The organism is Propionibacterium freudenreichii subsp. freudenreichii (assembly GCF_000940845.1).
Classification (GTDB): domain Bacteria; phylum Actinomycetota; class Actinomycetes; order Propionibacteriales; family Propionibacteriaceae; genus Propionibacterium; species Propionibacterium freudenreichii.
In genome coordinates, this window is record NZ_CP010341.1 from 403701 (window position 1) to 519043 (window position 115343).

Consider the following 115343-nt stretch of genomic DNA (forward strand, 5'->3'; position numbering starts at 1 on the left):
CGACAATGCAACCGATGGCACGCCGGCCTGGCTCAACACATCCGCCATGTAGTGCGCGTGCTCCACGCTCACGCAGAAGGCGAGCGCCTTCATGCGCGTGGGATCCAGGATGCGGTGGCGCATCGCCGCCAGCACGAGCCGGGAGCGGCCGTCATTGTCCGTGTAGAGCCGTGACAACTCACCGGCCTGGTATTCGCCGCCGCTGGCCTTGACGCCGCGCAGGTCGGTGTCGTCCCACTGCACGAAGTAATGGAATGGCGCCAGCAGGTCGCCGTCGAGGGCGTCCCACAGGCGCAATTCCGAGGCGATCCGATCACCGAAGAAGGAGGCGACATTGACGCCGTCAGCGCGTTCGGGGGTTGCCGTCAGACCCAGGAGCTCGCGGGGCTGGAAATGGTCAAGGATGCGGCGATATGTTGCCGCCTCGGCGTGGTGGAATTCGTCGATCACCATCACGTCGAAGGCGGTGGGATCAAGCGCGTCGAGGTTCATGCGGCTCAGGGATTGCACGGACGCGAAGACGTGGCGATGCTCGGTCGGGTGTTCGCCGCCGACCAGGAGTTCGCCGAAGTTGGCGTCGTTGAGCACGTGGGCGTAGGTACTGCGGGCCTGCTCCAGGATTTCCTTGCGGTGGGCCACGAACAGCAGCGAGAGCGAGCCGGGCTTGTCGCCGCACAGCCGCAGGTAGTCCAGCGCGGCCAGCACCGTCTTGCCCGTGCCTGTGGCGGCGACCACCAGGTTGCGGTGGAAGTCCTGCTGGCGCTCGTGGGCAAGGTCGTCGAGCATGATCCGCTGGTGGGGCTGCGGCTGGATGTCGAGGAACGCGGCATCAAAGTGCCGGCCCGGTTGGGTAACGGCCTGCTTGAGGCTGGTGGCCAGCCGCTCGTCGTCGCGCCCGGGTAGGTAGGGCTCGAATTTCGGATCGTCCCAATAGGTGTCAAAAGCGGTCCCGAGCTTGGAGAACAATGCCAGTTCGTTGACCGCCGAGACCCTGACATTCCATTCCAGGCCGTCGACCATTGCGGCGTGCGACAGATTCGAGCTGCCGATGAAAGCGGTATGGAATCCGGAATTGCGGTAGATCATCCATGACTTCGCATGCAGGCGCGTGGTTCCGGTGTTGTAGTTCACCTTCACCTGGAAACCGAGCTCATCGGCCAACCGGTGGATCGCCGTGGCGTCCGTGGCGCCCATGTACGTGGTGGTGAGCAGGCGGACTGGCACGCCCTGCTCGTGCAGCATCGCCAGCGTGTCCATGATCGATTGGATGCCCGACCACTTGACGAAGGCGCACAGCAGGTCGACGCGGTCAGCGGTGGCGAGCTCGAGGTTGAGCGCCTGTGCCAGGGACTCGTCACGGCGTGCGTTGGTGATCAGGGTCGACTCGTTGAGCGGCGTCAGCGGACGCGTGGCATAGCGCGGACGGCCGTCGGTGAGCGACTGGAGCTCCATCGGATCGCCGCTGGAGTCAGTGACCAGCTGGGCACTGGGGCCGGCGATCTGCCGAAGGAGTTCGTTGGTTGTGTACACCGCCTTGTGGGGTGCCTCCGGCAGGGCGTTCAGATGCTCGCGCAGGGTCCGCTGCACCGAGCCCGACAGCGCCGCATCGCGCCGTTCGGCGGGAATGGGCTTGCTGGTGGCCTGCAATCCCGTGCGTTCGACGCGCGCCTGGAGTTCCTCGGTGAGCGGGGTCTCGTAGAGGCCCGGAGCCATGTCGTTGTTGGGATCGTCTGCCACCCGGCCAGGGTAACGGGTTCGGGCGAGTGCGGTGGCCAGTCCGATATGCGTGGGTAGGGGAGCGTTGGTGCGAATTGCCGAGGGCTATTCCAGGGGGCGGGTAGATGCCCGCACCCCTGGAATATCGGACCGTCAGAAAGGGCAGGCGCATCTTCCCGTGTGTTGTGCTCTAGGTGTACTTCCCCGGGAGGTTGTGAACGGGTGAGGTAGCGAAGACCTCCGGGCAGGATGTGGGTTACCACACTCACTCTCCTGACCACGGAGGTCTTCGTGACTCACGCTAACGCACCCTTGACACCGGAAGGGCGTCGTCGTCTTGCTGTTCTCGTCGTGGAACAGGGCTGGTCGTTGCGGCGGGCGGCGGAACGGTTCCAGTGCTCGCCCGCGACGGTGAAGCGGTGGGCCGACAGGTACCGGGCAGGGCTGCCGTTGATCGACCGTAGTTCGAGGCCCACCTCGTCACCGAACCGGCTTTCGCGTAAGACGGAGCATCGGATCGTCGCGTTGCGGTTCACTCGCCGGTGGGGTCCGCACCGGATCGCGTATCACCTGCGGTTGCACCGTTCCACGGTCGGTCGGGTGCTCGCCCGATACAAGATGCCGAAGCTGATCAACATCGACCAGGCCACCGGGCTGCCGGTTCGCCGCCCGAAGCCGACACGGTACGAGGTCGCCGCGCCGGGCCAGCTCGTGCACGTAGATATCAAGAAACAAGGCCGGATCCCCGACGGCGGCGGGTGGCGTGCCCACGGTCGCGGATCCATGCAGGACCGTCACGCGGGAGTGGCCCGCGACAAGGCAGCCCGTGCCGGGGCAGCCGGCTCTCGCGGCTACCGGTATCTGCACCACGCCGTGGACGACCACTCCCGGATCGCGTACTCAGAGATCCTTGACGACGAGCGCAAAGAGACCGCAGCGGGGTTCTGGACCCGCGCGAACGCGTTCTTCGCAGGCCTGGGCGTCACAGTCACCGCGGTGATGACCGACAACGGTTCCTGCTACCGGTCAGGCGCCTTCGCTGACGCGCTCGGCGACGAGGTGAAGCACAAGTGGACCCGGCCATACCGGCCGCAGACCAACGGCAAGGTCGAGCGGTTCAACCGAACCCTCGCCGTCGAGTGGGCCTACGCGAAGCCCTACGCCAGCGAAGCCGAGCGCGCCGCAGCCTACGAGACCTGGCTCCATCACTACAATCACCACAGACCCCACACCGGGATCGGCGGCCAGACTCCCTCAGCCCGCGTTCACAACGTCACGGGGAAGTACATCTAGGGGGCGGCTGTGTGGGCGGCCAACGCGTGGGAAGCGTTGAAGTCGCGGTAGTCGCCCGCGTGTCAGGCGACGATCGGCGCCCAGAAGAAGCCGAGGGCCACGGCGACGGCAATCGACACCGTCCCCGGAATCACGAACGGGTGATTCAGCACAAAGCGTCCCACCCGGGTCGATCCGGTGTCGTCCATTTCGATCGCCGCGACCGTCGTGGGGTAATTCGGCAGCAGATAGTAGTTGGCGACCGCCGGATAGCAGGCGAGCATCGTCGTGGCAGTCAGGCCGATCTTGGCGGCAACCGGCATGAATGCCGCGGTCGTGGCCGCATGGGAGAACAACAGGGGTGCGCAGAAGTAGAGGATCACTGCATAGAGCCACGGCACCTGGTGCAGCAGGCTGGAACCAACTGTCGTGATCTGGGACATGTAATTGTTGAAGAAGGTGGTGCCGAGCCAGGCCACGCCCATGATGCAGATGGCGGCAGTCATGCCAGCGCGGAAAGTGGACTGTGTCGTGACCTCGGACACCGGCTTGCGTGACAAGACGCAAATGATGGCGGCGGTGGTCATCATGATCACCATGATGGCCGACGAAGAATTGATGGGCGGGTTGCTCATGATGCCGAGCTGCTTGGAACTGATGGTGGCCCAGACCACGATGACCACCAGCGAGGCAAGGAAGATGAGCAGGCTGGGGATGGCGCTCGGGGCCGGCTTGAAGTCAGGCGCTGCGGCAGCGGCGCTGTGGCTCACAAGGCCCTTTGCCTCACGTTCCTGGTAGATCGGATCGTCCTTGAGCTCCTTGCCCTGACGCGATGCGACGATGGCGCCGACGGCACACCCGATGAAGGTGGTGGGGATCGTCACGGCCAACACCTGCAGATAGCCGATTCCCATCGGTTCCACCACGGTGGTCATTGCCACTGTGGCGGCCGAGATGGGCGATGAGGCCACCGCGACCTGGGAGGCGACCACGGCGATCGACAAGGGACGCGAGGGTCGCACATCGTGCTCCTTGGCCACGTCGACGATCACTGGAATCACCGAATAGGCCGTATGTCCGGTGCCGCACAGCAGGGACAGCATGAATGTGACGAAAGGAGCCAGATAGGTGATCTGCTTCGGATGCCGACGAAGCAGCACCTCGGTGAGGTGCACCAGGTAGTCCATGCCGCCGGCCACCTGTAGTGCGGCAATGGTGCAGATCACCGGAATGATGATGCCGATAACCGACCACGGGACGTCCTTGGCGGCGTCGGTATGGAGCCCTGTGGCCACCAGGACCAGCACTCCGGCACCGCCCGCCAGGCCGATGCCGACGCCTCCAAGCCGTGAGCCGAGGAAGACGAAGATGAGCAGAATCAGCAGATGCACCCAGATCATGATGGCTTCTTCCGGAGGGGGATGATCTGATCGCGGAGGGTCCGTTGGGTCGATTCTGAGATTACGCTGACCGTGGCCGTATTGATTTGAAATTGAGAAAGTCGATGATCAACGTTATGTGTCCCCTCAGGGCGGTGGTTACCGAGTGCGCGGCCGGGCCTGTGGGACGACCTCCTGGATGGTGATCGCCACGTTTCCGCTCTGTGGGGCGGGGCCCGCACAGCTGCACTCCACGGCCCGGGTGTCCCGGTCCTTTGAAGTGATCCGGCCGTCAGGAGGGCTGGTCGCTCGCCCCGGGCCCCCTCTTCAGCACCCTTGTCAACGAGCCAGTCCCGTCAAGAGGCCCGCTGTGGCTTCCTGTCCTGCCCGCGTCTGCCACCGCGTGAACAACTACAACTACGCCTTAGGGCGCGGACCGAGATACATCGCAAAATCCTCAACATCTTCAGGATCGGTGATCGACCAGATCTTGTCCGCATACTCCTTGGGGATCTTCACGCCCTTGAAATGGAGGTCTGACAGGAGGAGGCCCAAGGCGTCGTAAGGCTCTCCTGCCTCCTCGAATGCCCTCACCCCCTGAGCCTCATAACCATCAAGGAGGGCGCCAAACTTCGTCGTCAGGACTTCGAGCATCTCATAGGAAGTGGTCAGCGGCACCCGTGGCTGATCCATCGAGATCGACCCCCTTCATGGCGTGACGGTGGCAATGGCATTGAGGCCACTCTCGCCACGGCTTGCCAGCATCGGTAAGTGGCATCTTCAACAGCTTTGACCGAATCTGGCAGTTTCCAAAACAGGAGTCCCCGAGAGCCTCCGGTCCCTGCTGCCGAAGGGCGAACATGATGGCCCTCGATCAATTCGTCAGTCCAGCCTTCGGGAAGGTAGCGCTTGGCCTTCAATGCCTTGAATGATCCCTCGTTGACGCCATACCGCTCAGTATGGGCTAGTTACTTCTGTCGGACAGCCCCGCGACGGTATTAATACCAGCTCCTGACGTCGCTGGGTAGTTCGTCTTCGGTGATCTGGCGCAGGGTGCGGGCAGCGATTGCCGGAGCTCCGGGAGGTCGCCCCTCGTCCCATTCGTGTCACACCCCCTCACTAGAGTCATCACCGACAAGGGGGAACATCCATGGCGCACCACAGATCAGCCGGCTGGCTCGCGCTGGCGGCATTCGTTGCCGCCAGCGTGCTGGTGGGTTGCGACCCGCCCGCGACCACAGGCTCGCCCTCGACGTCGGCGTCGTCCTCCGTCGCAACAAGCACGCCCACGCCATCCATCACCCAGACCAGTGCGGCAGGCGAGGCGGTGGCCACCGGCGACGCGGAGGCCGTGCGCCAGCTGCTCAACACCTTGCCGGTGAAGGGCCGTGCCCCCAAGACGGGGTATGAGCGCAGCGAGTTCGGTACCGCGTGGAAGGACGTCGACCACAACGGCTGCGACACCCGCAACGACGTCCTGGCCCGCGACCTCACCGACAAGGTCTACAAGCCCGGCACCCACGACTGCGTGGTCGCCAGCGGCGTGCTGCACGACCCCTACACGGGCACCACCATCCACTTCACACGGGGCCAGAACACCTCCACCGCAGTACAGATCGACCACATCGTCGCCCTGTCCGACGCCTGGCAGAAGGGCGCCCAACAACTCAGCGCCGACCTGCGCACCCAGCTGGCCAACGACCCGCTCAACCTGCTGGCCGTCGACGGACCCACCAACCAGCAGAAGAGCGATGGGGACGCCGCTACCTGGCTGCCACCGAACAAGGCATTCCGTTGCACCTATGTGACCCATCAGGTGCAGGTGAAGGCGAAGTACTCCCTGTGGGTGACCCAGGCGGAGAAGGCCGCCATCACCAATCAACTCGGCACCTGCAGCTGAGCGCACAAGACCTCGGCACTCAGCGCGAAATGTCGTGGGAACAGATCCGCCCCATTCGACGTTCCATGAATGCATGCGAAGGAGGCGCCATGATGAGCACCACACCGGATACCGAACCGACAACGACAGGTCGGGCCCACGAGAAGATCACCTCGACCGAACTCGTGCCCATCGCACCTGCCGTGAAGCACCACCTCAGCGCCACCCCGCCCGCGACCCGCACCTCGCCATCGCGGGGACACCTCGAGGCACTGCGCGAACAACTGGCCCAGGGCGACCTGTCCATCGATGACGCCGCCCGCCTCACCCGCGAATACATCGACAACATCTGAGCCTGCCGAGAGCCCGCGTGGACGCGTCCCGACCACTCCCCGGAATAGTCGACGGCCCCATGGGTTGGTTCTTGTAGGGGCGCGATTCGGCGCGCCCCGGAACAGGAGCACTCATGGCACGCACGATGCACGCAGTCGTCACCCGCGACGGGGGCCCGCTCGACGGGTCGAACAGCCTTGTGGACGCCACCGTCGACGCCCCGGCGGCCCCCGAGGGGCACGACCTGCTGGTGGAGGTCCACGCCACATAGGTGAACCCGGTGGATACCAAGGTGCGTTCGGGCGGCAAGCCCAGCGACGGGAAGGTCCTGGGCTGGGACGCCGCCGGCGTCGTGCAGGGCGTCGGACCTGAGGTGACGCTCTTCGCGCCCGGTGACGAGGTGTTCTACGCTGGTGACCTCACCCGCGCGGGCTTCCGATGCGGAGTTGCAGCTCGTCGACGAGCGTATCGTGGGGCATAAGCCCCACACCCTCGACTTCGCCGCGGCCGCTGCGCTTCCCCTCACCAGCCTGACCGCCTACGAGGCCCTGTTCGACAAGCTGCGCCTCACCGCCGACAGTTCCGGGACGTTGCTCGTGCTCGGTTCGTCGGGAGGCGTCGGCTCGGTGCTCATCCAGCTCGCCAAGCAGCTCACCCACGTCACGGTGATCGCGGCCGCATCACGCGAGGAGTCCACGCAATGGGCCGTCGACCTGGGTGCCGACCACGTGCTCAACTACCATGACGATGACTTTGCCGACCAGATCGTGGAATTGGCGCCGGGCGGTGTCGATGATGTCTTCAGCGCGCATAGTCGCGGCCAGATCCCCTTGTTCATCAAGGTATTGCGCCCCTTCGGGCAAATCGTCGCCATTGACGACGAACCAGAACTTGATTACTACGCCCTGAAGAACAAGGCGCTCACGTGGCATTGGGAATTCATGTTCGCCCGCTCCATGTTCCACGCTCCGGACCTGATCCGCCAGCACGAAATCCTGGAACGCATCGCCGAACTGGTGGATACCGGCCGCGTGCGCACCACCCTTACCCGTGCCCTGCAACCCTTTGATGCCGCCCAGCTCCGCGAAGCGCACCGGGTGGTCGAGAGTGGGCACGCCCTGGGCAAGATCGTGGTGGCCCGCAGCTGACACCGGCGTCCCGGGTGTGATCGGGGCCCTCCTGCAGCCAGAGATGGCGGTTTTCTCGGCGGCAGCAGTAGGCCAATCCGGGTAAGGTTCCGCAGCGGTGCGCCGGTGGTGGCGTCCGGGCGCAGGTCCGAGGTGGTGTCCAGGCTGGGCGGGCGTGCCGCTATGTTGCTTGGACGCGTTGTCATGACGCGCCGCCCACCCAGCGCCAACCGGCCACACCTGCCGTGAACTGATCGCCGAACAGGAGACACCCCCGTGTCCGACACCCCCCGTCCGTCACATGATCCCCGCCCGAAGGTGACCCTGCGCACCGTGCTGATCGCGATCGGCGTCGTGCTGGTGGTGCTCATCGCCGGCGCCATCGTGGTGACCACCCGCAACGCGTCCACGCCCGACACGAATCCCTCGCCGGTGGCGCCGGCCCCCGTGTCGACCACATCGAGTGGGGCGGTCGCCAGCCGTGCGGCGATGGTGGAGGAGGAGAAGCCCGACTCCGAGCACGTCATTGAGTTCCGGGCGACGACGAATCGTCCCGGTTTCGTGGTCTACCGCGTCACCGACGGTGAAGGAACGCGCGCCGATATGACGCAGAGCTGGTCACACGAGGAGCGCGTGAAGAACCTGGACGGCGTCTTCCTCAAGGTCAAGAGCCTGTCGGGAGGCGACGCTGACGCCGAGGTGAGCTGCCAGATCCTGGTGGACGGACAGGTGTGGGGCTCGGATTCCGGGTCGGGACGCGGCGCATTCAGCAAGTGCCTGTTGCGCGGCTGACCCGGTCTCGGAGGTAGCCGCCCCGCGACGATTCCTACTGCTGATCGGGGGTCATCGTGCCCAGTTCGCCGTTCTCGGCCTTACCGACGGGCATCGGAACCCACTGGATTCCGGTCTTGATGCTCAGTTCCTTCATCATCTGGCCGATGTGCATGAGGTCGGTGCCCAGCAGCTCGCCGGTGTACGGGGTGGACTCGTCCATGCTCTTGAGGAAGCCGGCCATGTCGACGGGCACCTCGAGCGTGCCGTAGCGGTCGGAGATGATCGGAAACGGCGCGGCATTGGCCAGTGCCACCTCATTGGCCGAATCGCTCTGGTCGATCGAGGGGAGCAGCGGCGCGCCCAGGTCCTCGGAGCGACGCACCAACAGTTCACACAGGCCGACGATGTCCTGGGCGACGGGGTGGAACTTCTTGTCGTCCTCCAGCTGCAGGGCGTAGCTGCCATTGATCTCGAGCTGCACGGGCACCAGGCGCACCTCGGGACGTTCAGTGTCGTCGCTCTGGGGTTGATTGTTGGTCTGGCCCGGGTTCTCGATCATGTGCGTGGTCTCCTGCCGTTGGCGCCCCCGCATGAGGGGGTTTGTGAGTGGTGGCCCAGCCTACCCATGACGGGTTTGCTGGGCGCAGGGGCAATGAAGGGCCCCTCCGTGAGGAGGGACTTTGGCGGGTGTCGCAAATGCCCATCTATTGGCGTCAGCCTCAATGAAGGGGGCATGCCTTGCCGGCCCCGCCGGATTTAACCGTAGCGGGGGGAGCTGTGTGGGGGCACGTCTCGGCATCGCCAGTGCGTGACGAAAACGCCTTGTCATGGCGGTTGTCAGGTCCGGAAACGCCTAGGGCTCGTGCGCGGCCACGTGGCCTTGTCAGTGAGCGCTGATCGGGGTGACGGGTCCTCGCGCGGGTGGACGAGAGGGTGGGCGGTTGGACGGAATCGGTGGCTCTTGGCGCCACCGGGGGTGCGAAAAAGGGAAGGTGGGTCAGCTGGGCGTCTGCCCTACCTCCCACCTTCTCATGGCGAGTCTAGCTCTCGGCGCCGGCGGGAGTTCCGTGAGTTTCGGGACGTTGAACGGGTGGAGGGCTTCGCCCGGGGAGAGGGGCAACGCCACGTCAAGGCGCCATCGTCTCCGAGAGCTGGCGCAAGCCTCAATGAAGGGCCTCTCCAGAAGGAGGGGCAATGGTTTGATCCATACCCGGAATGATCGCTCTTTCGCTCCTCAATGAAGGGCCCCTCCAGAAGGAGGGGCAATCCGCCCGAACTCTAGGTTTCTGTGCGCACACCATGACGCCTCAATGAAGGGCCCCTCCAGAAGGAGAGGCAATACGGCAACCGTCCCTCGCCGAGCCGGGGCCTTGGTGCGGCCTCAATGAAGGGCCCCTCCAGAAGGAGGGGCAATTGGGCAAGACGACTCTGTCCACGATTGAGGGTGACGGCCTCAATGAAGGGCCCCTCCAGAAGGAGGGGCAATTTGCGATCATCTGGTCCACGTCGAGCCCGGTGCCGCCTCAATGAAGGGCCCCTCCAGAAGGAGGGGCAATAGAACGTCAGCCCCATACCCTCAAGCACCTGACGGAGCCTCAATGAAGGGCCCCTCCAGAAGGAGGGGCAATATCGTCTGCTTGGCAGTCTCCGGGATACCCCCAAAGATGCCTCAATGAAGGGCCCCTCCAGAAGGAGGGGCAATCCTACGGTTTGACGATGAGCAAGGGTGAGATCGAGCCTCAATGAAGGGCCCCTCCAGAAGGAGGGGCAATGTGGGGCCCTTCTTGATTTGTCCTTGTGGTACACAGTGCCTCAATGAAGGGCCCCTCCAGAAGGAGGGGCAATCTTATCGAACGGCGGAAACCAATCGGAACGGCCGCCGCCTCAATGAAGGGCCCCTCCAGAGAGAGGGGCAATTGGACCTGCCCGCCTGGACCCTGCCCGCCGGCCACTTGCCTCAATGAAGGGCCCCTCCAGAAGGAGGGGCAATGCGAGGGCCAACCAAACGAACTGCCAACAACAAGGAGTGCCTCAATGAAGGGCCCCTCCAGAAGGAGGGGCAATTTGAGTCGCGAAAAGCCTTTAACGAGAGCCACCCCTGCGGCCTCAATGAAGGGCCCCTCCAGAAGGAGGGGCAATCCCGAGCAGCGTCCCGAGCGGCGTTCAGAGCGGCGCCGCCTCAATGAAGGGCCCCTCCAGAAGGAGGGGCAATCTCCGCCGAGGTCGGTGGATTTTACAACGAGTGGGTGCCTCAATGAAGGGCCCCTCCAGAAGGAGGGGCAATGGTATGGTCGTCCACGGCGCTAGAGGGTAAGACCGGTAAGCCTCAATGAAGGGCCCCTCCAGAAGGAGGGGCAATCCGGACCAGCCAGATCGCTGGTCGCCGACGCGAAGCCTCAATGAAGGGCCCCTCCAGAAGGAGGGGCAATGCCCTCGGCACTGCTGGCGTGTGATCTGATGCGCACGCCTCAATGAAGGGCCCCTCCAGAAGGAGGGGCAATCACCTTGTAATCAAGTCTGTCAAGTGAGCTGGTAGGGCCTCAATGAAGGGCCCCTCCAGAAGAAGGGGCAATATCACCCCTTCAGCAGGAAGCCAGTGGACCTTACCGGCCTCAATGAAGGGCCCCTCCAGAAGGAGGGGCAATCCTGTGCAGTCGGTTTCCACCGTCGATGTCGACAGGCCTCAATGAAGGGCCCCTCCAGAAGGAGGGGCAATGGTCCGGTTCGTCGGGGTCTTCGAGCAGGGTGACGCGGGTGCCTCAATGAAGGGCCCCTCCAGAAGGAGGGGCAATGCCACGAAGGGTGAGTCGGTGACGGCGCGAGAATAGGCCTCAATGAAGGGCCCCTCCAGAAGGAGGGGCAATATTCGCCAGGTGAGCGGGAAGGGTGCAAATAGCTAGCCTCAATGAAGGGCCCCTCCAGAAGGAGGGGCAATTGTGCGACGCCCAGCCGGCGCCAACGATATTGTGGTCGCCTCAATGAAGGGCCCCTCCAGAAGGAGGGGCAATTTCAACGACCGGCCCGACGCCTTGAGCTCCTTGACGAAGCCTCAATGAAGGGCCCCTCCAGAAGGAGGGGCAATGGTGAGCTCTGACTGGATTGTGTTCATGTGGAGACCGCCTCAATGAAGGGCCCCTCCAGAAGGAGGGGCAATAGGAGGCGTCCGCCATCCCTTTTCCAGCCAGGCATCGGGCCTCAATGAAGGGCCCCTCCAGAAGGAGGGGCAATCTGGAGGCGCTGCGAGGTGCCGCCAGACAAGAGCCTCAATGAAGGGCCCCTCCAGAAGGAGGGGCAATTGCTTGCTCAGAGCTTGTCTCTTTTGGTCGTTTTGCGCCTCAATGAAGGGCCCCTCCAGAAGGAGGGGCAATTGCTTGCTCAGAGCTTGTCTCTTTTGGTCGTTTTGCGCCTCAATGAAGGGCCCCTCCAGAAGGAGGGGCAATTTGCTGTGCAATGGCAGTCACTCCCGGTGGTCTTGCCTGCCTCAATGAAGGGCCCCTCCAGAAGGAGGGGCAATTCTCCGCCACCAAGGCCAAGGAGACCCTGCCGCCCGACGTGCCTCAATGAAGGGCCCCTCCAGAAGGAGGGGCAATTTGTTTCTCCCTAAAACTTTAGTGTATATCCGACTTCTGCCTCAATGAAGGGCCCCTCCAGAAGGAGGGGCAATCAGAAGTCTGTGCCGTCCGGGCGAACAGACTTAAAGCCTCAATGAAGGGCCCCTCCAGAAGGAGGGGCAATAATAGGTGCGGTTCATGCCGCGACCGCGACGCTCGGGCCTCAATGAAGGGCCCCTCCAGAAGGAGGGGCAATCAGTCGATCCGTCTGTCGAAGGACTCGAACGGCCAGCCTCAATGAAGGGCCCCTCCAGAAGGAGGGGCAATGGGTTTACGCGAGGGTGAGCATCAATGCCTACCCGCCTCAATGAAGGGCCCCTCCAGAAGGAGGGGCAATGGGATGGTTGGAGATGGTCCGCCCGATCACATCGACGCCTCAATGAAGGGCCCCTCCAGAAGGAGGGGCAATGATTACGGCTTTTCCGTTCAGGAATTAGCGGACGGTGCCTCAATGAAGGGCCCCTCCAGGAGGAGGGGCAATCTCCTGCTCGTGGAGCCTGTAGGTGCCATGTGGACCCCGCCTCAATGAAGGGCCCCTCCAGAAGGAGGGGCAATCTGGCTCTTCACGAACGAGGGTGTAGCGGGTTGAGCGTGTCGGTGGCCGGGTAGGGGTCGAGGTCTCCCTGAGGATGGAAGTTCTCACACTCGCCATCTGCCGGAAGACCTCGACGTGTCACACCCTACTTTCACTACACCTTGCCTGACCACGTTCTGCGGTCTCGACGAGCTCGGCCTGGAGGCTGTCGGGCAGCGTCTGGACCCGGATCGGGCGGTGATCGAGTGCCGTGTCGTGGAGCCGGACCGGTGGTGCCGCGAGTGTGGATGCGAGGGCGCCCCGCGCGACACGGTGATCCGTCGGCTCGCGCATGAGCCGTTCGGGCATCGGCCCACGACCCTGCTGATCCGGGTCCGGCGCTACAAATGCTGCGGGTGTGGGCGGGTCTGGCGGCAGGACACCACGGCCGCCGCGCCGGTACGGGCGAAGATCTCCCGCGGTGGGTTGGCGTGGGGGCTGGCGGGCTTGGTCCTCGATCATCTCTCGGTCACGCGTGTCGCGGCAGGGCTGGGGGTGTCCTGGTCCGCCGCGAACGACGCGATCCTCGCCGAGGGCCGCCGGCGGCTGATCGATGACCCGGCGCGGTTCGAGGGCGTGACCACGATCGGCGTCGACGAGCACGTGTGGCGACACACCCGCCACGGCGACACGTACGTGACCGTGATCATCGACCTGACCCCGGTGCGCGACAAGACCGGCCCGGCACGGCTGCTGGACATGGTCGCCGGACGCTCGAAAGCCGTGTTCAAGACCTGGCTCGCCGCCAGACCGAAGCCCTGGCGAGAGGGGATCGAGGTCGTCGCCATGGACGGATTCACCGGGTTCAAGACCGCCGCCGCCGAAGAACTGCCCGACGCGGCCCCGGTCATGGATCCGTTCCACGTGATCCGGCTCGCCGGTGACGCGCTGGAGAACTGCCGACGCCGGGTACAGCACGACGTCTTCGGCCGGCGGGGCATGAAGGGCGATCCGCTCTACCAGGCCAGACGGACCCTGCTCACCGGTGCCGGTCTGCTCACCGACAAGCAGCAGGCGCGGCTAGATGCCCTGTTCGCCGACGACAGGCACGTCGAGGTCGAAGCGACGTGGGGCATCTACCAAGACATGATCACCGCCTACCGGGACAAGGACCGCGGCCTGGGCAGATTCTTCCTCGCGCACACGATCGACAAGATCAGCGCCAGCGTCCCGGAGCAGCTCGTCGAGATCCGCAAACTCGCCCGCACCCTCACACAGCGCGCTTCGGACGTGCTCGGCTACTTCGACCGCCCCGGCACCAGCAACGGCCCCACCGAAGCGATCAACGGCCGACTCGAACACCTCCGCGGCACGGCCCTCGGCTTCCGCAACCTCAGCCACTACATCGCTCGGTCGCTGCTCGAAGCCGGCGGATTCAGACCCGCGCTACACCCTCGTTCGTGAAGAGCCGGCAATCTCGGGTCGCCGCGCAGGTCGCTGCTCGGGACGCTGCGCCTCAATGAAGGGCCCCTCCAGAAGGAGGGGCAATTGGTTTCCTGTGAGCGTGTTGTAGGCGCTCTGATAGCCGCCTCAATGAAGGGCCCCTCCAGAAGGAGGGGCAATACCGAACATGCCCTCAGCGCCATAACGCGACTTCGCGCCTCAATGAAGGGCCCCTCCAGAAGGAGGGGCAATTCTGGCTGTGGCACCTATGCGAAGGATGCCTTGGGCCTCAATGAAGGGCCCCTCCAGAAGGAGGGGCAATATTTTGCTCACCCCCTTTCATCAAAAAACTGAATGCCTCAATGAAGGGCCCCTCCAGAAGGAGGGGCAATAATCCTTTCTCCCCTTTCACGCAGTTCGATGAATGGCCTCAATGAAGGGCCCCTCCAGAAGGAGGGGCAATTGGTGGAGCTTCCCCCTTGACATCGCGAATACTATGGCCGCCTCAATGAAGGGCCCCTCCAGAAGGAGGGGCAATTCGCAAGCTATCCAGGCGAACGCCACCATGACGTCCCGGCCTCAATGAAGGGCCCCTCCAGAAGGAGGGGCAATATGAGGACCTTCTCGAAGCTCGGGTTGATCAGCAAGCCTCAATGAAGGGCCCCTCCAGAAGGAGGGGCAATTTGACCTCGTCGGCACCGAACTTCGTCGCCACCCAGTTGCCTCAATGAAGGGCCCCTCCAGAAGGAGGGGCAATGATGGAACGAACAATGCTCGAGCGAGACCTGGAGTTGCCTCAATGAAGGGCCCCTCCAGAAGGAGGGGCAATGAACCGTGTGGCGACACATCGAGGAGCACGGTGACGGGCCTCAATGAAGGGCCCCTCCAGAAGGAGGGGCAATCGGCCGCGAGGGCTTCGAGTATCAGGCGAGCTTCGGTGAGCCTCAATGAAGGGCCCCTCCAGAAGGAGGGGCAATTCTAGCCAGACGATCACGATCTGTGGCGGCATCGTCGCCTCAATGAAGGGCCCCTCCAGAAGGAGGGGCAATCCCATCACCTCCGACACGTAGGCCGTCCATGACTTGCCTCAATGAAGGGCCCCTCCAGAAGGAGGGGCAATGTCTCAGGGGCGCAGATGATGACTCGTCGTCTTCATTGCCTCAATGAAGGGCCCCTCCAGAAGGAGGGGCAATTGTGGGCCAGCGTGGTGGTCAGCGACTTGACCGACGCGCCTCAATGAAGGGCCCCTCCAGAAGGAGGGGCAATAATCTGAAGCCATAGAGAGTCGCATGCCGCCCTCAGAGCCTCAATGAAGGGCCCCTCCAGAAGGAGGGGCAATGATCCACATGGTAGACCGGCGACTCATGATGCCCATCCGCCTCAATGAAGGGCCCCTCCAGAAGGAGGGGCAATCGGGGTGTCGCCTGGGATGCCGCTCGATGTTCCGGCCTCAATGAAGGGCCCCTCCAGAAGGAGGGGCAATCCGCATCTATGACACCCAGTTCGCCACGGAATACATGCCTCAATGAAGGGCCCCTCCAGAAGGAGGGGCAATCAGTTCGATCATTACATCGAAGGTCTTATCGAAAAGCCTCAATGAAGGGCCCCTCCAGAAGGAGGGGCAATGGTTGCGTTACTCGTGCGTCCTGGCACTTGGCATTGGCCTCAATGAAGGGCCCCTCCAGAAGGAGGGGCAATTTGAGGACCAGAGGCGTTCCCATACTAGTCGTAGCTTCAGCCTCAATGAAGGGCCCCTCCAGAAGGAGGGGCAATGGCGGGCGTGGGAACAGGGCTCCCACTAGGCATTATACCGGCCGCCTGCGAGCGGTGCTGAAGAAGGATGGCTCGCGCGTGGAGGATTGATGACCCCTTCAGCGCAATCTGCTTGTGACAAGGGGAAACATCACGCGAGCGGCTCCGCGTGACAACCGGGCCGCAGAGCCGCTGGTCGTCAGATGATGATGCTGCGTCCGCCGCTCTGGTACCTCTGACCGCCCAACCAGGTGATGCGTTGGGCGTCTGCCGACGTGGACATGCCCAGGTCGCAGATCACCACCGAGTCCTCATCAATATCCATCGCGTCGGTGAGATCGTGGCGTAGCACCAGCAGGTGTGACGGCGGACAATCAACCATGAATACGCTGTACTGCACACGCTCCCCGTAGCCCTTCAGTACCGTGGCCAACCTGGTGCGACGACGGTCATCGGGCACGTCGTAGGCGATCAGAAAGCAATGGGAATCTCGTCGGCTCATCTGACCGTCATTCCTATATACTCAGATCGCGTGCCGTCAATGAATCCCAATAACAAGCGTGCCTGGATCTCCATCGTCCTTCGCCAGGTGGCCGGGTAGCCGAACGTTGGATGCTTGATGTCGGTTGTCACCCGGCGTTCGTATGCCGAGGTGAGTGCGGCGATCCCTGCCCGGGTGAGGCGGACGTCCCCCAGAGTGTGGGAGAACATATCCGCGGTGAGCGTCTGGTTATTGATGCAGGTGATCACCGCGGAATCCGCCACAGGTGCGCGGAACTCCTCCATGAGGTCCAAGGCCAATGCAGGCTTGTTCCGGCTGGGCGAGTGCAGAAACCCGCCATGCGGGTCCAAACCACATGCAGCGATCGCACGAACACAGTCTGCGAGCAGCATTCCATAGGCGTAATTCAGCGCAGCATTGAGCGGGTCGATCGCGCCCCGACCATGCCGGCCGGGCCATTCGTCGAGGAAGTCCTGCGCCGAGTCCGACTTGAGTATCAACGGGAACTCAGAAAAGTACGCCTTCGCCGCCCGTCCTTCGACGGCGAAGAGTTCAGGCAGGCTCTCGACCCTCATGGCTACCCGACTGAGCTCGCGGATCTCCTGGGGAGCGGTGGCTGCCGCGGCGTTCCTGCGCAGGAGGGTCGCTTGGTTGATCAACTTCGCGCGCACAATGGCCCGCGCGACCGGCAGACAGCCCACCTCCGAGAGGGCCTGCTGATGCATCCGCGCCTGCCCATTGGGGGCCGCAGCTCCGGTGGCCCAGCCCACCACGCGGCCGCGCCCGCTGCACCAGACGATCGTCAATCGACGCCACAGAATCTCCCGAATGAGCGCGCCAGAAACATCCACATTGCCGTGGAGCACAAGCCCCTGCACACGTTCGAGTGGAACGGCGGCGAGTTGCTCACCCTGGCGTGTGATGCGTATCTGCCGGTCGCGCATCGATAGCCTCGCGCCGGGTGTGACGGCGTGCAGAATCTCCCCGTGGGGATCGGCCACCGAGATGCGGCGCTTGAGCTCCCCTCCGTTGTGGACCTGCTCGTCAGGCAAGCAAATCGTGGCGTGTGAGCACCCATTGCAGCGGCTGTCGTCGAGCAGCGGCGGGGGCGCAGAGTCTGCCTCCACCACCTTGCGTGTTTCTGTCACCCAATCGCGGCACGCCTCGCGGGCCTCAGCACCCAGGGGAACCGGAACATCCTTGTGATGATTCACAAAGTGCACCACCCCGCTCGTGACGTGATGACCCATCTCCTCCAGGCACATGGACTGCAACCCGACCTGCACGGCCTGGGCAGGGGTGATCTCTGCTTTCCTGCGCACCGGGGTGGACTTGTATTCGACCACCGACAGGCCATCGGACGAGACTTCCACCACGTCACAGCGGCCCGTGATGCCCAGCGATTCACTGTGCACCGACACTGCGCGCCGCACCTCGGGCCGTGACTCAGCAGGCTGGTCCACGCGCCGGTGTGCGAGCGTGCCGGCCGTCATTGCATAGCTATCGGCCTGCTCGCCCTGGGCCTCCAACCAAGCCCGCCGCGGACAGAACACGGTGTGGGCCACCAGGCTGATCGGCAGCTTGTCATCACCAGACATCAGCGTCCTCCTGAAAGGGATGCAGGGTGCCCCGGAGCAGCGTGCGTTCGGGGGCGCTGTCGTTGTCGGACTTGTCCAGTGGAAAGCTGCACGCGCCGATCACCCCGCGTCTCACCAAGAGCTGTCTGGCGTCCACGGACCGGACGGGATCATCCGAGAAGGCTGACAACAGCTCCCGACTACGTGCCAGGGCCGTCCACAGCACCGGCGAGATCGGATCGGCAACCACCGGGACCACCAGCAGCCGCGGATACGATCGCGCGGGCGGCACCGCACCCGCCGTGGCACTCACCCCGATGCTCTTGGGCACCAGCGTGAACGCGCTGATACCCCATAAGGAGCACCAGGCCAACGCATTGTCCGTGGGTCCCGGTGAGCTGAGCCCGGTAGGGGTTCGCGAATCGGGTTTGTTCTTGCCCACCACATCGTTCACCGCGCGGCCCCCAAGCCCATCGAGCACCTTGCCCGCCGTCCAGGTGGACACCTCGCGGGCCAGGGGCGCCAACCGCTGTCCGATGAACTCTTCACCGCGGTTGCGGGTCTTCATCTCCCAGCGCGACGCAGCATGGTCGGGCCGCGGCTGACCGTCTTGGCGCACCCAATATCCCGGCTCGCCGAGATTGACAATCATCCGCTGATCCAGCCGCGTGAGCCCGGCGTCCAGGAAGTGTTCCCGCAGTTCCTCGAGCTCGAACCACCCTTCGTCGTCGGTGGGGGGCTTGAGTCGGGGACTGAACAACGCATGGCCGTCTTCGGGCGCCGGACGTCGGGCCTGCAGCCAGCACGCTGGGTCGGCATGGCGTCGGGCGTGTGCCAGCACGGCCTCACCAGCATCAGGGCCCTCCCACTGCAGTGTTGGGCGAGCCACTGCCCCGTCCTGCCACCACAGTCGTACCCGGTGGGCACCCGCCTCCTGGAGGATGTTCGCGAGACCGACGAGCGCGAAGTGGGTGATCGCCGTGTCCAATGTGCCGGTGATTTCGAATTTCATGATCCCTCCTTGGAGACCTGGCAGTCGGCGGCGCGCAGGAGCGCCTCCAGATAGGCGCAACCCCACACGCCATAGGTAGTGCTCGTGGCGGCCATAAGCTCCGGCCACTCGCCGGACCCGAACAGGGCCGCGACGCGCTCGTTCACTTCGGCCGGATCGCTGGGGGTGGCAAGGCTCGCCGCATCGGGTTGCGGCAGGATCCTTCCCCGGCCATGGCTCGTGCCGATCAGCCGTGCCACCAAGGGGCCATGGGGCGCCAGCGAGACCTCTGCCCACGAGACCGCCACGGACCTCAGCTCATGGCGCCAACCCCGGGGCAGCTCCCCCCCCGCGAATTGGCGGCGCACGACCGCTTGACTGCTTCGATGCTCGCTCTTGGCCAGCACCAGGGACGAATAGTTGCTCAGCCGTAAGTGTTGGAAGCGTGGATCGGCCTTGCCGTCGTCATGGTGCGCGCCCGCCAGCTCGAGTGCCGCCGTCAACTCCGGATCGAGCGCGACGCGCTCACCCAATCGGCGAGCCCGTCCGGCCACATTGGACTGGTGAGCGGTGAGGAGCACCGGCTGATCGGAAGCCGACCATTCCTGGCGAAGTTCCTCGTCCTCCTCGGCGGTCTTCTGCGAAGTCACGACGATCCAGGGGAGTTCACCGAGCGCGTTCGGGGGTCCCAGGGTGAGGAGGCCCTCGCCGCCGAGATCGCTGTATTCGGTCTGAGCGTCCTCCGCGGTCAGGTCCGCAAGCGCCGAAAGCCACTGCGAATCGGCCGAATCCTTCTGGATGACGGCCACGTCCGGGGTTCCCCACCGCGTCTCGAGGCTCTCGGCCCGATTCGCATCGCTGACCACCACGCCGTGACGCGTCAGGGCATGTCCTGCGTCCACGATCACCACGTCGCCCGGACGGATGGCCGAGGCATCGTCGGCACCCAACGGCGTGATCTCGTCGGCACGCGACAGGAAGGCGCGTGCGTGATCACCCCGGCCCTCGAGGATGCGGTCCACCACTGCCCTTGCGACAGCGATGCCCGCCGGGAAGACCTCTGCCTGGTCCACAGGGGTGGCCGCCAGCAGGGGAATGACCTCCGCGTCCTCATCAGGGAGCGGCTGGCGCACGACGATGCCCACCTGCGCATCGTCGGGTTCCAACGAATCGCGCACCCACAGCTCCAGGTCCTCATCGGCCCACATGAGGTCGGCGGTGGCGTCCCAGCGCATCACGTCGCCCACATGGGGAAGCTTGACGATCGCGCGTTCCGGGGTGCGCGCCTTCGGCGGGTGATCTGCCACGGCCTGCGGACTTGCGCCCTCGGTGTCAGGCAGGCCGCCGAGCCACTGCAGAGCATCGGCAAGGTCGTCGAGCGAATACGGCAATTGCTCGGCGAGCTTGTCCTGCGGCGGGGCGACCACCGTCAGGGGGCCGCTGTCCCGGAGCCCGCGGCGGTTGACACGTCCGAAGCGCTGGGTGAGGCTGTCGGCGGGCGCGAGCTCGGTGACCAGACCGCTGAGGTCTAGGTCGACCCCCACCTCGACGGTCTGGGTGGCCACCAGGAACCTCGGCATTGCCTGCCGAGGAGCGGTGTCGAGGCCCAACAGCGCTGGGTAACTGCGCTTGAGCTGCGCCAGGTCCAGGGGGCGCGTGGGGCCGACCCAGCACGGGCAGTCGTCGCCAAGGCGCTCAGCCACGCGCAGCGCAGTATCCACCCGGTTGACGATGCATCCGATCGTGCCATCGTCGGCGGTTCGTGCCATGTCCTGTACCTGGTCGACCAGGGTTGAAATGTACTGGTCAGTGGCCTTCTTGCCACTCCAGGCCGCCGATTCCACGACGGTGACCGGCTTGGGCAGGGTGAGGCGCGGACGAAGGGTCGGATCGGCGAGGTCGTCCGGCCCGATACCGATACCATCAGGCGATGCGGAACGCGTGGTGGCGGACGATTCCACCACCTGCAGCCCCGGCACCCCCAGCCGCTCGGCGACATCGGCGTTGTGCTGGCTGACCCAGCGTGCGGTTCCCACCAGCTGGCGGCTCAGGTGGGCCTCGTCGATCACCACCGCATTGTCGAGGCCCAGCAAGCCACCTTCCCGGGGACGAGCCGCCATGGATGAGCCGTACCCCCGCAGGAGCAGACGGCTTCCCCACATGTCGGGCGTTGCGCTGATCACCGCGCAGGCCGACGGATCGTCGATCCACGTGGACCGCAGCGAGATGCCGCCACGCAGGTGCCCGATCACCAGGGGCGGGGTGTCATCGGCGGCGCTGAGGCGCTGGAGGAGCGCACTCATCTCGCGAGCCAGGGGGGAGTCGCCCTCGTCGAGCCAGTCGGCGACCCGCTGCGCGCGGTCGGCCTGTGAGTCGACCAGTGCGCGCCTGGCGACCACGGTGGACAACCGGCGGGGCACGCGGGGCCCGGAGCCGGCGCTGTACAGGGCGTTCAGGAAGACATGCACTTCCACGACCGCGCTCTTGCCACTTCCGGTGGGGGCCGTGATGGCGCTGGGCCACCGCGCGGATCCAGCGATACCCGTCAGCAGCGCCGTCTGCCACGGGAAGGGGTCGTGGCCCGCATTGACGGCACGGAAGAACGTTGCGAAATCATCAAGCGTGATGGTCATGAAACCTCCGGTGAATCCATGGGGACGAGCAGGCCACCACCAAGGTGACGTGCCTGTCCCAGAGCGAGAAGGGCACGATCGTTGACCAGGTCGGCGAGGTCGAGCTGCGCCGAATAGGGCTGGACGACACCGATTGAGCGCGGCACCTTGTGCACATAGCGGGAGACCTCAGAATCGGGAATCAGATGGGTTCCCAGGATCTGGACGCCGCGGTCAGTCACGACCGAGACGGTCTCCCAGTAGGTGTTCGCCCTGGTGAGGGCCAGTTCCTCGCGGAACACATGGCCGACGGAAAGCAGCGCCGACTGGGGGAATCCCCAGGCGCCCAGCAGCTCGTGACGGGGTTGGCGCCGGGTCTCCGGAACCATCCCGTCCAGGGTGCGCCATTGACGACGCCACCCGGGTTGGGGCGTGGGCCAGAACTGCGACGCGTCGATCCGCAGCGGGGTGCCGAGGGTGACGCGGCCGGCGCTTGACCACAGGCCCAATCGGGGGCTGTTGAGTGCCCGGACGATCTCACCGCGGTCCTCGGCGGCGATCGAGGCCGGCAGCAACAATGCGATAGCGCCGTGGGGAAAGTCTCCGGATTCTGCACGATGCGACAACAGCGTCGGCGGCAGGTACTGGACGGCCACGCGATTCGCGGGCTGCGACGCGCCCCTGGCGTAATGGCCGGTGACGATGGCCGGTGCGCCGTCGCCGAGCCGGGAAATCAGCATCCGGTGCATGGCGACGCACCACGTGAGGCCGTCCTCAAGGGCGATGTGCGCCGACAACGGTAACAACATGGCAAGGGGCCACGGGGAATCAGCCGGAGGAGGGGTTGGCGACTTGTAGCGCAGCACACGCAGCCCCTCGGTCGGCACGCGGGACCCGCGTGGCATCTCGGAGAAGCTCGGAGAATCCTGGGCGGCACTCGGCATCTTCGGCGGGAAGGCCTCATGATGTGCCCGGATGAGCTCGTCGAGCCGGCCCGGGCCGGGGGTGCGGACCGCCAGTCCGATGGGGCGGAGCTGCTGGGTGGAGGCCACCAACTCGTGGGTGGGCACGAACTGATCCAGCGTGAGGATCACTGGGCTGTCATCCTCGCCGAGGCAGGAGACGTCGGCGCACAGCCGTCCCACGGTCTCCTGCACCTCGGAGGGTGCATCGGCCCAGAACCATCCGACGCAATCGTCGATGGCGGTTCCGGTGCTGATCTGGCGGGCGCCGATTCGCATTGCGGGTGACTTCTTGGGGCCCTGTACCGTGCCGGTCTTTCGATACGCATCCGGACGCCGGTCTGGTGACACGGGAACGTGGTTGGGGATGCGGATCATCGTCGGCGGGTGTTTCTCCAGCCAGCTCAACGCGGCGGTCGATTCCGATGACGGCTCGAGGCGACCCTTGACCGCGATGGCCTCGGATCCCTGCCCGGCAGCATTGACCAGGGCGGAGAAGAGCCTGGCGGTGTCGGGTAGCCGGTCGGGCGACCCGTCGGCGCGGTGGCCCTGGAACACCCCCAGCGGAAATACCGCTCGGATAGTGAGTGGCGACATGTCAGTCCTCATCCGCATCGGCCGTGGCACCGGCAAGGATGATCGGGTTGCCGGTGACCTCGAGCACCTGCCCGTCCCAGCGGATCCCGGCCGTGGCGACGGCGCGTTCGATGGCAGTGGCCAGGATGGGCCCGGTGACCTCGGGCACCAGTGGCTCGAGTTCCGTGTGGGTGCCACGTCGGCCATCGAGCGTGACCACCGGGTCGCCGGCTTCCACCAGATCGCAATTGGCGCGCAGTTCGAGCTCCTGGTCAGACAGGGCGAGGCCATGCAGCGACAGGGCCGCCAGGAGTGCGCGGCAGGCGACATTGCCCGCATTGTCGGCGCCGAAACGCAGCTGGCGCAGGGCGCTGAACGACAACACATGGGAGCGGATGATGCGCCTGCACGAGACGAAGCCGAGGCCATCGAGGCTCGGGGGGATCGCTCCGAGCCCGAGGACCGAAGCCGACGTCGGCTTGTTCTTGGCCTTCTTGGCGTCCTTCGTGATCTTGTCCACGGTGGTCGGCGACATCTCGTCTTCCTGCGTGGCGAGCAGGGTGAGCATGTCCTTCTCGTTGAGCTGCACACTCGGGGCGATGTCGTCCTTGCGGGCAGAGCCGCGCCGCGGAGGCTTTCGCCCGGCCTCGGTCTGGTCAGCCAGCTGGCCGATGATCTCGCCGACCAGGCATGAGCGGAAGCGGGCCTGATGCGCCTTGCGGGTCGAATCCCACGCGCCGAATGCCAAGCTCACGGGGCTCAACTCGAGCAGTGCGCGCGCGTTGGCCGGGGAGGCATTGCGGGCGGCCACATATGCCGGGTACTTGGTGGTCACCTCGCCGTCGATTGTGCCGAAGCGGATGTGGCCGTCGCTGAAGCGGTGGGGCAACTGGTAATCGGTGGCGCTCAGGGTTTCGTAGTCAACCCGGATCGACGGCATCCGGGTCAGCGATGGGTCACCTTCCTCGATGGCCAGGGAGATGGCATCCTCCACGCGGTTGAGCTGGCTCGCCTTGCTGTCGACGACGACCACGCTGCTGGGCTCGCCGCCGATGAAGCGGGTCTCGTAGGCATAGGTCCCGTCGCGTCCCTGCACATAGCGGGCGGGGGCGATGCCTGCCTGCGGTCCGGCTGCGGGGGCGAGTTCCGTCACCGACGACAGGACGCTGGCTCCGCCGGCGTGGCAGGCCGCTTCGAGGTCGGAGTAGGTGAGATCGGTCATTGTGTTCTCCTTGAGTGGTTGGGTGGGAGGCAGCGGTGCTTCTTGATCGTGAGTATGGCGGTGACCACTGACAGTTCTTGGCGGTTGCTGTGGTTGGGGTGGTCCTGACGGGTTCGACGGGCTGGTTCTGGATGACGGTTCCCCGTCAGCAGTCACCATACACACATCATCCCCCCCTTCGTTCACATTCCTCTGTATTGACGTCAGTAGGGAACCGAGGGGTGTGAGGTGTCGCAGGTGATTGAGGGTCAGAGCTGACGTCCACGTCCCCAGACGCAAAAAAGGGCCAGCCGGCACCAGCCAGCTGACCCAACAGGCCCGCGACACGACGGTCGACGAGCGATGGCGGAGGATACGAGATTCGAACTCGTGAGGGCGTGAACCCAACCCGCTTTCCAAGCGAGCGCCATAGGCCTCTAGGCGAATCCTCCGCGGGCAAGGTTAACAGGTTCCCCGCGACGCCCACCACCCGCGCCGTTCACCAGCGATGGACAGCCCAACCCCCGCCGCGTCCTGCACGATAAGTGGGTGACCACTACCGAGGTATCCACGCTCGCCCATCTCGTCGACCAGGCCGCCGAGGGCCTTGCCGGCGTCGCCAGAGTCACCCCGCTGCAATACAACGAACGCATTTCCTCGACCTCGGGCTGTCGCGTCTGGCTCAAGCGCGAAGACCTGCAACCGGTGCGCAGCTATAAGTTGCGCGGCGCCTACACCTTCATCAGCAAGCTGTCCGACGACGAGAAGCGCGCCGGCGTGATCTGTGCCTCCGCCGGCAACCACGGCCAAGGCGTGGCCTGGGCCTGCGCACGGCTGGGCATCACCGGCACCGTGCACGTGCCCTCCACCACCCCGCGCCAGAAGCGCGACCGCATCCGCTTCTTCGGCGGCGACCATGTGCGCCTCGTGGTGGGCGGCGACACCTACGACGACGCCGCCCGCGCCGCGCAGGTTGAGGCCGACCGCACCGGCGCCACCATGGTGCCCGCCTTCGACGACCCACTGATCGCGTCGGGTCAGGGCACCGTCGCCCGTGAACTGGTGGAGCAGCTCGGCCATGCCCCCGACGTGCTCGTGGTGCCGGTCGGCGGGGGAGGCCTGCTGTCCGGCTGCGGCGCATGGATGCGCGAGAACCACCCCGAGACCCGCATCATCGCCGTGGAGCCAGCCGGTGCCGCCGGCCTGGCCGCCGCCATGGACGCCGGCCGCCCCGTTCGCCTGGACCACATCGACAGCTTCGTCGACGGCGCCGCCGTGGCACGCGTGGGCGACTTCACCTTCAAGATCGCCCGCCAACTCGCCCCCGACCTCATCGCGATCCCCGAGGGCCAGGTGTGCACCGAGATGCTGTCGATGTACCAGGTGGACGGCATCATCGCCGAACCCGCCGGGGCGCTGGCCGCCTCCGCGCTGAGCGTGCACCCGATGGACACCACGCTGGGCATCGACCCCAGCCAGGAGATCGCCATCATCGTCAGCGGCGGCAACAACGACGTCTCGCGCTACGCCGAAGTGGTGGAACGCTCCGGCGTGCACGAGGGACGCCGCCGCTACTTCCTGGTCAACTTCCCCCAGGAGCCCGGCGCGCTGCGTCGCTTCCTCAACGAGGTGCTCGGCCCCGACGACGACATCATCGTCTTCGACTACACCAAGCACTCCAACCGCGACACCGGGCCGGCGCTGGTCGGCATCGAGCTCGGCGATCCCACGAGCTTTGCCGAGTTGTGGACGCGCATGGAGGAATCGCCGCTCAACGTCGAGGTGCTGGAGCCCGACACGGCGATCTACCGGATGCTGGTCTAGGACGCCGCCCCGACTGGGCCGGTATGTGGAGCGCCTGTCGGGGGTCGGGCTGGGAGCTGCAAGCCCCTTGATTCGCGCGAGCCGAACCCACAAGGCCCCGAAGACATGAAGGGGTCCTCCGCGCACCCGGAAGAGCTCACTTACCCTTGCTGCCTTCCGGCCCTGGGGGAATTGGGCGAGGTACCGCCGCGCGGAGGACCTTGCCGCCATGTTACCCGGGAGCACGCCCGGTCGCGCAAGCCGGAGCCCGTCCCCGAACCCGCCGCCGCAGCATCCACAGCCCTTGACAAGGGCGCCGGTGATGCCCTTGTCACATACCCGATGCAACGCCCGTCCGGCTCCCCGGCGCAGCGTGACAACGCGGTTCGCGGTGGACCCCGGACGGGACGTGATGGCGATCCCGGCGTCGGAAAGTTATTATTACAACTAACTTGTAATAAATAGGCGGCTGGCCGCCGCGCGAAGGGAATCCCATGACCGACCTGCCCATCACCCAGACCCACCACTGCACCTGCGCGGAGGGGGAAACCAACACTCCCGAGCTCGACGCCAGCGCCATCCCGCACGCGATTCGCCACGCCGCCATCCTCGGCGCGCTGCAGGGCCTGGGCCACAACGAATCGATGATCCTGGTGGCCCCGCACAATCCGCTGCCGCTGCTCGACCAGATCGACTCCATGTGGCCCGACGTCTTCAGCCTCGAATATGTGCAGGAAGGCCCCGACGCCTGGAAGATCCGCTTCACGCGCGTGGCCGCCTGAGCACCGTGGACGGCCAGACCGGCCTCGTTCGTCGCGCCGCAGTCCTCGGCGTCGGTGCGACGGATGGGGCTTACCCCAGCGACCGCGGCGCCCCGCTTGATCCGCAGTGCCAACGGCTGATGGACGCCCTGCTCACCGCTCCGGGGCCGATGACGGTGGCCCAGCTGGGTGTCGACGCGGAGATGCGTCCCAACACGGTGCGCTTCCACCTGGCCCACCTGGGCGATGCCGGGCTGGTGAGCGGTGTTTCGGCGCGCACCACCACACGCGGACGCCCCGGCGTGCTCTATCGCGCCACCGCGAGGGCCTTCGACAGCGGCCCGCAGCATCCCCGGCTGCTCACCGAGGTGCTCATGCACCATTTCCTTGCCGACGCCGCGACGCCACCGCCATCGGTTGAGGACCCGCAGCGTCCCACCACGGTGTGGGAGCGGGCCCGCCGTGCCGGACGCGCCTGGTCGTCGCACGTCGAGACGCTGCCCGGCGGAAGTCCGGCGCACGGCGGCGCCGGACCGGAACACGTGACTGACGGCACTGCGCAGTTCGACGCCCTCCTCACCCAACTCGGTAACTGGGGACTCGCACCCAACCGCATCCGTGACCCTGGCGTCCCGGATGGCTCAGCGGTTCCGGATGAGTCGGCGGCAGCCTCGACACACAGTCCAGTGGGATCGACAATCGGCCCCGGCCCTGTTTCGCCGGACCCTGCAGCCGCCCAGCGTGATCACCTCCCCGACCGTATACGCATTGGACTCAACCGGTGTCCCTTCGCCCACGAGGCCAGCGAGTGCCCCGACCTCGTCTGCGGCGTACATGCCGGCATCATCGACGGACTACTCGCCCAACTCGGCGGGTCATGGCGCGTCGCACGGCTCACGCCCCACGCCTCGGCCGGCCAATGCCTGCTGGACGCCGAACTCACCCACCCTGCACTCCAGGCCCCTCCGTGCCCGGCGGCCGCATACCCAGACTCCGTGCACCGGGCCGGCCGCGGCGGCACCACGCCCCGCGCGTAATCACCGGGGTGCGGCCCTTGCGTGGCGCCGCAGCGCCTACCCTGAGCATGACCCGCCTGCAAGAAAGCCACCCCATGTCACAGCCCGTTGCCGTCCCGGAACAGGGCAGCGCCGACCCGCCGCTCAAACCCGCCAGCCAGACCCGACGCGTGATCGTGCTGCTCGTGCCGTGCGGAGTGGCCATGGTGATGGGTTTGGACGCCGCCCTGGTGCTGCTCGGCCTGCCGGCCCCGTTGAGTGGTGAGCGGTTCTCGTCGGCCCACGGCATCATCATGACCATCGGCTTCTTGGAAGCTCTCGTCAGCCTGGAGAGCGCGGTGTCCCTGCGTCGCCTGTGGGCCTACTGCGCTCCGGCTGCCCTCGCCGTGGGTGCCCTCCTCGTGCTCACACCGCTTCCCCTCCAGGCCGGTCAGCTGCTCATGCTTGTCGGTTGCGCGCTGCTGATCGTCAACTATTCGGTGTTGTGGACGCGCAAGCACGAGCCGATGGTGGCGGTGCAGGTGGGTGGGGCCCTCGCCGCGCTGGGTGCCGTGCTCCTGTGGACGGGTGGGGTGTCGATCCCCGACTTGTTCGCCTGGCTGGTCACCTTCCTGATGCTCACCATTGCCGCCGAACGCGTCGTCATCTCGCGGTTCAGTCCCTCGGTGCTGACGCCGGCCGGGGCGCGGCGCTATCAGCGCGGCATCGTGGTGATCAGTGCCCTGATCGTGTTTGCGTGTCCCCTCACCACCATCTGGTCGGGCCGGGTGCTTCCCGTGTTCGGGCTGGCGCTCATCGCCCTGACCGTGGTGGCCGCATGGGGCGATGGTGCCCGCAGCGACCTCAGGGTGCGCGCCCGCGCGACGGTTGCGGGGTCGGACGCTGCGTCGGATGCGGACACTGCGTCCGGTTCGGCCATCACGCCGAGCCAGCGCTTCACCGGCGTCATGGTCTTCATCAGCTACCTGTGGTTGATCGTCACCGGCCTGCTCCTGGTGCATCCCACCTTGTCAGGGCTGCATTACGATGCCCTGCTGCACGCCGTGTTCCTTGGTTTCGTGATGACCATGGTGGTGGCCCATGTGCCCACCTACCTGCCGTTCCTGCTGGAGATCCGGTTCCGCTTCAACCCCGGATTCTGGGGCGTCGCGGTGCTGTTGAACGTCGGGCTGGTGGTTCGCATCGTCGCCGACCTGGCTGGCTCCGAGACCGGACGCACCCTCGGCGGGCTGGCCAATATCGCCGCCCTGCTGTCGCTGGTTGCCGTTGCCGTCTGGGCAGCCGTCGTCAAGGGCCCTGAGGACCCGCAGGCACCCGCCGGCGACACGCGGGCGATTTCGGACACATCCCCCACCAAGGACTCCCGGGCATGAACATCGAAAGCCCCACCACACGGAGACGCCCCCACGGCCTGGCCAGCCGCCGGGTCTGGTTCACGGCCGTCACGGTGCCGGTCTGCCTGTGGGCGCTCGTCGCGCTCGCGGCACTGATCGGCCAGCGCTGGCGCGCCGACCTGGGCTGGATCGGCCTGCATGCCGCCGCCCTGGGCGTGGCCACCAACGCCATCGTCACCTGGAGCGACTACTTCGTCGACGCCCTGATGCGTGGAGCCGCCTCGTCGAAGGCCCGCCAGATCGGCGTGCTGGCGGGGCTCAACGTCGGCACCCTGGCGCTCATCGGGGGCATCGAGGCCGCCCTGAATCCCCTTGTCACAGCGGGTGCGGCGCTCATTGTCGTGGCGATCGTCGTCCACTGCGCCAGCCTGTGGCGACGCAGCCGCGGGGCATTGACCACCCGGCTTGGCAGCACGGTCGTGGGCTACTACATCGCCTGTGCCGGCTGGTTCGTGGCGGCCGGTGTCTTCGGCTTCCTCATGACCACCGCCGGCGGGGGCCACCTCAACCGTTACCTGCTGGCCCACATCGCCTCTGCGGTGCTCGGCTGCCTCGGGCTGGCCGTCATCGGCACCCTCGTCACGCTGTGGCCCACCATCCTGCGCACCCGCATGGTGCCCGGTGCACAGACCGATGCCCGACGGGCCCTTCCGCTGCTCAACATCGCCCTTGCGGTGGTCGTCATCGGCGGCGTGATCGGACGCGGCTGGCTCTCGGCGCTAGGCCTGCTCGGATACCTGGCGTGCCTGGGCTTCACCCTGGCCGCGATGATGCGCGCCGCCCGGGTGAAGCCACCGCGCAGCTTCGCTGCCCGCAGCGTGATCGCCGGTATGGCATGGCTGGTGGGCACGCTCGTCGTGGCCACGGTGATCGCGGCCATGGGGCCCGACACCGCCACGATCATGAACCGACTCACGGCGCTGGCCTGGCCACTGCTCGCCGGTTTCGCCGCCCAACTGATCGCCGGGTCAATGGCCTACCTGCTGCCGGTGGTGATCGGTGGCGGCCCCGCCATGGTGCGCCGGCGCAACCGGGTGATGGACCTGGCGTCCAACACCCGCCTCGTCGCGGCAAATGGCGCCGGACTAGGCCTTCTGCTCCCGCTTCCGGCTGCCGGTCGGGTGGCGATGATCGCCGTGGCGGCAGCATGCGTTGCCGCGTTCCTGGTGCTCGTGGTGGCCACCGCCGTCGTCCGTAGGCCGTTGCAGATGGCCGACGTGCCACCGGCGCGCACCCACGGCTTCGAGGCAATGCTCGGCGTCGGCGTCCTGGTGATCGCACTGGCCATCGCCACCGCGATCTCGCCAGCCACGATGGTCGGCAAGGGCACTGCGAGCGGCGCCGGTTCCTCCGGGGCGGTCGGCAACGGGCAGAGTCAGCACGTGTCGGTGGAGGCCCACGACATGAAGTTCACGCCCAACACCATCGACGTGCCGGCCGGCACTCACCTGTTCATCGACGTGAAGAACACCGACACCGGCGGCATGGTGCACGACCTTGTGCTTGCCTCGGGAGCCACCTCGGGACGCCTGTCACCCGGCGCGTCCGGCACGCTCGACGCCGGCGTGATCAGTGCCAGCACCGACGCCTGGTGCTCCATCGCCGGCCACAAGCAAATGGGCATGACCATGAAGATCAACGCGAGCGGCGCCGCGCCAGCCGGCGGTGCAGCGGCGGTGGGTTCCCCGAGCGCGACCCACGCGACGCCCGACCCGAACGCGCAGATGACCGCCGATCCCTGGGATGCCGCCCTGCAACCGGCCGGCCCCGAGACCGAGCACCGCATCACCCTGGACGTCACCGAGAAGGAAGTGGAGGTGGCACCGGGCGTCCGCCAGCTGCGGTGGGTCTACAACGGCCAGGCGCCCGGCCCGGTGCTGCGCGGGCACGTGGGCGACAAGTTCGCGGTCACGCTGATCAACCACGGCACGATGGGCCACAGCATCGACTTCCACGCCGGCGCGCTGGCCCCCGACGGCCCGATGCGCACCATCCAACCCGGCGAGCAGCTCACCTACATCCACACCGCCACCAAGTCGGGGGTGTGGATGTACCACTGCGCCACCGCACCCATGTCGTTGCACATCGCGAACGGCATGTTCGGCGCGGTGATCATCGACCCGCCCGGCCTCACGCAGGTGGACAAGGAATACCTCATCATCCAGTCCGACCACTGGTATGGCGCCCAGGGGGAGGGCAACGACGCCGCCCGCATCAGCGACGGCAATCCGGACGCCGTGGTGTTCAACGGGTACGCCAACCAGTACGACGCGCACCCGCTGCCCGCCACGGTCGGCAACCGGATCCGCTTCTGGGTGCTCGACATCGGCCCCAACGAGCCGATCAGCTTCCACATGGTGGGTGGCCAGTTCGACACGGTCTGGGCCGAGGGCGCATTCCGCCTGGAGTGCGGATACCAGCCGGCCGCCGGCGTCGACCCGGCCTGCGGCACGCTGGGGCCCGGCGGCTCCCAGACGCTGTCGCTCGGCCCCGCCGAGGGCGGCTACGTCGAGATGGTGGCGCCCGAGGCCGGCCACTACAAGTTCATCAACCACGTGATGAGCGACGCCGAGAAGGGCGCCCACGGCACGCTGGAGGTCTCCGCGGGCTGACGCCCTCCCGGCCGAGACTCCAGAGCGACCCGAGTGCGGGTCTGAGGGAAAGTGACTGGCTCATGGTGTTGCCCGCACCCCGTGATGTCCGACGATCGATGAATGCCACGCCCTGCACGGTGCAGCGCTGGCACCGACCAAAGGACATGCGCCATGAAGATCACACGAGCCCTGGCCGCCACTGCCACGCTGACCGCGCTGTTGGTGGGCACCGGCGTTGCCGGGGCCGCCGCCGACGTCACCTGGGAATCATCGCCGGGACCCCACACCTTCAGCGTGGACGTCACCCCTGTTTCCTACATGGTCGACAGCTCCGGTGACGCCGCCCTGCGCGTGGAACACATCGTCGACGAGAACGGCCGGGCCTTGCTGTGCGCCCAGTTCGACCGGCCGTCGCCCTCGGGGACGCAGCTGCAGCCGTTGGGACGCGCCACTCCGCAACTTGCCTACCTGGCCAACCAGTTGGAGCATCCTGAGCTCAATCCTGACCTGGCCGGGCTGGACGCCATGCAGCAGTACTACGTGCTGCAATTCGTGGCCCACATGTATGACAGCCCCCATTTCGCCGCCTTCACCGATGTGCAGGACGGGCAACGGGTCGCCGATCCGCATGGCCTGATCCCACGCATCACCGCGGTGAAGGCCAGGGCCGACGCCGCCTCGAATGGCGACTTCTTCGAGGGCCACAAGATCTCGGTGTCCGAGCCCGTCCCGGCCTCCGCCCTCGACGCCGAGGGATTCTGGCTGTCCGATCCGGTGACCGTGAGCGTGCAGGCCGGAAGCGCGCAGGTCACCGTGAAGCCCACGTGGAATGAGGCGGCCACCGCGGCGGGCACCACACTGGTCGATGCCGCCACCGGCGCCCCGCTGGAGGCCGTCACCGACGGGGCACAGGTGCGGCTCAAGACCTCGGCCGACAAGCTGGCCGGTAGGGCCGGCCGGGTGGGCGTCACCCTCGACGCCAGCTTCGACGGGGGCACCGCCAAGATCGGATATCTCTACGGCGGTGACGAGTCGGTGCAACAGATCGTCGGCTATGACGAGATCACCTACAACGAGCACCTGTCCACCGACATCTCCACCGCCTACACCCCGGTGCTCGGCTCACTGAGCGGCACGAAGGAGGGCGCGGCAGGCGAGCGGCTGGCCGGCGTGGAGTTCACGGTGAAGGACGCCGGGGGCACCGCGCTGACAACCGTGACCACCGCATCGGACGGCACATTCACCGTCCCCGACGTGCCCTGGGGCACCTGGTTCATCCACGAGACCAAGACCCCGCAGGGTTATCTCCCCTTGTCACAGCCTGTCGAGGTGACCATCGACGGTGCCCACCGCCGCATTGACCTGCCGACCATCACCAACGACAAGGCCCCGGTGGCCAAGGGGCTGTCCACCATCAACACCGGGCGGCCCCCATCTGACAATGCGCTGAACCCGGCGCTCGTCATTGCGGCGGGCGTCCTGCTGGGTGGCGGTGTCGGTGGTGGCGCCTGGTGCGTCGGAAGCCGTGTGACGCAGGCCATGGGCCACTGACGCCAGGCCATGGGCCACTGACGCCAGGCCATGGGCCACCGATGCCCACTGATGCACAGTGCCGCGACGGAAAGTGCCGCGACGCGAGGGCGGAGAACGGGCGCCAGGGATGCGACGCGCCAGCAAGCAGGGGGAGTAGCGATGAGGATGTCGACGGGTCCGCACCTGAGGGCTGCCCGCAGGTGGCGGCGGGGCCGGTTGTGGGCGGTGCTGGTGACCGTTGCGCTCGTCGCGGCGGGCGTCGCCCTGTTCCAGCACCGCATCCTGTTCCAGCACCGCGCACCGGGAGTGGCCGCTGAGCCGGTGCCGGGCATCACGACGAATGGTTCCGTGGTGGCGACGGGGGAACCGCGCACCGACTCGGCGCCGCTTCCCCCGGCCCCGTTCGTGGCCGCGCGCCCGACCCCGGAAGCAGCCGTGGCGCTGGAGGTCGCGGCCGACCGGTTGGTGATCCCGTCACTGGGCGTTGATGCCCCGCTGCTGGCGGCCCCGCTCGGCGAGGACGGATCGCTGGCCGTTCCCGATGACCCGCAGCAGGTGGGCGTCTCCACGATCGCCGCACCCGTTGCCAGCTCGGCGGGAACCACCCTGCTGGCCGGCCATGTGAACATGCAGCGGGTTCCCGGCGCCCTGTGGAAGCTGTCCCAGATATTGCCCGGCGCCCGCATCATCACCACCGACCATGGCGGCGTCCGGCAGGAATGGATCGTCGACGGGCTCACCGTGCATCCCAAGCAGGGCCTGCCGGAGGGCCTCACCAACACCACCGGCCGGCGGCGGCTGGCCGTGGTCACCTGCGGTGGCGAGGTGCACGACGGCCAGTACGAGAAGAATGTGATCGCCTGGGCACGCAGTGCCCCCACATCGGGCACCTGAGGGCAATCACCCGGCGCCAACACCGTCGCATTGGGTAAAACGTCAGTGCCGGCTAATACTCTTGGGGTCGTGGATGGCGATCTGGATCCCGAGGGCCACGAGGCACCTGAGGACGATTTCTTCGAGCAGGACGGTCCTGCCCTGTTCGACGATGCCGCCAGCACCGAATCCACCAGCGCGGACAGCACGAAGGGAACCATGGCGAACAGCACCGATACCGGCGGCGTGGACGCACCACGCGACGAGCCCCTGGCGTCCGGTGAGATCCCGACGCCGGATGCCCCGGTGGCTGCTACGCCCGACGCGCCTGCGCCCGACAACGACCCGGGGGCGCCGCTGGCGCTCTACCGGCGCTATCGTCCCGACACCTTCGAGCAGGTGATCGGTCAGGACCATGTGACCCTGCCGTTGCAGCGTGCGATCGCCAACAACCGGGTGAGCCATGCCTACCTGTTCAGCGGCCCGCGCGGCTGCGGCAAGACCACCTGTGCCCGCATCCTTGCGCGCTGCCTCAACTGCGAGAACGGCCCCACGCCCACTCCCTGCGGCCATTGCACGAGCTGCCGTGAACTGGCCACCGGAGGGCCCGGCAGCATCGACGTGATCGAGATCGACGCCGCCTCCCATGGCCGCGTCGACGACGCCCGCGAGCTGCGCGAGGGCATCTTCTTCGCACCGGTGCAATCGCGCTTCAAGATCTACATCATCGACGAGGCCCACATGGTCACCAAGGAGGGCTTCAACGCGCTGCTGAAGGTGGTGGAGGAGCCGCCGCCGCACGTGAAGTTCATCTTCGCCACCACCGAGCCCGACAAGGTGATCGGCACCATCCGCTCGCGCACCCACCACTATCCCTTCCGGCTGGTGCCCCCGAAGGTGCTCACCGACTACCTCGAGAAGATCTGCGTCGAGGAACACGTGCAGGTTGAGCCCGGCGTCCTGCCACTCGTGGTGCGTGCCGGCGCCGGATCGGTGCGTGACTCGCTGTCGGTGCTCGACCAGCTGCTCGGCTCGGCCGGTGCCGACGGCGTCAGTTACCAGCAGGCCACCTCGTTGCTCGGCTACACCCCCGATGCCCTGCTCGACGAGATGGTCGACGCGCTGGCCGCCGGTGACGGCAAGGGCGTCTTCGGCACCATCGACAAGGTGATCGAGATCGGCCAGGACCCGCGACGGTTCGCCGAGGACCTGTTGCAGCGGCTGCGCGATCTGGTGATCGTGGCCGACGTGCCCGACGCCCTGAGCTCCGGCCTGATCGACGTGGCCGCCGACCAGGCGCAGCGCTTCGAACACCAGGCGGCACTGATCGGGCCCGGGGAACTCACGCGGGCCGCCGAGGTGATCGCCAGCGGCCTCACCCACATGCGGGGCACCACCGCGCCCCGACTGCACCTCGAACTGATGTGCGCACGCATCCTGCTTCCCGGCGCCGACGTGGACGGACGCGGCACCCACGCGCGCCTCGACCGGCTGGAACGTCGCGTCGGAATGCCCGGCGTGGCCGAGGAGCCCGCCGTCGAGCAGCCCGCGCCACCCCAGTGGGACGACCAGGCCAATGTCAGTCGAGACCCCCATGCCGACGCCCAACCCGGCGTCGACGACCAGCAGGGTGCCCGCACCCGACAGCGCTCCGTGCGCGACGGTGGTTCAGGGCTCAGCGGTGTGGGCCTGGCAGGTCCCGGCTATGCCGACCGAGCGAACCAGACCCAGATGGGCAATGCTCCCGGTACCGCCGCCGGCATGGGTGTCGGTGCGCCCACCGGTGGTGGTCATGCCGCCACGGCCCGTCAACGCCCCGCCGTCGATCAGACGGTCGCCCCGGCATCCGGTGCGCCCCGCCAACAGCGGCCGGCTGCCGGCCCCGCGCCTGACGGGCAGGCGACGCCGCCCGGCAACGCTTCTCGCGGCCATGCTGGGCCCACCGATACTGGGCCCACCAGCGCCGGGCCCGGTATCGCCGCGTCTGATCAGGCTGCGTCCGATCACCCTGCGCCGACCGACAACCTCGGGGACAGCCCGAACGCCGGCACATCGCACGCCACCGCCGCTGATGGCGCAGCGACCGGGGTCAATACGAACGCCGACAACGCCCCGGGCGCCGACAACGCCGGGCCGGCCGGGCCCGCCCCGCAGGCCACGGGTGCGCAAGCCCCGTCGTCGGGGGATTCGTTCCCGGCGCAGGCTCCTTCCTCCGCTGCCGGCCGCCTGAACACCGCCGAGGTGCGCAGGCTGTGGCCGGAGGTGCTCACTGCGGTGAAGGGCCGCCGTCGCTTCACCTGGATTCTGCTCAGCCAGAATGCGCAGGTGCTGCAGGCCGACGTCGACGGCCTGTCGCTGGCCTTCAACTCGGCCGGCGCCCGGGACAGCTTCCAGAACGGTGGCTCCAACGACGTGCTGCGGGAAGCCCTGATCGACGTGCTCGGCGCCGACCTGCCGATCCACTGCGTGGTGGAGGGTACGGCCGCCATGAACGAGGCGCGTGGGGGAGAACCTGCCAGGCAGCGCCCAGCGCCGACCCAACAACAGGCGCCAACCCAACACCCGACATCGACCCAACACCAGGCACCCGCCCAGCAGCAGGCGCCGACCCAGCACGAGGCACCAGCCGGGCATTCGGCGCCCCAGGACCAGGCCGCGCCCCAGCGGCAACCCGGGGCTGGGCAACGTCCGGCCCCCGGTCAGGCGGAGCCTGATCAGTCGGGAACCGGCCCATCGGAACCGGCCCAACCGGCGTCCGACAAGCGGGAAGGCGGCCACCAAGGCCCCCCAGCTGAGGGCGGCGAGCGTGCGGGGGGCTCGTCGCAGCAACACCAGTCGCAGCAACACCGGGATGACGCGGATCAGCACCTGGCCGATCCGCCGGAGGTCCCGCGCCAACGTGCCGCGCAAGCCGGATCCCCCGGGGATGACGGGAGCCATGGAGCGACGGGAGTTCCCGATGACGCTGCACCGGCCCGCCGCAATGGCCGTCGTCGCCATGTGATCCCCGATCTCGGCGAGGTCGCGTCGTCGATGCCCACCGAGCAGCGCGATCCGGGGTGGGACCCGTGGGCCACGCCGCAGGGCGACGCAGGCCAGCCCGATCCACACGGGACTGGCTCATTTGGGACTGGCCCATCTGGGACCGGTTCACCCAATGCCGGCCCGAACGGTGCCGGTTCAGCAGGTGCTGGTCCCAACGGGTCCGGCACACGCTCCTCAACCACCGATGGAACATCCACCGACGGGCCGCAGGCGGCGGGTCACGCGGGCCCCCGGAACAACGCCGCGGCACCCGGTGCTTCCGGCCGCGCCCCGGAGCCCCACCATGAGATCCGCTGGGAGGTGCCCCTGCCCGACGACGAGCCGCCCTACGATCCCGATGCCGATGTGAGCATGAGCGATCCCAACGTCGACGAGACCGGGAAGTCGGCCGCGGAGCTGATCATCTCCGAGCTCGACGCCGAGGTGATCGAGGAGATCGAGCACGGCTGAGACCGCCACGGCACCACACTGCACGGGGCTCCGCACCACACCGCACAGGGCTCCGCACCACACCGCAGGGCTCTGCCCGGGGATTTGTGGGTGCCCCCACGTAGAATGAACAAGCCGGTTGGCCCGCCGACGGCCTGCGTGCCCCGCACATCCCGGTGCGCGGTGGCCCGGGCAAGGGCGGCACCGGCAGCGAACGTAGTGCATCGACTCAACGCGTCAGGCACGCTGGCGAACTTGTGAAAGGCATCAGATGTTTCCTGAAGGCATGGACATGAACGCGCTCCTCGAGCAGGCCCAGCAGATGCAGGTGCAGCTGCAGCAGGCCCGCGACGACCTACAGGACGCCAGCTTCTCCGGCACCTCCGGCGGCGGCCTGGTGGAGGCAACCGTCACCGGCGGTGGCGTGCTCACCGGCCTGGTGATCAAGCCCGAGGCCATCGACCCCGATGACGCCGAGGGCCTGGCCGACCTGGTGGTGGCCGCCGTGCGCGATGCCACCTCGAAGGCCGCACAGGAAGCCGAGAAAGTGATGCCTGACCTGGGATCGCTGGGTCTTTGACGTGTACGACGGACCTATCCAGGATCTGATCGACGAGCTCGGCAGGCTGCCGGGCGTGGGCCCCAAGAGCGCCCAGCGCATCGCCTTCTGGCTGCTCGACCAGCCCCAGGCCGACGTGGAGCAGCTGGCCAATACGCTGCGCACGGTGAAGGAGGGCACCCACCTGTGCTCGATCTGCTTCAACGTGACCGACTCCGACATCTGCCGCATCTGCCGCGACCCGCGTCGCGACCACAGCTCCATCTGCGTGGTCGAGGAGTCCAAGGACGTGATGGCCATTGAGCGCACCCGCGAATTCCGCGGGCTCTACCACGTGCTCGGTGGCTCGATCAGCCCGATCGACGGCCGTGGCCCCGGCGACCTGCGCATCGCCGAACTCGTGCGACGCCTGCAGGACCCGAAGGTCTCCGAGATCATCCTGGCCACCGACCCCAACCTCGAGGGTGACGCCACCGCCACCTACATCTCGCGGCTGCTCGGCGAGACGCCCGGCATCCGCGTGAGCCGGCTGGCCTCCGGGCTGCCCGTGGGCGGCGACCTCGAATACGCCGACGAGGTGACGCTGGGCCGCGCCTTCAGCGGCCGTCGCTATGTCAACGACGAGGAACCGGCCGACCAGAGCGCCTGACCCCGCCCGGGGCCCCGGTGCTCTCAGGCGTCCAGCGGCACGTCGTCGGGGCCAAGGTCGTCGGGGCCCAGCTCCTCGGGGGCGCGGCACATCTCGGTCATCAGGCGCACCGCGAAGGCACCCAGCGTGCCGACGATCCACAGGTCCACCGACGGGTCACCGGCGCCCACCTCAAACGACCAGGCATAGCCGTGGGCCATGCCCGAATAGCAGTGGAAGACCCACAACGCCGCCTCGCGCACGGTGGGTGCGAACTCGGCGGGTAGCCCCGCCGGACCGGCCGCCTCACTGATGGCCTGTGCCATCTCGCGCAGCATCGCCCGTTCGCCCCGGATGCGCGACAGCTTCTGCACCGTCTTGTTGGCCGACTTCACCTCGGCGAGGAACTCGTCGCTGGGACGCAGGCTGTGCAGCTGGGTGAACTCGTGGGCCTCCTCCATGCCCTGCAACAGGCTGCCGCTCTCCTGTGAGATCACCTGCAGGCAGTGGGCGAGGCGCACCTCGTCGTCCTCGGCACCCAGCGCATAGATCACGCGTCCGGAGGCAAGCAGCAGGGAGCGGGCCAGGATCAGCACGGCCGGCCCGGGGCCCCGGGGCTGCTCCCCGAACAGGGCGTCACCCATCGAGCGGGCGCATTCCTGGGCGGTACGCACCGCCTGCTGCAATGAATTCGTCAGCCCCACCACCGCGGCGTCGGGCATTTCCTTGTCGAGGCGGTCCAGTTCGGAGCCGGGCCTGGGCTGCGGCACCTGTGAGCCGGTGAGCATGAGCAGCGACTTCTCGATGGCCATCCACGCGTCCTGCGCGTCGGGAGGCGGCTGCCAAGGTTGCATGGTTTGACCCTTGCATCCAGTGGGCGGCCATGGCAAGGGGAATCCTGCACGCGACTAGACTTGCCACGTCGCAAGGCGTCGACGGGGCGATCACCCCCGAGCCGCCGGAAGAACCGCCCCCTTCGGGCCCAGTAGAACCGGCAGCGGCCGCAAAGCAAGTGGGAACGCCTCCGGGCGTCTCCAAGAAGGGTGGTACCGCGGGCCACCACGGCGTTGCACGCCGAGGTCTCTCGTCCCTTCGTGAACCACGTCCCAGACGTAGACGACGAAGAGGAACGATGACGACCAGCTCTGAGCGCACTCCCGCGAAGAATGAAGCCCCGAAGAATGATGGGGTGAACGTCGAAGCCGCTGACCCGACGGGCTTCGGACACAGCTACCACGCCGTGCCGGCGCGCATCGACCTGCCCGCGGTGGACCACGAGATCATCGCCCTGTGGGAGAAGAACAACACCTTCACCAAGTCGTGGGAAGCCTCCGAGGGCGGCCCGCGCTGGAACTTCTACGAGGGTCCGCCCACCGCCAACGGCCAGCCCGGCACGCACCACATCGAGGCGCGCGTGTTCAAGGACATGTTCCCCCGCTACAAGACGATGCAGGGCTTCCGCGTTGACCGCAAGGCCGGCTGGGACTGCCATGGCCTGCCGGTGGAACTCGCCGTCGAGAAGGAACTCGGCTTCGATCACAAGAACGAGATCGAGGAATACGGCATCGCGCGCTTCAACGAGAAGTGCCGCGAATCGGTCACCGAGCATGTCGACGAGTTCGCCGAACTCACCCGGCGCATGGGCTACTGGGTCAACATGGACGAGGCCTACTGGACGATGGCCCCCGAATACGTCGACTCCGAGTGGTGGGCGCTGCAGAAGATCTTCAACGACGGCCTGCTGGTGCAGGACTTCCGCGTCACCCCCTATTGCCCCCACGACGAGACCGCGCTGAGCGATCACGAGGTGTCGCAGGGCTACCGGGAGGTCACCGAACCGTCGATCTACGTCGCCTTCCCGCTGACGTCGGGGCCGTGGGCCGAGCGCGGCGCCAAGCTGGCCGTGTGGACCACCACCCCCTGGACGCTCATCTCCAATACGGCGGTGGCCGTGGCCCCCGACGTCGACTATGTGCTGGCGTCCAACGGCCACGAGGAGCTCGTGGTGGCCGAGCCGCTGTTCGATGCGGTGCTCGGCGAGCACGACGACGAGGGCAAGCCGGTCTGGCATGTGGTGGACAAGAAGCAGGGCGCGGCGATGGCCGGCTGGGACTACGAGCGTCCCTTCGACTTCGTGCCCTTCGACAAGCGCGCCAACTACATCCTGACCGCCGACTATGTGACCACCGACGACGGCACCGGACTGGTGCACGAGGCGCCGGCCTTCGGCGCCGACGACATGGAGGTGGGCCGCGCCAACGGCCTGCCGGTGATCAACCCGATCCGTGCCGACGGCACCTTCGAGGCCGACCTTCCCCTGGTCGGTGGCCTGTTCTTCAAGGACGCCGATCCGAAGGTGATCGACGACCTGACCAAGCGCGGCATCCTGCTCAGGACCGTGATGTACAAGCACTCCTACCCGCACTGCTGGCGCTGCGGAACGCCGCTGATCTACTACGCCCAGCCGAGCTGGTACATCCGCACCACCCAGCGCAAGCAGGAGCTGCTCGACCAGAACGAGAACACGATCTGGCACCCCGAGTCGATCAAGTGGGGCCGCTACGGCGACTGGCTGCGCAACAACATCGACTGGGCGCTGTCGCGCACCCGCTACTGGGGCACTCCGCTGCCGATCTGGCGCAACGACAAGACCGACAAGCTGTACTGCGTCGGCTCGCGTGCCGAGCTGGCGAAGCTGGCGGGCAATCCCGACCTGGCCGACATGGACCCGCATCGTCCCTTCGTCGACGATGTCACCTTCCAGCTGGACGGCGAGCAGGGCACCTATCGTCGCGTGCCCGAGGTGATCGACGCCTGGTTCGATTCGGGCTCGATGTCGTTCGCGCAGTGGGGCTACCCGTGGGTGGAGGGCAGCCAGGAGAAGTTCGAGCAGCATTTCCCGGCCGACTTCATCTGTGAGGCGATCGACCAGACCCGCGGCTGGTTCTACACGATGATGACCGTGCCGACGCTCGTCTTCGGCGAATCGGCCTACAAGCGCGTGCTGTGTCTGGGCCACATCCTGGCCGAGGACGGCCGCAAGATGAGCAAGCACCTGGGCAACATCCTGTTGCCCATCCCACTGATGGACGACCACGGTGCCGACGCGGTGCGTTGGTTCATGGCCGCCGCCGGATCGCCCTGGTCGGCGCGTCGCGTGGGGCCCACCACGCTGCAGGAGGTGGTGCGCAAGGTGATGCTCACCTACTGGAACACCGTCGCCTTCCAGAGCCTGTATGCCCGGGCCAACGACTGGACGCCCGATGGCGATGCCCCGCAGGTGGCCCAGCGCCAGGTGCTCGACCGCTGGTTGGCCTCGGCCACCCAGCAGCTGGTCGTCGACGTGACCGACGCGCTGGAGAACTACGACACGCAGCGCTACGGCGCGCTGATCTCGGGCTTCATCGACGAGATGTCGAACTGGTACGTGCGCCGTTCGCGTCGCCGCTTCTGGGACGGGGACGCCGGGGCCCTGTGGACCCTGCACGAGACCCTTGAGGTGCTCACGCGGCTGATGTGCCCGTTGGCGCCGTTCATCACCGAGAAGGTGTGGCAGGACATGTTCCGACCCACGCTGCCCGGTGCCGCCGAGTCGGTGCACATGACCACCTGGCCGAAGGCCGACACCGCGCTCATCGACGCACAGCTCGACGACGCCATGGAGACCGCCCGCCGGCTGGTCGAGGTGGGACGCGCCGCCCGCGCCGAGGCGAAGGTGAAGACCCGCCAGCCGCTGTCGCGCGCGCTGGTGAGTTCGGCCGCGCTGGCGAAGCTCGACAGCGAACTCGTGGGGGAGATCACCTCCGAGCTCAACGTGGAGGAGCTGGATTCCTTCGCGTCGGCCGGTGACGTAGTGGAGTACAGCGCCAAGGCGAACTTCCGGGCGCTGGGCAAGCGCTACGGCAAGCAGACGCCCGTGGTGGCCAAGGCGATCGCGTCGGCCGATGCGGCCCGGTTGGCCGAGCAGCTGGCCGCGGGCGACACGACCCTTGCCGTGGACGGCGTGGGTGACGTCGAGCTGAGTGGCGATGACGTCTTCCTCACCGAGCGTCCGCGTGAGGGCTGGTCGGTGGCCGATGTGCAGGGCGACACCATCGCCCTCGACCTGACGATGACCCCCGAGCTGGTGAGTGCCGGCAGGGCCCGCGAGATGATCCGCTTCGTGCAGGAGTCGCGCAAGGCGGCCGGCCTGGACGTGTCCGACCGCATCGACCTGGCGTGGTCGTCACCCGACGACGAGCTGGCCAGGGCCATCGAGACCCATGCCGACTTCATCGCCGGCGAGGTGCTCGCCACGTCGATGCACCGCGAGGCCACCCCCGAACCGGGCTGGCGCAGCGACGACGAGGCCCAGGTCTCGGTGCGCGTGGTGAAGGCCGAACAGCCCCTGTGAACCGGATGATCTGAAGCAGGGCGCAGAACTACCAAGAAGATGTCCCGTCGCCAGGAGGCGGCGGGACATCTTCTGTTGTGTGTTCTGTTGTGTGGGTTCCGGGTTGCCCCGGGTTGCGGCAGGCCCTCAGAAGTCCTCGTCGTCCAGCGGGCGGTACCCGAGCTGCTCCAGCGCGTGGGTCATCGCGCAGGCCACCGCGATGGAGTCATCGAGTGGCACGAAGGGGTGTTCGGTGAGGCCGGCCTCGATGGCCTCGCTCACGGCGGAGAGCTCCAGGCGGTAGCCGCGCCCGGGGAAGGGCAGCGTGACGTGCTCGGGCTCGTCGTCGTCGCGGTGCACCACGATGCTCGTCGGGTGGTGGAAGCGCGGCTCCACCTCGATGAAGCCGTCGGTGCCCATGATGGTCATGCGGCCCGGGCCGTGGGCCTGCAGCGAGATGCTCAGCTGTGCGGTGGCACCCGAGGCGTAGCGCAGCTGCATCGACGCGCTGGCATCCACCCGGGTCTCGGCGAGCTGGCCGGTGCAATCCACGGCGATCGGCTCACCCAGGAAGTCCTGCGCGAAATGGAGCGCGTAGACGCCCAGGTCGAGCATGGCGCCACCACCCAGCCCGGGCGCGAACAGCCGGTCGGTGGCATTGAAGGCCCGGTAGGCGAACAGATCGCCCTGCACGCAGGTGATGTCGCCGATGCGTCCGGTGGCGACCGCCTCATGGGCGGCACGGATCGCCGGCAGGAACCGGGTCCACATGCCCTCCATGGCGAACACGCCCTCCTGCCGGGCGGCCCGCGCCAGTTCCCGGGTGTGCTGCACCTGGCAGGTCATCGACTTCTCCACCAGCACCGCCTTGTTGGCGCCGATGACCGCCAGCGCCAGGGCATAGTGCTGCGCGTTCGGGGTGCCGATGTAGATGGCGTCGACATCGGGGTCGTCGAGCAGCTCGCGGTAGGAGCCGTGCGCATGGGGCAGGCCGAACTCGGCGGCGAACTGCCCGGCGCGCTCGGCGCTGCGTGAGCCGACTGCCACCAGTTCCGCGTGCTGCGCGGCGGTGAACTCGGTGGCCATGATGCGGGCGATACGTCCCGACCCTGCAATACCCCAGCGAACGGTCATGGACGAAATACTAGGGAGCCGGGCAACACCATGCGTCCACGGTGGGCAATCGTGGCGGGTCGTGCGCCGCCACAGCGCCCGGAGCTGTCGTTCACTGACCGGCGCGGGGCCGGCTCGACGGGTCGCCATCCCGGTAGACTGACGCCGTTGATCGTTCGGAAGGACCCCATGTCCAGGATCGTCCAGAAGTATGGCGGATCGTCGGTTGCGGATGCGGAGTCGATCAAGCGCGTCGCGCGCAAGATCGCCCGTGCCAAGCAGCGCGGCGATGCCGTGACCGTTGTCATCTCCGCAATGGGTGACACCACCGATGAGCTGATGGACCTCGCCTACCAGGTGAGCCCCCAGCCCCAGACCCGTGAGCTCGACATGCTGCTCACCACCGGCGAGCGCCAGTCGGCCGCGCTGTTGGCGATGGCGTTGAACGACCTCGGCGTCAAGGCTCGCAGCTACACCGGCAGCCAGGCGGGCGTGATCACCACCGAGCGCCACGGCGACGCCCGCATCGTGACCATCACCCCCGGACGCATCGAGAAATCGCTCGCCCAGGGCAATGTGACGATCGTCGCCGGCTTCCAGGGCGTCAGCCAGGACACCAAGGACGTCACCACGCTGGGTCGCGGCGCCTCCGACACCACGGCCATCGCCCTGGCGGCCGTGCTGGGCGCCAAGTACTGCGAGATCTACACCGACGTCGACGGCGTCTTCACCGCGGACCCGCGCATCGTGCCCACCGCCAAGCGCATCCCCGAAATCACCTACGAAGAGATGATGGAGATGGCCGCGGCCGGCACCAAGGTGCTGCACCTGCGGGCCGTCGAATACGCGCGCCGCGAGGGCATCGCGGTGCATGTGCGCAGTTCGTTCAGTGACAACCCCGGCACCTGGGTCAAGGGACATGCCGACATCGCGAAGGGGAATCAGATGGAAGAGGCCATGATCACCGGCATCGCGTCGGACGCCAGCGAGGCGAAGATCACCGTCGTCGGCGTGCCCGACGAGGTGGGTCGCGCCGCGCGCACCTTCGACGTGATGGCTGCCGCCGAGATCAACATCGACATGATCGTGCAGAATGTGTCGGCCGTCAGCACCGGACGCACCGACATCTCGTTCACGCTGCCGATGTCCGACGGGCAGCGCGCCGTGCAGGCGCTGAACGCCGTGAAGGACGAGATCGGCTTCGAGGAGCTGCTCTACGACGACCAGATCGGCAAGGTCAGCGTGATCGGCATCGGCATGCGCACCCATCCGGGTGTGACGGCCGCGTTCTTCGACGCCCTGGCCGCCAATGACATCAACATTGACATGATCTCCACCTCCGAGATCCGCATCTCCGTGATCGTCGAGGCGCCCAAGCTGGCCACGGCCGTGCAGGCCGCGCACACCACCTTCGGGCTCGACACCAATGGTGAGGCCGTCGTCTACGCAGGAACGGGGCGTTGACCTATAGGCCTCGTCGGGCCGGGGAAGGCTCACCGGACAAGCCCGCGCGCTCACGGCGCTGGGGCGGGCCCGGCGATGCTGGCCCCGTGCCCGAACAGGGCCCCGAACTCCCGCAGGAGACCTCCGCGGCGGACTACTCGCCCGGCCACGGTTCGTCCAGCCACGGCGGCGCCATCGATCGGCTGAGCCGCCGCCCCGAGCGGGCGGTGCACTCGGCCGAGGACACCGGACGCATCCCGGCTGTCGGGGCACCGATCCGTCGTCCCCGTGCCGATGCCCCGGCATCCGGCCAGCCCGACGAACCCACCCAGCCGGTGGGGCGCGGAACCAGCAACAGCGACGAGACGTCCACGGAAATGACCATGACCAATATGGCCGCCGTGGACGACGAGATCGACGCCGCCGACCGCAAGAACCTCGGCCGCAATTCGCTGCTCATGGCATCGGGCACGCTGGTCAGCCGCGTGCTGGGCATGGTGAACGCCATGCTGCTGGCCAAGGTGGTGGGCCAGGCGCTCGCCGCCGACGCCTTCCGGCTGGCCAATACGCTGCCCAACTACATCCTGGTGCTGCTGTCCGGCGGCATCCTCAACGCGGTGCTGCTGCCGCAGATCACCAAGGCGATGAAGCGCCCCGATGGGGGCAAGGACTTCGTGGACCGCCTGCTGACGGCCACCCTCACCCTGATCCTCGTGGTGGCGGTGTTGTGCACCGCGGGCGCCGGGGTGTTGATGCGGGTCCTCTACCAACTTGAGGGCGCCGGCCTGCACCTGGGCATCGCCTTCGCCTATATCTGCATGCCGCAGGTGCTGTTCTATGCGCTGTTCGCGGTGCTGGGCAATCTGCTCAACGCCCGCGGATCGTTCGGCGCCTTCGGCTGGGCCCCGGTGGTCAACAACGTGGTGGCCATCGGCGGCGAGATCGTCTTCCTGAGCCTGTGGGGCCAGCAGGCGGACCCGTCGGTGTGGAGCTCGCAGATGGTGTGGACGCTGGCGGGCAGCGCCACCCTGGGCATCATCGCCCAGACGCTCGTGCTGCTGCCGGTGCTGAAGAAGATCGGCTTCCGCTACACGCCCCGCTTCGGACTGCGCGGCTACGGCTTCGGTCAGGTGGGACGCTTCGCGGCGCTCACCTTCATCGCCCTGTGCATCGCCCAGGCCGGCGGCATCTACATCGCCAATGTGGCCTCGGGCATGATGTACCGCGCCCCGCAGGGCACGACGGTGGCCGGCTATGCGGCCTATCAGAACGCGATGACGCTGTTCCAGATGCCCTATTCGCTGATCGGCTTCTCGATCCTCACCGCCCTGTTCCCGCAACTGGCCAGGGCCTGGCAACGTCGGGCGAGCGCGGGGCTGGGCGACGCCCGCGACCTGGTCTACCGGGGGCTCACCCTGCCGGCGGTCGGCATCATCCCGGTCGCCTTCCTGCTCATGGCGCTGGCCCGGCCCATCGTGCGCGGCATCTACTGGGGCATCTCACCGGCGCAGGCGTCGGTCACCGCCCCGCTGCTCATGTTGATGGCGGCGGCCCTGCTGCCGTTCACGATCGTCACTTTCCAGCAGCAGTTCTGCTTCGCGCTGGAGCGCGGCTTCACGAACCTGTGGATGCAGTGCCTGGTCACGGCCGTGCAGGTGGGCTTCGGGTTCGCCGCACAACGCCTCGACCCGGCCCACGGCGTCGAGATCATCTGCCTGGGCATGATCGCCGGCAACTCGGTGCTCGCGATCGTCTTCGTGCTCTATGCCCGCCGCGAGATGGAGGGCATCGGCCTGGCGCGGATGATCTGGCTCTACCTGCGGCTGGCAGTGGCCTCGTTGCTGGGCGCCACGCCCGCCTACCTGGTGGGACGCGTGGTCGTCGCCTCGCAGGCCGATTCGTTGATCTCACAGTTCGGCGCGATGGCGCTGGGTGCGGTGGTGTTCATCATCGGTTTCCTGATCGGCGTGAAGCTGCTTGCCATCGACGAATTCCGGGCCTTCCTGCGGCCGATCCTGCGGCGCCTGCACCTGGTGCGCAGCGCCGAATAGGCCCTCGACGACCCGCCGGGGTGCCGCCTCCCAGCGTCTGCCCGCCGTGGCAGGTGGGGCACAATGAACAAAGTGTCCTTCCTTCGGCGTCTCGGTAATTGGCTCACCAGCCCCCGTGTGCTGGCCCTGCTCATCGGCGTCGGCGGCATCATCAATGTGGTGGGGGTGATCGCCGCACCCCATGGTTCGCGGCGCATGCGCATGGTGCTCGACGTCTTCTCTCCCACCGTGGTGGGCCTGGCGTCGGTGGCCACGGCAATCGTCGGCCTGGTGCTCATTGCGCTGAGCACCGGCCTGAAGCACCGCAAGCGCGTCGCCTGGTGGCTGGCCGTCGCGATGGTCGTGATGACGGTGCTGCTGCACGTGGTGAAGGGCTTCGACTTCGAGCAGTCCATCGCCGGGCTGGTGGTGCTCGCGCTCCTGGTGGCCGGGCACCGCCACTTCACCGGCATCCCCGACCCGCGGTCGCGACGCAGCATCTGGACCACCGTGATCCTGGCGCCCCTGGCCGGCATCACCCTGGGCACCGTGCTGCTGACCGCCACGGCACGCACCCAGGCCCATGACACCACGCTGGTCGACCGCATCGTCGAGACAGTCGTCGGCATGGTCGGCATCTCCGGGCCGGTGGTGTTCATCCGTCCGCACTGGGACGACCGCTGGTTCTTCGCGATGCTCATGATCGGCGTCTTCGTGATCATCACGATCCTGGTGGCGCTGTTGCGCAGCCCCAACGGGCCCCACTCGCTGCATCCCGACGAGGAGAACGAGCTGCGGTCGATCCTGCCGATGAACCCCCGCATCGGCTCCCTGGACTATTTCGCGACGCGCCGCGACCGTGGCGTGATGGTGGGGGCGTCGCGCCGGGCCGCGATCAGCTACCGCGTGGTGGGCGGTGTGAGCCTGGCCGGGGGCGATCCCCTCGGTGAGCCCGGGCAGTGGGGGGAAGTCGTCGACGCCTGGATCGCCGAGGCCAACCGCTACGGCTGGTTGCCCGCCGTGCTGGCCTGCGGTGAGGAGGCCGGCCGCCTGTTCGCCGACCGTGGCATGGAGGTGCTGCACCTGGGCGATGAGGCCATCATCGACGTGGCCGACTTCAGCCTGGCCGGACGCGTGATGAAGCCGGTGCGCAATACCGTCAACCATGCCAAGCGGGACGGCGTGGTGGTCGATTGCCTGCGCGCCAAGGACCTGTCCGCCCTCGAGGTGGCCGAGGTGCGCACCCGCGCCGATGAGTGGCGCGACGGCCCCGTGGAGCGTGGCTTCTCGATGGCGTTGGGACGCTTCGGCGACCCGGCCGACGGCGAATGCGTGCTGGTGCGGGCGCGGGTGGACGGCCAGATCGTCGGCCTGCTCTACATGGTGCCCTGGGGCAAGGACGGCCTGTCGCTCGACCTGATGCGACGCAGCCCGCAGGCGCCCAATGGCGTGGTCGAGTCGATGGTCACCGGCCTGGTCGACTGGGGCCGCGACAACCACCTCGCACATATTTCGCTGAATTTTGCCGTGCTGCGCGATATCTTCCAGCGCGGGGAGGAGTTGGGCGCAGATCCGGTGACGAAGGTGGCCTACAACGTGCTGATGTTCCTGTCGCGCTTCCTGCAGCTCGACAGCCTGTATCGCTCGAATGTGAAGTACCAGCCGCGCTGGCAGCCCCGCTACATCTGCTACGAGCCGGGCTCGCTCATCGAGGTGGCCGTGGCCTGCCTGCGGGCCGAGGCGTTCCTCACCCTGCCGAGCTTCGGACGTCGGCGCCGCCAGAGCCGCAAGTGGACCGAATTGGAGGCCACCGAGCAGTACGCGCGCCGTGAAGCCGGTGCACGGGACGGTCAGGACGACGACAGCGACGACAGGGTCAGCAGCAAGGATGCGACGCGGGCCGTGGGCAAGGACCTGCCGGGTGTCGCCGCCGCCGAGGCCGTCACCAAGGGCGATGGAACGCCTGTGGGGAGCAAGGACGAGCTGCAGGGCGAAGCGGCAAAGGCCGCGGACGGCGAGGCCGGGAACGAGTCAGGCCCAGGCAAGGCGGGGGACAAGGCCGTGGGGGACAAGGCGGCCGAAAAGGGCGCCGCCGCTGGCGGCAATCCAGAGGCGAGCAGCAGCGAAGATCGCGGTCCGAGCGGTCCGAAGGCCGACTAGGCGGCGCGCGCCGCGCGGCGGCGCTTGATCACCCGGCGCAGGGTCCAGGAACCCAGGGCCAACGCCGAGGGCACCTCGATGAGTGCGGCCATGCCGATGGCACGATCACGATCGGGGCCGGGCTTGGCAATGCTGACGTCCAGTGCCGCGTCGCCGACCACCAGGGCGGTGCCGGCCAGCGCCCACACATGCGAATAGCTGGGCCGCCAGGCGGCCGTCACCGACAGGCCCGCCAGCGTCGCCACTTCGGCGGTGTCGATGGCCAGCCATTTGTTGAGGTCGTCGCGCTTGACGCCCCCGATTTCGGGGATGAAGCGCATGACGGCGATCCAGCCGCCGAGGATGACGGCAGCGGCGCCTGCCGCGGTGCTGACAAATCGCATTCCCACAATCATGAGAGTAGGCCGACCAGCAGCGCGCATCCAAGGTGTTCACGATGAGTTTCCTGTGTGGACGCCCGATCGGCCATCGGGGTCTGCCGGGGGGCCGCTCCGGGGTCGGACCAGCACATGGACCAGCGCCCGCAGACGTTCGGCGATGACCAGCGGTCAGGCGGTGTCGGGCGGCGGGTCGGTGCGGGTGGGACCAGCGGCCAGCAGCTCATCGACCTCGGCGGCGGTCGGCGGATCGGCCCCCACCCGCGTGCAGACGATGCTGGCCGCGGCGCATCCACGCAGTAGGGCGGCGGTGAGGTCGGCGTCGCGCAGCCAGCCCTGCAGGAAGCCGGCGGTGAAGGTGTCACCGGCGCCCACGGTGTCGACCACGGCGGCCGGGAACCCCGGCACGCGCACCGTCTCGCGGCCCACGCCGGTGGCCAGGGCACCGTGTGCGCCGAGGGTGACCACGAGCAGGTCCATGCCGTAGCGCTCCACCGCGGCGCGGGCCAGGTCGTCGATCTCGCCGTGGCCGCCGGCCAGCCACAGCAGGTCCTCGTCGGAGGCCCGCACGACGCCCCCGCGTTGGCTCACCACCTGCACGAAGGGATCGATGAGCGCCAGATAGGCGTCCGGATCGGGTTCGACGGTGGGGCGCACGTTCAGGTCGTACGACAGGTGGGCGGGCGTGGTGCGCACGAAATCCAATAGCGCCGAGCGGCCGGGTTCCACGGTGGCGACCAGGGATCCGGTGTGCAGCCAGTCGTCGGCATCCAGCTGCGGGAACTCCTCGGGCTTCCACCCGAAGTTGGCCGTGCCGCGCAGGTGGAACACATAGCGGGCAGCGCCCGAGGAGTCCACCGAGACCACCGACAACGACGTTGACCCGGCGAGCGTCTGCACGCCCAGCGAATCGTCCACGCCATTGGCCCGCAGGTGGCTGCGCAGCTGGGCGCCGAAGCCGTCGATGCCGAAGCGTCCCAGGAAGCGGGTGGGCATTCCGAGGCGGGACAGTGCCACCGCCGTGTTCAGGGGTCCGCCGGCCGAGTGCGCCTGCCAGTACGACGACTGCGTGGTGCCGGCGCGCGAATTGTCCGGGATGAGGTCGATCAACGCCTCGCCGCATACGACTACTGCCATGGTGCACCAGCCTAGGTGAGGGCCGCGGCCTGCTTGGGTGTACGTGGTGTACCCGGTGCACACAGCGCCCCCACTGGGTGGGCGGTTGTGCGGCAATGACGCCGCACAGGTGTCCTGTTAGCGGTCACATCAGCGCGTCCGCCAGCCCCCGACGCCACCACCATGGGACGCGTACGACACACATGCCTGAGGCCCACTACGATTCCCCGTGGTCGGTACGGCACCGGCCGGGGAAGGAACACGTGGCCAGGTCGGATCAGGAAGTCAATACCCGGATGGCCGATCGGCAGACCACTCGTCTGCAGCGCACGCTGAGCCGCTTCGACATCGTCTTCCTCATCGTGTCGGCCGTGGTCGGCCTGGAGATGCTCGGCTCGGTCAGCGCCGAGGGTCCGCAGACCTTCACCTGGCTGGTCGTGCTCATCGTGATCTTCGTGATCCCCTATGCGCTGATCTTCGCCGAGACCGGCTCGGCCTTCACCGGCGAGGGCGGCGTCTACCTGTGGGTGCGTCGCGCGTTCGGACGCCCGGTGGCCGCCGTGGCATCAGCCTTCACCTGGATCACCCAGCCCGTGTGGGTGGGCGGTTCGATGGCCTTCCTCAACGCCGAGGCGGCCCGCAACCACCTGGTGCACTTCGCGGAGGGTTCGCCGGCCGACTATGCGTTCAAGCTGTGCTTCATCTGGATCACGGTGCTGGCGGCGATCCTCTCGCTGGCGAAGGCCAAGTGGATCCCCACCGTGGGTGCGATCCTCAAGCTCACCTTCATCAGTTTCTTCGTGATCACCGCCATCATCTACGGCGCCACGAACGGCATCCAGCAGATCACGCTCGGCTCGTTCTCACCCACCCGCGCCGGATTCATCACGCTGGTGCCGCTGCTGATCTTCGCCTTCCTGGGTTTCGAGGGGTCATCGAGCGCGTCGGGTGAGATGAAGAACGCCCCGCATGACGTGGCTGTCTCGGTGATGCGGTCCTCGGCCATGGCCGGCTTCTTCTACCTGGTGCCGGTGTTCGCGATCATCCTGGTGGTGCCGCCCAGCTCCATCGACGGGGTGTCGGGCCTGCTCAATGCCGTGGCCACCGTGTTCTCGGTGTACGGGCCGGCCGCCAAGCCGATGATGGTGCTTGCCGTGGTGATGTTCACGCTGGCCAATATCGGCCAGGGTGCCGCATGGATGATCATGAGCGACCGCATGCAGGCCATGGCTGCGGCCGATGGTTCCTTCTTCGGCGGTTTCTTCGGACGCTTCAGCCCGCGCCTGGGCACCCCGATCCGCGTCAACCTGCTGTCGGGCACCGTGTCCACCGTGTTCATGCTGGCGGCGATGCAGCTCACCGGCTCGTCGGCGGCACTGTTCGACGTGGTGCTGGGCGTGGCGATCACCACCTACTTGTTCAGCTATTTGTTGATCATCCCGGCCGCGATGCGGCTGCGCCTGCACGAACCCGATGTGGTGCGTCCGTTCAGGGCGGGGCCCAACTGGTTCTTCGTCACCATGTGCGTGGTCACCACGGCCCTGGTGGCCTTCGGATCGTGGGCGTCGATCTTCCCGGGCACCCTCGAGCGGCTGTTCGGCCTGCCCTATGACTTCTCGCAGGCCTCGGGCGTGTCCTATGGGGCCTTCGAGGCGCTGACGCTGGGCACGCTGGCCTTCATCATCATCTTGTCGCTGGTGGGTTACTGGCGCGGACGCCCGGTGCGCCAGGGCCTGCGCTGAGTCCGGGCGCGGCGCAGGCCGCAGCCGGGGGCGTGCGGCCAACGCGAAGCCGGGGAGCCTGACGCCCGGCGAAGTCCGGGCCAACGACGCCCACCCTGATGACGCCCGTGCCAATGACGCCCAGGCTGACGAAGCCCGGGACGATGACGCCCAGCCCGACGGAAGCCCAGCCCGGCGGGAGCCCAGCCCGAGGAAGCTCAGGCCGTCTGATCGCCCGCAGGCGGTTCCTGCGTGCCCGGTTCCTGCCGCTCTGAGTTCTGCCGGCCCGAGTTCTGCGTGCCCGAATTCTCGGCCGGGGGCATGTCCGGATCCCTGGGCCGCAGGTCGCCCATCGGGTGATCCTCGTCGTCGGGCATCCGGGGCACCCCGGCAATCGGGGCGTCGGCCGGGAGCTCGCGGCGCACCCGCGGCTCATCGGAGGTGAGTCGCAGTGCCGCGCGCAGGTTGGCGCGGTCGTGGCCGGTCATGCGCTGGGTCTCCTGCAGCAGGTATTCGCCCCAGCTGGGCACCGAATAGCGTTCGAAGAACAGGCCGGGGTCCTCCAGCCGGTGCGTCAGCTCCCAGAAGTTGGCGCCGGTGCGCATCCGCGACAGCCGCACCGCGTCCATTGCGGTGACGAAGGCCGGCGCCTTGTCGGGATGCACCCGATAGCTCACCTGGATCTCGATGGGTCCGGTGCGCGGGTCGACGCTGTTGGCCATCGACAGGTTGTGGGTGATCAGGTCGTGGCTGCGGTCGAGCTCGCCGGTGCGCGGCCGGATCGGCCAGAAGCGCACCGAAATCGGCACGAACACCAACAGCAGGCCGCCGGCCACCAGGAAGGAGATTTGGGCCGTCCACAGGGTCGCGATGGTGCCCCACAGGGGTGAGCCGAGCGCCTGGCCGGCCATCACGATGAGCAGGTAGATCGCCATGCCGCGGGCCCTCACCCAGGGCGCCAGGGTGAGCTGCAGCAGCGAGTTGAAGGTGGTGAAGTTGCACATCCATGCGATGCCCGCGACGACCAGCGAGACGCCGACGCCCCAGCTGGGCAGCAGGGCGGCCCCGACCGTCCCTGCGCCGTAGGCGATGGAGGCGACCACCACGATCTTGTTGCTGCTGATGCGACGCCGCAGCCATGGCAGCACGAACACGCCGCTCAATGCGCCGACGCCCAGGCAGGCCAGCAGCACGCCGTAGCCACCCGAACCCATGTGCAGGCGGCCATGGGCCTCCACCGGCAGCAGTGCCCAGATGGCCGACGCCGGCACGATGAACAGTGCCGTGCGCAACATGATGCGGTTCACATGGGGCGCGGCCTTCGTGTAGCGCATGCCCGAGAACAGTGCCGAACGGAAGGGTTCGCGGCGTCCCACCCGCTTGGCCGGACGCTTCCAGGTGAGCACCGCCACCACCGACAGCACATAGGCCGCGGCGTTGACCGCGAAGACGGCCGAGGTGCCGGCCAGGGCCACCAGGAAACCGGCGAAGGCGGGCCCCAGCGCGCGGGCGGCGTTGATGGTCACCGAGCCCAGGGCGGTGGCCGCCGGGATCTGCTTCCTGGGCACCAGCGAGGGGATCACGGCCTGCCAGGTCGGGGCGTTGAGCGCCATGCCACAGCCCAGCAGGAAGGTGCATGCCAGCAGCCCCACCGGGGTGAGCACGTGCAGGAATGACACCACCGCCAGCACGGTGCTTGCCCCGGCGGCGATCAGGTTCGCGGCGAGCAGCACATGGCGACGGTCGTAGGAATCGGCCATCACCCCGGCCGGCAGCCCGAAGAGCAGGGAGGGCGCGGTGGTGGCGGTCTGCACCAGGGTGATGAACACGGCGCTGGCGCCCACCTCCACCAGGAACCACTGCGCACCGACGGTCTGCATCCAGCCGCCGATGTTGGCGCCCAACTGGGCGAGCCACAGGATCAGATAGGCACGAATGCGGAAGGGGGCCCATGGGGACGACTTGGCCATGCCGCTGCTCACCGCCTTCTGTTCTGATGTGGGGACTGCTGTGATGTGTTCCGGTGCTGTGGTGCGCCCCCAGCACTCTATCCGGCCCCACTGACGTGGACCGGTGCGCTGGGGTGGCCCACCCATCCGTCCACCGACCCGCCGACCGGCGCCGTCGCCGTGGCGACAAGCCGCACCGCTGACATCGTCGTCACAAGCTGCCCGGATAGAGTCGGGGTGGAAATATGGCGTGCGCATCGCCACGATGCGTGCCACCCCTTGCCGATCAGGAGCATCATGCGTGTCGTCCCGTTGTTCTCATGTGCGCTGGCGTGATGGCGCTCAGCCTCGTCGCTGCCGGATGTTCCAGCACGGGCGCCCCGGCCTCGGTGCCGACGCGCAGCGTGGAGGAACTCACCAAGGACATGGGCAATGCGGTGAACTCGCAGGCCTCCACGAAGTCAGTGCGCATCACCGACTCGGGTGCCCAGAAGGACCCGACGAGCGCCGACGCCACCCAGAACTTCGTGGTCGAGGGCACCATGGACGGCTCGAACATGCTCTTCGAGCAGAACTTCAGCACCGGCTATTCAGTGTCGATGGTGCTCGTGGACGACAAGGTGTACACCAAGGCGAACGACAAGTACTGGCAGCTCAACGGCGACGTGGACGGCGCCACGGTGGCGAAGTATGCCGACAAGTGGGTCAGCGACGACCCCAACACCACTGCCGACAATGTGAAGAACACCGCCCCGGTGAAGGTGCTCACCACCGTGTTCACCGAGCTGCAGGCCGACACCTTCCAGAAGGTCGACATCGTCAAGCGCAATGGCAAGAAGGTCTACCAGATGACCAATGACAAGGGCTCGGAGGTGGACGTCGACCCCGCCACGATGTACCCGATCCACATCAAGCTGAGCAACCACCCCGACACCTTCGAGTTCGAGAAGTGGAACAACGCGGCCACCCAGGTCGTCCCGCCCGCCGACCAGACCGTCGTCTACTCAGGCTGATCGTCCACGCGGGCCGGCCCGCTGCGACGTGCCCGACCCACCTACCCGCAGGAGAAGGATGAAATACCGTCCCTTGGTTGTCCTCGGCAGCTGTGCGCTGGCGTTCGGCCTGGTGGCCGGGTGCTCGGCCAAGCCGGCGGTGAGCGGTGCCGGCTCGTCGGCCAGCTCCGCGTCGTCGAGTGCGTCGCCCAGCAAGTCCGCCGGCGAGGTGATCGACGCCATGATGAAGGCGATGCAGCAGGCCACCTCGGTGCGGGTCGCCCAGGTGCAGGGTTCCAGCAGCCCAGTGCAGGCCAGCGGTTCGGCGGGTGCCTCCGCGAGCGCCGCGGCCCCGGTCTCGGTGGTCAGTGAGGGCTCCCTGACGGGCGCGAACTACCTCTCCGACCTCTCGCTGGCCGGCGGCAGCCATGTGAACGTGCTGGTGGTGGACGACCAGACCTACCTGCAGGGCAATGACGCCTATTGGGCTTCGGCCGGCTCGCCGGAGGACCTGCGCAGGACCCTGGTGGGCAAGTGGGTGAGCAAGCAGGCGATGATCGATGGCTCAACGCTCAACAAGCTGGAGCCGTCCACGGTGATCGCCGAGCAGGTGGCCGACATCAGGGGCCAGGGATTCAAGAAGGTGGAGCAGGACACCCGCGATGGCCGTCAGGTGTTCAGGCTGCGCGCGAATGGTGACGCCGAAGTGGTGATCGATGCCGCCACCATGCTGCCGAGCCGTGTGAAGGTGACCTCGCGCAGCTTCCCCACCGACCTCAGCGAATGGAATGCCGTGCCCCTGAAGACGGCGCCCCCCGAAGACCAGATCGTGAAGGTCAGCTAGCACGCCGGTCCGTCGCCGTGCCCGGCCACCGTTCCCAGCCCCAAGGAATCGCAGGAGAGAAATGAAGCTTCGTCCATTGGTCCTCGTCGTGGGTGCCGCCCTGTCGGTGACGCTCGTCGCCGGTTGCGGTGGGAGCTCGTCGAGCGGGGCGTCCGTGCCGACGACCACCTCGGTGGAGGGACAGTTCGACGACTCCAACTACCAGCTCGCCAACAGCTATGCCGGCGGGGCGTCGCTCAATGTGCTGATCGTCGACCAGAAGGGCTATGTGAAGGGCAATGTGACCTACTGGACCGGCGTGGGGTTGCCCAATGATGATGCCACCGCGCTCTCGCAGAAGTGGGCGCAGGGCAATTCGACCCGGCCCGAGGCGTTTGCCGAGTACTCCCCGTCGAAGGTGCGCGACCAACTGGTCAGCGACCTGGACGCCACCACCTTCACCAGCTCTGAATCAATCACCGTCAACAACAAGGCCGCTTACCGGCTGCAGTCGGCCACCGGCACGCAGCTGGTGATCGATGCCGAGACGATGCTGCCCAGCGCGATGAAGAGCCAGACCAAGACCTATGACATGAGCCAGTGGAATTCGGTGAGCCCCAAGGTGGCACCGCCCACCAGCCAGGTGACCACCGGCTGAGGCCCCGACGAGCCGTCGGCCCGGTGGCCATCTCGCAATACAAGACAAACCGGCAAAGTGTCGGCAGTCCCGCGGAAAGAGATTACCTTTCATCCATAGAGATGCCGATTGAGTTGGACGGCGTCCCGATGTGGTGGCAACCAGGTGCGGCGACAATAGGGTGCGGTGGCAACAAAGAGGTTGACGGCAAGCGCGGCAGTTCCAGCAAGCAGTAGCAACACAACAGACGGCCCTTACGTCGTTGGCAACACAGCGTCGCAGGGCCGGCAGAGCTCGATGCAGCTGACGAGGCGGAAAACATCCGCTTGGTGACAACGCACGTCAGTGACATCGATCACAACCGGTTCCAGTGCCGTTCGAATCAGAGCCTTGGGCAGTGGATCCGGTTGTTCCAAGGGTGGATGCCCCGTCGGGGCGACCCGGCGGGGTAGCCCCGATGCAGCGAACGGTTCCGTAACTCGCGCACCCCGCAACCCGCGCGCCTCTCAACCCGCATGTCTGGGGGCGGTCACCACGGCAGCCGGCTACAACAGCAGCGGGATGACCTGCACCAACAGGATCTTCACCACCGTGCCCAGCGCGAACAATGCCCCGTAGGCGGAGTCGATGCGCTCGTCGTTGACCAGCTGGTTGGCATAGCCCAGCACCGCTGGCTGGCCGACGAATCCGGCAAAGCCCCCCGCCGCACGCTGCGCCGACAGGCCCAGCCACTTGGCTCCGAGGAGCACCACCAGCGCGCCCAGTACCAGTGCGACCGCCGAGACGAGCAGGATCTTCAACCCGATCAGCGAGAACGCCTGCGACAGGAAGGCCGGACCGGTGGCCAGGCCGACGCATGCCAGGAAGATCATGAGGCCCATCTGGCGCAACACCGAGTTGGTCGCGTGGGGCAGGTCCCAGCGGAACGGGCCGGTGCGGTGCAGCGCGCCCAGCACCATGCCGACGATCAGCGGGCCCGCGGCGCTGCCGAGCTCGAAGTTGATGCCACCGGGCAGCGGCACCCGGATGGCCCCGGCGAGCAGGCCGAGCGCGATGCCCAGCCCCAGCGTCAGGGCGTCCAACTGCGAGATGCGGTTCTCCGAGTCACCGAAGAAGTCCTGCGCGTCGCCCATCCGTCCGCGCGGCACCACGGCCAGCACGCGGTCGCCGGGCTGCAGGATCAGGTCGTCGGTGGCCAGCATCTCCAGGTCGCCGCGGCGCACGCGGGTGACGATGCCGTCGAGGTTGCTGCGCACGTTGATGTCGCCGATGGTGCGTCCGGCAAGGTGCGGGTTCGACACCAGGAAGCGGCGGTAGTCGACGTCGCGGCGGTTCTCGGTGAGGCGCATCTCGGAGGGATGGCCCAGGAACTCGACCGCGCCCTGCACGTCGTCGGGCATGCCCACCACCAGCACGATGTCGCCGTGGTGCAGGTAGTCGGCGGCGGTGATCAGGCGCATCTCGCCGGCGCGACGCAGGTAGCTCATGCGGATGCGGGAGGGCCACCCGGGGATCTCGCTCATGCGGGTGTCATGGGTCACCAGGGTGCTCACGGCGGTGATGCCGGCTTCTGCCATCGACGTGTTGTCGCGTTTGCCGGGCCAGCGCTTGGTGGCCACCATGGCGACGATGATCATGGCCACGATCACGCCGGTGGGGTACGACACCGCATATCCCACCAGGGTGTCGGGGGAGTTGTTGGTGGCGTGTTGGGCCGCGTCGATGGCCGGTGAGGTGAGCACGCCGGCGAACAGGCCGGCCACGTGCCCACTGGACAGGTTCACCATCCTGCCGACGCCCACGCCGAAGCCGGCCATCAGCAACAGGCCGACGACGCCGGCTAGCATGAGCGTCCACTGGCGCTTGAGGTCGGACAGGAAGGTGGAACCGGCGGCCAGGCCGACGGTGTAGCAGAACAGTCCGACGCCCAGTGACTTCACCAGGGTCATGCCGTCGCCCAGCCGGGGATCGAGCATGCCCACCATCAGGCCGACGAACAGGGCGCCGGCGGCGCCGAAGCGCAGGGGGCCGAACTTGATCTGGCCGAGCAGCGCCCCCAGCGACAGCACCCCCATGATGGTGACGAGGGGATATGAGACGAGGAAGTTGATCATTCGCGCCTCCTAGTGCGGGCCGAGGTGACCATACCGGAGACGGGCTGTCGCGGTGCCATGCGTTCACCATTGCCGGCGGTTCACCGGGTGCCGGGCGCCGTGCACGGAACGGCGCCGGGCACGGCTCGGACGCATCGCAAGCACTGCCGTCCGCGCCTGTGGTGCCCGGATAGACTTCCCGCGTGACTGCACCGAGCACTGGTTCTTCGACGCATTCGTCCCCCTCCGGCCATATTCGGCCCACAGCTGATTCGCTCACCGTGCTGGTGGTGGGCGCCGGGGGACGCGAGCATTCGTTGGCCCTGGCTGCCAGCCATGATCCCGGCGTGGGCGCGGTGCACGTGGCCCCGGGCAATCCCGGCACGGCCGCCTTCGCCACCAACCACCCGGTGGACATCATGGATGGGCCCGCCGTGGCCGCCCTGGCCACCTCGATCGGTGCCGACCTGGTGATCGTGGGGCCCGAGGCCCCGCTCGTCGCCGGTGTTGCCGACGACGTCCGCGCGGCCGGTATCGCCTGTTTCGGGCCGAGCCGCGCCGCCGCCCAGCTGGAGGGGTCCAAGGCGTTCGCCAAGAAGGTGATGGCCGACGCGCAGGTGCCCACGGCCCAGTCCCGCGTGGCCACCACCCCCGCACAGGCCGCCGCCGCCCTCGACGAGTTCGGTGCGCCCTATGTGGTGAAGGACGACGGCCTCGCCGCCGGCAAGGGTGTCATCGTCACCTCCGACCGCGCTGCCGCCCTGGCCCATGCGGCCGAATGCGACCAGGTGGTGATCGAGGAATACCTCGACGGACCCGAGCTGAGCCTGTTCGTCATCACCGACGGCACGAGCGCCGTGCCGCTGCTGCCGGCCCAGGACTTCAAGCGGGTGGGGGAGGGCGACGCCGGCCCGAACACCGGCGGCATGGGCTCCTATGCGCCGCTGCCGTGGTTGCCGGCCGATGTGGTCGACGAGGTGATGGTGCAGGTGGTGCGTCCCACCCTGGAGCGCATGCGCGAGCTGGGGACGCCCTTCGCCGGGCTGCTCTATGTGGGGCTGGCCCTCACGGCCGCCGGGCCGCGCGTGGTGGAGTTCAATGCCCGCTTCGGCGATCCGGAGACCGAGGTGGTGCTGCCGCTGCTCGAGGGCCCGTTCGCCCGGGTGTTGTTGGCCGCCGCCACCGGCACCCTGGCCGATGCACCGGCGCTGACGGTGGGGCCCGGTGCCGCAGTGGGTGTGGTGCTGGCATCCACCGGATATCCCACCGACCCGCACCCCGGCGGCGTCATCAAGCTGCCGCCCGCCCATGACGATGTGCAGGTGATCCATTCGGGCACCGCCCTGGACGCACACGGCCAGCTGGTCTCGGCCGGCGGACGCGTGCTGGTGGTGGTCGCCCGTGGCATCGACCTGGCCGATGCGCGCGCCAAGGCCTATGCCGCCGTTGACCGCATTGATTTTCCCGATGGCTTCTGCCGACGCGACATCGCGTCGCCGCAACGGTTGGCCGCCATCGCCGACCAACTCAGCTGACCCTTTCCGCTGTCCGCAAGGAGGACCCATGACCGTTCCCAATGTGTTGGCCACCCGTTATGCGTCGGCCCAGATGAAGCACATCTGGTCGCCCGAACACAAGATCGTCGAGGAGCGCAAGCTGTGGATCGCGGTGCTCGAGGCGCAGCGCGACCTGGGCGTCGACTTCGGCGGCGACGACCCCGACGAGGTGATCAATGCCTACCAGTCGGTGATCGACGAGGTTGACCTCGCCTCGATCGCCGCCCGCGAGCGGGTGACGCGCCATGACGTGAAGGCCCGCATCGAGGAGTTCAACGCGCTGGCCGGCTACGAGCACATCCACAAGGGCATGACCAGCCGTGACCTCACCGAGAACATCGAGCAGCTGCAGGTGCTGCATTCGCTCCAGTTGGTGCGCTCGCGTGCCGTCACCGCCCTGGCCCGGCTCGGCGAGCTGGCCGCCCGCTACGAGAGCCAGCCGATTGCCGGACGCACCCACAACGTGGCCGCCCAGGTGACCACGCTGGGCAAGCGCTTCGCCACCTGCGCCAACGAGCTGCTGGTGGCCCACGCCCGGCTCAGCGACCTGATCGACCGCTACCCGGCCCGGGGCATCAAGGGTCCGGTGGGCACCTCGCAGGATATGCTCGACCTGCTGGGCGGCGACGTCGACAAGCTCGCGGAGTTCGAGCAGCGCATCGCCACCGGGTTGGGCTTCAACCATGTGCTCATGAGCACCGGGCAGGTGTACCCGCGCAGCCTCGACTTCGACGCGGTCACCGCGCTGGCCCAGACGGCTGCCGCGCCCAGCAACCTGGCCACGAGCATCCGCCTGATGGCCGGTAACGAGCTGGTCACCGAGGGCTTCAAGCCCGGCCAGGTGGGCAGTTCGGCGATGCCCCACAAGATGAACACCCGCAGCTGCGAGCGCATCAACGGCATGAGCGTGGTGATCCGCGGCTATGTGTCGATGGTGGGCGAGCTGGCCGGCGACCAGTGGAACGAGGGGGATGTGTCCTGCTCGGTGGTGCGGCGCGTGGCGCTGCCCGACGCGTTCTTCGCCATCGACGGGCTCTTCGAGACCTTCCTCACCGTGCTCGCCGACTTCGGGGCCTTCCCCGCGATGATCCAGGCCGAGCTAGACCGCTATCTGCCGTTCCTCACCACCACCAAGGTGCTGATGGCGGCCGTGCGCAAGGGCGTCGGTCGTGAGGACGCCCATGAGGCCATCAAGGAGAATGCGGTGGCGGTGGCCCTGGAGCTGCGTGAGACGGGCTCGAAGGTCAATCCGCTGTTCGAGCGCCTCGCGGCGGACAAGCGCCTGGGCCTCACCCGCGATGAGCTGCACGCCCTGGTGAGTTCCCCGCTGGAGCTCACCGGTGCGGCCCGCGTGCAGGTGGGCCAGGTGGTGGCGCAGGTCGAGAAGATCGTGGCGGACGACCCCGAGTCGGCCCAGTACCATCCGGGTGCCGTGCTCTGATCGGCTGACTCAGCCGTCGTCGCGGCCGTCCTGCTTGCCGCCCGCATCGACGAACTCCTGCACGGCCCGGGCGAAGGACACCAGGGGGTTGTCGGCAGGGGGCGTCGGGGCGTCGTGTCGCGAGGTGCTGGCGCCCACTCGTGTGCCGGCGGGCCGCGCTGTTGCCGGCACGGAGAACCAGGCCAGGTCGAGGCGCACCGGCTTGCCCCATCCCGCGGAGCGTTGCGCCATGGTCGACATGGTGGTCGCAAAGTCCTCTGCGCTGCCGAAGACGAGCGTCCAGGGCAGCGTCGCCTTGAACAGGGCGGATGCCCCGGCAGGGTCGACCTGTTCGGGACGCAGCGCGTCCAGGTGGCGTCGGTAGGCATCGAGGTCGTCCAGCAGGTGGTTGCCCAGGGCCGAGCGTGGCGCACGCAACCGGCCCAGGGAGGCCAGCAGGAGGCCGCCGGCCACCACCAGCAGCGGCCCGACCATGGCGCTCCACTTGCTGGTGGCCATCACGTCGATCGCGCTGATCACGGCCAGCACCAGGCCCACGATCGTCAGCACCCCGCCGACCCAGCCCCACGTGGTGTGGTGGTCATGCGGGTCGCGATGGAACCAACCCAGCCGGGTGCCCTCGGCGCGCAGCGCCTGACGGGCCTGCGACAGGGGCTCCGAGTGGTCGGCCAGCAGCAGGCCGAGTCGCACGCTGGGGCGTGGCGTCCGCTCGTCGGTGCCGGGCACCGGGGGTGCGGTGAAGATGGCTGCCAGCACGGCCCGGTCGGCCTCGGGGAGGTCGGCGTCGGCCTTCTGGGTGCGTTGCATCTGCCAATCGGGGGCTCCGGCCCCCTGCGCGGTCAATCGGGTGATCTGCAGGTATCCGCGGGCGGCCAGGTCGGCCAGCGCCACGAACACATCGCGCATGTCGGTGCGTCCGTTCAAAAGGGCGCCCGCCAGGCCGGGCTCGACGCCGGCGGGAGGTTGATCGTGGGTCGTGGGCGCGATGAGTCCCGGATCGACGTCGGGCAGGGCCTGGTCGGCACGGTGGCGACGTCGGGTGATCGTGTAGACCGTCGCACTGAAGACGGCGACGACCACGCCGAATACGAGCATGATCAGTTCTGCCTGGCGCACGCGAACCCCTCCTGCCCGAAAGACTAGACAGTCACGGGGGTGACCATGTGGAACCGCGCGGCAACGGACAGCACCGGTTCCGCGTAATCTGGGCCCCGTGAAGCACGCCCAGTATGCGAACCTCGGTCTGCCCCTGATCCACGCCGGAAAGGTGCGCGAGCTGTTCGACCTGCCCCGCGAGCCGGCACACCTGCTGATGGTGGCCACCGACAACATCTCGGCGTTCGACTATGTGCTCGATTCCATGATCCCCGACAAGGGCGTCGTGCTCACCCAGTTGTCGCTGTGGTGGTTCAAGCAGTTGGGCGACATTGTGGACAACCACGTGGTGAGCACCGACGTACCCGACGAGGTGGCCGGTCGCGCGATCGTCGCCGAAAAGCTCGACATGGTGCCGGTGGAGTGCGTGGCACGCGGCTACCTCACCGGATCGGGCTGGGCCGAATACCAGGAGACGGGCTCGGTCACCGGCATTGCGTTACCCGCCGGCCTGCACGACGGTTCCCGGTTGCCCGAGCCGATCTTCACGCCGGCCACGAAGGCACCGATGGGCGAGCATGACGAGAACGTCAGCTTCGACCAGATGAGCCGCACGGTGGGCTACGATACCGGGGCGGCCATTCGCGACCTGACCCTGCGGCTGTATGCCAAGGCCGAGCAGATCGCGCGGGAGCGTGGCATCGTGCTCGCCGACACGAAGTTCGAGTTCGGGCGTCGCCCGGATGGCGTGCTCGTGCTGGGCGATGAGGTGCTGACGCCGGACTCGTCGCGCTTCTGGGACGCCGACGCCTACGAGGCGGGCCGGCTCGAGAGCTTCGACAAGCAGTACCTGCGCGACTGGCTCACCCACGATTCGGGATGGGACCGCAGCAGCGGCGAGCGTCCGCCGGCGCTGCCTGACGCCATCGTCACGGCCACTCGCGAGCGCTACTTGGAGGCCTTCGAGAGGCTGACCGGTGCGCCGTTGGCGCTGTGAGCGCCGCCCTGATCGCCACCGGGATAATCGTCCGGGTTCAGACGGGGAAGGCTTTGCTGGGCCGGCAGGATAAGCTGCGCGCATGGCCCGTGTAGTTGTGGACGTCATGCCGAAGCCCGAGATTCTCGATCCGCAGGGAAAGGCCATCACCGGCTCCCTGTCGAGGATGGGATTTGACGGGCTCAATGTCCGTCAGGGCAAGCGCTTTGAGATCGAGGTTGACGGTGGAGTCACCGAGGAACGCCTCGTGCAGGTGAAGGAAGCCGCTGAGAAGCTGCTTGCCAACACCGTGATCGAGAGCTTCACCGTGCACATCGAGGACAACTGAGGTGACCTCTCGCATTGGGGTGGTGACCTTTCCCGGCACGCTCGACGACCATGACGCGCTGCGCGCCGTGGAGCAGTGTGGCGGCGAGGCGGTGAGCCTGTGGCACGCCTCTGATTCGCTCAACAACGTTGACGCCGTGATCCTGCCCGGCGGATTCAGCTACGGCGACTATCTGCGGTGCGGCGCAATTGCCCGTTTCGCGCCCGTGATGGATTCGGTGATCGATGCCGCCAACAAGGGCATGCCGGTGCTGGGCATCTGCAACGGCTTCCAGATCCTGTGTGAATCGCATCTGTTGCCCGGGGCGCTGATGCGCAACGAGAAGATGAAGTTCATCTGCCGTGAGCAGCGGCTGCGCGTCGAGGTCACTGACACCACGTGGACCTGCGCCTTCGCGCCGTTCGAGGAGATCTCGATCGTGCTCAAGAACGGCGAGGGGAACTACATCGCCGACGACGAGACGCTGCGGATGCTGCGCGACAACAACCAGGTGGTCTTCCGCTACCTGGACAATCCCAATGGGTCCAGCGACGACATCGCCGGCATCACCAACGACCGCGGCAATGTGGTCGGGCTCATGCCGCACCCCGAGCACAACATCGACGAGCTGACCGCCGGATCCACCGACGGTCGTGGCTTCTTCGAGTCGGTGCTCAAGTTCCTCAGCGCACGCGTCTGACGCGCGTCCGGGCCCCGCAAGCCGCCGCACGGGCAACCTGCGGGGCACCGGAATCCTGCATTCGGGCCTCAACGTGGATCAATCGTTGAGATGGGCGAGTGCGTAGTCGGCCTCGGCCTGGGTGAACTTGCCGCCGTAGCTCGAGGTGAGCTGGTCGTGGATCGCGGCCGGTGACATGTTCAGCGTCGACTGGTAGCTCTTGGCGGCCGCCAGCGCGTTCGCGTTCCAGTCGGCCTTCACGTTGTCGATGGCGTACTGGGCGGCCGGGGCACTGAACTGCTCGCCGTATTCCGACACCAGCTGGTCGTAGACCCCCTGCTTCGACATGTGCATCATCGACCCGGCGTACGAAGCGGCCTTCTTGGCAGCCGATTGGTACTCAGGGGGCACGGCCGGCTGTGCAGCAGTGGTCGGCGCCGCCGCCTGGGTGGTCTTCGGCGCCGAGGTGGTCGCAGGGCGGCTGGTGGCCGTGGTCGCAGGCTGCGTCGTCGACGATGACGTCGAGGACGACGAAGACGAATCCGAGCCCTTGGTGAGGCCCTGGCATCCCGCGATCACCGCGATGAGCACGACAACGGCGATCACGATGTTGCGCACGGTGTGCTTCTTCTTGCCTTGGCCTTCCGGCGACTGCGGCGGCTGCCCGCCAGCGGGCGGCTGCGGGGGCACGGGTGGTTGGCCGCCCGGCGGGGGCGGCTGCGTGCCCGACGGGGGCTGGAAGTCCGGCTGGCCCTGCGGCTGGTTCGGGTAGGGCGCATCTGGTGGGTTGATGCTCATGGGAGCTCCTTCGCTCGCGGCGATTTGCCGATAGCCAAGAAGCTAGTGAGCACCTCTGACAGTTTTCGGACGCCGGGGGCCGCCACGCGCCGCCACGGGGCCGGGGACGGCCCTTCAGAGCAGACTCACTGCGCTGAAGGACCGATGGCTCCAGATCATGTCAAGGGCATCCAGTCGGCTACACGTACCGTCGCGCTGCTTCCCGAATCTCGTCCGCGTAATTGTAGATGTCTTGGATCTGCTCGATGGGCAGACGAGTTTCGGTCTTGTCTTCGTCGAGCAGCCCGATCGACTTTGCTTTGTGGTCAAGATGCAGGCGGCAGATGGGCTTGCGGTTGTTGTCGTCGACCAGAATGCCAAAGTAGGACTTTGCGTCGCGATAGAAGATGCGGTCCCAGTTGATTTCGGATGCTGCGACGGCGCGGACGATCTGGAATCCTTCGAGTTCCTCTTCTGTGGTGATGACGCCGGGCTTTTCTTGGTTTGTTGTTTCGCTTTGGGGGGCAGTCTCCTCCGGGCTCGCATCGGTTGACGAGGCGACCACTCCTACCGCGGGAGCTTGATCTTGCAGGGCAGACTTGAGTCGTGCATTTACGCGGTCATTGAGGAACTGTTTCGTTGCTTTGCCGACTAGCGGGTGGAAGAAATCGCGGACCCTGGCTGTGATTGATCCCTCGTACACATGCGCAACAATCAGGCGCAGGAAGTCGTCATCAGGCTCTTCGAACAGGGCGGCTAGGGTCTTCTTGATGCTTGAAACGTATTTTAGCTCTTCCGCGGCCGTGAGGACTGAATCAAGATCAAAGCTCTCCCTGGTGAGCTTCTTCAGCTCTGGGAGAATGTAGGGATCAATGTTGGTGAGGTCAAGCAGCAAGAATGGCTTCTCGTCCATCTTGTTCGGCTCATCCAGATCGGTGAAGAACTCCCACGTCTTTCCATTCGTGAGAACTCCGATTCGTGCGCTTGATACGTGAAAATATCGGAACAGTTGTGATGCATTGTTGAGACTGAGGGGCTCATCGATTCTCTTGCATTCGATCAGCACCTGCACCTCACCGTTGCGGCGGATGGCGTAGTCAATTTTCTCGCCCTTTTTCGTCCCTACGTCGGTCGTGAATTCCGGCGTTACTTGGGTTGGATCGAATACGTCGTAGCCGAGCACTTTGGACATGAATGGCATGATGATCGCGTTCTTGGTGGCTTCCTCAGTGTCCAAGGTGTTTCCGTAGTCGCCAATCCGACTTGCGATGTCTTCAAGTGCGTCTTCGAAATCCATTATGACCGACTCCTTGGTCGTGGTGCGATCGGCGTTGGCTTACCCCGGTCGGGGTGGCACGCAGCAATTTATCAAATGGAGCGACGGTGTGCAGGCAGTGTGGCAGATTCATCTCGGTCTGCGAGTTTCCAGTCACGTCGATGATCGCGGAGAGTGCGGGGCGACGGTCGGATGTGAAGGCACCAGTGTCAGCGGCCCTCATATCAATGGGAGAGTTTGGGGTCGATCTCTCTCAGCGCGGACGGCTACGAGGTGGCGGGCGGACTGGCGCATCTCTGCGGAGCAGCCAACGGGAGCTTCGTGCCGGGCGCAACGCCTGAGGGACGAGCCTCATTGCCGCGGGGACACGAGCACCGGTATCGTCGCACGAGGCCCTGCCAACGGACGTCCGCGCCACCCCACGAGGTGACCGCCTGCTCGCCGGTGGACCACATCGTCAAGTGTGGAAAAGAAGTGCATGAAGCGTGACAAACGCGCAGCAGAATACGAATAGTTCGCCCGGCCTGCTCGAAAGGCAGGGCATCCAGGGATCCCTCAAGTGGGGTTTCCTGGCCGTGATGATCTTCATGGCCGGTAACTCCCTCGAATTGGGATTCATCTCCCCGTTCCTGCAGGACAGGGGACTGTCGGCCAGCCAGGTGAGCGTGATGCTCACCGTCTACGGCGCCGTGGTGGCCGTCGCATCATGGTTGTCCGGGGCGCTGGCCGATTCATGGCGTCCGCGACGCGTGATGCTCACCGGCTTCGTCCTGTGGCTGATCTTCGAGGTCATCTTCCTTGCCGGCGGCGTGGCCACCGGCAGCTACCTGGTGATGATCATTTCGTACGCATTGCGTGGCGTGGGATATCCGCTGTTCGCCTATGGATTCCTCGTGTGGATCACCATGGCGACCCCCGAGGAGCGCCTGGGCCGTGCCACGGGTTGGTTCTGGTTCTCGGTCGCCCTGGGGCAGGGCGTCATCGCCGGATATGTTCCCTCGCTGCTCATCCCGGTGATCGGTGAGGTCACCACCCTGTGGCTGTCGGTGGCCTTCGTCGTCGTCGGCGGCGTGATGGCCCTGCTGCTGCTCAAGCCCGAGAACACCGAGGGCCACGAACAGCGTCCCAGCGCCGCGGAGACCATCGCTGGGCTCGCCCGCAGTGCCACCATCGTGGTGCATCGTCCGAAGATCGCCATCGGCGGCGTGGTGAGGATCATCAACCAGATCGCCTATTTCGCCTTCCCGGCATTCTTCTCGTACTACATGATCAAGAGCGTTGGGTTCACCACCTCGAATTGGCAGATCGTGTGGGCGGCGTTGAACCTCGCCAATGTGTTCGCGTCGCTGGTGATGGGCTATGTGGGCGACAAGATCGGCCGTATCAGGACGACCGCATGGATCGGCGGCCTGGGCTGCGCGATCACCGTGTTCGCCATGTACTACGGCTCGGTGCTGTTCGGCACCAATATGCTCGCGGCCATCGTCCCGGCCATGCTGTTCGGCATCACCCTGGGCGCCTATGTGCCGCTGTCGGCCATCGTGCCCACGCTTGCCCCCGATCAGAAGGGCTCCGCCGTGGCCATCCTGAACCTCGGCGCCGGCCTGTCGAACTTCGCCGGCCCGCTCGTGGTCACCCTGTTCCTGGGCAGCGTTGGCGTCGCCGGCGTGGTCTGGATCCTCGTGGGGCTCTACGTCGTGTCGTTCGTGCTCACCTTCTTCCTGCGTCCCAGCAAGAAGCAGGCGCAGGCTGAAGGCGCTGCCGCATAGTCGCGCAGTTGCTTCACGATTTCCCGGACGATGGGGGCCGCTCCGATGAGGGGGCGGCTCCCATCGTCTTTCGTCGGGCGGTGGATCAGGAGATGACCAGGACCCTGGTGATCGTGTAGGTGGCGGACTTCATTGCGTCCATCTTGTCGGTGTCGATGTACTTGAAGGCAATCTTGTCGGTCGCCCGCCCGGCATCCAGGTCGGGGATATAGATCGAGTCGGCGTTGACCTCCATGCCGTTCGCGTTGACGGCGGAGATCGAGATGTTGTAGCTCTGGCGCTGCTGGCTGATATTCGTCACCGTCACGGGAACGGACGACCAGTCGGATTCGGTGCCGGGGGTGAAGTTGCCGAACGAGACGCGGACGTCATCCCTCAGTGCCCGCTGGGTCTCGGCGTCGGCGGAGGGTGCGGGCTGGCCTGCGTTTGCCGAGGCCAGGATGCTGTTGGCGGCGCTGGCTGCGGCGTTCTTGAGCGGGCCGTAGACGGCGACCGTCATGACCACGGAGAGGACGAGCGCGACGACGCCGAAGGCCATGGAGATGATCGCCGTGGCGCCGTGCTTCTTCACCAGGCCGACGATGCCGAGCACGATGGCGGCGAGGCCCAGTGCCATGGCCATCGGAGGTCCGGCGTTGGGCACCAGGGCGGCGACCACCGCGATGATGCCGAGCACCAGGCCGACCATTGACAGGTTGCCCTTGCGGGGTGGCGTCTGTTGCCGGGGCTGCTGGTCGGCAGACTGCTGGAACTGGTCCTGCTCGTAGGAGGCTTCCCGGTACTGGGCGTCTTGGTAGGGCGTCCCCTGGTATTGGGCCTCTGAATAGTCGGACTGCGGCGGTGTTCCCTGGTATCCGCTCGGCGGCGTGGTCTCGTCCGGGGCCTGTGGTGGCGCTGCCTCGTCGGGGCCCTGCTCGAAGGGCTGGCGGTACCGGGTCTGGGAGAAGGGCTGGACGTACTTGCCCTGCCGTCCGCCGGGTTGCGACCAGGGCGGCGGGGTCGCCTTGTCTCTCTTGCTCATGGGGGGAGCTCCTCGGGTGGGCGCCGCGGCCGGGACGCATGCCGCGCTGCGAAATATAGTGGCCGGCCCCCGGATCGGGAAGGAGCCACCGGCAATCGTGACTGAACCGGGCACGGGCCCGATATGTGCATGGCTGCGTGTCCGCCGGGGATCCATGGGCGTGGGCGGGGCGGTGCACCGGCTGCAGGTTGCCAGCCGAGGGGCTCATTTCGCTGGCTGGTTCGTCCTCGGGGGTGTCGGCGTCCGGTCGTGGGCTGTGATCGGTCCGGGTTGCCGTGGTGACAGCCGACCCACGACGGGTGATCAGGGGTTCTGGTCTGGGCAACGGATGGGGATTTCCGGTTTGGGTGCGGCGATCCTTCGCGGCGTTGCGCACCGCGACGCCCCATCGGGCGGAGAATGGCGGGGCGAGAAGGAGATGGGCGATATGTCCGATCAACAGTTTCCGGCAGGCCCGAACGGGACGAATCCGCAGGGGCCGGGAGACGTCGGCCCCCAGGGTGATCCCGGCGGCACGGTCAAGATGCCCCCGGTGTCCGACCCCGGTGGCGGAGCCGGAGGTGGCCATTCGCCCAGCGTTGTGCCAACGATTGTCATCTCGCTGCTGTTCGGCGTTTTCGGTGCCATTCCCGCCGCCATTGCTGCGGCGCATGTTCGCCAGCCGGGGCGCCGCAAGTCTGTCTACTGGTGGAGCTTCGCGCTGTCGTGGCTGGTGCAGTTGGTGGTGGGCGTGTTGATCGCCGTGCTGGTCTTCGGGGCGTCGCCCGCGAAGGTCGCCGCGGGGCTCGCCGGAAGCTCCAGCCCGTCGGCGAGCAGCGCGTCACCGAGTGGGGCGGCGTCGGCGAGTTCGGCCGCAGCGAGCGTGCCCGGGCAGACGACGGCTCCGGTCACGACGGTGCCCGCCCAGACCCCTGGTGCCGTGGCTCCGGGTGCGGCGGAGACGCCGGCTGCCACCGCCACGCAAGAAGGCAGGATGCAGGCGCAGTGGCGCGAGTCCGGGTTCACCATCTGTGGGCAGGACCTTGCGGTCAACGGCAACACCACCTGTGATTTCGGCACCGCGGTGCACGACGCCTACAGCCAGGCCGTCGGTGGCGCCTACGGCAGCTACGGCAGCGCCAAGACCGTCGAGGCGAAGGACGCCGAGACCGGCGGTACCTCGACGATGTCATGCACCTCGGGCACCGGCGGCATCTTCTGCTCCGGCGACAATGGCGTGACGGTGGTGTTCGACTGACGAGGTGCTTGTGGACGGCGCATGAGCCTGCTTCCGGTGGTCCTTCCGCCGACGCGAGAGAGAGACATGAAACCTCTCTCGCGGCATGGTCACCTGGCGGGGAGAGTCCTTCATGGGCAGCGCGAAGCCGCATGTCCTGGGTGTGAGGGGACCCTGACGCCCGCAGCGGCAGGGCTCATGCGCCGTAGCGGAGTGTTCCGGTCTTCGCCTCGGGGATTTCGGGTGCGATGTGTCTCAGACGAGCTGGGAGACACGGCCTCTGGATCCCGAGGATCGCGGCCGAATCGTTGACAGACAGCCCCTCGGCTCGAAGGCGTCGAGCGGCAGCGCACAGATGTGCGGCTGCGCGGGTTCGCGACGCTCGCAGTAAGAGGGGTCGCGAACGTCATTGACGGTAGGCTCCCAGTCACGTTGGACACCTCAGGGTTGAAAGAGGAGGGTGTCATGCTTGATGTCAATGATCTGGATGAGGCCATTGCTCGCGAGGTTGAGCCGTATTTGACCGTGGAGAGTCGAGCGCTTATCCGGTCGGGTCGCGATGAGGGAGATCCTGATTTCGTCGTCTATATGACGCTACAGTTCGCGCTCCTGGATAGCGTGATCATCCCGATGGACATTCTCGACGCGATCGCGGTCGACCTGGCGGATGACGGGGGCGTTTGTGGACGCAGATGAGGGCTCCGACTGGACCGTGTGGGTGGGACGTGCCGGTTCGTTAGTTCGGGAGGTTCCAGATCAGCACATCACCGTCCGAATTCGAATAGCGAAGCTGTTGCAGTGGTGCCGATGCGTCAAAAGCAAGCCAGCCCGTCACGCAGGTGCCGGGATCAACTGCAGGCTCGTCGCTGAAGCCTTGTGGGTAGGCGGGTTTCAACTCGGTTTGCCCAGAATTCTCGGACCGGTACCGTCCACCTTCCGCGTCGAACGCGGTCCATCGTTCGCTCGTCACCTGAATTGCCTGCGAAGTGTTGTTGCACAGATTTGCCTTGACGCCCTGGTAGTTGAAGGACCCTTTGATGCCGACTGACTTTCGGTCGTGGATGCTTATCGTGGTTCCGTGGGCTTCGGCTGGCTGACCAATGGCCAGCGCTGACTGGGTCGGCGAAGTAACCGCTGGTGTCGAAGAATTGCCACTTGAGCGTGCGGTAGTGGTGCTACCGCCGGTTGATCCGCACGCGGTGAGCAGCAGGGGCGCTGTAACGGCTACTGCCAGGAGTAGGTGGATGCGCTTCATGGTGGGGTTCCTTCAGGTTGGTGGGTTGCCGGTGGTGTCATAGCGTCGAAGCAACACTCCCGGTCGGCGGGGGTCTGATCGGTGGAGTGTGCGGATGGCGCGGGTGGGGTTGTCGTTCAGTGACAGGTCGGAGATCTCGACGGCCTCGAAAGCGGGCTGGTCGGTGCGGAGGATCGCCCGTCACCTGGGGCGTTGCCCGTCGGTGATCTTGCGGGAGCTTCACCGGAACTCGACGAAGACCCGCGGCTACCAGGCCGTGACCGCAGACGTCAGAGCGCAGCGTCGGCGGGCTCGCCCGCAGCAGCGGAAGGTCGCGGGGGATCCGGTGCTGCAGGCGAGGGTGGAGGCGGATCTGGCCGCGTCGTGGACGCCGAACGAGATAGCGGGCCGGTTGCGTCTGGAGGCGACAGACCCGACCGTTGAACGCATGGCGAACTCTGCTGACGCACGCGGCCGAACCGTCTCCGGTGAGGCTATCTACCAGTACATCTACGCAATCCCGAAGGGTGAGCTCGCCCGCAAGGGCATCTTCCTGCAGTCCAAGCGGACCAAGCGCCGACCACGTACGACCGGGCGGACGCGCGGTGGCCCAATCGTAGGTATGGTCCCGATCGCGGAGCGAGGTGAGGACGCCGCCCAGCGTCGGGTGCCGGGGCACTGGGAGGGTGACCTGATCATCGGGAAGAACGGCACCTCGTGCGCGGCGACGCTGGTGGAGCGGATGAGCGGGTTCACCGGGCTGCTGGCCCTGTCCTCGAAACACGCCGAGCCAACCGCTGACGCGGTCATCGAGTTTTTCAACGACTTGCCCGAGATGATGAAGGCATCGTTGGCGTGGGACCAGGGCAGCGAGATGGCCCAGCACGCGAAGGTCTCCCTGGCCACGGCGATGCCGGTCTACTTCGCCGATCCCCACTCGCCCTGGCAGAGGCCCAGCAACGAGAACACGAACCGGCTCTACCGGGAGTATCTGCCCAAGGGCACGGTGATCCCCGATCACCAGCCCTACCTCACCACCATCGCCGAGGAGATCAACAATCGACCCCGCCGCCGACTGGGCTATCTCACGCCCACCGAGGCATTCGCTCGACTGCTCGCCGGCGAGCCCCATGTTGCTTCGACGCCTTGACATCGCCGCCTGTGTTCGGGAATCTATCGGGCAGCTAGGACATAACTCTGATTTGAGCGTCCTGCGGTGGTTTGGCTGATCGGCATGCGAGCGGGGGCCGGGGCTGGAAGGAATACCGAGATGTGCGGCAACTCGCCAGCCGGGGGGAGCCGGTTGCTGCGAGTCGTGACGCGACCAAGGGGCGCCCTCGCGCCGGCCCCCCGATGGTGGTGGTGCGTGCGCCGAAGGGCGTTGAGGGGTCGATGTTGATCCTGATGGCGCTGGCTGTCTCTCCGAGCAGGAGAAACAGCCAGCGCCGTACTTCTGCTGCAGCCTGTGAGCAGATGTGGCGCGGGATGTGATCGCGACAAGGGGAGGGATGATCGCGGCCTAGGTGTGGCTCATTTGCCGGTGGACGGTGCTGAACAACCTATTCGAGGGCCATGTTGATTCTAGGGATCTGCACCCCCAGAATCCCGTTGGCCGTAGAATGCGGATGTGGCTCTCCGTTTCCGTAAGCGCATCAGGCTTGGCAAGCATGCCTGGGTCAACCTGTCCAAGTCGGGCCCGTCCCTTTCTGCCAAGGCCGGCCCCTTCACACTCAACAGCAAGGGGAAGGCAACGACGCATTTGGGGCCGGGGTTGTCCTATCAATCCGACATCCCAACGCCAGCCACCGGGGCCGGAACATCCAAGACGCGAAAGGGATAAGGTGCTTTTGGCATGACTTCCAAGAAATCGCCCGAGCAGCGGCGGTGGGTTTTGGATCCCCCTAAGCGATTGGTCACTACTCTGTGGGCAATCGCACTGGTGATTACGGTCGTCGCGACTATTGAGTGGATTGCTCGTGGGGGTGCCGCCGGCATCGTGCCCGCAATAGGCGTAGTCGCGTGTCTCACCTTCTTCTTGTCTGCACGCGCATTTGCGAAGGCTTGGTCGCACAGAAGCGTCAACAGCCATGAGGCGAGCATTCAGGGAAGGAAGGGCCAAGAGGTATCGCTGACCAGCGGGCTCCTCACGAATGGGTCAAGTGTTCTCGTGCCGAGTCGGACCAAAATTGACACCACTGACCAAGCAAACGGAACTGTCACTGCGACGTTCAGAGCTGCGAAAACCACAATGAAGCTCTCAGTAGCGCAGGAGCGCTGCGGCGACCTGAAGTCTTTCCTGGCTGAGTGCGAGGCTGCCGGCGCGGAGCTCGAGCAAGCCTAAGTTATTGAATGACCGGGCTATTCACAGGCCACGCCGTCGCCATCCTTATCGAGGTTTGAGCTGTAGCCCGGCTGTCCTCTGTGGAGGGGGGCTGCTCCTGCAGCGCGCACCGCGGCGCAGTTCTTGTAATAGGTAGCAGGTTGTTATTGTACCGGTGCTGGTGCCGGATTCGCCTGCTGTTGTTGAGGCACTTGCGCGGGTTGTTCTTGTTCCTGTGTGGCAGCTGGTGCGGGACGTGGCGACGGCGACGGCGTCGGCGTGGGGGTTGGCGACTTGCTCGGTGTTGGGGTTGGGGTTGGCGTCGGTGTAGGGGTGGGGCTCGGCGTGAGCGTTGCGCTCGCGGTTGGACTTGTCGCCGGGGATGTCGCTCGAGTTGGAGCTGTTGCTGCGGAGGTCCCGCCGGCGACCAGAAGGAAAAACCCCCCTACAAGTGCTGAAACGATTACCCCGGTTCGCTGCCAAATGGGTCATCGCCCCGTCCGGGCGGGTAGAGGCGCAGTGGAATCTGATTGTAGTTGCGAAGTCGTTGTGCTTGGGTCATCGCTTTCATCGTCAACCCAGAGTTCCCAGCCCTCCGGTGCCGGGGGCCATGAAGGGTCGGGATGCCATCCTTCGGGGGGTTCCCATCCTTCGGGGGGTGTGGGCCAGGTGGGGGGGCGGATTGAAGCGTGCCATGTGGTCATTATCTGACAAAGGCACGGGCGTCGTTGAAACGGCGGGCCCAAAGTCCGGACCCTTTGATGGGGGTCATCGTGACTACATGGGACCGTTCTGTTGCGATGACTCTTGTCGCTGCGTGCTCTGCATGCTCCGACAGTGAGTAGGCGCCGCTGATGGGGAATCCGATCCGCGGAGAGCCTACTGTGCTGCGTTGGACCGGTGGTCGGAAGCTTGGGGCAGGGTCAGGGTCAGGCAACAGATTGCGTTCGATGTGGCATCTAACAACAGTGTCCAGAACCCCCCACGTGGCGGGTGTGAGATGAGGTTTGACCAAATCTTGAGTCGGATCCTCTTGATCAGGCGCCCTATCCCGAAGTCGATCAGCACGAGGCCGCCTATCCCCATCAGCCTGAGGATCGGCGAGTAGTTTCCCGACGAACTGAAGTTGGTCACCAGTCTGAGAAGGACCACCTCAAGGATGAAGTATCGCGCGATCGACGGCGCGCTGGGTCTGAGGCAAACGTGCGGGCCGCAAGTGATACATCGTCATGCAGCTTGCTGCGTCTTGTCGGAGGTGCACAGGGTGCGGGGTCGACGTGGCGAAGCGGAGCTGGGATTGCTCCCGTCGTGACGTTCGACTCGGTCGTGTCAGGTTTTGTCTCGGCCTTTTCCCCCCTCGCGAGAGGAAGGGTCGTCCGGGGACATGCTCTGCAGCGTCACATGCGGCGCCGAGTGACATGAAAAACCCCTCTGACTAGGAGTTTCACCTTGTCAGAGGGGTTTTACTGCTTGTGCGCGAGAGAGGAGTTGAACCTCCACGCCCTAAACGGGCACTGGCACCTGAAGCCAGCGCGTCTGCCATTCCGCCACTCGCGCATGCCGCAATCAAACAGCTCCGAAAGACTAGCACGCAGGCCGAGTTGGAGGCCAACCCGACCACTGCGCCGTGTCCCCGTCGCCCCGCCCGACTGCCAGCCCCCGACCCCGGGAAGAACCACCCCGCCACATGCGGCAGTCTGGAGGCGTGGGGGAAGCATTCGCAGGCATCGCAGGCCTGGGCATCGCCGGGTTCGACCCGTTGGGGGCCCTGGCACTGATGGCTGCCATGGCGCTTGGAGCCCGTCGCCGCGCCATCGCGACCCTGCTGGTCACCACGGTCGCCACCATCGTCGTGACCGGCTTCGTGCTCTCCAGCACGGTCGGCCCCTGGGCGATCGCGCAGATCCACCGCCTGCACGACCCGGGGCACATCGTCTGGGGCCTCATCGTGCTGGCCGCCGGCGTGGGTCTCCTGGCCTGGGCCATCGTCCGACTCGTGCGTGTGCCGCAGCCGAAACCCGACGACGCCACGCGCTCGGGCCATTCGGTGGGAATGCTGGCGGTCATCGGGATCGGCGTCGGCCTGTCTGCATTCATCGACCCGGCCTTCTACGGCCTCCTGGTGGTGGCGGGCGGCATCCATTCCTGGCCGATGCGGCTCGGGGGCATCGTCCTGTGGGCCTGCCTCAGCCAGATCGCCCTACTGGCACTCAGCGGCGCCGTCTTCGCAGGCGCCTTCGCGCCGGTCCACCGGTTCATCACCCGCGTGCGCCAGCAATGGGGCGCCCGCGCCTCACGCTTCGCGTCCTGGGCGCTGCTGGTGATCGCCGTGATCATCTGCGTCGAGGGTGCCTTCGAACTCCACGGCCACTGGTGGATTCCCTGACGACCGTCCGGGCCGCTCACTGCGACGCCTCATTGGACACTTGTGCGGCGTCATTGCCGCACAGCTGTCCAGTTAGTGGCCGGGCGCGGGGTGACGAGACCCGGCCGGAGGGACGGGACGTGGCCAGGGTTCTGCCGGTCCTGATGCCGGAGGTGGTGATAGGTGCGGATAAAGCACCATAGACGGTGCTTTATCCGCACCTATCCCTGGCCTGCCCGACGGGATCGGGCCTTCAGTGGATGGTCTTGACGCGTCTAATCACCACAACCATCCACTGAGTGACGATCCCACCCGATCCGGCCCGAACCGGCCCCAGGACGCCGCCCGCACCCAAAACCCCGCTAAGTGGACAACTGTGCGGCGTCATTCCCGCACAACTGCCCATTTAGGGGGGAGCCGACGTCCAGCGAGTGGAGGGTCCGGCGCCCGCGGAATGGGGGCTCCGACTCCCAACGGGCCGGGACCCGCACCCAACAAGCGGAGGACCCGCACCCACCGAACCCGCGGCCACCCGCCCCGCCTCACGCCTCCGCAGAGCCGCCGGCCGTATCGTCCATGCCCTTGCGCTTCCGCGCCTTCATCACCGGCACCTTGCGCGCCACGGCGGGAACCGCAGTGGCCTTGCGCCGTGCCCGCCTGCGCGCCCGATATCCCAGGAACACCAAGACGGCCACCAGCGCCACTCCAGCGCCGATCAGCGCCCCGGCGGCCAGCGTCAGGCCGGTCTTCACCGGCGCCTGCTGCACCTCCACATGCGGCAACGCGGCCAGCTTGGCGTCCACGGCATCAAGCGTCTTGGGAAGGTTCTGCGGGGTATAGCTGCCATGGGTGGCCGACCCGTTGGCGTGTTCCTGCGCCACCGAGCTGCTCCCGGTCATGATGCGGGTCAGGGCCCCCGCCGCGTCGCAGACCGGATCATCCTTCATGCACGCCGAATAGGTGCGGGGCGCGTCGACACCGGGCACGGTCGCCCGTGCGGAATCCATGGCGGCGTCGAGTTGCCGGTTGTCCACGGTGCCGTTGAACATCGCGAACAGGGCGGTGAGCAGCTGCTTCATCTGCTCGTTCTTGTCCTTGTCGGCGCTGCTGGCCGACGCCGCACGCAGGTAGTACAGCGCAGCGGACAGTCCATAGGAGCGGTTGGTGGCGGTGCCGTCGAGCTCGCTGACGTTCTGGCCGTCGTAGCGCAAGGGGTTGCCGAGCACGATCGCCCCCAGCAGGTTCGCGTCAAGGTTGCCCGACCCCAGCGCCCGGGTGACCACCTCGGCGCCCTGGCTGAAACCTGCCACCAGCAGCTTCTCGGACGGGCATCGCTTCGCCTCGGCCACGGCCAGGCGCTGCAGCTCGGCAACGCCCTTGTCCACCGAATCGGAGTAGGGCGGGGTTGAGGCCGACGCGGCGGGCAGCACCATCTGTTCGATCGCCGCGGCGTTCATGTCGTCCAGCGAGACGGCTGGATAGTCCAGGTAGACCTGCGCCAGCTTGAGGTCGGGACGCGCCTTCGCGGTGCGCGCGGCCAGTTCCTGCTCCAGCGGTGCGATCGTGTTGCCATAGGGGGCGGCCTCGCCCGACCCGCGTGCACCCACGAACAGCACCTGTGCGCAGCCCTGCTGCTTGGCATGCGTCGAGGCCAGTGGCTGGGTGCTCCACCAGCCGTCGTCGGCGCGCGCTGACGACGTGCCCAGCATGATGGTGGACGCCACGAGGGCCGTCAGCAGCAGGAACGCAACCAACCGGTTGCGCCGTCCCGGCCGACTCACCGTTGCCCCACTCGCGGCTGACCGACCCATGTCCCGCGCCGATCGACCCGTGCACCACTCCATCACGGCGCTCACGCTACTGCGCGCCCGGGGCGTCCCCGGGCCGTTGCCCGCGCAGTGGGCCCGGTGGACCCCACGCGGTGCCTCAGATCGTGGAGGTGAACACCGGCGTCAACGTTGCCGAGGCCAGGGCATGAGCCTTGAGTAGTTCCTCCACGGCCGCCGGCTTCGCGTCCGCCGGCACTTCGAGGTGGGCCACGTCGAGCGCCCAGACGGTGAAGATATAGCGGTGCACCTGTCCGTGCGGCGGGTTCGGGCCGCCGTAGCCGCGATAGCCGTAGTCGTTCTGCAGTTCGACGCTGCCGGTGGGCAGCGGCGTGCCCTGCACGGTGCCGGTGGTGGACACCGGAATGTCGAGCGCCAGCCAGTGCCAGAAACCGCCCTCCATCGGGGCATCGGGGTCCCAGCAGGTCAGTGCAAGGCTCTTCGCCCCGGCGGGCACCTCGTCCCAGCCGAGCTGGGGCAGGATGTTGCGGCCGCCCGCGCCACGTTCGGCAAAGACGAGCGCAATCTCCTCGCCCTGCTTCAGATCATCGCTGAACAACCTCATCGCAGCCTCCAGTCGTGTCGTTGACTGCCGAGTCTATCCGCCGACCGGGCCATCCTGACGTGCGAAACCCACCACGTGCACCAGCAGGTCATCGGCCTCATCGCAGGCGTCCAGGTCGATCGTCGCGGTGATCGACCAGTCATGGTCACCCTCGGGATCGTCGATGATCTGGCGCACCTTCCACAGGCGCGTGGAATCGTCGATCTCGAGGAACTGCGGCCCACGGGCCTTCGGGCCGGTGCCGATGTCGTCGTGGTCGTCCCAGTACTTGCCCAGGGCGTCGTCCCAGTCGTTGTAGGTGAATGACGACTGCGGATCGGTGGAGTTCAACGCGGCCAGCGCCGGCACATCGTCGTCGGCGGCAAGCTGCACGCGACGGAACATCGCATTGCGCACCAGCACTCGGAAGGCCGCCTTGTTCGACGTCAACGTACGCGTGGGGCCGTGCGTGCCGGGTTCGTCGCCGGCTCCGGAATCGCCGACGTCCTCGCCGAGTCGGGTCCACTCGTCGAGCAGTGACGAGTCGGTCATGCGCACGATCTCGCCCAGCCAGATGAGCAGCTCATCGAACTCGGGGGTGCGGGCGGCCAGCGGCACGGTCTGGCGCAGCGCGCGATAGGCGTCGGACAGATAGCGCAGCACCGTGCCCTCGGCGCGCTGCACCTTGTAGAAGGCGCAGTACTCGCCGAAGGTCATCGCCCGCTCGAACATGTCGCGCACCACCGACTTGGGACGCAGCCCCCATTCGACCAGCCACGGACGACTGGCCGTGAAGGCCGTGAAGGCGGCATCCAGTTCCTCGGCCATCGGCGTGGGATAGGTCACCTCATCGAGCGCGGCCATGCGTTCCTCGTAGTCGAGGCCGTCGGCCTTCATCTCGGCAATCGCCTCCCCGCGCTCGCGGGACTCCTGGGCGCGCAGGATCGGACGCGGATTCTCCAGGGTCGCCTCGATGACGCTCACCACGCCCAGCGGGTAGTCGTCGGCCTCGGGGTCGAGCAGCTCCAGGGCCACCATGGCGAAGGCGCTCAGCGGCTGGTTGAGCGCGAAGTCGTCCTGCAGCTCGGTGCTCAGGTCGTACAGGCGGCCACCGGGCGTCGGGCTGTCACGGCGCACGATCACGCCCGACTCCACCATTGAGCGGGCCAGCTGCACGGCACGGTGCAGCAGCCGCACGCGGATCATCCGGTCGCTCACGGCGGCATCGATGATGTGCACCAGCGCCACCGCCGTGTCCTCATCGCGCGACAGCAGGTTCAACAACATCGCGTGCGTCACGCGCATGCGCGCATGCAGCGTCTCGGGCGTCGATTCGATGAGCTTGTTGAACGTCGCCTCGGTGTAGTTGATGAAGCCCTCCGGCGGCTTCTTGTGGCGCACGCTCTTCTTCTTGCGCTCATCGTTGGCGAACTTCTTGGCGATGCGCGCGTTCTCCACCTGGTATTCGGGGGCCTGGGCCACCACATAGCCGATGGTGTCGAAGCCGGCGCGCCCGGCGCGTCCTGCGATCTGGTGGAATTCGCGGCTGCGCAACAGGCGCTGGCGTCGGCCGTCGAACTTGCTCAGCCCGGTGAACAGCACCGTGTGGATGGGCACGTTGATGCCCACGCCCAGGGTGTCGGTGCCGCAGATGACGGTGAGCAGGCCCTGTTGGGCGAGCTGTTCCACCAGGCGGCGGTACTTGGGCAGCATGCCGGCGTGGTGCACGCCGATGCCGTGGCGCAGCATCTTCGACAGGGTGTTGCCGAAACCCGGCGAGAAGCGGAATCCGCCGATGGCCGCCACGATCTTGTGGCGGTGCTCGGTGTCGATCAGCTTGGCGCTCATCAGCGCTTGGGCCTGTTCGGTGGCGGCGGCCTGGGAGGGATGCACGATGTACACCGGCGACTGGCCGGTGCTGACCAGTTCGGAGATCGTCTCGTGCAGTGGGGTGAGGGCCCAGTGGTAGGTCAGGGGCACGGGACGCTCGGCGCCGCCGATCACCTCGGTCTCGCGTCCGGTCCACCTGGCCAGGCGGCCCTGCAGCTCGGTGACGTCGCCCAGCGTGGCGCTCATGATCACGAACTGGCACTGCGGCAGCTCGGACAGCCCCACCTGCCAGGCCCAGCCGCGGTCGGGATCGGCGATGAAGTGGAATTCGTCCATGATCACCAGGTCGACGTCGGCGTCGCGGCCCTCGCGCAGGGCGATGTTGGCCAGGATCTCGGCGGTGCAGCAGATGATCGGCGCGTCGGGGTTCACCGAGGCGTCGCCGGTGACCATGCCCACCAGGTCGGCGCCGAAGATGTCGATCAGCGCGAAGAACTTCTCGTTCACCAGCGCCTTGATGGGTGCGGTGTAGTAGCTGCGGCCGCGGTTGGACAGGGCGACGAAGTGCGCGGCGGTGGCGATCAGCGACTTGCCCGACCCGGTGGGGGTGGTGATGATCTCATTCGCCCCGGTGAGCAGCCCCAGTAGTGCGTCGGACTGGTGCGGGTACATCTCCAGGCCCTGCGCGTGGGTCCACGTCTCGAAGGCATTGAACAGGGCGTCGGGGTCGTGGGCGGCGTCGCCGGTGGGCAGCAGCTCGGTGAGCGTATCGGTCATGGTGCCCCCATTCTCGCAGGCCCGGCGCCGCGACCGGTGCGGCAGAGTCGGCCTGCAGGTGCCGCAGGCACTCGCGTTCGGACGATGCACGCACTCGCGTTCGGACGGTCACGGCGCGGCGCACGGGGATGCGGGCATGATGAATACCGTGACCAATTCCTCCAGCAGGCTGGCGCTTCCGGACGCACTGACCACCACCAGGGGCGTGGTGCTGATGCCCCCCGACGAGGACTCCGGGGCCCTGATGCCGGTGCTGGAGGTGCTCGTGCAGGAGGGGCTCACCGCGATCGCCCTGCCCTGCCCCCGCAGCGATGAGACAGCGGACGACGAGGGCGCCGACACGCCGCAGGACCCCTCGGCGGAGCTGACCGGGCTGATGGCGATGTACTCCTTCCGCGCGACGGTGGGCATCCATGGGGTGCGCACCACGGCCGACGCCCAGTTGGCCATCCGCGCCGGTGCACGGTTCGCGTTCTGCCTGTTCCCCGAGCCCGGTGTGCTCGATGCCCTGCGGGTGGCCTCGATACCGGCCATCGTGACGGCCCTGACGCCCACCGAGGTGGAGCAGGCGTGGCAGGGCGCGGTCTCGGCGGTGCACGTGCGTCCCGCCGAGGTGTTCGGCACCGGATACGCGCAGGGCCTGCACGAGCTGGTGCCCGACGCCTCACTGATCGCCACGGCCCAGAACCGGGCGGCGGTCGAGGCGTGGCTGTGGGCCGGTGCCACCGCGGTGAGCTTCGGGCAGTCGCTGCTGTCGCGGGTGTTCCTCAGCCAGGACTACTCGGCGTTGCGCCAACGCGTCGCCGAGATGGTCTCCGCCGTAAAGTCTGCCTGAGAAATTCTCAGGAAAGGCCCGATCGTGGGGCCCTGGGGGTCTCGCGCGGCCGTCCTTGGATGGAGCCATCGGGCGGCGATCCCCGCGTGGAACGCGCAATTCTGACCCGAATCTGAGAAAAACTGCGTCAGTTTGTAAGTTCTCTCAGCTTTCGTTTATAGTTCAGGAGGCAGCCGGTCGGGCCGCCAACACCAAGACACTCGTTTGAAGCAAGTGAGGATACCTGTGACTGCTCGTCGAGCTCTCAGCGCCGATGACATCGACGCCACAGTCGATCAGCCCACCGCTCCTCGCAGGGCCGGCATCCCCGGCCGTGCAGATGCACCCATTGAGTTCGCCAGGCCCCGCCGCGTCGCGCTGCCCAGCGTCGAGGAAGACGCGATCTTGCCGTTCGCGCGGTGCGTGTCGGCCCAGACCACCATGACGCTGCCGGTGATCACCGTCGACGCCGTGCATGCCGCGAAGTCGAGTGCCAAGCCGCACCGCCGCGTCTCGCTGCCGGTTGCCGCCGTCGCGCTCACCTCGGCCCTCGGGCTCGGGGCCACCCTGCTGCCGCAGACCGTGGCCGCAGCCCCGGACAACGGCGCCGCCGAGGCCCGCCAGACCGCAAGCGTCACCCGCGACACCGCCCGCACCCAGCTGTTCACCAGCGACCTGGCCACCACCGAAGTTGCCACCACGTCGCCCACGATCCCTGACACCTCCGCCCAGGACCTGAACGATTCGTTCGCCAGCCTCGGCAAGAGCACCGCCCAGAAGCTGGCCACCGACAAGGCCGCCGCTGACAAGGCTGCCTCCGAGCAGGCAATCGCCGCGGCCAATGCCGCCGAGAGCGTCACCGGCAAGGGCGTCAAGGTAGCCCCGAATGCGGCCACCGCCGCCACGAGCGCCGCCCAGACCGCCATCAACTTCGCCCTCGCCCAGGTGGGCAAGCCCTATGTGTGGGGTGCGGTTGGCCCCAACGCCTACGACTGCTCGGGCCTGACCATGGCCGCCTACAAGGCAGCCGGCATCTCGCTGCCGCGCGTCACCTACTCCCAGATGGCTGCCGGCACGGCCGTGTCGCAGTCCACCATGGTGCCCGGCGACCTCATCTTCTTCTACGGCGGCGAGCACGTGGGCATCTACCTCGGCAACGGCCAGGTGGTGCACGCGGCCGACTACGGCACCGGCGTGATCGTCGGCACCGTGAGCTCGATGCCGGTCTCCAGCGTCACGCACATCGGCTGAGTCGGCTGCGACCAGCCACCTTCGCCCGCACACCGGACCGCATCCGGCGCGGGTCCTTCCCCGGCGGCATGACCGTCCCGGGGCTCCGCGAGGCAGCCGGCTGAGCGGTTTTCCCGCCACTTCGGGGCACTGTTCCCGTCGGGCTTCGTTCGTCATCGGACGAGCGCGGCCGGCACCCCTAAACTGGCCTCATGAATTCACCGGTTGATCCCACGAGCACGCCCGCGTGGGCTGAGCTCGAAAACTTGCATCGCAGCCTCGACGTCGATTTCCGCAAGTGGTTTGCCGAGGAGCCGAATCGGGCCCAACAGTTCACCCTGCGTGCCGGTGACCTGACCGTTGACCTGTCGCGCAACTACCTGAACCAGCAGGTGCGCGACACGCTCGTCTCGCTGGCCGCGCAGGTGGACCTTGCCGGACGCCGCGACGCGATGTTCCGTGGCGACCGCATCAACACCACCGAGGACCGCAGCGTGCTGCACGTGGCGCTGCGCCTGCCCAAGGGCGCCGAGCTCGACGTGGACGGCGTCAACGTGGTGGACCAGGTGCATGAGGTGCTCGACCGCGAGATCTCCTTCGCCGAGGCGGTGCGCAGCGGCGAGCGCGGCGGCGTCACCGGCAAGCCGATCACCACGGTGGTGAACATCGGCATCGGTGGCTCCGACCTCGGCCCGGTGATGGTCTACGAGGCACTCAAGCCCTACAAGCACGACCGCATCGAATGCCGCTTCATCTCGAACATCGACCCGGCCGACATGTATGAGAAGACCCACGACCTGGACGCCGAGACCACGCTGTTCATCGTCGCGTCCAAGACCTTCACCACGCTGGAGACCATGACCAACGCGAGGATGGCCAAGAACTGGCTGATCAACTCGCTGCAGTCGTCCGGCGCCATCGACGGCACCGCCGAGAGCCGTGCCCGCGCCATCAAGCGGCACTTCGTGGCCGTGAGCACCAACGCCGAGAAGGTGTCCGAGTTCGGCATCGACCATGCCAACATGTTCGGCTTCTGGGACTGGGTGGGGGGTCGCTACTCGGTTGATTCGGCCGTCGGGCTGTCGGCCCTGATCGCCATCGGGCCCGACAACTGGCAGGACTTCCTCGAGGGCTTCCTGGCCATCGACAAGCACTTCATGATCACCCCGATCGCCGAGAACGTGCCCGCCCTGATGGGCCTGCTCAATGTGTTCTACTCGAACTTCTACAACGCCCAGAGCCATGTGGTGCTGCCCTATTCGCAGTACCTGCACCGCTTCCCGGCCTACCTGCAGCAGCTGACGATGGAGTCGAACGGCAAGTCGACCCGGTGGGACACCAGCCCGGTGACCACCGAGACCGGCGAGATCTTCTGGGGCGAGCCCGGCACCAACGGGCAGCACGCGTTCTACCAGCTGCTGCACCAGGGCACCCGCGTGATCCCTGCCGACTTCATCGGCTTCGCGCGTCCGGCCCACGCGCTCACCGAGGCCGGTGCCGACGTGCACGACCTGTTCATGTCGAACTTCTTCGCGCAGACCCAGGCGCTGGCCTTCGGCAAGACCGCCGACGAGGTGCGCGCCGAGGGCACCCCCGAGCCGCTGGTGCCCGCCCGCGTGTTCAGCGGAAACCGGCCCACCACCTCGATCCTGGCCCCCGAGCTGTCGCCCAGGATCCTCGGTGAGCTGATCGCGCTGTATGAGCACATCACCTTCACCGAGGGTGCCGTGTGGGGCATCGACTCGTTCGACCAGTGGGGTGTCGAGCTCGGCAAGACCCTGGCCAAGAACATCGCCCCGCTGCTCACCGCCGGCGACGAGGCCCTGATGAGCCAGGACTCGTCGACGATGAGCCTCATCCGGGCCTACAAGGCGATGCGCGCCGGCAATCGCTGAGCGATGAGGCGCTTGCGCGCCGGGGTGCGCCCGGAGCTGCCTGCCGCGGGACGGCACCGTCAGGCCGCGGCCGGACGGCACCCGCGCAGCGCGCCCGCGGCGCGCCCGCCGGCCCCGTTCGCACGGCCCGCGCGCTGTGCAGGGGCCGCAGCGCTGGCCGTGGTGACGGTGCTCACGGCGATCACCGCAGGCTGCAATGTGGTGGTGCACGCGGTGGCCGCCGGCCGCCGACGCGCGCCCGGGCAGTTGCACGCAGGCGTCACGCCCGGAACCGCCATGGTGCTGGGCGCCGGAGTGCGTGGACAGCGACCAACTCCCTATCTGGCGGCCCGACTCGACCTGGCGGTGCGCCTGTGGCGCGAGGGCGCGATCAGCCGCATCCTGGTCTCCGGGTGGGCGGAGGCCCCCGACGATGCCGCGGGCCTCCGCTACGACGAACCGGCCGTGATGGCCGACTACCTCGTCGCCCACGGCGTGGCGCGCGGTGCTGTGCTGCGCGATCCGGCCGGGCTCGACACCTGGACCAGCGCCGTGCGCGCCCGCCAGCTGCACGGACTGGACGCGATGGTGGTGGTGACGCAGGCCTACCACCTACCGCGCGCCCTGGCAGCGGCACGGATGGCCGGCATCGATGCGTTCGGCGTCGCCGACACCACCCGCGATCACAATGCCAAGTGGTGGCGTTACCGCCTGCGCGAGGTGCCCGCCTGCGTCAAGCTCGTGGGGGAGTGGGCGCTGTCGCGGACAGGGCTCCGTGCTGCGGCGCGCGCCCGGAGGGGAGACCAATGATGACATCGGGAATCGACGAGGTGCTCGCCCGCGGACTGCGCGCCGGATGCTATCCCGGCGCCATCGCCCAGGTGTCGCACGCCGGCACGGTGCGTCGCGCCGGGGTCGGAAGCATCGCCAGCCATGGACGCGATGGATCGCCGATCCCCCCGGCGCAGCGCGAACCGGTGCGGCCCGACCTGCACTACGACCTCGCGTCGATCACCAAGGTGTTCACGGCCATCACCGTGCTGTCGCTGGCCGACGAGGGCACGCTGGCCATGGACGAGCCGATCGCAACGCTGCTTCCCGCCTTCCGCACGAGCCCCGAACGGCGCCGGATCACCGCCCTGCACCTGCTGACCCACACCTCCGGCCTGCCGCCGGTGTGGCCAGGGTGGCAGGACGCCGGAATGCGCGCCCGGTCACGCGAGGCGATCCTGGCCGACATTATGGCCATGCCGCTGCGCTGGGCGCCCGGCGAGCGACTGGACTACTCCTGCGTCGGCTACATCACCGCCATGGCCCTGGCCGAACAGGCCACGGGACAGGGCTGGGAACAGCTGGTGACCACCAGGGTGCTGCGTCCGCTCGGCCTGGCGCACACAGGATTCAACCCGCTGCGCCACGGCGTCGATGTCGCCGACATCACGCCGACCGAGTTCCGCCCGGCCCTGGGACTGCGACCGGTAGGCAGCACTCACGCGCCCGACGCCGCCGGCGCGTCGCGCCCGGGCTCCGTGACCGATGACGTGGACCTGACCATGGTGCGCGGCACCGTGCACGATGAGACCGCCCAGGTGATCGGGGGAGTGAGCGGCAATGCAGGCATGTTCTCCACGCTGGCCGACCTGGCACGGCTGGCCGGTGCCCTGTCGTCAGGCCTGCCCGGCGTGCTGGGCCGGGAGTCGTTCGCCATGCTGTGGGGCGACCAATTGCCGCGCCTGCTGGGCGGGCATGCCGACGCCGAGGCCGCCCGCAACGGATACCGCCACGGGGCCGGCCTGTGCGTGGCCCAGACGCGCGCGGCCGGGCCCGATGCGCCGTGGCTGCGCAGCCACACCGGCTTCACCGGCACGAGCCTGGTGCTCAACCGCGCCGGCGATTACGCCATCCTGCTGTCCAACCGGGTGCATCCCACCCGTCAGGCCCCCGACCTGGCCCCGGTGCGCGTGGCCCTGACCCGGGCGGCGGGACTGGTTGAACCAGAAGAACAGGCCGAACCCGGGGGACAGGCCTGACCAACCGGATCGGCCGGGCCAGCAGCTTGGCCCAACCGTCGGCAGGCCGGGGATGCCGGGCGCGGCACCGATATCAGCACCGGCATCAGCGCCGGCATCAGCATCGGCGTCGGGGAAAGCTGAGCCGCGTCGACGCAGGTTTCGTGCGTCCCGGCCCGGAAAATCCCACGGAGTGACACAGATATTTCCACCCCTTGATACGCGTCGGGAAGGCCCGATTCGGGCCCCTTCCACGGTGCCCCGCATATTTTGGCGCGGGGCCGCAAAGTGTATGTTGGTAGTTGGTCGGACCAATTGATTTCGGACCCCAGAACCATGGAATCCCGGTTCGTACCGACCGGCGTGGCATACGAGCTCGAGCATCGACGAGGATTCGAGCGCACAAGGAGGCACAATGTCGTCCGCGACAACCGAGAAGGCAGTGGGAACCACTCGACTCATCGATCGAGTCGGAATGGCCCATGACGCATCGCACTATCTGCTCATCCCCGAGGTGGTCATCACGGCCACCGACACCGCCCAGGTGGCGAACACGATGGCCCAGGCCTATCGCGAGAACCGCACCGTGACCTTCCGCTCCGGTGGCACCAGCCTGTCGGGCCAGTCGCTGAGCGATTCGATCCTCCTGGACGTGCGCAAGAACTTCCGCAAGGTGGAGGTGCTCGACGGCGGCGCAAGGGTGCGCTGTCAGCCCGGCGCCACCATCCGCAACGTCAACGCACACCTGGCGCGCTATGGCTACAAGCTGGGTCCCGACCCGGCGTCCGAGATCGCCTGCACCATCGGCGGCGTCGTGGCCGACAACTCGTCGGGCATGGCCTGCGGCACCCAGTTCAACACCTACAACACCCTTGAGTCGATGGTGCTGGTGCTCCCCTCGGGCACCGTCATCGACACCGCACAGCCCGATGCCGACGCGAAGCTGCATCGCGCTGAGCCCGCCCTGTGGGAGGGCCTGTCGGAGCTGCGCGACCGCGTGCGCAAGAACCCCGAGTCGGTGGCCAAGATCACCCAGCAGTACGCCATGAAGAACACCATGGGCTACGGCATCAACTCCTTCACCGACCACGACGAGCCGGTGCACATCCTGGAGCACCTGATGATCGGCTCGGAGGGCACCCTGGGCTTCGTGGCCGAGGTCACCTTCCGCACCCTGCCGGTGCAGAAGCATGCCGCCACCGCGCTGCTCATCGTCCCCGAGCTGTCGGTGGCAACCGACGCCCTGGAAGACCTCGTGCGCAACGGCGCCCTGTGCCTGGAGCTGATGGACGCCGCCAGCCTGCGCGTCGTGCAGAAGTACCCCGAGGCATCGCCCGAGCTGGCCGCGCTCGACGTCAAGAAGGACGCCGGCCTGCTCATCGAGGCCGTCGCCGACGACGAGAAGGAACTCGACGACCGCATGGACGCGCTGAACAGCGTGCTCGGTGGCCTGCCGATCGCCAACCCGCCGCGCTTCACCAAGAACATCCCCGAGCGCAACAACCTGTGGCAGCTGCGCAAGGGCCTGTACACCTCGGTTGCCGGTGCGCGTCCGGCCGGCACCACCAACCTGCTCGAGGACATCGCCGTGCCGGTGGGTTCGCTCACCGCCACCAGCGCCGAACTGCAGGACATCTTCGCCAAGCACGGCTATGACGACGCGGTGATCTTCGGCCACGCCAAGGATGGCAACATCCACTTCATGGTCACCTCCGACTGGCGCAACCCGGTGGACGTCGAGAAGTACCGCGACTTCACCGAGGACATGGTCAACGCCGTGCTGCGCCACGAGGGCACCCTGAAGGCCGAGCACGGCACCGGCCGCGTGATGGCCCCCTTCGTCGAGCGCCAGTGGGGCGCCGAGCTCTATGACGTGATGAAGACGGTGCGTCGCCTGGGCGACCCGCACGGCGTGCTCAACCCGGGCACCCTGCTCACCGATGACCCCGAGGGTCATATGCACCACTTCAAGATGATGCCGCCGGTGGACGACTTCGTCGACCGCTGCGTGGAGTGCGGCTACTGCGAGCCCACCTGCCCGTCGGCCGACCTCACCCAGACCCCGCGTCGGCGCATCGCGCTGCTGCGCTCTGCCGAGGAACTGCCCCCCGAGCAGGCCAAGGAACTGCGCAAGGACTACGCCTACGAGGCCGTCGACACCTGCGCCGCCGACTCGCTGTGCCTGCTGGCCTGCCCGCTGCGCATCGACACCGGCGTGTTCATGAAGACCTTCCGCGCCGCACGCCACATGGCCATCTCGAAGACCGCCATGAACGCCGCCGCCAAGGAATGGGGCCCCATCGTCACCTTCCTGCGCGGTGCACTGAACGTGGTCGACGTGGTGCCCAGCCCGATCATGACCGGCGTCACGGTTGCCGCGCGCGCCGTGCTGCCCAAGGACGTCATCCCCAAGGTCGGCAACGACCTTCCCGGTGGCGGCCCGAAGCGTCCCGAACCCGAGTCGACCTCACAGGACGACTTCGTGTTCTTCCCCAGCTGCATGGGCTCGCTGTTCGAGCCCGCCAAGGGCGGCTACAAGGACGGCGCGGCCGGGGCCTTCGAGAAGCTGGTGGCCGCTGCCGGCCAGCGCGCCCGCATCCCGGAGAACATCTCGGGCCTGTGCTGCGGCACCGTGTGGGTGTCGAAGGGCTTCACCAAGGGCGCTGACACGATGGCCGAGCGCGTCTACGACTCCGTGTGGAAGGCCACCGACAATGGTCGCCTGCCCGTGGTCTGCGATGCCGCAAGCTGCACCCACGGCCTGCACACCACCGGCCAGCACCTCACCGGCCAGAAGGCGGAGAACTGGAAGAAGGTCGAGATCCTTGACACCACCACGTGGGTGGCGCGCAACCTGCTCGGCAAGCTGAAGTTCAGCCAGAACGCCGGCTCTGTGGTGATCCACCCGACCTGCTCGATGCGCCACCTGGACATCGTGAAGGACGTCGAGGCCTGCGCCCTGGCCGTCAGCGACGATGTGACGGTGCCGGTTGACGCCGGCTGCTGCGCCTTCGCCGGCGACCGCGGCCTGCTGCATCCCGAGCTCACCGCCTCGGCCACCAAGCGGGAGACCGCCGAGGTGACGCAGCGCACCTATGACGAGTATGTGTCGGGCAACCGCACCTGCGAGATGGGCATGACCCGGGCAACCGGTCACACCTACCACCACGTGCTCGAGATGCTGGCCCAGCACCTGGTCTGAGTGACCGGGCGCGGTCAGTAACACGACCGAACGACAGGAGGGCCCCCACCGATGATTCGGTGGGGGCCCTCCTGTGTCTCCCGCGGGGCCAGGGCCGGGTGGCGGTGCTGCCCGGTCCGGTCTTGGTGCGGGACGGGGCCGATGGGCCCCTGCGGGCGTCAGCCCTTCGCGATGGGTCCCAGCACGACGTTGGCCCATGCCGCGTGCAGGGATTCCTGGTCGGTGGGCTGGAAGAGGCCGGCCACCGCATCGCGGTAGAGGCGGGACAGCTCATTGGAGGTGTAGTAACTGCGTCCGCCCACCGAGCGCATCGCCTGGTCGACGGCATGCATCGTCGCCTCGACGCAGGCATTCTTCACCGCTGACAGCTGGGGCATCCACAGGGCGCCACGGTCGGCATCGTCGTCGAGGTCGCGCACGATGTCGCGCAGTTGGGCGGCCGAGCCGTTCATGGCGATCGCCGCGTCGGCAAGCCGCCAGCGGATGTCGGGATCATGGGCGTAGACGTCGTCATTCTTCACGCTGTGGCGGGTGGCCACCTGCTCGGCGGCCACCTCGATGGCGCGCTCGCCGATGCCCTGGTAGGTGGCGGCGATGAACGCCGAGAAGTGCGAGAAGATGCCGAAGACCACCGGATCGGCGTTCGGGCCGGGGGTGATGCGGGCGAGCACCTGGTCGGCGGGGGCGTGGGCTCCGTCGAGCACCGTCGTGTTCGACTGGGTGGCGCGCATGCCCAGGGTGTCCCAGTCGGGCTTCACATAGAAGCCGCCGTCGTCGCGGTGCAGGATCGCGAACACCGAATGGGGGCCGTCGTCGCCCGAGTCGTCGGTGCCGAAGGTGAGCAGGCGGGTCCAGGCCGGGGCCAGTGAGGTGAACACCTTGGTGCCGTGGAAGCTGAAGCCGCCCTCGCCGTCGGGCACGGCCTTGCTGATCGATCCGAACAGCACCAGGTCGTTGCCGGGCTCGCTGATGCCGAAGCCGAACAGTTCGCCGGCGGCGGCGTCGTGCAGCACCTGGCGTCCCTTGTCGTTGCCGTGGGCCACCAGGTAACGGGCCATGCCCACGATGATCTGGTGCATGTTGATGGCCAGTGCGGTGGCCGGCGCGGCCTTGGCCAGCGCGGTCTGTTCGGCGCAGATGCGCTCGACACTCAGCCCGGCGCCGTTGAACTCCTTTGGCACGAACGCCGACAGATAGCCGGCGGTGCGCAGGTCGTTCAGGTCGTCCTCGGGAAAGCTGTTGTCGCGGTCGTGACGGGCCGCCCGCTTGTGGATTGCTGCCAGCAACTCGGCGCTGAGAAAGCTCATGGGCATCTCCTCGTGATGGTGGGCTGCGCGTGGGTGCAGCTCCTTGCCGCCCACCCTAATCTCGCGCCGGCCACGGGGGTCCTCGCCGTGGGGGCTGCGGAGGTGGCCGGCCCGGGCCGGGGAAGCCGCACGATGGGTGGGAGAAATCCCATCGAATATCCTCCCGGCAGAAACAAATGCCCAGAATGTCGGATAACGCGGGTTAAGTTATCGCGAACATCGACCATCTCGAGAATATCTTTCGGAATGTCCGGCGGTGAAACCCCTTGTCGCGGTAACTTCCGTAGGCGATGGAGGCTGCCCCTGGCCCGAGCCGGGCACAGCTGACAGTGAAATCCCCACCGGCGTGGATGGGTTCGCGTCGGAACCCCACAGGAGGAATCGCATGCGACGTCGCACCACGATTGCAGCCCTCGCTGCTGTCTTGAGTTTCAGTCCCCTGGCCGCCCAGGCCGCACCCGCCAGTGCCGACGGGGGCACCAGTTCCACCCCACGCAGCGTGGCGACATCGACGTCGTCCGCTGGCGTGGACCCGGCGTCGGCATGTGGCGACCTGGTGCAGCTGGCGCCGGTGCTGAGTTCCGACCACACGCCCGACGGCAAGCAGATCACGCCGAAGCCCACTGCCGACGGCCGCCGCGTGCCGGTGATCATCGTGCACGGCTGGGTGTCCTATGACACCCACAGCGATGCGCGCGACCACCTGTTCTCGCAATATGTCGATCGCACCGCCGACCCGGCAGGGGGCACCGGCTACCTGTTGGCCCAGTCGCAGTACCGCTCATCGCTGATCGGCATGTTGCAGCAGGTGCCCGGCGCCGAGGTGTACACCTTCGACTACTCGCAGGTGGGATCGCGATGGGTCACCGACCCGCAGATCGGCCCGAAGCTGTCGCAGGCCATCGAATGCCTGTCCGACTCCTACCAGCAGAAGCCGGTGCTGGTCACCCATTCGATGGGCGGGCTCGTGGCGCGTCAGGCCTTGTCAAACAATGATTCGAAGGGCCGTCCGATCTCCGGGCGGGTGAGCAATGTGCTCGCCGTGGGCGCGCCCAACAATGGCTCCGACTCGGCGCAGATGATCGCCAGTGCGCTGACCATCGGCTCCGAGATCCCGCTGGCCGGGCTGCCGATCCGCATGCTGTGGGACTACATCGGCCAGTGCTCCGAGCAGATGGACGCCACCAACACCACCTGCACCGGCATCCGTGCCGTCGACGCCTTCCGCTCGTCGGGCGGGGAGGCCCTGCGCACCGGCTCGGCCCAGTTGGCGCAGTTGCCCTGGTGGCCCGACAACGTGAAGGTCACCGCCTATGTGGGCGACATCCAGATGGGCGGCATCAGCCTGTTCGGGCTCAACTCGCCGCGGCTGCTCGACCTGGGCGACCTGCTCGTGTCCGTCGACTCGGCCAAGGCCGGCTCACAGCGCAGCCGCCAGGTGAACTGCGAATACGGCATCATCTCCACCAAGTCGGCCGAGACCGGCCTGGTGCGCCTCATGCTGGCGGGGCAGGGCAACAGCGTCGAGCAACCCGCCGACCTCCTGTCGAGCCCCTGCTTCCACGAGGCGATGCTGCACGAGACCACCATCACCGGTGACCTGCAGCGTGACCTCACCGAGGTGCTGGGCGCCAATACCGCCTGGCATGATCCGGCCACCGCCGGCGAGCAGTCAGCCGGCGCAACCACCGTGTCGGCAGTGAGGGAATCCCGGTGACCAAGCCCTGGTCACGAGTGGTCGTGGCCGTGCTGGCCCTGCTGCTCGTGGCCGGGCTGGTGGCCGCCGGGGTCACCGGCCTGTTCGGTGGCCGTGCCCGCAGTGGCAGCACGCCCGGCCCGCAGGCATCGCCGGCGACGATGGCGTCGGGGACCGCAACGAGCCCGGCGGCTGCCGTGGGCTCGTCCTCGGCACCGCCCGCTGACCCGGCCGATGTCGCGGCCGGCACCCAGGTGCTGACCAGCTTCCCGAGCGAACCGTCGAAGTACCTTGCCGAGCAGGCACGCGACTACTTCAACGTCGACCCTGCCGCGGTGCTGGCGCCCGGCACGACGATTGCCGTCGACTCGTCGTCGTGGACGCCCCTGGACCAGGCCGGTGCGATGGTGCGCATTGAGGTCACCGTGCCCGGTGCCGCGCCGACCCCCTACACCGCGGTGATGGTGAAGGAGGCCGACGGCACCTGGAAGGTGATGGGCACCGTCGCGGCGCAGTAGCTGCAGCGCCCCTGAAGGCAGGCCTCAGTCGTCAACCGTGGTGGTCAGGGTCGAGCTGCCGTCGGGCAGCTTGCGCACGCTGATGCGTTCGGCGATGCGCTGCTTCATCTCGGTGACGTGGCTCACCACGCCGACATTGCGCCCACCGGCGCGCAGCTTCTCGAGTTGGCCCATCACCATGTCGAGGGATTCGGGGTCCAGGGAGCCGAATCCCTCGTCGACGAACAGGCTGTCCAGGGAGATGCCGCCGGCCTCGGCGGTGACGGTGTCGGACAGGCCCAGCGCCATGGCCAGGGATGCCAGGAAGGTCTCGCCGCCGGACAGCGTCTGCGTCTCGCGCGCCGTGTCCACCGGCAAGTGGTCGATCACCACCAGGCCCAACCCGAGCTTGCGCGAACGTCCCTCCTTCTCGTCGGTGCGCTGCAGGCTGTAGCGGCCGTGGGTCATCGACTCGAGCCGGTCGTTGGCCTGGTCGATCACCTGCTCGAAGCGACGCAGCAGCACATAGGTGGGCAGGGTGACCTTGCGCAGGTTGCGGTCGCCCGCCGTGGCCAGTTCGGCCATCCGCACCACGGGGGCGGCCTCGGGCGCCATCCGCGTCAACGCAAGGCTGGCGGCTTCCAACTCCTCGGCGGCCTGTCGCGACTGGGCCAGGTGCGCCGTGGCGCGGCCCAACGCCAACTCGGCGGCTTCCTGGGCCTGCTCGGCGTCGGCCAGCTTGGTGTCCAGTGACTCGAGGTCGGGGACGGGCGACGCGACGGCGGCCACGAGTTCGGCACGCTCCAGCTGTGCTGCGATGCGGGCCCGGCGCGTGTCGAAGTCGGTGATCGACTGGCGCAGCGCCGCGATCTGCTCGGCGTCGAGCATGGCGGCGCCGGCCTCGTCAGAGGTGGCGAAGCCGGCATCGGCCAGGGCCTGGTCGGCCTCCTTGCGCCGTGCGACGCCTTCCCGGCGGGCCGCGGCAAGCGCCTGCAACGCGTCGACGATGCGGGTGGCCGCGTCGAGCCGTCGTGCGACGTGCGCCAGCCGCCCGGCGATGTCCGGATAGTCCTCGCGGTGCCGGTCGATCTGGTGGTGGTCATCGTCCAGCTGCGTGGTGGCCGTCGCGATGGCGCCCTTGAGGCCGGACGCGCTGGCCTGCAGCTCGGCGAGCGTGGACCGGGTGGTGGTCACCTGCCGGTCGGCGTCGGCGATCCTCGCGGTGAGCTCCACCCGCTGGGCTGCCGCGGCACTGGCACCGGCCAGTTCCGCGTCGGCCCGATCGAGGTCCGCCCGGGCCTGTGCCACGTCCTTCCCGCCGGCGGCCTTCTGGTGGTCGACGCGGTGCTGTGCGGCGACGTCGCACTGCATGGCTGCCCGGGCCCGGGCATCGGCCAGTGAGCGGGCCTGCTGGGCCAGGCGCTCCACGTCATCGCGCGTCGCCGCACCCTGAGCCGGCGTTGCCGGGTGGGGATGGCTGGTGGCGCCACAGACCGGGCACTCATCGCCGTCGACCAGCTCGCCTGCCAGGGTGCCGGCCAGCCCGTCGAGCCAGCCGGCCCGGGCCGTGCGGTATTCCCGTTCGGCCAGGTCTGCCGCGTCGATTGCCTCCTGCTCCGCGGCGCGCAGTGCAACCAATTGGGACGCATCCTGCTCGGCGGCCTGCGCAGCCTCGAGCGTCCGGGTGGCCGCTTGCTGCGCCAGGGAGGCGCCGGTGAGCGCATCGTCGGTGGGGGGAAGTTGGCCGTGGCGTTGTGAGAGCTCGTCGCGGCCTGCGATCAACTCCGCGAGCTCCTGCTGCGTCGTGGCAACCCGGGTGGCGATCTCGGCCAGCCGTGCATTGTCGGCGTCGAGGCGGGCGTGGCGGGCAGGTAGTCCTGCCTCGAGTTGGGCCAGCTGGCCCAACTGTCCGCGGGTGGTGCCCAGGCGGGTGATCTCATCGCGCAGGGTGGAGAGCGCGGCGTCATCGGACCCATCCGGCGACCCGAGGTTCCCCACCGCGTGCGGGCGCACCTGCTCCAGCAGCACACCGTCGTCGGTGGCAGCGATCTCAGCGGCCACCACCTCCCACTCGGTGGTGGCGGTGGACAGCGCCGCGGCCGCGCGGCGGGCTGCGGCGAGCGGGCGGGCGCTTCCGGCGGCCCGCGTCGCGGCGTCCAGGCGCACCCGGTCTGCGGCTATCTGGTCACCGCGGGCCTCCAGCTCCTGGCGTTGCACAACCAGGGCGTCATGTTCGGCCTTCAGGGCGATGATGCGCTGCGCTGCATCGCGCGCGGCGCGGGCCCCGCCGAGCCGTTCCCGCGCGCCGGCGACCGCCTGTGTGCGCTGCTCGGTGTCGGCCTGCAGCTCCCGCAGCCGTGTGTGGGCCGCAGCGACCAGCGGAGCGGTGTCATCGTCGTCGAGCAGGGCGAGGAAGGCCTCGCGGGGTGTGGGGCCCGGCACCGGGACGTCCTGGTGCCCTGCGGGCGTCTCGTCGGCCGGTACCGGTGTCGCCTCGGACGCGGGGGACCCGTCGGGCGTGGGCGCCTCATCGGGCCATGCGGAATGGGCGAAGCGCTCGGCGAGCGACCTGATCTGGGTGCGGGCCTGATCGGCGCGGGCCTTGTAGTCCGCGGCCATCGCGGTCAGTTCCTGCTGGGCGCGCTCGAACAGCTCGGTGCCGAAGATCTGTTGCAGCAGGCCCCGGCGTTCCTCGGGCTTGGAGCGCAGGAAGTTGGCGAAATGGCCCTGCGGCAGCACGACCGTCTGGGTGAACTGGTCGCGGCTCAATCCGATGGCAGCCTGCAGCTCCTTGTTCGCGTCCTGGATGTTGGCCGAGATGGGTTCGCCGTCCTGGTCGTCGGGGTCGGCCAGCTTCCACAGTCGAATGGTGGCGTTCACCGAGGTGAGGCCCTCGCCACGCTTCTTGGGACGGGTGAACTGTGGGGTGCGGCGCACTCGGTACAGGCCGCGCGAGGTGTCGACCACCAGGTCGACATAGGGCTCACTGGCCGCCTTGCGATGGGTCGACACCATGCGATCGCCGCTGGAGTCGTCGGCGGCCACCTGCCCGTAGAGCGCGAAGACGATCGCATCGATGATGGTGGTCTTCCCCGAGCCGGTGGCGCCCTCCAGCAGGAACAGCCCGTCGGCACCCAGCCGGGAGAAGTCCACGTGCTCGGTGCCGGCATAGGGACCGATGCCCGACAGTTCCAGCCGCAGGATCTGCATCAGCGTTCCCCCTGCTTCGTCGCGCGTTCCAACGCGGTGCGCAACACCGTGAGCTCGGCGGCATCGGGGCGACGATTGCTCACATCGGCGACGAACTGGCCCACCACATCGAGCGGGTCGGCCTGCGCGCTCACCGTTGCGCGCACCTCCCGCTCCCGCAGCGTTGACTCGAACCGGATCTCCAACGCATGGGGAAAGGCCTTCTTGACGGTGCGCGACAGGTCCGCGGGGCGATCCTCGCCGGTGACCACCACCCGGGTCCAGTCATCGCGCTGCGCGGCGAAGTCCTCGCCGAGCACCTGCTGCAGGGAGCCACGCACGTCACTGAGCCGACGCGGCACCGGGGTGGGAATGAGCTCCACCGAGGCGACTGGGCCCGCCTCGTCGAAGGTCACCAGCGCCGTGGACTTGTGCTGGTGCTGCTCGGAGAACGAGAACGCCAGGGGCGACCCGGCATAGCGCATCACGGCCTCCTCGTCGTGGTCGGAAGCAGGGTCCCGCGATCCTGCGACGGCCTGCGCCCCGTGCAGGTGGCCCAGCGCCACGTAGTCGGCGCCGACGTCGGCGAACAGCGCAGCCGGCACCGAATCGACACCGCCGATCCGCAGGTCGCGTTCGGAATCGCTGGGTTGGGCCCCGGTGACGAAGGCATGCGCCATCACCGCTGCCGGTATGCGGGTGCCGTTGGCGCTGCGTCGACGTGCCAGGTCGCGGTGCACCATCGACAGCGCGGCCCCCACCACGGCCTCATGGGAGCGGGCGATCCGCCCGTCCCCGTCGACGCCCGCCAGCTCGCCGAGGCGGTCACGGGTCATGTCGGGATCGAGGTAGGGGATCGCGTAGACCACCAGCCCGTCATGGCCGGTGCTGTCGGGCAGCACCACCGGGTGCGCGATGTCGGCGAGCGTCGCACGGATGTGCAATTGGTTGCGCAACAGCTTCGCATTGAGGCCCAACCGCTGTGGTGAGTCATGGTTGCCCGGGATCAACACCACCGGCGCCACCTCGGTGAGCCGGGCCAGCGCGTCGTTGAGCATGTTCACCGCATCGAGCGGCGGCAGCGCCCGATCAAAGACATCACCACTGACCAACACCGCGTCGGCCCGTTCGCTGCGCGCCACGGCGACCAACTGGTTCAGGAAGGCCGCATGGGCATCGCTGAGGTCGACGCCGCGCAGTGTGCGTCCCAGGTGCCAGTCGCTGGTGTGCAGGATCCTCATGGCCACGAGGTTAGAGGCCGGGTGTGACATTGCGGGCATCCGGGACGGCTTGGCCCGCATCCGCCGATTCCGCGCCGCCGTTCCCGGGAGGCGCGACGAGGCCCCGCTCGGGCACCAGCAGCCCAGAGGGACGGGCGACCAGCCCGCCGGGGACAGGTACCACACCGGCTGCGGGCAGGCCGGGTCCGGACTCCGGAGCGGCGGCCAACCAGGCGTCCACCTCGGCCAGCCATCGTGCCTTGTCAGCCTGCTCGGCGAACGACCCGCGGATGCTCATGCGGGCCAGCTCCGCCAACTCGGCGTCGCTGAGCCCCAGGTAGTCGCGGGCGATGCGGTACTGGTCGGTGAGTCCCGACAGGAACAGCAGCGGATCATCGGCCCCCAGTGCCACCTGCGCGCCGGCGTCCAACAGGGTGCGCAGGGGCACCTTGGAGTAGTCGGGATAGACGCCGAGGCTCACATTCGACGCCGGATTCACCTCAAGCGTAATTCCGGCATCGACGATGCGTTTCAGCAGCGCCGGGCTCTCGGCGGCATGGATGCCGTGGCCGATACGCGTGGGATGCAGCTCGTCGATCACCTGCGCGATGTGCTCGGGACCACGGAATTCGCCACCGTGGGGCACCCCGGGAATGCCGGCCCGCCGGGCAATGCGGAAGGCCGGTCCGAACTCGACGGTATTGCCCTCGGTCTCGTCATTCGACAATCCGAAACCGATCACGCCGCCGGGCCCGCGGCCGGCGAACCGGGCCGACAGGCGGGCCAGCGTGCGGGCGTCCAGGGGATGGTGCAGACGCGAGGCAGCCACGATCACGCCCATCTGGATGCCATGGCGCCGGGAGGCCAGGGCGGCCTCGTCAAGGATGATCTCCAGCGCGTTGACAAGGCCATTCACATACGGCGCATAGCTGGTGGGGTCCACTTGGATCTCTGTGCGACGCGAGCCCTGGGCCGCGTCGTTGCGGGCTGCGGCGTCCACCACGGCGCGCAGCGCCCGCTCGGAGATCACCACGTGGCGGGCAATGTCATAGGTGCGCTGGAACCGCCACCAGCCCCGCTTGGTGGCCGGCACCGACAGGGGGTCGTCGTCGATGAGTTGCTCGGCCTCGTCGAGGCCCTCCCACGCCGACAACTCCCGCAACGTGGGAATGTCAAGCGAGCCGGTGAAGTGCAGGTGCAGATGTGCCTTCGGCAACAGGTTCAGATCGCGTCGGGCAACATCGGGCATGGCTGCCAGAGTAGTAGGGCCCCGTTGGCCATTGGCTGCCCGCCGGCGGCGTCGAGTAATCTCTTGATGCAGAAACTGCTGGCCGGCCACGGGCGCGCAATCCTCCTGAAAGGACCTGTTTTCGTGCGGGATGAACCGGAGTGGGCATTCCGGATGGATGGACGATCTAAGGACATGGGGCTATGAGCGCACAGACGGCCGATACCGGTTGGCGCGATGTCGCGCGCAGGGTTTCCCCGCCCGATCCCAACGGCACCGAGCAGCAGCTCGGGCTCAACGATGTGTTCTTCTCGACCACGGATCGTAAAGGCGTTATCGAACAGGCCAATGAGGTGTTCGTGCGCATCTCGCGCTATCCGCGTGAGGTGCTGGTGGGCTCGCCGCACAACATCATCCGCCATCCCGTGATGCCCGGTGCCGCGTTCCGTGCGATGTGGGACTACCTGCTCGACGACCAGCCGTTCGTCGCCTATGTGCACAACCTGGCCGCCGACGGTTCGCTCTACACGGTGCTGGCCACGGTGACGCCGCTGGACGGGGGCTTCCTGTCAGTGCGCACACGCCCGGAGAGGGCCGATCTGTTGGGTGCCGCCGACAGTATCTATGGCACGGTGCGTCACCTGGAACTCGAATGGGAGGCGGCCGGACTCGGCGCTCCCGCCGCCGCGGCGTCCGTGGGCGGTGGGCCGGCTGGCCGACATGGCCGTGCATCAGCGTCGGCTCACCGAGGAGCTGGACGACTGGGTGAGCCTGCTGGGTCGCCTCGACGAGCTCGCCACCCAGCTGTCGACGCTGTCGGGCGAATTGGCCGAGCACTCCCATGCCGATGCCGCACTGCGTGAGCGCATCCAGCAGGCCAAGCAGCGGGCCGAGGGATTCTCACCGATCATGGCAGGGCTCGACCTGTGGTCGGCGATGACCCTGGAGCTGTCGACACTGGTGGCGAAGGTCACCGACGAGGTGGAGCAGCTGCGCGCCAGCTGCGCCGCCACGCGCTTCCGTATCGCCCTGGCCAGGCTGCATTGCGATCAGGTGGGCTATTTCACCGTCGAACTCATTGACCAGACGCCGGACTGGCAGCTTGCCGCGCCGGGCATCGTGTTGCTGTGCCGGGCGCTGTCGCAGGGTGTGGCTGAGACGGCCGGTGCCGTGCAGGGTAATGCGCAACTGGCGGCGAAGGTGGCCTCCGACATCAACGAGATGGCCCAGGCGGTGTCGATTCCCCGCACCCTGTTGGCGAGCTGGCAGACGATGGCCGCCGGACGCGAGCTGTCCGACGACCTGCGTGAGCTGATGCCGCAGGTGGGCAGCACCATCGAGACGACCGCCGAGCAGATCGAGCGGATCGGCCGGGTGGCCGAGGAATGCCGCCGCAACGCCCAGCCCCACGACATCACGGCGATCCGGGAGCACGTCATGGCGCTCAGTGATGCGGCCAGCGTGGTGGCAGCGGAAAGCGCCCCGACGCCACATGCCGATCCCCAGCCGGTCGATTCCCCGGAGGTGGACAGGCAGTACGACGAGCCGCCGGCCCCGCCCAGCGAGACGGTGGCACCCGCAGCTGGGGCGCCTGCCGGCGCACCTGAAGTTGGGACGCCTGCCGGGGCGCCCGGCAGCGGGGTCCCCGACGCGGGGCAGCCGGGTGGGGAGCAATCACCGGTCCCGTCCCCGACGTTCACGATGCCGGTGCCGCCCGACACCGGCATGCCCTCCAAGTTGAGCGGTTATGCGCCCTATCGCAGCCCGGCGCAGCAGCCGGCCACGCCGCCGGCCCAGGCATTTCCCCCGCCGCCTGTGCAGCAGCCCTTCCGGCCCGAGCAGTTCCCGCCGCCGCAGGCCCCCATGGGCCGCTAGTTCCTGCTGGGCTCAGCGCAACGGGGCCCACGGGCTGGATGGGCTACCGAGCCCCCGGCTAGACGTCGCCGTTGGGTCGGCCGGGTCGGCGCAGGCGGTTCCGCGCCGCGAAGCCGGGTTCGAAAACCTCCTCGGTCACCGTAGGTGGTTTCGCGCGCTGACCAGGCGCGACCCCGGCCGTCACAGGGTGCAAACATCGGGATGGGGTCGCCGGTGGCGATCCCCGGGGGAGGACACATGGAGATCGGGTCACTGGCCGAATGGGTCACCGGATTTGCCGAGGTGCTGGCCGTCTCGGTGGCATTGTTCCTGCCGTCGTGGGAACGCCGCCGCGCCACCAGGGAGAAGCGGTTGCGGACGTTGCGGACGATTCGCCGGCTCACACCGCGCCTGCTGACACTGCCCGCCACCTCCGATGAGCGCAGTGGCGACCTGAGGATGCTCCAGACCTTCCTGATGGTCACGGACATGATGAATATCGATCCCGGCGTCGAGGACGTAATCGATACCGGACAGCAGATCGCCTCCATGGTGCACCAGGGTCAGCCGGTCAGCGACCACGACGCCGCAGCGATCCGAGCGCTGCTTGATTCGCTGCCGTCGTCATAGGGCGGCCGGGCAGGTTACCTGAGGGGTTGCCGGAAGCCGGCGCGACGGTTCGCGAGGCGCTCCCGAAGAGTCCGGCCCGGGGGAGCGGCCACCTTTTCAGTCGGCTGGTTGAGCTCGAGCATACGAAGGTCACGTTCGTGGATTGCCTCGTCGCTCATGTCATGGGTATGCACGAAGCGATACCCGTCGATTGCCCGCCAGGCGCCGACCACCAGGAAGGGGGTTCCGACCGAGACGATCGGCGGGAGGCGGGGATCCAGCAGGGCAGTCAACGCCACGACCACCACGAGAGTCGCCACCGAGCCGAGCAGGAAGGACGCAACACCCACGGGTGCGATGCGGTCTTCGCGCACAGAATAGTGATGGTCGACGACCGCCCTGACGGCCGTGTCAATGAAGGCGGCGACCACCATGAGATAGAAGAGATCCCGAAAGCGCGGGTCCCCGTGGAAGATCAGGCTCATTCCCCATGCCATTGCCAGATTGATCGGAAGAATGAGCAGCGAAACAATTGCCTGACTGAAAAAGACCCTCGATAGCGGGGGAAGCTCCTTGTCGCTCATGGCCATATGTCCCGTCCACTCATTGCGGGGGCAGGTAATAATCGAACAGGCGCCAAGCGTCCCAGCGGGGGTCTTGGCAGTGTCGCTGCCGCTCCTGATCGCGAAGGGCACAAAATGGGCCTGAATGGGTGGTGATGGGACATGACGAACTCCCCGTGTGCGAGGTATTTCGCGGTACATGGGTCTTGGGGCGGCGTCCCAAGCTTGCTCGACGCCGTCATCATCAATGGAGTTCGGTGGGCCGGGCTCCAGTGCCCAACCGCAGTATCGATCGAACCGCAGTATCGACCCTGCGTGGCGTTCAGCGTAAGCCGGCCCGCAGTGCGGTCAAGGGGCATCCGGCCTCGGCAACGGTTCCGTCACACGACCCGGGGACGTGATTCGTCCTTGCGGGGATACAACCAGATCTCGGTGACCGCGTCGGTGACGAGCATCGCGACGCCAACGGAGATCAACAGCCCCCGATGCATCCCGGTGCTCCAGGCGGCAACAACAACGATCAGGGCCACGACCGCAAGATTCGCAAGGATTGGCACCACCGACCGGGGCCTCGCCCGCCGTTCCCGCCGCACAAAGATCCGCGTGATGAGCACCTGTATCGGTGCGGCCAGGAACGCGCACGGGACGATGGTGAACAGCAGCTCCCGGAACCCGGGGAAGCCGCCGAACAAGAGGCTTATCGTCCAGGCCACCGCCGCATAGATCGGTATCAGTACCGTGCGCAGGAAGTAGGCCCCTGACAGCGCGGCAGATACTTCGGGATGTCTTCGGTGACCATGGCCCACTCCGCCCCCAACCATTGGTGACAAGAATCTTCGGAAAGCCAGATTGTCGGGGCGGCCGCGCATACGTGGGCCGTCTTTGTCCGTGGGCCTGCCAGGTCGATGACATGGCCCTAAAGCGTGCGCGGAGTGTGTCCCCAGAGATTCTAGAAGCGCAGCGCCATCAATTCCGGAAGTAGCGCGGACTGCACTCGCCAGGTGCCGCGCACTGGGGCGAGACTTCGAGCCCGCTTCTGGTGCGTCCACTCGGGTGGACACAGTGATGTGGACGCAGTGATGTGGACACAGTGATGGGGTCCCCCCGGTATCAGGAGGACCCCATCACGCTGAATCTGTTCTTTGCGCCTTTACCCTGGGTCTTCACGCGGTGCCTTCACACGGCGTCCGCATGGTGCCCCGACGTCACCCCAGGTGAATCCCGTGCCCGGCGAGGATCTCACCGAAGGGACGCAGCGGCGTCGCCTCGTAGTGGGCAGCGAAGTCGTCGAAATCGGGACGATCGGCGCGGTTCACCGGGTAGGCCTCCACCGGCAGCATCCGGTCATTGGTCACCTTGATGTCGATCACCACCGGCACCTTCGTGTCCGATACCTCGTCGAGCACCCGGCGCAGCTCGGCCAGCGTGCGCACGGTGTAGCCCTTCACGCCAAACGCCTCGGCCACCTTGGCGAAGTCGACATCGGTCAGCGCCACACCGGAGTGCGGCTGGCGGGTGTCGTCCTGCTCGGCCTCGATGTAACCCAACGACTTGTTGGTGAACACGATGTTGATCACCGGCAGGTTGTGCGCCGCCTGGGTGGCCAGGTCCTGCACCACCATCGCGAAGCCGCCGTCGCCCGACAGCGTCCAGATCTGGCGGCCCTGGTACTTCAGCGCCGCCGCGATACCGGCCGGCAGGCCGAAGCCCATCGTCGCGTACAGGGGCGAGGTGACCATCCGCTTGTCGCCGCCCAGCTTCAGGAAGCGTCCGCTGGAGATGTTCACATTGCCCACGTCGATGCCGAAGATCGCGTCAGGCTTGGCGTGCTTGTTGATCTCGGCATAGATCGGCTCAATGCGAATCGGCTCGCGGTCATCGGCGGCCTTCGCGTCCACCCAGGTGGTCCACTCCGCCTTGTCCTGCTTGGCGGCGGCCAGCCAGTCGGCATGGTCGTTGCGGGCATCGCCCTGCTGGCGCGCCAGCTCCAACAGCTGACGCAGGAAGGTCGGCGCATCGGCACGCACGCCCAGCGCTGCCGCGTGGCGGGCGCCGATCACCGAGGTCTCGAGGTTGACGTCGATGAAGGTGGCGGTGGGGGAGAACATGTGGCCACCGAACTCATAGTTCGACCCGGCGAACAGCACCAGGTCGGCCGTCTTGCCCACGTCGACGCCCGGCTTGCCGGCCACGCGTCCGGTCGGCAGCATGTAGCCGGGATCGTCGTCGGCCACGATGCCCTTGCCCAGGTAGGTGGACACCATCGGCAGCCCCAACAGCTCCGACAGCGCACGGATCTCGTCGCCGGCACCCTTGGCGCCCTGGCCGTAGTAGAGGATCGGACGCTGGGCCTCGTTGATCAGGTCGAGGGCGCGGGCCACGTCGGCATCGCGGGCGGCCAGGTTCCAGTCGGAGGGCGTGAACGCATTCGCCGAGGACACATAGTTGTCCTCGATCGGTGCCCAGCCGAGGTCCTTGGGGATGATCACCACGGCGACGCCACGCTTGGAGTAGGCGGTGCGGATCGCGGTGTCAACCACCTGCGGCAGCTGCTCGGCGGTGGTGACGGTGCGCGCATACACCGACACATCGGCGAACATCGGGTTCTCGTTGAGCTCCTGGAAGAAGTCGGTGTTCATCATCGCCGTCGGCACCTGGCCGATGAGCGCGAGCACCGGGATGTTGTCCGTCTTGGCGTCATACAGGCCGTTGAGCAGGTGCGCTGCACCCGGACCGGCCGAGCCGAAGGTGACGGCGATCTTGCCGGTGAGCTTTGCCTCGGCGACGGCCGCCAACGCACCGACTTCCTCATGGCGCACTCCGATGTAGCGGATGGAGTCGCGGAAGTCGTGGATGGCATTCATGGTCGAATCGAACGACCCGCCCGGCAACCCGTAGATGGTGTCGACTCCCCAGTCCTTGAGCACCTGCAGCATGGCATTCGAAGCGTTGACCTTCGTCATCGTTGACCTCTCCTTGTTCGTGCCGGGCCCATCCAGGCATGCCGGCCTGTGTCACCTATGACAACCATCCACCCAAGTAGTTAATCCCTCAACCACTTGTGCCAAGTTCATTCCGGGGGAGGTTCGTCCCGGGGGAGCCTCACTCCAGCGGAGCCAAGCGGTCGTCCGGGTCCTGGTCGGCGGGGGCGTTGGGGTCCTCGATGCCCTGGGTGAGCAGCGGCCCGGCATGCAGCTCCAGGGCCATCTCGTCGGCGTCGAGTGTGGCGAACACGCTGTCGAGGGCCTGGGGACGGAACTTCCCGGTGTCGCGCACGGCCAGCAGGGCATTGCGTTGCGCGGCGATCACGTTCAGGGCGTAGCGGAACGACAGGGCGCTCACCTGGTTGCGTTGCGCCTGGGTGAGTGTCACCCCCGATTCGCGCATCCGGCTGGTCAGGTTCCATGCCAGCGAGACGGCCGGGCCGCGGATGTCGCCGGTCACCTCGGAGTCGTCCTCGCCCTGGGCGTTGAGCATCGCCATCAGCTTCGGGGGCACCGGCACGTCCTGCGCGGCCTCGCGCATCCGCCCATAGATATCGCGCAGTTCCGCGCGGGTGACCGGACGCGTCTTCGTGGGCTTCACCAGCCGCACCAACAGGCTCAGCGTGCTGCCCTGGATCGCCAGGGAGGCGCTGGCCAGCAGGGCGGCGACCAGGATGAGGAAGCTGCGGTGCGGCGTCGATTCGGGCAGCATCTGGGCGGCGGCCAGCGTCACCGCGCCGCGCATGCCCGACCACACGATCACCGCGCCCTCGCGGGGGCCGAACGACTGTTCGGTGAAGTAGTCGATGTCGGCCAGGGCCCGCCAGACGCGGTGCCGGAAAGTGCTTGCGCGCTCGGGGGTGATCGTCATCGAGCGTCCGCCACGGCTCACGGTGGTGGGGCCGTTCTTGACCTGCTCGGTCATCTTGCCCGCCATCTCGTTCATCAGCTCGAGGCGCGGGCGCTTCTGTTCGCGCCGGTTGTTGCGCCGCGACGAGCCCAGCACCAGCGGAACCACCATCACCGCGCGCACCACGATGGTCGCCACCAGGCCGACGCCGGCGACGATCGCGGCGAGCTTGAAGTGCAGCTCGCCGCGGGCCACATCGTGCAGGATTCCGGGCAATTGGATCCCCATCAGGCCGAAGACGGTGGATTCGAGCACCAGCTGCAGGGTCGCCCACATCTGCCCGGCCGCCACGCGATGGCTGGAATGCAGGCGCTCGGGGGCCTCGCGTCCCACCACCAGTCCGGCGATGACGGCGGCCACCAGGCCCGAGCCATGCAGCGCATTGGCGGGAAGGTAGGCCACGAAGGGGGTCACCAACGACAGCACCGTGTCTGCGGTGACGCTGCCCACCCGGGCGCGCACCCACACCATCACCTCGCCGGCCAGCCAACCGATCAGCAGCGCGATGATGACCTCCTGGGCGAAGTGTCCGATCACCTCGCCGGCCGTCACATGGGCTGCCACGGCGGCCAGCGCCGACGACACGATCACCAGGGCCGATGCATCGTTGATCAGGCCCTCGCCCTCGAGCACGGTCACCAGCCGGTTGGACACGCCCTGGCGTCGCACGATCGAGGTGGCCACCGCGTCGGTGGGGCTCACCACGGCGCCCAGTGCGATACCGACGGCCAGGCCGATGCCGGGCACCATCTTCTCGAAGATGAACCCGAGCACCACGGCCGATACGGCCACCAACAACACCGACAGCACCGCGATGGGGGTCAGGTTGCGCCGGAAGTCCATCGTCGGCATGGAGGTCGCGGTGGCGTACAGCAGGGGAGGCAGGATCACCGCGACGATCATCTGCGGGTCCACGCTGATGTCGGGCACCCACGGGGTGAAGCCGACGATGATGCCCAGGGCCAGCAGGGCGACCGGCGCGACGACGCCGGTGTGCTCGGCCAGCCGGTCTGAGGCCGCGATCAGCAGCATGGCCACGACAAAGATCAGGATTGCGACGCTCACCGGCTCATTGTCGCACCCGGTCGAGACGCCGTTATCGGCGTCTGCGGACGTGACCGGGGCCGGGGTAGCGTGACCGAGGGGCGGCGGGATCCGTCACCCATCGACGAGGAGCACGCAATGGCCGCAGCCACCAACCCGGGAATCACCACGCTCAACCGTTACTTCGAGCTGTCGAACACCGCCGGGCAGAACCAACGGGACCTTGACGAGCTGCTGGGCCTGTTCGCCCGCGACGCGGAACTGGAATCAGCGCGTGGCGAGATCGCCAATGGCGAGGAGGGGCTGAAGGACTTCTTCCGCACCTTCTTCGCCCGCAACGTGGAGTTGCACCATGTGTGGAACACCGAGATGACCGGCCCGGATCGTGTTCGCGTCGACTGGGCGGTTGCCGGACGTGCCGCCGACGGCCATGTCTTCGCCCTGTCGGGCCATGATGACGCCACGGTGGATCAGCACGGGCATATCCAGACGCTCACGGTGCGCCCCGACTGAACTGCACCCCCGACTGAACTGCACCTCGACTGACCTTCACCCCGACTGGGGCGCGGACCGGCAACCCTGCTGCGTCCGGCTGGGGCGGGCCCACGTGGCGTGCAGCCCCATTGCAGCGCGCCACGCGGGCCCTGGTCCGGCGATTCGGCCCCCAGTGGTCCTCCAAATCCGGGCCCTTCTCACTCAGCGGTTGTGTGCCCGGTAGTCGCGCGAGCCGTGCAGGATGCGGTCGAGCAGCGAGCGGAACTGGTCCATCTCGGCCACGGTCAGGCCCTCGCCCACCGAATCGGCCCAGTCCTGCAGGCCGCTCTCCAGCTCGGCGGCAGCCTGGCGTCCCGACAGCGTGGAGGCCAGCAGTTGGGAGCGTCGGTGCTTGGGATTGGCGTCCCAGCGCGCCCATTCGTTGTCGACGAGGATGTCGGCGATGCGTTGCACGCTCTGGCGGGTGCGGTTGAGCCGCCGGGCGATGTCGGGCACGGTGTGGGCGGTGTCGAGCACGGTGGCGAGCACCTGCCACCAGGCCGGCGTGAGTTGGTGACGGTAGATGATGGCCTCCGTGGCCGACGTCACCTCCGAGCTCAGTTCGAGCACGGGGAGTACCAGGTCGGACGCGCCACCGTTATGGCTGACGACAGCGGTCATGCCCCTTCACCGCCCCACTGCAACGACGCCAGTCCTCGGTGTCGTTGTCGTGGGGTGGGTGTTGCGCGGTGGATGTCGGCGCGTGGCCCACACATGGAACATGGGCGAGTGAAGAGCAAGTGACTCATTACTGGTTCCCCCTATCAGTGGCATACGTCTGCGTACTTGTGTTGTGGCGTCCTGCCATGAACATGGCTCCGGAAACCTGGGGGCTACCTCACCGTAGTCTGCACGCAGTGTAAGGACAATGTGCCATCGCGTAATGGGCGGACTCTTCGCGGACGGCGAATCCCCTTGTCAACGCATGGTCCGAGAGCCGCGACGGGGGTCCGATCCGGTGTTACCGGGCGCAGTTGTCACCCGATGGAGGGCTCCGGCCCGGTAAGAATGGGGCCATGGACTGGTCGGGCTTCGCCGCGCAGCTGGGCGCACACCTGCGGGCGAGCGTCGCCGGCGTGCACCCCGACGAGGGCTGGTGGATCGCGGCTGCCGTGGGGGCCGCGCTGGTGGCCGTCGTGGTGCGTCCGGTGTGGCGCTGGACCCGCATTGCGGTGACCATCGTGCATGAGCTGGGCCATGCCGTCGTCGGCCTGTTGAGCGGACGCAAGTGGCAGCGCTTCGTGGTGCATCCCGACATGTCGGGCGAGGTCAGCACACTGGGCAGGCCCACAGGCATCGGCCGGGTGCTCACCACGGCGGCCGGCTATCCGGCGCCGGCGGTGGTCGGTGCGGTGGGCATCTGGGCGGCCCTGGCGGGCTGGGGGCCCCTGGTGCTGCTGGCGCTGGCCCTCATGGCGCTCGGCGCGTTGGTGCGGGCCAGGTCGGCCTTCACGGTGCTGGCGCTGCTGGTGGTGCTCGCCGGCGACCTCGCGGCCTGGTGGTTCGGCGACGTCCAGCTGGTGGCCGCGCTGGTCTGCGGGGTCGGCGCCTTCCTGGTGTTGGGTGCCTGGCGCCAACTGCTCAATGTGGCCCGCTCGGGCGACCCCGGCCAGGACCCGGTGGTGCTCGGCATGCTCACCCACCTGCCGCGGGGCGGGTGGATCGCCGTGTTCGTCCTTGTGGTGGGGGCCTTCAGCGCGTGGAGCCTGATGATGCTGTGGCCGGTGCTGGGCGGCTGGCTGGGCCTGTTCGCCGGGCGGTGAGCCACCGCGGACGTGCGGGGCGGCGGCGTGTTCGCTGCGAGCCTCGGCGAACGGGCGGACCGGCTTTTCTGCTGGCGAGCGCGCGTGCTTTACTTGTTATTGCAGGCCTTCGAAACGTCCCCGATCGGGCACCCCTGCGGTGCCCCCCGTAATCGCTTGAGGTGCGCATGACTGCAGTCCCAGCTGGCTGTTTTTGGGGGCGTGGTCACTGATGACGCTGACGCTCGTGATCATCGTGGTGGTGGTGGCCCTCGTCTTCGACTTCACCAACGGCTTCCATGACTCGGCCAATGCGATGGCAACATCGGTCGCCACCGGCGCCTTCGGGGCCCGTCAGGCCGTCGCCGTCGCCGCCGTGCTCAATGTGGTGGGCGCCTGCCTGTCTACCGAGGTGGCCAAGACCATCAGCTCGGGCATCGTCGACAACTCACTGGTGAATCCGCAGACGGTGCTGGCCGGACTGGCCGGGGCCATCGTCTGGAACCTGGTCACCTGGCTGGTGGGACTGCCCTCCAGCTCGTCGCACGCCATGTTCGGTGGGCTGATCGGCGCCGTGCTCGTCACCGCCGGCATGGCGGGCGTGCACTGGGGCGTCGTCGTGTCGAAGATCATCCTGCCCGCACTCGTCGCGCCCGTGGTCGCCGGCATCGCCGCCGCGCTGTCCACCTGGATCTCGTACAAGATCACCTCACCCACCGCCCATCACGCCTCGCGCATCTTCCGCCACGGCCAACGGCTGTCCGCGTCGATGGTGGCGCTGGCCCACGGCACCAGCGATGGCCAGAAGACGATGGGCATCATCACGCTGGTGCTGATCGGCGCCGGGTACCAGCAGTCGGGCACCCACCCGCACTGGTGGGTCATCGCGCTGGCCGGCTGCGCCATCGGACTGGGCACCTATTCGGGTGGCTGGCGCATCATGCGCACGCTGGGCAAGGGCCTGGTGGAGATCAAGCCCGCGCAGGGATTCTGCTCTGAAACCGCCTCCACCGTGGCCATCCTGGCGTCCAGCCACCTGGGCTTCGGACTGTCGACCACCCACGTCTGTTCGGGGGCCATCCTCGGCTCCGGCATCGGGCGTCGCGGCGCCGAGGTGCACTGGGGCGTTGCGGGACGCATGGGCATTGCCTGGCTGCTCACCCTTCCGGCCGCCGGCGTGGTCGGGGCGATCGCCTCGTTCGCCGCCTCCAAGGGTGCCGTTGGCCTGGTCGGCGTGCTCGTGATGCTCATCGGCGCTGCCATCGTCGTGCTGGCCGTCGCCCGCCACACCAAGGTCGACCACACCAACGTCAACGATTCCCACAAGGTCACGGTGCGGCTGAGCCCCGAGCCCGAGGTGGCCGCGGCCACCCCGGCGCCGGTTCCGGTGCAGGCCACCGTCGCCGACCTGCTCAAGCCCGCCGCCGAGAAGCCCGGCGGGCACCACCGCGAGGGCACCGATGGTTCAAATCCGCGGATGGCGGGCAGCGGGGCCGGCCGATGAACATCGACTGGGGGGCACTCGCGCTGGTCAGCGTCGTCACCCTGATCGGCACCGTGGTGGTGGTCGCCGCCGTGTCCACGGCCGCGCTGCTGCTCGACCTGTCGCGGGCACGGGCCCATGCCGGCACCCCGGCCCCGGCCATGCGGGTGGGTGCCTACGGCATGATGGTGGTCTGCTTCGCGATGCTCGCCTTCGGGCTGTGGCTGATCATCCCCTATTTCCATTGAGCCCGGCCCCGACATCTGGCGGGGCCGGCGAGCCCCGCTGAACCTCAACCCGTTGGTACCGGCGGGCCCCGGAAGCGTTGTGGCTGCCGCCGCAGCAGGTTGTGGGCTGTGTGCGAAACATCGCCGATCCATTGAGCCGCCGGCCCCTCGCGGCATAGCGTTGAAACACCAATCATCACGCACCCACGAATCATCACGCACCCACGCACGCGTGGGCATCGGGGGCATGAACCAGTGCCTGGCAAGGGGAAACACATGAGGATCACGATCTTCGGGGCCACCGGCCACGTCGGCAGCCAGATCACCGCGGAGGCACTGCGCAGGGGCCACCAGGTGACGGCCGTCTCGCACAGCGGCAAGACCGTTGCCGACACGACGCCGGCACAGGCCAATTTCGACGACACCCCGGCGGTGGTCGAGCTGGCCAACCAGGCCGACGTCACCGTCATCTCCGTGCCGCCCTCGCGCACCGCCGATGAGCCGATCGAAGTGAACCTGGACGCCCACCAGCGCCTGATCGACGCCGCCCCCGACACCCGCATCGTGGTGGTCGGCGGTGCCGGCTCGCTGCTGGTCGACGGCGTACCGCTGCGCGACACGCCCGGATTCCCCGACGCCTACCGCCGCGAGGCGACCTGGGGCATTGAGCTGCTCAAGCGCTACCGGCAGGCCCCGGTGGGCGTCGACTGGCTGATCGTGTCGCCCTCGCCCGAGATCGGCCCGGGGGAGCGCACCGGACAGTACGTGGTCGGCACCGATTCCCCGGTGGGCGACCACATCACCACGCAGGACTTCGCCGTCGGCATCCTCGACGAGATCGAGGCACCTGCGCACCATCGGATGCGCATCACCCTGGCGGACAAGTAGGCACCATGAAGATCGCGATTTTCGGGGCCACCGGCATGGTGGGCAGCAGGCTCGTCGACGAGGCCATGGCCAGGGGCCACGAGGTGACGGCCGTCACGCGCAACGGCCGGGCCATCCCCGGCACCACCGCCGTGGCGATGGACTTCACCGACACTCCGGCGGTGGTGGAGCTGGCGAACGCGTCCGATGTGGTCATCATCTCGATCCCGCCGGACCGCTCGCGGGTGGAGCCGATCGAGGTGAACCTGCACGCCCACCAGCGGCTGATCGACGCCGTGCCCAGTGCGCGGATCATCGTCGTGGGTGGTGCGGGCTCGCTGAAGGTCGCCGGCACCTACCTGCGCGATCGTCCCGGCTTCCCGGAGGCGGCGATGCGCAATTCCACGTGGGGGATCTCCATGCTCGAGCGCCACCAGGCCTCGCCGCCGGCCCTCGACTGGCTCGTGGTGTCGCCCTCGCCGCTGATCGAGCCCGGACAACGCACCGGGCACTATGTGCTGGGCATCGATGAGCCAGCCGGGCAGTGGGTGAGCGCGGAGAACTTCGCGGTGGGCATCCTCGACGAGATCGAGGACCCCGATCACCACCGGATGCGCATCACCTTCGCCGACAAATAGGCCCCACGGCCGACCGGGCCCCGTCCATGGTGCGCCTGACGAACGGGCAGCACTCAGATGCCGAACACCTTGATCGGCGGGATCGTCACGTCCTGGATGAGCGCCTGCTCGATGGCGGAGTAGTCGGCGCGCGGGTCACGTCCCAGCACCCCCGCCCATGCGGGGGTGATCTGGCTGGCGTGGTACTTGTGGCCGAAGCCCTCGGGCACATTGCGGCAGACGGGCATGTCGGCGCACACCTGCCAGAAGGTGACGAAGGGGAACCAGTGCATCCGGCCCATCGGGGTGGTGGCGGGACGACGCTCGGCCAGCCATTCGGGACGCCGGTACAGCAGCCGGGTGCCCCACCAGACCACCGGGTCGGTCTCGTTCTGCAGGTAGGCGATCCGGGGGCTCTGCCAGGCGTCCAGGGGCCTGCCCGCCTCGTCGGCGCTCAACTGTGCGCTGCGTCCGGCGAAGCGGATGTGGCGTCCCCGGTCGACCACGGGTGCCACCGCCGACGAGCCGGCGTCGCGTGAGCGGGTGAGTTCGCGGTGCATGGGCGTGAAGTTCGGGGTGCCCAGCCACAGGGCCCCGTCGATGTGGGCCACCATGTCGTCCACGTCGGTGAAGATGCCGTTGGAGCCGTAGGCGCCCAGCGATTCGCCGGCCAGGAACAGCTGCGGACGTTCGTTGGCCGGCATCGCGGCGAGCCGCCCCTGCACGGCCTCGAAGAGCACGCGGGTGGCCGCCACCGGCTGCTCGCGGCTGGTGAACAGGGTGATGGCGCTGGGCAGTCCCGAATACTGCGTGGCGATGGTGCAGCAATCGCCGGCCAGCAGGTACTCCAACGCGGAGGCGCTCCACTCGTTGGCGTTGCCGCGTCCGGTGGTGGTGACGATGCTGATCACCCGGCGCTGCCAGGCGTTGG

At 67.4% G+C, this 115343-nt stretch carries 88 protein-coding genes, 2 tRNA genes, 1 other RNA gene and 2 CRISPR repeat arrays (2 of these 93 cut by a window edge); of the genes, 53 read left to right on the plus strand and 38 right to left on the minus strand.

The window, feature by feature from the left end:
- On the minus strand, positions 1–1737 hold the 5' portion of the coding sequence (locus RM25_RS01620) for a DEAD/DEAH box helicase (RefSeq protein ID WP_196488118.1). Its footprint begins 1428 nt before the window's first position; 1737 of the gene's 3165 nt are visible here — the first part of the coding sequence; the start codon lies at positions 1735–1737; its stop codon lies beyond the left edge, outside the window.
- A gap of 270 nt (positions 1738–2007) precedes the next feature.
- Here RM25_RS01620 and RM25_RS01625 point away from each other — a divergent pair, with 270 nt between their 5' ends.
- A complete protein-coding gene (locus RM25_RS01625; RefSeq protein ID WP_144406025.1) occupies positions 2008–3009 on the plus strand; it encodes an IS481-like element ISPfr17 family transposase in 1002 nt (333 codons plus the stop codon).
- Positions 3010–3071: 62 nt separating this feature from the next.
- On the opposite strand, the gene RM25_RS01630 is transcribed toward RM25_RS01625, so the two are convergent.
- Both RM25_RS01630 and RM25_RS01635 read right to left on the minus strand, forming a co-directional pair.
- Positions 3072–4388 carry an anaerobic C4-dicarboxylate transporter family protein gene (locus RM25_RS01630; protein WP_013160285.1) on the minus strand — a complete coding sequence of 439 codons (1317 nt, stop codon included), beginning with the start codon at positions 4386–4388 and terminating at the stop codon, positions 3072–3074.
- Between the two features lie 396 nt (positions 4389–4784).
- Positions 4785–5060, minus strand: coding sequence for a hypothetical protein (locus RM25_RS01635; RefSeq protein WP_013160286.1), 276 nt, complete (start codon positions 5058–5060; stop codon positions 4785–4787).
- Between the two features lie 457 nt (positions 5061–5517).
- Here RM25_RS01635 and RM25_RS01640 point away from each other — a divergent pair, with 457 nt between their 5' ends.
- From RM25_RS01640 to RM25_RS01655, 6 genes are all read left to right on the plus strand, one after another.
- Complete coding sequence (locus RM25_RS01640; RefSeq protein ID WP_044635947.1) at positions 5518–6267, plus strand: HNH endonuclease family protein; 750 nt, start codon at positions 5518–5520, stop codon at positions 6265–6267.
- Between the two features lie 92 nt (positions 6268–6359).
- A complete protein-coding gene (locus tag RM25_RS01645) occupies positions 6360–6599 on the plus strand; it encodes a hypothetical protein (RefSeq protein WP_129931507.1) in 240 nt (79 codons plus the stop codon).
- A 113-nt stretch (positions 6600–6712) separates the two neighbouring features.
- Positions 6713–6850 (plus strand): hypothetical protein, encoded by a 138-nt coding sequence (locus RM25_RS12945; protein WP_196485194.1) that lies wholly within the window; start codon positions 6713–6715, stop codon positions 6848–6850.
- A 21-nt stretch (positions 6851–6871) separates the two neighbouring features.
- Complete coding sequence (locus RM25_RS13475) at positions 6872–7060, plus strand: alcohol dehydrogenase catalytic domain-containing protein (RefSeq protein WP_375710413.1); 189 nt, start codon at positions 6872–6874, stop codon at positions 7058–7060.
- The gene (locus tag RM25_RS01650; RefSeq protein WP_196485195.1) at positions 6993–7727 is read left to right on the plus strand and encodes a zinc-binding dehydrogenase; all 735 of its coding nucleotides are present in this window, start codon (positions 6993–6995) and stop codon (positions 7725–7727) included. Before RM25_RS13475 ends, RM25_RS01650 begins: the two co-directional genes overlap by 68 nt.
- A gap of 255 nt (positions 7728–7982) precedes the next feature.
- Positions 7983–8498: a hypothetical protein gene (locus tag RM25_RS01655; RefSeq protein WP_044635949.1), complete on the plus strand. Its 516-nt coding sequence runs from the start codon at positions 7983–7985 to the stop codon at positions 8496–8498.
- A gap of 34 nt (positions 8499–8532) precedes the next feature.
- Here the strand turns inward: RM25_RS01655 and RM25_RS01660 are convergent, their stop codons facing one another.
- A complete protein-coding gene (locus tag RM25_RS01660; protein WP_013160292.1) occupies positions 8533–9039 on the minus strand; it encodes a hypothetical protein in 507 nt (168 codons plus the stop codon).
- 601 nt (positions 9040–9640) lie between these two features.
- Positions 9641–12646: a CRISPR direct-repeat array (repeat unit 36 nt; unit sequence GCCTCAATGAAGGGCCCCTCCAGAAGGAGGGGCAAT).
- Between the two features lie 115 nt (positions 12647–12761).
- Here RM25_RS01660 and RM25_RS01665 point away from each other — a divergent pair.
- Positions 12762–14069 (plus strand): ISL3-like element ISPfr1 family transposase, encoded by a 1308-nt coding sequence (locus RM25_RS01665; protein WP_044635864.1) that lies wholly within the window; start codon positions 12762–12764, stop codon positions 14067–14069.
- A gap of 49 nt (positions 14070–14118) precedes the next feature.
- A CRISPR array of direct repeats spans positions 14119–15821; the repeat unit is 36 nt; unit sequence GCCTCAATGAAGGGCCCCTCCAGAAGGAGGGGCAAT.
- Positions 15822–15999: 178 nt separating this feature from the next.
- On the opposite strand, the gene cas2 is transcribed toward RM25_RS01665, so the two are convergent.
- The 7 genes from cas2 to RM25_RS01700 form a co-directional block, all read right to left on the minus strand.
- Positions 16000–16302 carry a CRISPR-associated endonuclease Cas2 gene (gene cas2, locus RM25_RS01670; RefSeq protein ID WP_013160296.1) on the minus strand — a complete coding sequence of 101 codons (303 nt, stop codon included), beginning with the start codon at positions 16300–16302 and terminating at the stop codon, positions 16000–16002.
- Complete coding sequence (locus RM25_RS01675) at positions 16299–17900, minus strand: CRISPR-associated endonuclease Cas4/Cas1 (RefSeq protein ID WP_013160297.1); 1602 nt, start codon at positions 17898–17900, stop codon at positions 16299–16301. Before RM25_RS01675 ends, cas2 begins: the two co-directional genes overlap by 4 nt.
- A complete protein-coding gene (locus RM25_RS01680) occupies positions 17890–18891 on the minus strand; it encodes a hypothetical protein (RefSeq protein ID WP_044635951.1) in 1002 nt (333 codons plus the stop codon). Before RM25_RS01680 ends, RM25_RS01675 begins: the two co-directional genes overlap by 11 nt.
- Complete coding sequence (cas3g, locus tag RM25_RS01685; protein ID WP_013160299.1) at positions 18888–21503, minus strand: type I-G CRISPR-associated helicase/endonuclease Cas3g; 2616 nt, start codon at positions 21501–21503, stop codon at positions 18888–18890. Before cas3g ends, RM25_RS01680 begins: the two co-directional genes overlap by 4 nt.
- On the minus strand, positions 21500–23041 hold the full coding sequence (csb2, locus tag RM25_RS01690; RefSeq protein ID WP_044635952.1) for a type I-G CRISPR-associated protein Csb2: 1542 nt from the start codon (positions 23039–23041) through the stop codon (positions 21500–21502). The genes cas3g and csb2 overlap by 4 nt, the downstream gene beginning before the upstream one ends.
- A 1-nt stretch (position 23042) precedes the next feature.
- A complete protein-coding gene (gene cas7g, locus RM25_RS01695; protein ID WP_044635953.1) occupies positions 23043–24242 on the minus strand; it encodes a type I-G CRISPR-associated RAMP protein Csb1/Cas7g in 1200 nt (399 codons plus the stop codon).
- Positions 24243–24585: 343 nt separating this feature from the next.
- Positions 24586–24673 (minus strand) — tRNA-Ser (locus RM25_RS01700).
- A 97-nt stretch (positions 24674–24770) separates the two neighbouring features.
- Between RM25_RS01700 and ilvA the strand changes: the two genes are divergently transcribed.
- The gene (gene ilvA, locus RM25_RS01705) at positions 24771–26045 is read left to right on the plus strand and encodes a threonine ammonia-lyase IlvA (RefSeq protein ID WP_055345783.1); all 1275 of its coding nucleotides are present in this window, start codon (positions 24771–24773) and stop codon (positions 26043–26045) included.
- A gap of 106 nt (positions 26046–26151) precedes the next feature.
- Here ilvA and ffs read toward each other — a convergent pair.
- Positions 26152–26248: signal recognition particle sRNA small type (gene ffs / locus RM25_RS12200), an RNA gene on the minus strand.
- A gap of 270 nt (positions 26249–26518) precedes the next feature.
- Here ffs and RM25_RS01710 point away from each other — a divergent pair.
- From RM25_RS01710 to recR, 9 genes are all read left to right on the plus strand, one after another.
- Entirely contained in the window at positions 26519–26806 is a 288-nt protein-coding gene (locus tag RM25_RS01710) for a DUF2249 domain-containing protein (protein WP_044635954.1), read from the plus strand.
- Between the two features lie 5 nt (positions 26807–26811).
- On the plus strand, positions 26812–27822 hold the full coding sequence (locus tag RM25_RS11705) for a helix-turn-helix transcriptional regulator (protein ID WP_060759138.1): 1011 nt from the start codon (positions 26812–26814) through the stop codon (positions 27820–27822).
- A 74-nt stretch (positions 27823–27896) separates the two neighbouring features.
- Positions 27897–29174: a DUF8744 domain-containing protein gene (locus tag RM25_RS01720; protein WP_052809072.1), complete on the plus strand. Its 1278-nt coding sequence runs from the start codon at positions 27897–27899 to the stop codon at positions 29172–29174.
- Positions 29171–31807 carry a multicopper oxidase domain-containing protein gene (locus tag RM25_RS01725; RefSeq protein WP_052809073.1) on the plus strand — a complete coding sequence of 879 codons (2637 nt, stop codon included), beginning with the start codon at positions 29171–29173 and terminating at the stop codon, positions 31805–31807. Before RM25_RS01720 ends, RM25_RS01725 begins: the two co-directional genes overlap by 4 nt.
- A 153-nt stretch (positions 31808–31960) precedes the next feature.
- Positions 31961–33340, plus strand: a complete 1380-nt coding sequence (locus tag RM25_RS01730) for an MSCRAMM family protein (RefSeq protein ID WP_044635955.1) — start codon at positions 31961–31963, stop codon at positions 33338–33340.
- A 141-nt stretch (positions 33341–33481) separates the two neighbouring features.
- Entirely contained in the window at positions 33482–34216 is a 735-nt protein-coding gene (locus RM25_RS11710; protein ID WP_158487037.1) for a class F sortase, read from the plus strand.
- Between the two features lie 198 nt (positions 34217–34414).
- On the plus strand, positions 34415–37690 hold the full coding sequence (locus tag RM25_RS13115; RefSeq protein ID WP_230954675.1) for a DNA polymerase III subunit gamma and tau: 3276 nt from the start codon (positions 34415–34417) through the stop codon (positions 37688–37690).
- Positions 37691–37940: 250 nt separating this feature from the next.
- On the plus strand, positions 37941–38249 hold the full coding sequence (locus RM25_RS01745; RefSeq protein ID WP_013160310.1) for a YbaB/EbfC family nucleoid-associated protein: 309 nt from the start codon (positions 37941–37943) through the stop codon (positions 38247–38249).
- A gap of 1 nt (position 38250) precedes the next feature.
- Positions 38251–38877, plus strand: a complete 627-nt coding sequence (recR, locus tag RM25_RS01750) for a recombination mediator RecR (protein WP_013160311.1) — start codon at positions 38251–38253, stop codon at positions 38875–38877.
- Positions 38878–38900: 23 nt separating this feature from the next.
- On the opposite strand, the gene RM25_RS01755 is transcribed toward recR, so the two are convergent.
- Positions 38901–39710 (minus strand): hypothetical protein, encoded by an 810-nt coding sequence (locus tag RM25_RS01755; protein ID WP_013160312.1) that lies wholly within the window; start codon positions 39708–39710, stop codon positions 38901–38903.
- A gap of 278 nt (positions 39711–39988) precedes the next feature.
- Here RM25_RS01755 and ileS point away from each other — a divergent pair, with 278 nt between their 5' ends.
- Positions 39989–43249, plus strand: coding sequence for an isoleucine--tRNA ligase (gene ileS, locus RM25_RS01760; RefSeq protein WP_230954674.1), 3261 nt, complete (start codon positions 39989–39991; stop codon positions 43247–43249).
- Positions 43250–43375: 126 nt separating this feature from the next.
- Here the strand turns inward: ileS and RM25_RS01765 are convergent, their stop codons facing one another.
- Positions 43376–44362 carry a Gfo/Idh/MocA family protein gene (locus tag RM25_RS01765; RefSeq protein ID WP_044635956.1) on the minus strand — a complete coding sequence of 329 codons (987 nt, stop codon included), beginning with the start codon at positions 44360–44362 and terminating at the stop codon, positions 43376–43378.
- A gap of 168 nt (positions 44363–44530) precedes the next feature.
- Here RM25_RS01765 and RM25_RS01770 point away from each other — a divergent pair, with 168 nt between their 5' ends.
- The 3 genes from RM25_RS01770 to RM25_RS01780 all read left to right on the plus strand — a co-directional run bounded on the left by RM25_RS01770 (position 44531) and on the right by RM25_RS01780 (position 49974).
- Positions 44531–45805, plus strand: coding sequence for an aspartate kinase (locus RM25_RS01770; RefSeq protein WP_013160315.1), 1275 nt, complete (start codon positions 44531–44533; stop codon positions 45803–45805).
- Positions 45806–45891: 86 nt separating this feature from the next.
- Positions 45892–47835 (plus strand): murein biosynthesis integral membrane protein MurJ, encoded by a 1944-nt coding sequence (murJ, locus tag RM25_RS01775; protein ID WP_044635957.1) that lies wholly within the window; start codon positions 45892–45894, stop codon positions 47833–47835.
- 63 nt (positions 47836–47898) lie between these two features.
- On the plus strand, positions 47899–49974 hold the full coding sequence (locus RM25_RS01780; RefSeq protein WP_080774446.1) for a phosphatidylglycerol lysyltransferase domain-containing protein: 2076 nt from the start codon (positions 47899–47901) through the stop codon (positions 49972–49974).
- Here RM25_RS01780 and RM25_RS01785 read toward each other — a convergent pair.
- Both RM25_RS01785 and RM25_RS01790 read right to left on the minus strand, forming a co-directional pair.
- Positions 49971–50357, minus strand: coding sequence for a hypothetical protein (locus RM25_RS01785; RefSeq protein WP_048733409.1), 387 nt, complete (start codon positions 50355–50357; stop codon positions 49971–49973). The genes RM25_RS01780 and RM25_RS01785 overlap by 4 nt on opposite strands.
- A 165-nt stretch (positions 50358–50522) precedes the next feature.
- A complete protein-coding gene (locus RM25_RS01790) occupies positions 50523–51488 on the minus strand; it encodes a carbohydrate kinase family protein (RefSeq protein WP_036942273.1) in 966 nt (321 codons plus the stop codon).
- Positions 51489–51763: 275 nt separating this feature from the next.
- Here RM25_RS01790 and RM25_RS01795 point away from each other — a divergent pair, with 275 nt between their 5' ends.
- Positions 51764–53209, plus strand: a complete 1446-nt coding sequence (locus tag RM25_RS01795) for an APC family permease (RefSeq protein WP_044635959.1) — start codon at positions 51764–51766, stop codon at positions 53207–53209.
- A gap of 197 nt (positions 53210–53406) precedes the next feature.
- On the opposite strand, the gene RM25_RS01800 is transcribed toward RM25_RS01795, so the two are convergent.
- The gene (locus tag RM25_RS01800) at positions 53407–55395 is read right to left on the minus strand and encodes an MFS transporter (protein WP_155405165.1); all 1989 of its coding nucleotides are present in this window, start codon (positions 55393–55395) and stop codon (positions 53407–53409) included.
- A gap of 77 nt (positions 55396–55472) precedes the next feature.
- Here RM25_RS01800 and RM25_RS01805 point away from each other — a divergent pair, with 77 nt between their 5' ends.
- The 3 genes from RM25_RS01805 (at position 55473) to RM25_RS01815 (ending at position 57610) form a co-directional block, all read left to right on the plus strand.
- A complete protein-coding gene (locus RM25_RS01805) occupies positions 55473–56150 on the plus strand; it encodes a hypothetical protein (protein WP_144406026.1) in 678 nt (225 codons plus the stop codon).
- Between the two features lie 58 nt (positions 56151–56208).
- Positions 56209–56973, plus strand: a complete 765-nt coding sequence (locus tag RM25_RS01810) for a hypothetical protein (protein WP_055344129.1) — start codon at positions 56209–56211, stop codon at positions 56971–56973.
- A gap of 61 nt (positions 56974–57034) precedes the next feature.
- Entirely contained in the window at positions 57035–57610 is a 576-nt protein-coding gene (locus RM25_RS01815) for a hypothetical protein (RefSeq protein WP_044635960.1), read from the plus strand.
- A 524-nt stretch (positions 57611–58134) separates the two neighbouring features.
- On the opposite strand, the gene RM25_RS01820 is transcribed toward RM25_RS01815, so the two are convergent.
- A complete protein-coding gene (locus RM25_RS01820; RefSeq protein WP_013160326.1) occupies positions 58135–59703 on the minus strand; it encodes an aspartate:alanine exchanger family transporter in 1569 nt (522 codons plus the stop codon).
- Positions 59704–59936: 233 nt separating this feature from the next.
- On the opposite strand from RM25_RS01820, the gene purD reads away from it, so the two are divergent.
- Both purD and purB read left to right on the plus strand, forming a co-directional pair.
- Positions 59937–61217 (plus strand): phosphoribosylamine--glycine ligase, encoded by a 1281-nt coding sequence (purD, locus tag RM25_RS01825; protein ID WP_036942298.1) that lies wholly within the window; start codon positions 59937–59939, stop codon positions 61215–61217.
- A 28-nt stretch (positions 61218–61245) separates the two neighbouring features.
- Complete coding sequence (gene purB, locus RM25_RS01830; protein ID WP_013160328.1) at positions 61246–62679, plus strand: adenylosuccinate lyase; 1434 nt, start codon at positions 61246–61248, stop codon at positions 62677–62679.
- Between the two features lie 9 nt (positions 62680–62688).
- Here purB and RM25_RS01835 read toward each other — a convergent pair whose 3' ends face one another.
- Complete coding sequence (locus RM25_RS01835; RefSeq protein WP_013160329.1) at positions 62689–63795, minus strand: DUF2207 family protein; 1107 nt, start codon at positions 63793–63795, stop codon at positions 62689–62691.
- A 97-nt stretch (positions 63796–63892) separates the two neighbouring features.
- Between RM25_RS01835 and RM25_RS01840 the strand changes: the two genes are divergently transcribed.
- The 3 genes from RM25_RS01840 to purQ all read left to right on the plus strand — a co-directional run bounded on the left by RM25_RS01840 (position 63893) and on the right by purQ (position 65778).
- Positions 63893–64771 (plus strand): phosphoribosylaminoimidazolesuccinocarboxamide synthase, encoded by an 879-nt coding sequence (locus tag RM25_RS01840; protein ID WP_013160330.1) that lies wholly within the window; start codon positions 63893–63895, stop codon positions 64769–64771.
- An 82-nt stretch (positions 64772–64853) separates the two neighbouring features.
- Positions 64854–65099 (plus strand): phosphoribosylformylglycinamidine synthase subunit PurS, encoded by a 246-nt coding sequence (purS, locus tag RM25_RS13480; protein ID WP_013160331.1) that lies wholly within the window; start codon positions 64854–64856, stop codon positions 65097–65099.
- A 1-nt stretch (position 65100) separates the two neighbouring features.
- Positions 65101–65778 (plus strand): phosphoribosylformylglycinamidine synthase subunit PurQ, encoded by a 678-nt coding sequence (gene purQ, locus RM25_RS01850; RefSeq protein WP_013160332.1) that lies wholly within the window; start codon positions 65101–65103, stop codon positions 65776–65778.
- A 78-nt stretch (positions 65779–65856) separates the two neighbouring features.
- Here the strand turns inward: purQ and RM25_RS01855 are convergent, their stop codons facing one another.
- Positions 65857–66555: an Ltp family lipoprotein gene (locus RM25_RS01855; protein ID WP_080774448.1), complete on the minus strand. Its 699-nt coding sequence runs from the start codon at positions 66553–66555 to the stop codon at positions 65857–65859.
- Between the two features lie 178 nt (positions 66556–66733).
- Complete coding sequence (locus RM25_RS01860; protein WP_044635961.1) at positions 66734–67831, minus strand: type I restriction endonuclease; 1098 nt, start codon at positions 67829–67831, stop codon at positions 66734–66736.
- Positions 67832–68295: 464 nt separating this feature from the next.
- Here RM25_RS01860 and RM25_RS01865 point away from each other — a divergent pair, with 464 nt between their 5' ends.
- The gene (locus RM25_RS01865) at positions 68296–69579 is read left to right on the plus strand and encodes an MFS transporter (RefSeq protein ID WP_044635962.1); all 1284 of its coding nucleotides are present in this window, start codon (positions 68296–68298) and stop codon (positions 69577–69579) included.
- Between the two features lie 85 nt (positions 69580–69664).
- Here the strand turns inward: RM25_RS01865 and RM25_RS01870 are convergent, their stop codons facing one another.
- Positions 69665–70600 (minus strand): DUF4190 domain-containing protein, encoded by a 936-nt coding sequence (locus tag RM25_RS01870; protein WP_013160335.1) that lies wholly within the window; start codon positions 70598–70600, stop codon positions 69665–69667.
- Positions 70601–71027: 427 nt separating this feature from the next.
- Here RM25_RS01870 and RM25_RS01875 point away from each other — a divergent pair, with 427 nt between their 5' ends.
- Both RM25_RS01875 and RM25_RS01880 read left to right on the plus strand, forming a co-directional pair.
- On the plus strand, positions 71028–71837 hold the full coding sequence (locus tag RM25_RS01875) for a hypothetical protein (protein ID WP_013160336.1): 810 nt from the start codon (positions 71028–71030) through the stop codon (positions 71835–71837).
- A 444-nt stretch (positions 71838–72281) separates the two neighbouring features.
- Complete coding sequence (locus tag RM25_RS01880; protein WP_138427795.1) at positions 72282–72512, plus strand: hypothetical protein; 231 nt, start codon at positions 72282–72284, stop codon at positions 72510–72512.
- A 40-nt stretch (positions 72513–72552) separates the two neighbouring features.
- Here the strand turns inward: RM25_RS01880 and RM25_RS12530 are convergent, their stop codons facing one another.
- Positions 72553–73071 carry a DUF4352 domain-containing protein gene (locus tag RM25_RS12530; protein WP_144406027.1) on the minus strand — a complete coding sequence of 173 codons (519 nt, stop codon included), beginning with the start codon at positions 73069–73071 and terminating at the stop codon, positions 72553–72555.
- Between the two features lie 94 nt (positions 73072–73165).
- On the opposite strand from RM25_RS12530, the gene RM25_RS01885 reads away from it, so the two are divergent.
- Positions 73166–74200, plus strand: a complete 1035-nt coding sequence (locus tag RM25_RS01885) for an IS30 family transposase (RefSeq protein ID WP_044635816.1) — start codon at positions 73166–73168, stop codon at positions 74198–74200.
- Between the two features lie 477 nt (positions 74201–74677).
- Positions 74678–74890, plus strand: coding sequence for a DUF4236 domain-containing protein (locus RM25_RS13485; RefSeq protein ID WP_080774449.1), 213 nt, complete (start codon positions 74678–74680; stop codon positions 74888–74890).
- 518 nt (positions 74891–75408) lie between these two features.
- Here RM25_RS13485 and RM25_RS13490 read toward each other — a convergent pair.
- Positions 75409–75501 (minus strand): excalibur calcium-binding domain-containing protein, encoded by a 93-nt coding sequence (locus RM25_RS13490; RefSeq protein ID WP_080516043.1) that lies wholly within the window; start codon positions 75499–75501, stop codon positions 75409–75411.
- A gap of 1342 nt (positions 75502–76843) precedes the next feature.
- A tRNA-Leu gene (locus tag RM25_RS01895) sits at positions 76844–76927 on the minus strand.
- A gap of 148 nt (positions 76928–77075) precedes the next feature.
- Here RM25_RS01895 and RM25_RS11720 point away from each other — a divergent pair.
- Positions 77076–77756 carry a hypothetical protein gene (locus tag RM25_RS11720; protein ID WP_013160349.1) on the plus strand — a complete coding sequence of 227 codons (681 nt, stop codon included), beginning with the start codon at positions 77076–77078 and terminating at the stop codon, positions 77754–77756.
- Between the two features lie 521 nt (positions 77757–78277).
- Here the strand turns inward: RM25_RS11720 and RM25_RS11725 are convergent.
- The 3 genes from RM25_RS11725 to RM25_RS01915 form a co-directional block, all read right to left on the minus strand.
- Positions 78278–79516 carry a cutinase family protein gene (locus RM25_RS11725; RefSeq protein WP_052809076.1) on the minus strand — a complete coding sequence of 413 codons (1239 nt, stop codon included), beginning with the start codon at positions 79514–79516 and terminating at the stop codon, positions 78278–78280.
- A 145-nt stretch (positions 79517–79661) separates the two neighbouring features.
- Complete coding sequence (locus tag RM25_RS01910; protein ID WP_013160351.1) at positions 79662–80126, minus strand: YbhB/YbcL family Raf kinase inhibitor-like protein; 465 nt, start codon at positions 80124–80126, stop codon at positions 79662–79664.
- Between the two features lie 33 nt (positions 80127–80159).
- Positions 80160–82712 carry a DEAD/DEAH box helicase gene (locus RM25_RS01915; protein ID WP_036942236.1) on the minus strand — a complete coding sequence of 851 codons (2553 nt, stop codon included), beginning with the start codon at positions 82710–82712 and terminating at the stop codon, positions 80160–80162.
- 136 nt (positions 82713–82848) lie between these two features.
- Here RM25_RS01915 and RM25_RS11730 point away from each other — a divergent pair, with 136 nt between their 5' ends.
- From RM25_RS11730 to RM25_RS01945, 6 genes are all read left to right on the plus strand, one after another.
- Positions 82849–83547, plus strand: a complete 699-nt coding sequence (locus tag RM25_RS11730; protein WP_144406030.1) for a bifunctional 4-hydroxy-2-oxoglutarate aldolase/2-dehydro-3-deoxy-phosphogluconate aldolase — start codon at positions 82849–82851, stop codon at positions 83545–83547.
- 225 nt (positions 83548–83772) lie between these two features.
- On the plus strand, positions 83773–84777 hold the full coding sequence (locus RM25_RS13355; RefSeq protein ID WP_052809078.1) for a C40 family peptidase: 1005 nt from the start codon (positions 83773–83775) through the stop codon (positions 84775–84777).
- Positions 84778–84968: 191 nt separating this feature from the next.
- Positions 84969–86651, plus strand: coding sequence for a glucose-6-phosphate isomerase (gene pgi, locus RM25_RS01930; RefSeq protein ID WP_044635964.1), 1683 nt, complete (start codon positions 84969–84971; stop codon positions 86649–86651).
- A 3-nt stretch (positions 86652–86654) separates the two neighbouring features.
- Positions 86655–87440: a SanA/YdcF family protein gene (locus RM25_RS01935; RefSeq protein ID WP_080774452.1), complete on the plus strand. Its 786-nt coding sequence runs from the start codon at positions 86655–86657 to the stop codon at positions 87438–87440.
- Positions 87437–88660 carry a serine hydrolase domain-containing protein gene (locus RM25_RS01940; RefSeq protein ID WP_080774453.1) on the plus strand — a complete coding sequence of 408 codons (1224 nt, stop codon included), beginning with the start codon at positions 87437–87439 and terminating at the stop codon, positions 88658–88660. Before RM25_RS01935 ends, RM25_RS01940 begins: the two co-directional genes overlap by 4 nt.
- Before the next feature lie 394 nt (positions 88661–89054).
- The gene (locus RM25_RS01945; protein ID WP_013160358.1) at positions 89055–91841 is read left to right on the plus strand and encodes an FAD-binding and (Fe-S)-binding domain-containing protein; all 2787 of its coding nucleotides are present in this window, start codon (positions 89055–89057) and stop codon (positions 91839–91841) included.
- A 158-nt stretch (positions 91842–91999) separates the two neighbouring features.
- Here the strand turns inward: RM25_RS01945 and RM25_RS01950 are convergent, their stop codons facing one another.
- Positions 92000–93148, minus strand: a complete 1149-nt coding sequence (locus RM25_RS01950) for an acyl-CoA dehydrogenase family protein (RefSeq protein WP_013160359.1) — start codon at positions 93146–93148, stop codon at positions 92000–92002.
- Between the two features lie 385 nt (positions 93149–93533).
- Here RM25_RS01950 and RM25_RS01955 point away from each other — a divergent pair, with 385 nt between their 5' ends.
- On the plus strand, positions 93534–94865 hold the full coding sequence (locus RM25_RS01955; RefSeq protein ID WP_044635966.1) for an esterase/lipase family protein: 1332 nt from the start codon (positions 93534–93536) through the stop codon (positions 94863–94865).
- Entirely contained in the window at positions 94862–95362 is a 501-nt protein-coding gene (locus RM25_RS01960; RefSeq protein WP_013160361.1) for a RodZ family helix-turn-helix domain-containing protein, read from the plus strand. The genes RM25_RS01955 and RM25_RS01960 overlap by 4 nt, the downstream gene beginning before the upstream one ends.
- Before the next feature lie 24 nt (positions 95363–95386).
- On the opposite strand, the gene RM25_RS01965 is transcribed toward RM25_RS01960, so the two are convergent.
- From RM25_RS01965 to RM25_RS01975, 3 genes are read right to left on the minus strand one after another with little or no spacing between them, the layout of a single operon-like run.
- Positions 95387–98551: an AAA family ATPase gene (locus tag RM25_RS01965; RefSeq protein ID WP_013160362.1), complete on the minus strand. Its 3165-nt coding sequence runs from the start codon at positions 98549–98551 to the stop codon at positions 95387–95389.
- Positions 98551–99771, minus strand: coding sequence for an exonuclease SbcCD subunit D (locus tag RM25_RS01970; protein ID WP_036939721.1), 1221 nt, complete (start codon positions 99769–99771; stop codon positions 98551–98553). The genes RM25_RS01965 and RM25_RS01970 overlap by 1 nt, the downstream gene beginning before the upstream one ends.
- 10 nt (positions 99772–99781) lie before the next feature.
- Positions 99782–100999, minus strand: coding sequence for an adenosine deaminase (locus RM25_RS01975; protein ID WP_013160364.1), 1218 nt, complete (start codon positions 100997–100999; stop codon positions 99782–99784).
- Positions 101000–101181: 182 nt separating this feature from the next.
- Here RM25_RS01975 and RM25_RS13385 point away from each other — a divergent pair, with 182 nt between their 5' ends.
- The gene (locus RM25_RS13385; protein WP_052809080.1) at positions 101182–101841 is read left to right on the plus strand and encodes a PAS domain-containing protein; all 660 of its coding nucleotides are present in this window, start codon (positions 101182–101184) and stop codon (positions 101839–101841) included.
- Positions 101842–103090: 1249 nt separating this feature from the next.
- Positions 103091–103462, plus strand: coding sequence for a hypothetical protein (locus RM25_RS01985; RefSeq protein ID WP_013160366.1), 372 nt, complete (start codon positions 103091–103093; stop codon positions 103460–103462).
- Between the two features lie 14 nt (positions 103463–103476).
- Here the strand turns inward: RM25_RS01985 and RM25_RS01990 are convergent, their stop codons facing one another.
- The 4 genes from RM25_RS01990 to RM25_RS02005 all read right to left on the minus strand — a co-directional run bounded on the left by RM25_RS01990 (position 103477) and on the right by RM25_RS02005 (position 108963).
- On the minus strand, positions 103477–104025 hold the full coding sequence (locus RM25_RS01990; RefSeq protein ID WP_129931337.1) for a hypothetical protein: 549 nt from the start codon (positions 104023–104025) through the stop codon (positions 103477–103479).
- A gap of 359 nt (positions 104026–104384) precedes the next feature.
- A complete protein-coding gene (locus tag RM25_RS11750) occupies positions 104385–104873 on the minus strand; it encodes a hypothetical protein (protein ID WP_013160368.1) in 489 nt (162 codons plus the stop codon).
- 336 nt (positions 104874–105209) lie between these two features.
- Positions 105210–106967 (minus strand): pyruvate oxidase, encoded by a 1758-nt coding sequence (gene spxB / locus RM25_RS02000; protein WP_013160369.1) that lies wholly within the window; start codon positions 106965–106967, stop codon positions 105210–105212.
- A 139-nt stretch (positions 106968–107106) separates the two neighbouring features.
- A complete protein-coding gene (locus RM25_RS02005) occupies positions 107107–108963 on the minus strand; it encodes a cation:proton antiporter (RefSeq protein ID WP_052809081.1) in 1857 nt (618 codons plus the stop codon).
- 117 nt (positions 108964–109080) lie between these two features.
- Here RM25_RS02005 and RM25_RS02010 point away from each other — a divergent pair, with 117 nt between their 5' ends.
- The gene (locus RM25_RS02010) at positions 109081–109455 is read left to right on the plus strand and encodes a nuclear transport factor 2 family protein (RefSeq protein WP_044635970.1); all 375 of its coding nucleotides are present in this window, start codon (positions 109081–109083) and stop codon (positions 109453–109455) included.
- 183 nt (positions 109456–109638) lie between these two features.
- On the opposite strand, the gene RM25_RS02015 is transcribed toward RM25_RS02010, so the two are convergent.
- Positions 109639–110097, minus strand: coding sequence for a MarR family winged helix-turn-helix transcriptional regulator (locus tag RM25_RS02015; RefSeq protein ID WP_044635971.1), 459 nt, complete (start codon positions 110095–110097; stop codon positions 109639–109641).
- 395 nt (positions 110098–110492) lie between these two features.
- On the opposite strand from RM25_RS02015, the gene RM25_RS02020 reads away from it, so the two are divergent.
- From RM25_RS02020 to RM25_RS02040, 5 genes are all read left to right on the plus strand, one after another.
- Positions 110493–111239, plus strand: coding sequence for a M50 family metallopeptidase (locus RM25_RS02020; RefSeq protein ID WP_044635972.1), 747 nt, complete (start codon positions 110493–110495; stop codon positions 111237–111239).
- Positions 111240–111450: 211 nt separating this feature from the next.
- A complete protein-coding gene (locus RM25_RS02025; protein ID WP_044635973.1) occupies positions 111451–112722 on the plus strand; it encodes an inorganic phosphate transporter in 1272 nt (423 codons plus the stop codon).
- A complete protein-coding gene (locus RM25_RS02030; RefSeq protein WP_044635974.1) occupies positions 112719–112949 on the plus strand; it encodes a hypothetical protein in 231 nt (76 codons plus the stop codon). Before RM25_RS02025 ends, RM25_RS02030 begins: the two co-directional genes overlap by 4 nt.
- Before the next feature lie 255 nt (positions 112950–113204).
- Positions 113205–113816 carry an NAD(P)-dependent oxidoreductase gene (locus tag RM25_RS02035; protein ID WP_013160377.1) on the plus strand — a complete coding sequence of 204 codons (612 nt, stop codon included), beginning with the start codon at positions 113205–113207 and terminating at the stop codon, positions 113814–113816.
- 5 nt (positions 113817–113821) lie between these two features.
- Positions 113822–114433 carry an NAD(P)-dependent oxidoreductase gene (locus tag RM25_RS02040; RefSeq protein ID WP_044635975.1) on the plus strand — a complete coding sequence of 204 codons (612 nt, stop codon included), beginning with the start codon at positions 113822–113824 and terminating at the stop codon, positions 114431–114433.
- A gap of 53 nt (positions 114434–114486) precedes the next feature.
- Here RM25_RS02040 and RM25_RS02045 read toward each other — a convergent pair whose 3' ends face one another.
- Positions 114487–115343, minus strand: partial view of an alpha/beta-hydrolase family protein gene (locus tag RM25_RS02045; protein WP_052809082.1) — the end only. It continues 1003 nt past the right edge of the window; the window shows 857 of its 1860 coding nt (coding positions 1004–1860); its start codon lies off the right edge, out of view; its stop codon occupies positions 114487–114489.

What these genes read in the sequence shown, in the direction of transcription:
- RM25_RS01785 (WP_048733409.1), bottom strand. Translation starts at nt 50,357, where the DNA reads ATGCGATTTGTCAGCACCGCGGCAGGCGCCGCTGCCGTCATCCTCGGC.
- RM25_RS01795 (WP_044635959.1), top strand. Translation starts at nt 51,764, where the DNA reads ATGGCCGATCGGCAGACCACTCGTCTGCAGCGCACGCTGAGCCGCTTC.
- RM25_RS02040 (WP_044635975.1), top strand. Translation starts at nt 113,822, where the DNA reads ATGAAGATCGCGATTTTCGGGGCCACCGGCATGGTGGGCAGCAGGCTC.
- RM25_RS01810 (WP_055344129.1), top strand. Translation starts at nt 56,209, where the DNA reads ATGAAATACCGTCCCTTGGTTGTCCTCGGCAGCTGTGCGCTGGCGTTC.
- RM25_RS01935 (WP_080774452.1), top strand. Translation starts at nt 86,655, where the DNA reads ATGAGGCGCTTGCGCGCCGGGGTGCGCCCGGAGCTGCCTGCCGCGGGA.
- RM25_RS01880 (WP_138427795.1), top strand. Translation starts at nt 72,282, where the DNA reads ATGCTTGATGTCAATGATCTGGATGAGGCCATTGCTCGCGAGGTTGAG.
- RM25_RS01730 (WP_044635955.1), top strand. Translation starts at nt 31,961, where the DNA reads ATGAAGATCACACGAGCCCTGGCCGCCACTGCCACGCTGACCGCGCTG.
- ileS (WP_230954674.1), top strand. Translation starts at nt 39,989, where the DNA reads ATGACGACCAGCTCTGAGCGCACTCCCGCGAAGAATGAAGCCCCGAAG.
- purS (WP_013160331.1), top strand. Translation starts at nt 64,854, where the DNA reads ATGGCCCGTGTAGTTGTGGACGTCATGCCGAAGCCCGAGATTCTCGAT.
- RM25_RS01765 (WP_044635956.1), bottom strand. Translation starts at nt 44,362, where the DNA reads ATGACCGTTCGCTGGGGTATTGCAGGGTCGGGACGTATCGCCCGCATC.
- csb2 (WP_044635952.1), bottom strand. Translation starts at nt 23,041, where the DNA reads ATGTCGCCACTCACTATCCGAGCGGTATTTCCGCTGGGGGTGTTCCAG.
- RM25_RS01815 (WP_044635960.1), top strand. Translation starts at nt 57,035, where the DNA reads ATGAAGCTTCGTCCATTGGTCCTCGTCGTGGGTGCCGCCCTGTCGGTG.
- RM25_RS12945 (WP_196485194.1), top strand. Translation starts at nt 6,713, where the DNA reads ATGGCACGCACGATGCACGCAGTCGTCACCCGCGACGGGGGCCCGCTC.
- cas3g (WP_013160299.1), bottom strand. Translation starts at nt 21,503, where the DNA reads ATGACCATCACGCTTGATGATTTCGCAACGTTCTTCCGTGCCGTCAAT.
- RM25_RS01940 (WP_080774453.1), top strand. Translation starts at nt 87,437, where the DNA reads ATGATGACATCGGGAATCGACGAGGTGCTCGCCCGCGGACTGCGCGCC.
- RM25_RS01985 (WP_013160366.1), top strand. Translation starts at nt 103,091, where the DNA reads ATGGAGATCGGGTCACTGGCCGAATGGGTCACCGGATTTGCCGAGGTG.
- RM25_RS02025 (WP_044635973.1), top strand. Translation starts at nt 111,451, where the DNA reads ATGACGCTGACGCTCGTGATCATCGTGGTGGTGGTGGCCCTCGTCTTC.
- RM25_RS01975 (WP_013160364.1), bottom strand. Translation starts at nt 100,999, where the DNA reads ATGCCCGATGTTGCCCGACGCGATCTGAACCTGTTGCCGAAGGCACAT.
- RM25_RS01820 (WP_013160326.1), bottom strand. Translation starts at nt 59,703, where the DNA reads ATGATCAACTTCCTCGTCTCATATCCCCTCGTCACCATCATGGGGGTG.
- RM25_RS02030 (WP_044635974.1), top strand. Translation starts at nt 112,719, where the DNA reads ATGAACATCGACTGGGGGGCACTCGCGCTGGTCAGCGTCGTCACCCTG.
- RM25_RS01950 (WP_013160359.1), bottom strand. Translation starts at nt 93,148, where the DNA reads ATGAGCTTTCTCAGCGCCGAGTTGCTGGCAGCAATCCACAAGCGGGCG.
- RM25_RS02015 (WP_044635971.1), bottom strand. Translation starts at nt 110,097, where the DNA reads ATGACCGCTGTCGTCAGCCATAACGGTGGCGCGTCCGACCTGGTACTC.
- RM25_RS01780 (WP_080774446.1), top strand. Translation starts at nt 47,899, where the DNA reads ATGAACAAAGTGTCCTTCCTTCGGCGTCTCGGTAATTGGCTCACCAGC.
- RM25_RS02035 (WP_013160377.1), top strand. Translation starts at nt 113,205, where the DNA reads ATGAGGATCACGATCTTCGGGGCCACCGGCCACGTCGGCAGCCAGATC.
- pgi (WP_044635964.1), top strand. Translation starts at nt 84,969, where the DNA reads ATGAATTCACCGGTTGATCCCACGAGCACGCCCGCGTGGGCTGAGCTC.
- RM25_RS01770 (WP_013160315.1), top strand. Translation starts at nt 44,531, where the DNA reads ATGTCCAGGATCGTCCAGAAGTATGGCGGATCGTCGGTTGCGGATGCG.
- RM25_RS01710 (WP_044635954.1), top strand. Translation starts at nt 26,519, where the DNA reads ATGACCGACCTGCCCATCACCCAGACCCACCACTGCACCTGCGCGGAG.
- RM25_RS11750 (WP_013160368.1), bottom strand. Translation starts at nt 104,873, where the DNA reads ATGCGCGGCCGCCCCGACAATCTGGCTTTCCGAAGATTCTTGTCACCA.
- RM25_RS01725 (WP_052809073.1), top strand. Translation starts at nt 29,171, where the DNA reads ATGAACATCGAAAGCCCCACCACACGGAGACGCCCCCACGGCCTGGCC.
- RM25_RS02020 (WP_044635972.1), top strand. Translation starts at nt 110,493, where the DNA reads ATGGACTGGTCGGGCTTCGCCGCGCAGCTGGGCGCACACCTGCGGGCG.
- RM25_RS01955 (WP_044635966.1), top strand. Translation starts at nt 93,534, where the DNA reads ATGCGACGTCGCACCACGATTGCAGCCCTCGCTGCTGTCTTGAGTTTC.
- RM25_RS01675 (WP_013160297.1), bottom strand. Translation starts at nt 17,900, where the DNA reads ATGTCTGGTGATGACAAGCTGCCGATCAGCCTGGTGGCCCACACCGTG.
- purB (WP_013160328.1), top strand. Translation starts at nt 61,246, where the DNA reads ATGACCGTTCCCAATGTGTTGGCCACCCGTTATGCGTCGGCCCAGATG.
- RM25_RS01640 (WP_044635947.1), top strand. Translation starts at nt 5,518, where the DNA reads ATGGCGCACCACAGATCAGCCGGCTGGCTCGCGCTGGCGGCATTCGTT.
- spxB (WP_013160369.1), bottom strand. Translation starts at nt 106,967, where the DNA reads ATGACGAAGGTCAACGCTTCGAATGCCATGCTGCAGGTGCTCAAGGAC.
- RM25_RS02010 (WP_044635970.1), top strand. Translation starts at nt 109,081, where the DNA reads ATGGCCGCAGCCACCAACCCGGGAATCACCACGCTCAACCGTTACTTC.
- RM25_RS01645 (WP_129931507.1), top strand. Translation starts at nt 6,360, where the DNA reads ATGAGCACCACACCGGATACCGAACCGACAACGACAGGTCGGGCCCAC.
- RM25_RS01990 (WP_129931337.1), bottom strand. Translation starts at nt 104,025, where the DNA reads ATGAGCGACAAGGAGCTTCCCCCGCTATCGAGGGTCTTTTTCAGTCAG.
- RM25_RS01875 (WP_013160336.1), top strand. Translation starts at nt 71,028, where the DNA reads ATGTCCGATCAACAGTTTCCGGCAGGCCCGAACGGGACGAATCCGCAG.
- RM25_RS01680 (WP_044635951.1), bottom strand. Translation starts at nt 18,891, where the DNA reads ATGAAATTCGAAATCACCGGCACATTGGACACGGCGATCACCCACTTC.
- RM25_RS01805 (WP_144406026.1), top strand. Translation starts at nt 55,473, where the DNA reads ATGGCGCTCAGCCTCGTCGCTGCCGGATGTTCCAGCACGGGCGCCCCG.
- RM25_RS12530 (WP_144406027.1), bottom strand. Translation starts at nt 73,071, where the DNA reads ATGAAGCGCATCCACCTACTCCTGGCAGTAGCCGTTACAGCGCCCCTG.
- RM25_RS01800 (WP_155405165.1), bottom strand. Translation starts at nt 55,395, where the DNA reads ATGCGCACGCCATATTTCCACCCCGACTCTATCCGGGCAGCTTGTGAC.
- RM25_RS01915 (WP_036942236.1), bottom strand. Translation starts at nt 82,712, where the DNA reads ATGACCGATACGCTCACCGAGCTGCTGCCCACCGGCGACGCCGCCCAC.
- RM25_RS01790 (WP_036942273.1), bottom strand. Translation starts at nt 51,488, where the DNA reads ATGGCAGTAGTCGTATGCGGCGAGGCGTTGATCGACCTCATCCCGGAC.
- RM25_RS01885 (WP_044635816.1), top strand. Translation starts at nt 73,166, where the DNA reads ATGGCGCGGGTGGGGTTGTCGTTCAGTGACAGGTCGGAGATCTCGACG.
- RM25_RS01745 (WP_013160310.1), top strand. Translation starts at nt 37,941, where the DNA reads ATGTTTCCTGAAGGCATGGACATGAACGCGCTCCTCGAGCAGGCCCAG.
- RM25_RS01630 (WP_013160285.1), bottom strand. Translation starts at nt 4,388, where the DNA reads ATGATCTGGGTGCATCTGCTGATTCTGCTCATCTTCGTCTTCCTCGGC.
- RM25_RS01965 (WP_013160362.1), bottom strand. Translation starts at nt 98,551, where the DNA reads ATGCAGATCCTGCGGCTGGAACTGTCGGGCATCGGTCCCTATGCCGGC.
- RM25_RS11730 (WP_144406030.1), top strand. Translation starts at nt 82,849, where the DNA reads ATGATGAATACCGTGACCAATTCCTCCAGCAGGCTGGCGCTTCCGGAC.
- RM25_RS01910 (WP_013160351.1), bottom strand. Translation starts at nt 80,126, where the DNA reads ATGAGGTTGTTCAGCGATGATCTGAAGCAGGGCGAGGAGATTGCGCTC.
- RM25_RS01755 (WP_013160312.1), bottom strand. Translation starts at nt 39,710, where the DNA reads ATGCAACCTTGGCAGCCGCCTCCCGACGCGCAGGACGCGTGGATGGCC.
- RM25_RS01860 (WP_044635961.1), bottom strand. Translation starts at nt 67,831, where the DNA reads ATGGATTTCGAAGACGCACTTGAAGACATCGCAAGTCGGATTGGCGAC.
- RM25_RS01660 (WP_013160292.1), bottom strand. Translation starts at nt 9,039, where the DNA reads ATGATCGAGAACCCGGGCCAGACCAACAATCAACCCCAGAGCGACGAC.
- RM25_RS01855 (WP_080774448.1), bottom strand. Translation starts at nt 66,555, where the DNA reads ATGAGCATCAACCCACCAGATGCGCCCTACCCGAACCAGCCGCAGGGC.
- RM25_RS01635 (WP_013160286.1), bottom strand. Translation starts at nt 5,060, where the DNA reads ATGGATCAGCCACGGGTGCCGCTGACCACTTCCTATGAGATGCTCGAA.
- RM25_RS01945 (WP_013160358.1), top strand. Translation starts at nt 89,055, where the DNA reads ATGTCGTCCGCGACAACCGAGAAGGCAGTGGGAACCACTCGACTCATC.
- RM25_RS01970 (WP_036939721.1), bottom strand. Translation starts at nt 99,771, where the DNA reads ATGAGGATCCTGCACACCAGCGACTGGCACCTGGGACGCACACTGCGC.
- cas2 (WP_013160296.1), bottom strand. Translation starts at nt 16,302, where the DNA reads ATGAGCCGACGAGATTCCCATTGCTTTCTGATCGCCTACGACGTGCCC.
- RM25_RS13115 (WP_230954675.1), top strand. Translation starts at nt 34,415, where the DNA reads ATGGCGAACAGCACCGATACCGGCGGCGTGGACGCACCACGCGACGAG.
- cas7g (WP_044635953.1), bottom strand. Translation starts at nt 24,242, where the DNA reads ATGACCGATCTCACCTACTCCGACCTCGAAGCGGCCTGCCACGCCGGC.
- RM25_RS01720 (WP_052809072.1), top strand. Translation starts at nt 27,897, where the DNA reads ATGTCACAGCCCGTTGCCGTCCCGGAACAGGGCAGCGCCGACCCGCCG.
- RM25_RS13385 (WP_052809080.1), top strand. Translation starts at nt 101,182, where the DNA reads ATGAGCGCACAGACGGCCGATACCGGTTGGCGCGATGTCGCGCGCAGG.
- RM25_RS11710 (WP_158487037.1), top strand. Translation starts at nt 33,482, where the DNA reads ATGAGGATGTCGACGGGTCCGCACCTGAGGGCTGCCCGCAGGTGGCGG.
- RM25_RS01870 (WP_013160335.1), bottom strand. Translation starts at nt 70,600, where the DNA reads ATGAGCAAGAGAGACAAGGCGACCCCGCCGCCCTGGTCGCAACCCGGC.